A 113,266-nucleotide genomic window follows, 5' to 3' on the forward strand; every position below is an offset into this window, starting at 1 on the left:
CAGAGAACAGGGGTGGTCTAAGGATCAAACCACCCCTGCCACGCTCGTCCAGATGCCACTGGGAACCCCGTCGGGGTTCCCAGTGACGCAGTTCCTAAGCAAAGAGGGATCCAAATTTGATGCACCACTCGCGCAGGGTCTGATGACTGACTTCAATGCCGCGCTGGTGGAGCAATTCTTGGACGTCCCGATAGCTAAGGGGAAAACGGTGGCATAGCTTTTGCGGCATGCTGAATGATCGTCAGCGGGAAACGGTGGCGGTGGGGAGAAGCCATGCCCGCCTCTGTCGCCGCTTCGACCTCCTGTCCGGTTTGCCCGCTCAGGCTGTAGCAGTAGAGGTAGTCCGACGGTTGTGTTGCCTTACCCGGCGTCACGGCAGACGGAGAGCAGGGGTGGTCTGAGATTTAGACCATCCCTGTTGCGACTGTTGACCACGTCTGGAACGCATTCTTCTGATGATTTCTTCTGGTCAATGCGGGAACGCTGGTGCGGGTGTGATGGTGAAGATTCTCGATGCAGGCGTGTAAACGCAGGAATTCCTGCGCACGTTTTCGCTGCTTGAATCCTTGTTGTTGTCTTTCTTGACGCCGTGTGGGGCGGTGAGATTGCTCGACGATAGTGTGACAACGTGCCGTGGAGATCACGTACCGATGGTCGACGTTGACCAAGCTCGGGATCTCCCGGATCGCGGCTCCGGAGCTGCGAAGCTGCCCCGGTATGGATGACTTCTGGGACGTCGTCTTCTCCCAGGAGTCTGATCAGGAAGATCTGTGCAGCTCCTCAGCCGCGGTGCCGTTGAAGGAGGATATCGAGTACAAAGCCGTGTTCGTCTCGTCTACCGCACGCCATAACCAATGCCGGACACCAGCCACGTTCCTACAGACATCAATCAGGTACCACCGCGAACCCCGATGGGGTTCGCGGTGGCAAAGTTCTTCAGCGAAGAGGGAGCCGAACTTGATCCACCATTCGTGCAAGGTTTCGTGACTGACCTCAATACCGCGCTGGTGCAGCAATTCCTGGACGTCTCGGTAGCTCAGTGAAAAACGGTGATAGAGCCAGACGGCATGTTGGATGGTGGCTATCGGAAATCGGTGGCGATAGGGTTTGAGGTCGGTCACGGCGGGTCGGCCTCCCCAACATAGTTCAGGCAACACAGCCCTGGCACATGTTGCAGGGATTATGTGGGTCTTAGCACAGTAGGGCGCGCCAATCTTGAAGTGACCCCTTCTTGTTGGCGACCTTCTCGATGAGCTGGGTCTTGGCGACCTGAGTGTTCTCGCGTGCGGCTTCGGCGATGGGTGCCGCTTTGGCGGTGGCTTTCTTCGCGGGGGCTTTCGCTGCTTTTTTGGTCATGCGCGTCACTGTGTGCCCGCACGCGCAGAATTGCAAGCCGGGAACGACGCGGGGTGTTTCAACGATGACCCAACTTGCTGAGCTTGATCGATGACTTGGTCACGGGCTGACCGAAGTACGCCGCGCCGTTTGCGTTGATGCGGCGGATACAATCAATGAAACCGGCTGTCAGGCGGTCAGCTTCAGAGTCTGGATTTCAGGCGCTTATCCTTGGGGTTGACACCATAGACCGCACCCCAGGGCTCATACCTGCTTTTCAAGGTGTCTGTGCTGATGACTTTGCCCTTGATCTTGATGGTTCGCCGAATCACGCTGGTCATGCCCTGAGCGGGCGTATCAAGCAGGCGCCGCGAGCCCAAGGCCACATTGGGATCGGCCGTGTAACTCGGCTGTTTAGGCGCCTTGAAGCTGGTGATCGACGGCCTGCTGATGTTTACCGTCCGTCCGGTATTGGCCCCGAAGACATCGAAACGCACCGTCTTGGCTGCCGTGTTCCAAGTTGCCTGGATCATCAGGTAAGCACCCGTGTCGTTCTTCATCCGGAGGTTTTTGGCAGGAGCGTACACGGTCGCCTCGAAACCGACCGGGTCGTAATACTTCACGCGGTGACTGTGCTCGTGACGCTCGGTGATGGGCAGCCCAGCCTTGTAGAGTGCCCGGAAAATGGTGGCACTGACCTGGCAGATCCCACCACCGTCCTCTTTCTCCAGGGTTCCGCCCGTGATCACAAAGCCTTTGACAAAACCGGTGCTGGCGTCGATCCGCCCAACCTCCTCGTTGAAGTTGAACTCGTGGCCTGGCGCAATAAAGAAGTTGTCCAGCTTGCTGGCGCCGACCAGAACATTTCGCTCGCGGAATGACGGGCTACCGGCGTAACTGCTGCTGCCGGAGGCAACGTGCGACCGGACTCCACGCTTGGCGAGAACCGCTACACTGCGCTGCGGACGAAGCACCTTAAACGCCACTTGCGCCTGGCCCTTCCCGCTCCGGATGGCTTTAAGGAGGTTGGCTTTGGTGCGGTCACGGTCAAACAGCCAGCCGGTTTGATCCGTCGCGATCCAGCGTCCTCTGACATTCCGGAACACGGCCGGTTCAGGTTTGCGGGCGTTGACCTGCCTTTCGATCTGGTTCAGCATCGGCGTGAGGGTGGTACTGACCTTGCGGTATTTTTTGCTCGCCGCGATGCCTGAGGACGGTAAGGTCCAGGACTTGACGACCAGATGGCGGGTGACTTTGCCTTTGTGAATTTTCTGTTCACTGGCCTTAAGAATCAGCTTGAACGGCTGGGCTTGACTGGACTGAGCCGCCTGCGCTGGTGCCAGAAGGGCCAGCGTCAGGAGAGGCAGAAGAAAGCGCTTCATACTTCAGGCTAGGGGCGAGCATCTGACGAGGCGTGAGGGTGGACGGGCGGGACGGTTGTGTTGCCTTAATTGGGGGCCGGGTACGGGGAGGTCAGGGGTGGCCTGAATCTCAGGCCACCCCTGCCGCGACCGCTGACCACGTCTGGAACGCTTGTCTCTGATGATCTCGTCTGGTCTGGGCGGAAACGCTGGTGCGGGAATGAAGGTGGAGGTTCAGAGGTTCGCACATGTAGGCTCAGAAATTTCTGCGCACGTTTCCTCCGTTTGTATCCCTGCTGATGTCGCTCGTGGCACCGTGTCGGACGGTGAGATTGTCAGGTCAAGTGATGACAGCGGGCTGGGGAGATCACCTGCTGGTGGTCGACATCGACGAGGCTCGGAATCTCCCGGATCGCAGCTCCGTCACTCCGCAGCCCATCGGTATGAATGACCTCTGGGACACCGTATTCACCCAGGAGGCAAGTCAGGAAGGTTGTTGCGGCCTCGGGATCACGGTGCCGCTGGGGCGTGATGCCCTGCACGGCTCCGTGCTCGTCCACTGCTCTCCAGAGCCAATGTCGGACGCCATCGACGCTCGTACAGACATGCCTCATGCTAACGCTCTTAACTGCAACTGTAGTACTAACCTGGGGAACTCACGTGGGTTCCCTCCAGCAGCAGCTCAACACGGCCTGCAATTTCTTCCCACTCCACCGCCGTCTGACGTCCCGCCTCAAACTCCGTATTCAACTGCGCGTGCAGTCCCTGAAGGCGAGGATCATCCTTGTGGAATTTCACTTGAGTGTGCCCCTTGATGAGGAAGATCAACCCGGCCAACCCACTGTCCTTGGTCAGGCTGAGCTCTAACGGTCGCCCCAAGAGTTTTGGGACGTCGAAGGGCGCGTACATCGGCCAGAACTTGTTCAACCCGTCCGCGTGAATGCCTGCCCGAGTCCGGTGCGCGTCTTTGCCGTACAACGGGACTTGGCGGGAACCCCCTGACCCAGCCCTTCGTAGAGCTCGGCCAGCGCGTTGAGCTGAGTGAAATCAGGCGCCTGATCCACGAAATAGCCCATGCCCAAGAGTTGAAGCAAGACGCCTTCCAGAGGTGCATTGCCCGTTCGCTCGCCTTTTCCCAAGAGGGTGCCGTTGATGGCCCCGCAGCCGGCCATGACCGCCGCCAGGCAATTGGCCACGACCAGATGGGTGTCGTTGTGTGGATGGAATTCCAAGTCCTCACCTTGCACGCCCAGGGCCAGCACCTCACGCACCATGCCGGGAACACTGCGCGGCCACGCCACACCTTCGTAGGGTAACCCCAGCCCCATCGTGTCGCAGAGGCGGAATTTGGGTCGCCCGGCCTCGCCATACGGGGCGGCCAACTCCACCACGGCGTCTACAAACGGCAGCAGGAACTCCCGCGGCGCGCGGGTGGCGTCCTCCAGATGCAGGCGAGGCCTCAGGCCCGCGCCCAGCACGGCTTCGACAGCTTCCAAGTACGTTCGCGCCGCCTGAGACCGGCCTCCCGGGGTGAATTTATAGAAGGTGTGATAGTCGCTGGCACTCGCCAGCATGCCCGTTTCCCTCACGCCCAGCGCCCCCACCAGCGCCGCATCCTTACGGCTGGCACGGATCCAGGTGGTGGGTTCCACGGGCGCGCCGCCCCGGAAGCGTTCCAGCGCGGCTTCCAACATCTGACGGTCAGAGGCACGGTACACAAAGAACTCGGCTTGCCGGATGGCCCCGCTGGCCCCGGTGAACGCGCACATCAGGTCGTAAATCTGCACCCCTTGCGTGACTGTCAGCGGCAGGCCACCCTGCTGTCCATCGCGGTGGGTGGTTTCCGTTGTCCAGGCTTGGGCAGGCAAGGTGGCCGGACGCTGCGTCCACACGAACTGCGGGAAACGCTCTGCCGGGTAAGCCTCGGGAAAGAGCTGGGGAAGCGGCACATCCTCAATGCGTGTCATGGATTGACCTCCTGCCAGCATGCTGCTCGACTTGATCATGAAGGTCAATCTTGATTCCAGAATCAAGCTTAGAATGGAGCCATGTCCCACTCCCTCTCTGCGGCCGAAGCGACGGAACGTCTGGGCGTCAACCGGGCCACCCTCTATGCCTATGTCAGCCGCGGCCTGATCCGCTCCGAACCCACTCAGGGCAAAACGCGGGAGCGCCGCTATTCCGGAGAAGACGTGGACACTCTGGTTCGGCGCAAAGAAGAGCGCCGCGATCCCGAGAAGACGGTGCAAGGCGCGCTGAACTGGGGCGTCCCAGTGCTGGAATCGGCGCTGACGTTGATCACCGAAGGACGGCTCTATTACCGGGGATACGATGCAGTGCACCTCGCAGAGCAGTGCAGCTTCGAAGAGGTCGCGGCCCTGTTGTGGACGGGTGAATTGCGGGCCATCGCCCTGCCGCTGCGTGCCCACCTGGCCCTGATCCCCCAGAGTCCAGAGAGTGGCCTGCTGGAGTCTTTTGCCCAGGCCTTGACCCATGCAGGAGCACGTGACCTGCAGGCCAGCGATGCCCGCCCAGGAGCCCAGCCGGGCAACGCCGCGCGGGTCTTGTCGCTGCTGTTTGCGGTCGTGGAGCGACACCGTGGGATTCCCGGCGCGCCGGATCTGGCGCTGCATGAACGCTTGGGGCGTGCGTGGGGAGCGGCGCCCCTGCACACCGACCTGTTGCGCCGGGCTCTGATCCTGACGGCGGATCACGAACTCAACGTTTCGAGTTTCACGGCCCGCTGCATTGCCTCCAGTGGCGCGGGCCTGCACCACGCAGCGTTGGGAGGCTTGTGCGCCCTGCAAGGAGTGCGCCACGGTTTAGGAACCGAGTTGTGTTCTGAACTGCTGGACTTGGCGGAGCGACAAGGGGCTGCCCGCGCCCTCTCAAGCGTGATGAGGCGCTTTCGCCGCCCGCCCGGTTTTGGGCATCGGCTTTATCCTGAAGGCGACCCACGGGGCCAGGCTTTGCTGGATCAGGTGATGGCAACGTCTCCCGACCTGCCTGCCCTCCAGGTGGCGCACGACTTATGTGCGGAGGTGAAACGGGAACTGGGCGAACTCCCGAATGTGGATTTGGCCCTGGCGCTCGTGGCTAGGATCGTAGGTGGCCCTGCAGAGCGCAGCATCGCTCTCTTCGCGCTGGGGCGAACTGTGGGGTGGCTGGCGCACGCGATGGAGTCCGCAGCAGGGGGGCAATTGATCCGTCCCCGCGCGAAGTATGTGGGCGTCCCACCCCCTTGAGCAGCGCCTACTCCAGAATTCTGTGGAAGTCTGCCAACGCCCTGACGCGGTGATGGATCTGCTGTGGCTTGGTCGTGGTGCAGGCTACAGCAAGACTGGCTGTGGGGAGACCACTCTTTTGATGAAGCTGGTGTTCAAAACATAGTGTTGGACTATATCGATGAAGCCAAAAAAACGCCCCCGCCATCCAGCCGAAGCTGAGGCGGGGGCATCTGTTAGTGCAGTGTGCGCCGTGTGAAACCTTCAGCGCCTTTGGGCGGTAACCCCCTCACCAGTTCCGCCTGAACGATCGCGTCCACGTCCTCAGTCACTTGTTGCTGTGTTTTCTGTTCCCATTTCAGTGCCACAAAAGGCAACTTGACCCCCCAATCATCGCCGTGTTGACCTGATACGTCTTGACAGTCACGGTCACGACATCCGGCTTCTCTGCTGGCCAGCCTTCCACGTACACGGTACAATTCGCAGGAAGGTGCTCTTCAAGGTCTTGCTTGAGCTGTTCCAGGTGGACATGGAGTGTGTGGAAGGGCATGTCCCGCAGCCTAAGCGCAGGGGACTCATCGCTGTCTGACAGGGACGTCCAGGGGGTAGGCGAATGAGTCACCCTATTCTCCTTTGACAGGTATCAGGTCACGCGAGTGCAGCGGCGCAGGGTAAGGGGAAACCCCCTTCTCAACCGGAGCGAGGGCGGGGGCGTCGTAGGGAGCCAAATCCAGCTGTTCTTTGTCTGCTGCGCCACAAAGGTGCATCGCTCGTCGCACTCCAGCACCAGTTGCGCTGGTGCTGGAGTGCGTACACTTTTTTTGCGACAGGAAATTCAAGCTCGATGCTGTGTGGTACGGTCTTGATGAGGGTTTGGGGGTGGCGGCGAAACCAGCTCCGACTGACCCCAACAACGCGGCAAATCCCCCGGTGAGACAGCCGTTCGGAGAGCAACCGATCCACCAGGGTCACTGTTTCGGGAGCAACGGGTGTTCGGGTGTGATTCAGGGTGAACTGATGTCGGCATACGCGGCACAGATACCGTTGTTTGCCGATATGGGCGTGACCGTTTTTGACGATATAGACGCCCACACACGCTGGACACGTCAGACCGTTCATCCCTTATTTAACCCCGATCATTCCTAAGAATCCACCACCGAAGCTTCATGACGTCCTTCCGGTTTCTCCTGTTGTCGAGCGTCTTGGCCCTCACCGCCTGTGGTGCCCCGCCCACCTCTCTGCCGCAGGCATCCACCCCGGGGCTGTTTGAACTGGAGTTCAGTGAAGGCGACTCGCTCACTGCCACCGCCGTCCCGGGGCTCTTAGGGCAGGCCCTCACCGACCAAAATTGTGTGGTGTTGGGATCAAAACTCACCAAGAGCGCCGCAGATTACGGAACGAAGCGCTACATCCAGACCATCTACCCCCTCACTAACAACTGCACCATGGACCTTCAGAACCTGACCTTCGTCGCCGTGTATCGCCAGGGCACGACCCCCACCATCGGCGGGACGTCCATCACGTCCATGACGACCTTCGGAGGCACGCCCGCGGCGTCCAGTCTGGCCCCGCAGATTCTCCCGACCCAACCCTTTTACATCTCCGGCACCAAGCTCGTGCTGGACCAGAACATCGCCAACCTCCAGGTCTTCGATGACACCCCGGGCGGTGAACTCGACAGCCTGGAGCGCCAGGTGCAGCTGGATGACGCCACGTACGACCTGCTGCCTTATGGCTTTGTGTCCACCAGCAGCACGGGCAGCCGAACCATTCCCGCGGGGGAAACCGGCCAGGTGACGTTCGCGCTCTCGTTCCCCATCCAGCCGACCAAAGAACAAGACGTGTTCCGGTTCAAGTTGCTGATGACGGCCGCGACCAACAGCATCACCTCCGTGACGCAGAGCCTCACGGAACAGGACGCCGCGGGCAAGGCAGCGGTGGAAGCGCGAGCAGCCAAGATTCCAGGCGCGAGGATCCGCACGCTGCTGGGCCCTGACCTGACGCCCTCTGCCGTGGCGAAAGACAGCCTGGTGGTGTGCCGCGTCCGGACCGCCGGGTCACGTGAGACGCCCACCGCCACGCTGGTCAACACCCCGGGCACCCTTGCCCTCACGATGAACGTGCCGACTGTGCCGCTTGTCCTGGGGGGCGCACAGCCGCAGCCCAGTGTGATCTTCACGGTCAATGGCATCGCGTTCCCCACCCGGGCGAATTACAACTCGCTGACGCCCGGCGTCCTGAGTGTCACTCGCGATCTAGTTCGTCCGGTCGCGTCGATTCCCCTCGCCCGGCAGACAGGCACGGTACAGGGACGCGTGTGTGGGGTGACGGCCACGGCCTCCCTCCGCACCTCGCCGTACACGTCACTGAGCGCCGGGCCATACAACAGTCTGGTGGTAAAACCGGACGGAACGGTCGCGGCTTGGGGTCTCAACGACCGGGGACAGTCGACCGTGCCCGCTGGACTCACGGGGGTAGTGGCGGTCTCGGCGGGTGGGTACCACAGTCTGGCCTTGAGGCAGGACGGCACGGTTGTCTCCTGGGGCAATAACATGCTTGGCACTAGTGGGACGGTGCCTGCAGGCCTCAGCGGGGTCGTGACCATCTCTGCGGGCGGCGATCACAGCCTGGCCCTGAAGCAGGACGGCACCGTCGTCGCCTGGGGCGAAAACTATGTTGGCCAGTCGACGGTGCCCGCTGGGCTGAGTGAGGTCGTGGCCATCGCGGCGGGGCAGTTCTACAGTCTGGCGTTGAAGGCCGATGGTAACGTGGTCGCTTGGAAGCAGAGTGATTTTGGAGCGCCCAATGTGCCGCTGGATCTGACGAGGGTGAGCGGTATTGCTGCTGGGTCCGGTTTCGGCATGGCCACGAAGGAGGACGGAACAGTCGTGGTCTGGGGGGCGGAGAACGACTCGGCACTGCTTGGCGTGCCACCGGGACTCAGTGGTGTGGTGGCCGTGTCTGGGAATAAGGTGTCGGCGGATGATCCGTCTGGGCGCACGAGGGGCGTGATAATGGCGCTGAAGGCGGACGGCAGTCTCGTCATATGGGGCAATGGGGGACGACCCTGGAACGCGGACAATATGGTGGCCGTCTCGGTGGGAACCAAGCACTTCATGGCGTTGAAACCCGATGGGGCACTCTGGGTTTGGGGGGGAGACGATGAGTATGACCCCTATCAAACGGACTACGGCCAGGGACGTCTGCCGGATGGTGTCACGGCGGCCGCGGTGCCCTGATCTCGCGCGGCGTCCCAGCGGGAAACCACTGCTCCCCTTGACCTGCTTGGATACCACTCAGGGGGAGAGGGTTCCTACACAGGAGAGGTCGGGCAGAGGCGTACGCCGTGCATAGCCGTCCCCGTGATTCTGGCCACTGAACAAGAAGCAAGCCGAGCGTTCAAACGGGCAGCCTGAAGTTCAGGCTGCCCGCTGCATCACGTTGTCCCCAATGGATGCGGGTTGGCGTTGAGAGACGCGCTGGGCCGTCCCCGCAGCAACACCCTGCTGGGCGCAGCGGTGAAGCATATGAACCTCCGCCCGCATTCCCGCCTGATCGTGTTCACCGACGAGCAGAGTCAGGACGTGGTGCCCAATCCAACCAGATGTCCGCTACTTGAAAGCAGGCGAGTAAACCAGCGGTATCGTTGTTCTCAGCGGGAAACTTTATAGTGAGGCCATGTCCTTCCAGCGCCCTGCTTCTGGCCTGACTTCCGCAGATAACCTGTCCGGTGCATGAAGCCGATTCCGACTGAGCGGGTTCTGGACGACCAGCGCAACGCCATCCTCGAGATGACCGTGCGGCATCAACCGCTGGAAGAGATTTTGCAGGCTGTCTCTGCGATGCTTGAAGGACAACTGTCTGGCTACGCCTGTTCCATCCTTCTGGTTCAGGACGGGCGACTGTGGGTCTCGGCTGGGGCCAGTTTACCGCCTGCATTCAATGCAGCCATCGACGGACTGCCCGTGGAAGTGGGGCAGGGCAGTTGCGGCACCGCCGCCGCTACCCAGCAACTTTTCATGATCGAAGATACCCTGACCCACCCGTTCACGGCGGCTTTCCGCGACCTTGTTCTGATCCACGGCCTGCGAACCTGCCTCTCCCTGCCTGTGCTCAACGGACAGCACCAGGTGCTGGGAACCATCGCGCTGTATGGTTGGGCACCCGGATCGTTCGCGTCAGCCACCATCGAAATTCTTGAACAAGCCCGGGCACTGGTCGCCACTGTCACCGAACACCACCACCTGACCGAGTCCCTGCGTGTCCAAGCCTTTTACGACGTCTTGACGGGCCTTCCCAACCGGCGACTGTTCGGTGAATTGCTGCAGGCCGCGGCTGCAGCGTCTTCAGTGGCGCTGCTGCTCCTCGATGTAGACGACTTCAAGGGCGTCAACGACACTTTAGGTCACCAAGCCGGGGATCAGACGTTGTGCCTGTTGGTCAAGCGGTTGCAAGGCTGCCTTGAACCGGAGGCCATCTTCGCTCGCCTCAGCGGCGACGAATTCACGGTTGCAGTTCCCGGAATGACGGAAGAGCAGGCAGTGAACCTGGCGAGGCAATTTCACGAGGCGCTGGTCGCTGCACCGTTTGTGGTTGAGGGGATGGCGTTTGATGTCCGGCTCTCGGTGGGCATCAGTATGGTGGCCAGCGGTGAAGCTGATCTCCAGATTGCGCAACGCCGGGCCGATACAGCGATGTACCACGCCAAGCGGCGCAAACTGGGGTACAGCGTCTTCCGGTCTGAAATGCTGCAGCAGGCTACCGACCGCCTGCACCTGGCTGTTCTCCTGCGTCAAGCGCTCGAGCGGCAACAGCTGGAGGTGCACTACCAAACGCAGCATGATCTTCAGACCCACCGGATCATCGGTTTGGAAGCCCTGGTTCGCTGGATTCACCCAGATCTCGGGACGGTGCCGCCCGGACAGTTCATCCCCGTCGCTGAAGAAACCGGGCTCATCGTGGACATCGGGCACTGGGTGCTACGGACAGCGTGTCAGCAGGGGCAGACTTGGCGGGAACTAGGCCACACGGATCTGCGGATCGCGGTCAACGTGTCGAGCGTCGAGTTTGAGCGGCCGGGGTTCGTGAAGATGGTGGCGCACTGCCTTCAGGAAACGGGGTTTCCCGCGCAATGTCTGGAGCTTGAACTCACCGAGCGGGTCGTGATGCACGACCTGGAGGAATCTACTCAGCGTATAGCTCACCTGCAGGAAATGGGGATCAGTATCGCTCTGGATGATTTCGGAGCCGGGTACTCCTCGCTGAATTATGTGGCTCGCTTGCCCCTGAGCACTCTGAAAATTGACCGGGCCTTTGTGCGTGACCTGCAGGCCAAGCCCTCGACTGAGCCGATCGTCAGGGCCATTCTGGCGCTGGCGGATACCCTGGGCTTGCGTGCTGTGGCCGAAGGCATTGAAACGGCAGAGCAACTGGTCATCCTTCAGGCCCTTGGGTGCCAGTTGGGACAGGGGTTTTTCTTTCATCGACCTGAGCCACCCCATCGCCTATGGCTTAAGCCTATCTAGAAGCTGTCCGTCAAGCGAACGTTGTTTGGTTGTTGGCGTCTGATGGCAGCAGTATCAGTGGGTGACCCGCCGTGCTTACCCAAGTGATATCGGTGAAGGGTTGTGTTGCCTTAACTTGCCGCGCAGCAGGTGGAGGGCAGGGGTGGCCTGATTCTCAGGCCACCCCTACCGCAACCATTCCCCATGTCTGGAATGCTTGCTTCTGATTGTTTCTTCTGGTGGGGGCGGAAACGCTGGCTCGGGAGTGAAGGTGAAGATTCTCAATTTGGGCGTGCAGACTCAGACATTTCTGCGCGCGTTTTCGCCGCCCCAATCCTTGCTGACTTCGCTCGTGTCGCAGTTCCTCTGCAAAGAGGGATCCGAACTTGATGCACCGCTCGCGGAGGGTCTCATGACTGACCAGGGTGCCACGGTAGTGGATCAGTTCTTGAACGTCCTGATCACTGAGCGGAAAGCGGTGGAGAGAGCCAAACCGCGTACCCGATGATGGCCAGCGGGAACCGATGACGATACGGTTTGGGTCAGTCCTGGAGAGTCAGCCTACCCGAACCCAGTGAAGGCAACACAACCGCCCCAAGGGCCATAATCAGCGCGACAATGTTCTTCTTAACCGGCACGAAGAAGCTTAACAGGGCACCGGCCACCAGAGAACTTCCACCCGCTAAGCCCCATAACACCGCGGTGAGCATGATGAGATGCTGGCTTTTTCCTGCTCTGGAAGTTGTAGCTTCTTAGAAATGACTGCAGTTCAATAACGCATGAACGGCCTGACGTGTCCAGCGTGCGAGGGCGTCTCCATCGTCAACAAGGGTCATGCCCATACTGGGACACAGCGGAATCTGTGCCGAGTTTGTCAGCATCAGTTCACCCTGAATGACACCTGAACACCCGTTGTTTCCGAAATCGTGACCTTTTAAGGCGACACAACCGCTGCGACTGCACCAGCTTCAACAGACAGCCCACAACCGCCATCAGATTAAGGAGCTCGCTACAGACAGAGCCGGGGTGATCTCATAGACTTCGCAAACCATTTTCATCTGCGTTGGTTCGTACTTCGGCTTCCAGCCGACGTCTGGCCCATTGCATCTATCTCCCACACCCTTCTTGAAGGGCGTGGTTGGAGGCCTTATGAAGCGTACCCTGCCCCTGCTGCTGACCCTCACTGCCCTGCTCGCTGCCTGCGGACAATCTCCCAATGCTGCCTTGCCGACGGCCGCCGCACCAGAAGCGGCTTCAGAAGCCGCGCTCGTCAGCCCTGCCGGCCAATTTGAAGAGGGTGAAGTGATTGTGCAGCTGGGCGCCGGTCTGAGCGCGCAGAGCTTGACCGCCCTGAGCACACTGGGGGTGCAGTCCCTCGAAACGCTGGCTGTGGTGGGCGGCGCTTCACTGCTGCGCGTGCAGATCACCGACGGCCAGAGTGTGCTGGCAAAAGTTCAAGCCCTGAACGCCAGCCCCTTGGTGCGCTTTGCCGAGCCGAACTGGATTTACCAGCATCAGGCGACCGCCAGCGACAATTATTTCACCGACGGCACCCTCTGGGGCATGGCCGGCGACGCCAGCACCCCCGCCAACGCGTTTGGCAGTCAGGCAGCCGAAGCCTGGACGAAGGGCAGCGTGGGCAATGACAGCGTGTACATTGGCATCATCGACGAGGGGTACCAGTTCGACCACCCAGACCTGACGGGGAACGCCTGGCTCAACCCCTTTGACCCGGCCGACGGCCGGGACAACGACGGCAATGGCTACATTGACGACACGCGCGGCTGGGACTTTGCCAATAGCGACAACACGGTCTACGATGGGGGCACGCGCGGCAGCCTCGACAGCCACGGCACCCACGTCGCCGGCACCATTGGCGGCACGGCCAACAATGGTGGCGTGGTGGGGGTCAATCACAATGTCACCATGATCAGCGGCAAGTTTTTGGGGCGCCGGGGCGGCAACACGGCTGATGCGATTAAGGCCGTGGACTACTTCACCGACCTGAAAAAGCGTCACGGACTCAATATCGTGGCGACCAACAACTCCTGGGGCGGTGGCGGCTACTCGCAGGCCATGTACGAAGCCATCGTGCGCGGCGCCAACGCGAACATTCTGTTCATCGCGGCGGCCGGCAACAGCGGCACCAACAACGACACCACGGCCAGCTACCCCAGCAACTATGACACCAGATCTGGCGCTGGCTTCGACGCTGTCATTGCCGTGGCCGCCATTGACAAGACCGGTGCCCTGGCGAGCTTCAGCCAGTACGGTAAGACTTCTGTCGACATTGGCGCGCCCGGCGTGGCGATCATGAGTAGCGTGCCGTACAACAAGTACAGCAGCTACAACGGCACCAGCATGGCAACTCCACATGTGGCTGGTGCGGCCGCTCTCTACGCCAGCACCCATCCTGGCGCTCCTGCTGCCAGCATCCGTGACGCGATCCTGAACAGCGCCGTGGCGACCAGCAGCCTGACTGGCAAGACCGTCACAGGTGGCCGCTTAAACGTCAGCGGCTTCTAAGGCAGTCCTGACCAGCGCGCGGCCCCAGAAGAAGGCCGCGCGCTATCATGTTCACCCCAGAATTGGAGTGCTGCGCCGCTCAGTGCCTCTCTCAACACTGCGCTCGACTTCGGCCATTGATAGGGGAGCAGCAAGCTGTTCCCCTATCACACTTGAGCATGACACTGCTTCCGACGTGGTTCACGGGGTTCTGCAAGGCTCCACTCCACTGTTCCCGGCACGCCTCTGGCCGCAGGTGCAACTCCTGGTCGTCGGGGCACTGTTGTCTCCTGGGAAACGGACGGTGACGGCGGCGTTGCGGGTGCTTGGCCTGGCAGACGATCCAAGATTCGGGACATTTCACCGCCTCTTGAGTCGGGCGCACTGGTCGAGTCTTCACGCCAGTCGGGTGCTGTTCGGTCTGCTCCTCACCGCCTTTGTCTCCTCAGAACCGCTGGTTCTCGGCCTGGACAACACCACCCTCCGACGTATCGGCGCGAAGATCAGTGCCACAGGCATCTCCCGTGGTCCGGCCAGATCCAGTCGCGGTCAGTTCGTCAAGGCCAGCGGTCTCCGCCGGCTGGGCCTGATGCTGCTCATGCCCAGCCCTTGGGCCAACCCCACTTGGGCACGGCCATTCCTGATGGCACTCGTGCCGTCACAGCGGGACAACGAAGAACGCGGTCACCGGCACCAGTCGCTGACCGACTGGGCCCGGCACATGCTCCGCGTCGTGCAGCGCTGGAGTCTAGGACGGCAACTGATCGTGGTGGCAGACATCGCCTCCGCGGTCATCCAGTGGCTCTCCGATCTCCAGCAGGGCCGTCCAATGACCGTCACCGCTAGGGCTTTGCCTGGATGCGGCGCTCTACACCCCAGCACCCGATTGAGCGGCTCGCCAGATGGGCTGACCCCGGCTCAAAGGCGACCGCCTTTCACCCCTGGCGTCCCTGGTTCATGATCCAAAGACGCGCTGGTACGGGGAGACCCACCGGGAGGTGGACATCGTTTCTCAACAAGTGTTTCCAGTCAAGAAAATGCGTCGTGTAGAACGTTCATTTCAGGATCAGTACGGAAAAAAGCACGGTCAGCACAGCAGACATTATATTGACTGTGCTAGACACGGGTCGCAGTCAGGGTGACAGAGAGCAGCGGAAACCTGAAGGGGAGCGTAGCGCATCAATAGCGTGGTAATAACGGACTGGTCGTGTTCAAACGCGCTGGCAGCGCGTTTTTCAAGATCATCCACTTTTGACGTACTGACTGCAGTTTTCTTGCGCTGACCCTGCTCTTTCGTCCGCCCAGACGTCTTGCCCAATCTTGTAGAAACTCTTGTTCTTAGACGGCTGTCTGGGATCACACTGGCCTCCCACCCCTTTCATTAGGTGTGGAAGCACAGCGGCAGTGGATCGATCTGGCCATGGCCAGAACAACCTCAGCGTTGCTGAGGTTGTTCTCACTCGTCACCCGGATGGCCCACGAACGCTGGAAGAGCCAGGACGTCTGGGTTCGTCGGGCCGCCTGATACGATCAGCCCCTGCCGACCTTCGTTGAGGCGCTCGCCAAAGTTCGGCGAGCCTTGTGGAAGGTGCCGACGTTTCGCACATCTGCGCCAGGACGCGAAATGATTCAAGTCCCACTTGAGTTCATCGAGCGCCTCACCGACGCGCTCTGCTCTGCCGCCTGACCTCTGCTATCGCCAAAGTCGAGCTCAGTTGTCAGAACAGTCGGCGGCCCTGTCAGGATGTCGTGTCCAGAATCAGCCGCAATGTCTGTGCGGGCATGTCCCAGTGCGGGAAGTGGCCGCTGTGGTCGAACCAATGCAGCCGGGCGTCAGGAAATAACTGCTGAGCCCTTGATGCCTGTACCGGCAGACACACCCGGTCCCACCGGCCCCAGCCGATCACCAGAGGGTGCGCCAACCGGCCCCGGGGGATCCCTTGCTGCACCTCGCCAAACGCCAGGTTGCGCAGCAGTTCGTCGGTGGAAGGTGAGGCGGCGAAGCTCCTCATTTCGGTCAGGGTGAGTTCCGGCGCCAAGGCCCAGGGATGCGAGGAGAACTGGGCGAACAGGGCGCTGCGGCCGACGGGAGAAGCCGTCAGGGCGGGCATGACAGGTTGAAGCGCACGGATCAGCCGGATGGACGCGGCCACCGTGCTGTAGAAAAAGCCCCGTTCCCAACCCCGCCAGAACCCGCCTGGATCAAGTGACACCACCGCTCCCAGGACGCCCCCGCGCCGCGCGAGTTCCAGCACCAACCGGGCGCCCATTGAGGTGCCCACTGCGTCGATGCCCAGGAGGTTCGCCCGCGTCAGAAAATCGGTCAGCGCGTCGGCGAGCGTGGCGATGCTCACTTCACCGGGCAGCGGGGGCGTGTGGCCGAAGCCGGGCAGATCGACGGCGATGACTTCACGCTGCGCCTCCAGCCCGGCCAGAATCGGCGCCCAGGTCTGCCAAGAACTGCCCAGCCCATGGATCAACAGCAGCGGCTTGCCCTGGCCGCGCCGGATGTGGTGGAGCGAAGAACCGGAGCGGCCCGGAGAGGCGGCGGATGTGGGTGAAGTCACCCCCTTACTTTCGGGGCGTGCCGTGTGGCTGCACGCCCGATCACGTAAAGACCACTTGAGCCTCCCGCCCTTGTTCGGCCTCTCGCTGGTAGAACTGCTCCAGCTCTCGTTCCAGCGCCGCAGAACGCTCCAGCAATTCTTTGGCCTTCTGCAGGACGTCGTCTTCGGCCATACGCCAGCCTAGCCAATCGCTGACCGTCAGGACTGTCGAGTGATCGGGTTTATACCTGAAGCTCTTCTTCACATCCTGCACTTGGGCCAGAGCCGCACTAATCGCCGTTGATAACAGCAATTTCAGAACCTGTCCACGGGAGGCGATACTGCAGAGATGGACTCAGCACCTGCCTGACGCAGCAAATTGGCCTTGGTGAGCTGACCCCTCTGCACCTCACCTGAGAAAGCAGATGGGCTTGCAATCGCGGCCAGAGATCTTGGAAGGGAACGCCACCAGGCCAGAGACCACCGAAACCATTTCGCTATCAAACAACATTTCGAATCCCCGCCACAGCCAAAGTTTTTTGCCACCCATCTCGATCCACACCTCATCCAAGAACCACCAGGGTTCCCGGTGTCGCAGTTCTTCGGTGAGGAGGGGGGCGAACTTGATGTTCCACTGGCGGAGCGTCTCGTGATTGAGAGCAATGCCGCGCGCTCGGAGGAGTTCTTGGACATCACGCTGACTGAGGGAGAAGCGGTGGTACAGCCAGAGCGCGTCCCGGATGATGCTCAGCGGAAACCGGTGGCGGTAAGTCTTACGGTCAGTCACGGACGATTAGCCTACCGCGCTTAAATTGTCAGAACCCTTTCAGGTTACAGACAGAGGAGCGTCAGCTTCTTTTGGCAGACTACACGCCTCAAACATCTCTCACTCCCGCCGATGGGCGATGACTTCATTCTTGGAGGTTCAAACATGAATAAACGTACTGCTCTGCTCATGATGGCCGCGCTCTCCCTGACGCCTGTGATCGCTCAGGTGGTTCCTGCTCCCACGACCGTGACCTTGCCTCATCAGATACCGAACCAGATTCGGGACGCCTGGGGCACGTTTCTCGCCGCAGGTGGGTCTGCCAGCCTGCTTGACGCACTGGGCGCCGTAATTGGCACCGTAAATCCTGACGGCACACTGACGCTGAGTGCTGGCAAGACCCTAAGTGACGTTAAGGCCGTTCGCCTGCAGCCGAAGACAGGCGAGGCGACCACAGTCAACGTAGCTCGTGACTTGAGTCGTCCCGGCGCCATTAAGATCGAATGGATGGGCCCGAACGGTCAGGTTCAGTCTTTGCCCTTACCTGCGGTAGTCAACCGTGCGACCCGCACTGCGGCTGTTACACCTCCGACCGCCCCACCTCATCACGAGGATAAGGGCGAGAAAAGCGAAAAGACCGACAAGTCGGACAGCAACCCGGGCAAGGGAAAAGGCAAGTCCTGAACGACTCTTTACTGAACAGCTGACCAAGATTATTGGTCAGCTGAGTACAGACCCTGCGCATGGGAAGAGGCGGATCACTCTTGTGCGTGCGATGGGTGTGAAGTAAGAAATGAGCACGTACCGCTACCCCACCTTCTTCAAGGGTGGGGCGTTCCCCTGTCGCCCCGCTCAGTGAGCGGGGCGCATCCCATGCGACCATTAAGACAAGGTAAAGAATGACCGCCAGAAACAGTGTGTTGAGTGGGCTTTATATCCCCAGGGACACGTTGTTCCTCGCAGCTTGGATCGGTTGACCTCAGCGATGAACCCTGCCTCTAATTCCTCGGCTAAGCTCAGTCAGCGGAGGATCAAGTGTTCACGAGTGCCTTAGACCGACCTGGGGCAGTTCAAGCGTACCCGGAAGCTGGGCATGGACGTGCTGTACGTTGCCTTCACGCCCGTGTTCCGCAGCACGGCCGGGTCGATCTCGACGAGCAGCTTGTCGGCTGGGGTCAGGCGGGTGGACTGGGCCGAATCGGCGTAATACTCCAGCGTAAACGTGTTCCCCGCCCCCTGTGCCAGCTTGCGGTACAGCAGCTGCTGACCATTCTCGCTGTCCAGCGTGCTGCCGTCTTGGAGCACGAGCTGGAGGGACTTGACTCCAGTATTCAGGGCGTCTGCCGTAGCCGTGCTGCCGTTCTTCCACTCCACACTGACGGCGTAACCGCGCTGCTGCCCATTGTACCGGCTGATGGGTTTCACCGAACGGACTGTCATGCGCCAGACGCCGTTGAAGAGCGTGTCGCCCAGACACCCCTCCAGCGAGGCGCGCTGATTGGCCCCGCCGGGCGACGTGGTGGGAGCCGCTCCCGTGCCCAGCGTGAGCGTGCTGCCTTTCAGGCTGCTTGGAATTCCCAGCAAGTTGATTGCCGAGAGTGGCACGTACGTCTGACCTTTCACGACGATGGCCTGTGCTGGAGCCACCTGACCATTCACGATCAATGAATAATTCTGGGCGGCGGCGACCGGAAAAAGTACGAGGGTGAGGAGGGCCGGGGCGGTCGGGAACAGGGCAAGTTTCATAGGAAGACTCCTTCAATGGGGCGGAACAGACTCACATCAATCCTGCCCCCGTGGATCAGCGTCCGGTCTGGATGTTCAGGGTGGCCTTGACGGGAACCAGTGCGCTGCCCGCGTCCGCTTCGCCTTCCAGTGCCCGCGCGACGCGCAGCACGTACCGCTGTTCGGAGAGGGCCTGTGCCAGTTCGATGCGTTCGCCCGCACCGCCTTGGAAGTTCTCGCCCTCCGCGATCAGGCTGCCCGCCTCGCTGTAGAGGGTGAGGTGCAGGCCCGCGCCCAGCAGTTCCACGCTGTTGAGGCCCAGGTCGCTGACCTTGTTGATCAGGAAGTGTTCGGTCGGCTCACGCAAGGTCAGCTCAACGGGTACGTTGGGGTGCAGGATGAGGTAAATCAGCTGCTTGACGCTTAACACTGGGTGTTGCTCGCCGGTCGAACCGAGCCACAGACTGTACTCCCCTGCCGCGCTTCCACTAACGGCCACCGTGATAAAGCCCTGCGGCACCACCAGCCGCGCCTGGTCGGCACAGTCCCCACTGGACGCGTCCAGACCGACCGGCGTGCCATCAGACGTGAAGGCCCGCAGGATCAGGGGACCGTCTGCGCCCTCAACGCGGGCGAGGCTTTTCATCGTGCCGGTGATGTTGTTGGTGTTGCCCCGGCTGTAAAAGGTATAGAAATCGACGTCCGTATTCACGTGCAGGCTAGAGCTGAGGTACCCCCCGTCGCCGATATACGACGCCTGGGCCCGGGTGTCGTTCCCGGTCTGGACGTTGGCCGCGTTGAACTCGTACTTGTCGGGCAGGATGGAGCGGCTGTTCACACTGAGTCCCAGGTCATAGGGCATGGGCTGGCCGCCTGCCAGGACGAACGAGAAGTCCCCGGCGGGCAGCCGGTACTTGACCTGACGGCCATTCACGACGCTGGCGTTCGCCAGTTCGATCGGGTCGCCGCAGCCCACCACCTTATTCAGGCCGTAGTTCGCAAAGCCGACCTTCCCCACGCCGTCGGCATGCCGGAAGTTCAGGGTGGCCTCGGTGGGGCCGGTAGTGGTGAAGCGGTAGCGGTCTACGTCGCTGCCCGCGTGGATGGTCAGGTCGTCGTGCTGCGCCGGAGTCAGGGCTGTGGCCGAGGCGGGTGCGTCGTTGGCCTCGAAGCGGTCGGGGGGCAGCCGGAAGTCGGCGGCCTTCTTCACCGCCTCGAAGGCGTTGAGGTAGCGCGTAACGCGCGGGTCAGGCGAGTCGGTCCAGGCCGTGTCCTGAAGGATGTCCCGCATCTGGCCGTAGTTCAGGGCCGGATTCATCGCTTTCATCATCGCGGCGACCCCGGCGACGTAAGGCGCTGAGGCGCTGGTGCCGTTGTGGATCACGGACTGGCCCCCGGAGCCGCCGTCGGGCATCGCCACGATGTCGGTGGGTGCCCACAGGTTGACTGGGCCGCCGTAGTTGGAGTAGGGCTTGGCGCTGTTGGTGTAGGCCTGTCCGGGACTGCCCAGCGCGCCCACACAGAACACGCCGCTGATGATGCAGGGCTCGTAACTCTCGTCCTCCACGTCGTCGCCGAGCTTATCCTTGCCGCCGTTGCCCGCCGAAGCGACCAGGAAGATGCCCGCGTCGTGCGCCCGGTCGAAGGCGTCGTAGTAGCCTGCCAGGTCCTTGCCCGCGTGGCACCACCACCCGCACGCGCCCCCGAAGCTCATGTTGATGACGTCGGCGCCCTGTCCCTTGGCCCAGTCGATGGCGTGCTTGACCGAGTAGGTGCTCAGGTCGCTGCGGAGCAGCATCGGATCGGCTACCTGTCCGCCGGTGCCTGCGGCGTGGGCGCCGTTGTTGAGGGTTCCCACCGCCACGCTGGCGCTGCCGTGGCCGTGGTAGAGACAGGGATTCCCCTCGCCGCAGTCCGCCGGATTGAGGCCCGAGGCGTTGCCCTCTCCGATGAAGTTGGCCTGAACCGGCAAAGGCGGCAAGTCGCCCTGACCATTCGCGTCCGGCAGGCTGGTGCCGTCCAGGTTCAGCCAGAAGCCTCCATCGATGATCGCCACGCGAACCCGGCGGCGAGGGGCGCTGATCCCGTGCGCGGCCACGAACTGCCAAGCCTGCACGACCTGCGGCTTGCTGACCGCGTTGCTGAATTCAGGACGGGAGAAGGCGTCGGCAGTGCCCGATACAGCGCCGCCCTCCTGAGTTTTCAGCAGCACGCCTTGCGGCTGATCGAGGAAGTTGGCGCTGACCTTCAGGCCGCCCACCGTCTCACGGGCGACCAGCGCCAGCAGCCGCGCGGCCTCCTCACTGGAAAACACGCTCTCACCTGGCGTACCCAGGGCATTAGCGTCAGCGGTAAAACTGTCCAAGCTGACCGCCGCAGGGTCGAGACGCAGCAGCACGGTGCGCTCGGCACCCTCGGTATAGCTGTCCAGCACTGCGGCGCCGGTGCGCGTTAGAAGGGCGTCGAGGTCGGCTTGGCTTCCCAGCAGCGCAATCAGTTCGTTGGCGACAAAGGCGCTCGTCAGGCCCGCTGCGTCGCGCACTGCCACCACCGGGCGGGGGCCGCCCCACCCCGTCACACTACCGGTGAAGGGCCTCACGGCGGAATCGATGCGGTAACTGAAGGGCCGCGCGTTCAGGCTGGCGGTCACCTTCGCTGTGGCGCTCCCCGCTGCATTCCGGGCGGTGAGGGTGTAGGTGGTCGTGGCCACCAGATTCACGTTCTGGCTGCCCAGGGTGGGCGGCGTGACGCTTCCCACGCCGCCGTCAATCTCCAGCGTGGTCGCCCCACTGACCTCCCAGGCCAGCGTGATGGAGCCGGGCGCGGTCAGGGCGGCGGGCGCGGCGGTAAAGCGGGTGATAGTGGGTTTCGCGCCTGGATCCGGCCCGGATGAGGGCGAGCCAGTGCACGCGGAGAGCAGGAGAGCCATCAGGGAAATTCGCGCCGTGTGGTTCATGCGGGGCACCATCCTGTGGAGGGAATGAGAGGGACTACCGTGAGACTCGCAAGTGTGAACAGGCTGGCGGCGAGCAAGGTCAGGGCGGTGCAGGGGAAGGTGTTGGAACTGTCAGCCTCCCGAATCTTTGGAGAGCGGCGGGGAAGGAACGCCGCCTCAACTGGGTGCTTCCCGAGCAGGGAGCGCGAAGGGGTGTCCGCAGGCCGCACAGAAGTGGGCATAGGGGGAGGAGATGAACCGCTGGCACACTGGGCAGCCTTCCAGCAGCCGTGTGCCGTCATTGACGCAGTACCGCTCGTCTGAACTGGCAGGCACTGCCCTGAGGCAGTGAGGGCACAGGCGGTAGCGCAGGCGCCCACCCACTGCGCTGTCTTCCGGGAAGCCGTCCATTGAACCGCCGTCCACGGGGAACCTCCTTGCAGTGGCCAGGGTGAGGAAAACTAAACACCCTCCATCTCAATCGATGCGGACGGATACAGGCACCAGCCGCCACAACTGACAATCGCCGTTCGCGTAGGTCGAACCGGGATTCAGGGCCAGGGTAGTCGTGCAGTGATCGGCATCAAGGTACTGGCCGTTCACCTTGAGCTGCAGGCGGCTCCAGCCGTTGCCCGCCGGGACCAGCCGCCACAACTGGCAGGCCCCGCCTGCATAAGTCGACCCCGGATTCAGACCGATCGGGGAAGAACAGTAATTGGCGTCCAGAAACTGCCCGCCCGACTTGAGCTGAAGGCGGAACCAGCCCCCGCCTGCGGGAATGAAGCGCCAAGCCTGACACGCGCCGCCCGCGTAGGTGGATCCCGGATTTAGCGTGACCCGGGTCGTGCAGTGCGCGGCGTCGAGGTAATGTCCGTTCGACTTGAGCTGAAGGCGGTAATACGCCGGTGACTGGGCGTTTGACTGGGCACTGGCCGCCAAAAAGGCGAGGGCGGCGAGGAGAACGGTGCGGCGTGGGGCGATGATACGAAGCATGATTGCTCCTGATTTCCCTGAGGGGGGAAGAGCCACGAACGCAGGGACGCCCGCAGGATGAGGAGAAGGGAGCGACGTGCTGACGCATGCCTGGGCCTTCCTCACTGAGGGGGCGGCACCTCCTTTCCCGTTCAGGGTGAGGGAAGTACCGTGAGACGCGCGTCAGAAAATCAGAGGATTGTGCCGGAAGGTGCCGCAAGGAAATCGGCCCAGTGCTCGGGCAAGCGCTCCCCCACATCCAGCAAGCGCTCGCGGGCTTGCCTATAGAGCCGGTTCAGGCTGCGGTGATCTTGGCCTGCACGCAGCGCCTTCAGCGTGAGATGCAGGGCCGTTTGGTCGTAAGGGTCCATGTCCAGCAGCAGGCGGCCCAGCCGGGTCGTCTCGTCCGGCCGGCCGGCGAGCAGCGCCTCCGCCCGCTCATACAGGGCGCGCGATAGGGCGTACCGCACGCCGTCATCGCGTGGCTGGGTGTCCACGCCGTCCAGCCACGGGCCGCGCCACAGCCGCACGTCGCCGCCCATCAGGAAGTCTTCGGCGTCGCTCGCTACGTCGCCCAACGCATAGCCGCGGGGGCCGGTCAGGATCAACCCGGCGCCGTAGGCCTCCCGCAGGTGAAACACCAGATCCCGCAGGGCTGCATCCGCCCGGGCCTCGTCGTGGCCGGGAGACAGCAGGTCGAGCAGGTCGAGTCGGGGCACCTCCGGGCGGCCCGCGAGCCGGGCCTCTAGCAGGTAGGTCAGCAGCTCACGGCGCTTGCCGCCCCGTACCGCTTGCATACGACCCGGGACGCCGCAACGCAGCGCTCCCAGCACCTCCAGCCGGAGACCCGGCTCGCCCGGATGGTGCTGGCTGGAGGTGCTGGGTGCTTCTGTTTGTTTCAGGGTCAGTTCGGGGAACAGCCGCTGGGCCAGGTCGACGCTCGCTCCGAGCCCCCACTGCTCGAACCACGCCAGCCGTGCACGGGCCCCGGGGAGGTCGCCGCGCAACTGGTCAAGTTCCAGGCCAGCGCGGTGCGCAGCAAGCAGGTCCCCCATCTCCCACGCCAGGGTATGAGCAAGGTCGAACGCCTCCAGCGCCTCCTGCGGGCGGTGCAGGGCGAGCAAAGCACTGCCGCGTGCAGCCTGGGCCGCCTGACGCATCTGAGGCATGTCCAGTTGCTCCGCCAGCGTGGCACCCTGATCGGCCAACGCCAGTGCGGACACAGGCTGACCGGCCCAGCGCTCAGCCAGGGCGGCGATCGGCAGGCTCTCGGCTAGGGAGCGCGGATCGTCAAACCCGCGGGCGTGGTTTAGGGCAGCCCGGGCGTAGCGGGCCGCCAGCACCGATCCATGGGGCGGCTGCCAGGCCAAGTACAGTGCGCTCAGAGCGCACTCGCAGTCCACCAGATAGCCGGTCACGTCTAGGCCCTCCAGAAAGGAGCGGGCCTCGTGCAGCAGCGTCTCGGCCTGCTGATAGTCGCCCGCCTCTCTGAGCACACTGCCTAACGCCACCTGAGCAATGGCGGAGGCGGTCGGGTCACCAAGTTCTTGGCAGACCGCCAGCGCCTCTTTCAGACAGCTGGTTTGCTCCGGGTAACGGCCCAGCGTCCCCAGGGCCATCGCACGGTTAAACAGCGCCGCGTCAATCAGGCGCAGATTGCCGGTGGGCCGCACGAGATCCAGTATCTCGCGTTCCAGCCGCTCCATCGCCACGAAGTCCGCCCGAACTTGGGCCACCACCGACTGTACCTTGAGGGCCATTACCCGCGCTCCGGGGTCGTTGGGGCGCGCCAGCAGGTCTTGGGCGGCGTCCTCAGCCTCCGCCGCCCGCCCGCAGTAGGCCAGCGACCGGCCCACCTGACACACTGTACCTGGGTCGGCGTACGCCAGGACACCGGGATGTTCGTCCAGCAGTTCAGTCAGTCGCGTGTTGTCCTGAGCGCGCAGCCTCAGCACGCGGGCCACAAAGGAGAGTCCCTCGCGCTCGGCGGAAGGGAGTTGCTCCAGCCGCTGCTCGGCGAGGCTGCCCTGCCCCTGAGCGGCGAGCAGCTCGGACAGCAGCCAGATTGCCTCGCTGCGTGACCCAGCCGCCTGGCCCGCCCGCTCGGCCAGCCGCGTCGCCTCCGGCACATCCACTTCTTTTAGTCCGTGCGCCGCCTCCAGTGCCCGCCGAGCGGCCACCGCACCGTCCACATAGCGCAGGCTGCGGGCCCGCAGCCTGGCTGCCCCCACCCGGTCGCCTACCGCGTCCCGCCCGGCCGCCGCCCTCAGCAACCAGTCCTGCGCGGCAGCTGGATCCAGTTCCGCTGCCTCCACGAAGGCGCTGGCCGCAGGCAGATCGTCCTGCAAGGCGGTGAGTGCTCGGCGGGCCAGTTGGCGGCGGCGCTCTGGGGGCAGCGTCCGGAGCACCGTCTCGCGGTAGAGCGGGTGGATAAACTCCCCAGCTGAGAAGATGGTCTGCCGCTCCAGCTCCCGTTCGGCCTCCGCCAGCTCCCCGGGCGTCAGGACGGTCAGCGCGGCGAGCAGCGTGCTGTCCGCGCCGACAGGCAATACTGCCTTGCCCTCCAGGATCTCGGCGAGTCGGGGCTCGGCGCTCACGTCCAGCAGCGCACGCTCAATCAGGGCCTCGACCATCACTGGCATCAGATTCCCGGGCGGGCTCCGCCACCGCCAGGACTGCCCGTCATTCCACAAGTGCCCCTGACGGGTCAGCAGACGAAAGTATTCAAGGGTGAAGAGTGGGTTGCCTGCTGCCCGCCCAAAGATCCAGACGAGGGCCTCCCCAGGCAGCGCCGCCCCAGCCTCAGCTTGAAGAAGCCCAGCCGCAGCGCGGGCATCCAGCGGCCCCTGGAGATACGCTTCAAACCCATCGGGCGGCGGGGTACGGCTGGTGACCAGCAGGCCCGCCCCTTTCGTCCGGGTCGTCCGCCGCGCCAGCGCCCTAATCAGGCTCAGCTGCTCTGGGTCTGCCTCATGCAAGTCTTCCAAGTGCAGGACAAACGGCGCCAGTCCCGCCAGCGCCGCGGCGAGGGCGTCCACGCTGCTGGCGTGTTCCATAGGTTCGCCCTGCCCGAGCCGTTCGAGTACCCGCTCAGCCCAGGACGGCAAGCGGGCGGGTCGTGGGAGGGCTCGGGCGAGTTCGGGCAGCGGCACGCGACTGTGCAGGCTCAGGTTGCGGCAAGACGTCCCGCGCAACAGCGCCTGGGCCGTGTACGTCTTCCCAATGCCCGGCCCACCCCACAGGCCCACGGTCAATCCACCGCGCCTCGCCGTCAGAGCACGCAAACGCCGGGCCAGCTCGGGAAGATCCTGGGTCATCCGCTAGCGACACCTCCGGGGTTGTGCTGAGTGAGGACTGAGGTCACAGACAGGAGCACAGTTGGCCTAGCATAAGTCTTGCAGCGCAAAGAGGTTCTGGGAGGGAGGTGAAGTCGGCGGATCCTGCAGCAGTCAGCTCCCAGTGCTCCCCCAAGGGGTAAAGGAACACCACCCCAGTGAGGGTTTCGGACAAGTCCTCACGCTCGGGAACGAGGGGTGCAGACTCGTGGAGTACGGTCCGTACGCCCAGCCATCACTGCGGTCTACGTGTTAGGAGACGGGGGCGGAAAAGTCACGCCGTACCGGGCGCAAATCTTAACCACCTGCTCCATGTCGGGGGGGCTGCCGGCAGGTCGCTCAACTCCTGCTCCATGGCCTCTGCACCGCCTGGGAAGACGGACAGCAGGGTTTTGGCGGGCGCGTTTCCCACCACCCGCCAGGTGTGCGGGATCATCTGGGGCAGGAAGACAGGGGTGCCTGCGAGGGCGGCCACCGATTGAGCCCCGACCTGAAATTCCATCTCTGCCCTTCAAGGACGTGGAAGACTTCGTGTCCACGCTCATGCACGTGTATGGGGATGCCGACTCCTGGTTTGTTGAGTTGCTCGACCAAGGTCAGGCGGCCATCCGTATCTGCAGCAGTCAATCTCACGGTCATAGGGTTACCGAGTACATTGAGGGGTCGTCCAACATCAAGGGTCAGGATTTTAGGTTCCATATGATCTCCTTGTCGGTCAGGGTCGTAGTGCCATTAATCACCTTGGGTGGAGGCGTGTCAAGTCGGGCCGCCGCCTTCATTTCTTTGCGTCTTGAAAAGTTGTGCCAGCACGGTGAAAACAAAAGAGGAGGCCTGTCCTCCGGGACGCGGAACATGCCAGCCGGGGGTTGTGTTGCCTGAACTTGGCCCGCAGCAAACTAAGCACGAGTGACCTTTGCGAATCTCTTGGCGTCTGGTTTCTCAGCCCCTGGCGTGGTTGGCGGGTAAGGTGTCCGGTACTAAACATCCGGCCAGTTGAGCTCCCCACTTTCGCAGAAGGTCTTATGTGCGTCATGCTGAAGGAAAAATGACCAGGACAGTCGCTCAGAAGATGGGGGTGAAAGCAGGTGCGGCAGCGTTCTTTGTCAATGCTCCTGTCGCAACGCTCAAGTCGATGCAGCTCCCTCCATTGGCCAGAAGCGAACACCTCGGAGATGGGGTATTCGACTACCTGCATTTCTTTACGACAGCGGCCGAGAAACTTGACGAACGCTTACCCAACCTCAAGCCACACCTGGCACCTGCAGGAACACTGTGGGTGTCCTGGCCAACAGGGAGAGGGCTGAGAAGCTCCCTTACGCTACCGGCTGTAAGCCAACACCCGCAGGTGAACGAGTGGATTGAGCGCTGTTCTTGGCAGTGTGGGTTATAACAGACTTCTCCTAGAATCAAAGGGACGCAGAGGGCGGCAGGTCACCACACTTTCAGATCGGCTGGGCGAACGCTTGAGCAATGTAAGTAGCTAATGTTGACCAAGTCCGGTAGAGGGTCGACTTGAAGGGAAAATGGGGTTCAAGACGGGCGTGGACTGTAGAGACGCAGCAGTGCGGCCAGGGATTTGGTTAACCCGTGCCACTGTCCGGCACGCACTTTTCTTCACGTCAGAACAGGTGAGGATCAAAGCGTGGCAGCCAAGATCACCGCCTCCTTGCCGTTGATGACCGTGGGAGACCCCTCACCTGTTCTAAGGATTGAAAGCGCGTTGCCTAGAGCCAAAGCGTCCAGCTCACTGAGCGGAACCAGCTGATCTGAAAAGTTCACCAACAGCACTCGCCGCTCTCCGGCATGGCGGCGCTCGACCCACAGCAGGTCACCATAACTGCCTGCCCGCAGGGTTTGCCGAGCACTTTGATTCAGCACCGGATCGTCTCGCCGCAAACGCAACAAATCTTGATACAGCCTTAGCGTTTGAACGTGCGGCGCCTGACTCAGTTCCCTCCAGTTCAGTTTGCTGTTCTGAAACGTGCTGCTCGCCTGTGGATCAGGCACGGCCGCCACCCCTTCGCCCTGACCGAAAGCCTCAAAGTCTGCAAACTCGGCCTTTCGACCCTCGGAGACCTGTCGACCCAATTCCCCCTGATGGTCGGAAAAGAACTGAAAGGGGGTCTGGGCCATCCATTCTTGACCTTGAAAGAGGAGAGGCGTCATGGGGAGAAACAGCAGGAGAACACTGGCCGCCCAAAAGCCTGCCTGTCCGACGCCGTCTTGCAGGCGCTCACCCCAGGCCCGGTTCCCGATTTGATCGTGATTTTGAATGCAGTACACAAAGTTAAACCCCTCCAAGGCATCGGCGCGTCGGCCGCGTGGATGGTGTTGTCCCGGCAACCAGTACTGGCCTTCATAGAGCCATCCCCGGTCAATACACCGTGCCAGTTCCGTTACGCTCGGCTGATACCCCGCGTAATAGCCGTCGCGCTGACCCGTCAGCAGCACGCGCACCTGATGATGGAAGTCGTCGGCCCACACGCCGTCCATTCCGTCATGCGTGACCAGATCAGGCAAGTTGCGGTCATCTTCACAAAACAGGAACAAGCGGTTGCCGATGGTGGAGCCATAGTCATGGACAACCCTGGCAAGTTCACGGAGCAGATGCTCTGCACTCGGATCGACGATGGCATGGGTGGCGTCCAGCCGGAACCCGTCGAAACGGTAGGTGTGCAACCAGTGCAGCGCAGAATCCAGCGTCAAACGCCGCATGAACGGCTGGGTGTAATCGGGTGCCGTGCCCCAGGGTGTGGGATGCGCCGAGGTGAAATATTCTGGACTGTAGGCACTTAAATAGTTGCCGTCGGGGCCGAAATGGTTGTACACCATATCCAGCAAGACCGTCAGGCCGTATCCATGCGCCTGATCGATAAAGGCCTGCAACTCTTCGGGCGTGCCGTAAGGGGCAAACGGAGCGAAATGAGCGACCCCGTCATAGCCCCACCCCCACCGGCCAGGAAAGCTGGAGAGAGGAAGCAGTTCCAGACAGGTGATCCCGAGATCACGGAGATGGGGCAGGCGTTCTGCGGCCGCACGGTAGGTGCCTTCCGGCGTAAAGGTACCAATATGCAGTTCGTAGATCACCAGTTCATCTGGACGGTGCTGCGGACGCGCATGTTGGAAGAGGTAGTTGCTTTCCACCACCGTACTTGGGCCATGAACGCCGTCCGGGAGCCAGCGGGCATACGGGTCTGGATAGAGCTGCCCATCCAACTCGAACTTGTACCGCGTCCCCGGCCCTAAATCAGGGAACGTGGCCTCAAACATCCCCTGTCCATGGGGAGCTAACATTCGACGTTCTTGCTCCTCAATGGGCTGATACAACACGACAGCAGCGTGCTGGGCGTGTGAGCTCCAGAGCCGGAACGTCAAACCTTGGTCAGAAAGAAACGCCCCTAACGGTGAGGCTGACAGCGAAACAGCACGTTCAGATACGTAAGGAATTGACATTCTTCAAGCTAGGACTTCACTCAAAGGCTTGCATTTGATCTTCCCCAAAGCGGCTCACCCGACTTGAAGCCCTTTGTTGATGTGGCTTAAGACGGCTTTATTCAAAAAACCATGCGAGGGATCCTGGCAAGTCGCCGCAGGGGTGAAGGTAGATTGACCAACCAGAAGTGGCCTAAACTGACGTCACGGCGGGCTGAGTGCAGGGGTGGCCTGCGATTCAGGCCACCCCTGCCGCGACGGTTGACCACGTCTGGAACGCTTGTATCTGATTGCTTCGTCTGTAAGCTGCGGAGACGCTCGTTCGGGTGTGATGGTGGAAATTTTCAATTCGGGCGTGTAGGCTCAGAAATTCCTGCGCTCGTTTCCGCCGCCTGAATCCAAGTTGCTGCCGTTCCTGACATCGTGGAGAACGGTGAGATTGCTCAATTATGTTGTTACAACGTGCCGTAGAGATGACCTGCTGGTGGTCGACGTTGACCAGACTGGGGAGTTCCCGGATTGCGGCCCCGTAACTCCCCAGTTGATCGGTATGAATGACTTCCGGAACCTCATATTCACCCAGGAGCCTGGTCAGGAAGGTCTTCGCCGCTTCCGTGTCACGGTGGCGCTGGAGCAGGATACCCTGCACGAAGCCGTGCTCGTCCACGGCTCTCCAGAGCCAGGGTTTGACACCATTGACGCTCGTACACACCTCAATCAGATGCCACCGTGAACCCCGACGGGGTTCACGGTGGCGCAGATCTTCAGCGAAGAGAGGTCCGAATGGGATGCACCACTCGTGCAGCATCTGAGAACTGACCTCAATGCCGCGCTGGAGAAGCAATTCTTGCACGTCTCGATACCTTAACGGGAAGCGGTGGTACAGCTTTCTGGGCGTGCTGAATGATCGTCACCCTGAAACGGTGGCGGTCGGGCTTGGCGTCGGTCACGGCGGGTCAGCCTACCCCAACCCGATTAAGGCAACGCAACCGTCTGGCGCCATTAAGGGAAACAAGGTTACTTTTCATAAGGGGTGGCGACAGAAGGATTTCTGCACCTTTGATTTAAGCCAGTTCCCCTGGAGGGTGCATCCAGCAACAGCTGAATGCTGCAGGCCTTGTGTGACGTGCCTGCAAGAGGCGGTCGTTAAGCTGTGATCATGCGGACAATGATGGCGAGTCCCGTGCCGCCTCACAGACGCACGCTGCTCCGCCACACACGATCGAATGGTTCAAGTCGAGCTCCTCTCAAGCGAGGGGTTCCAGGTCACCCCTCCAGCCGCCCAAGGCGCGAACCACCGCGACCTGTTGTTCACTCCTCTGGCCTCCGTGGGTCTGGTTCATCCTTGATCTCCAGAGCGTCAGCTCCCTCCTTCTTAACCATCATTCGAGGCTACCAATGAAAACGCCCACTCTGTTCCTGGTCACGGGCATGTTGACGCTCACCGCCTGCGGCTCCACGCCCTCTGTTGCGGCGCCCCCTGTTGGGCTTGTGCCGGTGGTGACCTCGCCCAGTCAAGGGGAACCCAGGCTCGGAATGGTGGAGATCGAATTCAATGGCGGTGGTGACCAACCCCTCAATGCCAAGGCGGTGCAGCGCTTAGCGGCTCAGACCCTCACGGACCGTACCTGTGTCGTCGTTGGGTCGGCCCTCTCGAGGAGCAGTGCTGACCTCGCTGGCAAGCGGTACCTGCAGGCGACGTTCCCCGTGACCAATACTTGCAGCACGGATCTCCAGAACCTGACGTTCGTGGCGGTTCGGCGCTTCGGAGGCACCGCGACGCTGGACGGTTCGGCCATCACGTCCATGAAAACCTTCGGAGGCACCGACGCGGCGGTTGGTCTGGCCAGCCAGATTCTCCCCACACAGCCGGTGTATCTCTCTATCGACACCTTGAGTGTGGATCAAAAGGCTGCCAACCTTCAGGTCTTCGACGACACCGCGGGCGGTGAACTCGACGCGTTGCAGGCGCAGGTGGATGCCAGCGGCACGAGCTATGACCTGTTGCCGTATGGCTTTGTGGCTACCAGTGGTGGCGGCCGGGTCATTCCTGCTGGTGGGACGGGGAAGGTGACGTTTGCCGTTTCGTTGCCGCTTCAGGCGGACGCAGCGCAGGACGTGTTCAGGTTTGGCTTGCTGGTGAGTCTGGCGACGAACACCATCACGTCCGTCACGCAGGGCCTCGAAGAGCAGGACGCGGCGGGCAAAGCAGCCGTCGAGGCGCGGGCTGCGGCCTTGCCTGGCGCAGAAATTCACACGCTGCTGGGACCAGCGATCACGCCCGCGACCAGCGCGACCAACGGCGTCCCCGTATGCCAGGTGAGAACGGCTGGATCGCGGAGTGCTCCGACCACCACGCTCGTGAACGCCCAAGTGAGCTTCAGCGGAAGCGCTCCGAAACTGCCGTCCATCCTGGGTGGCGCGCATCTCCAGCCGCGCGCGGCCTTCATCTTCAACGGCATGGTCTTCCCAAGGCCGGCCACATGGACCTCACGCACGCCAGAAACCTTGGGTGTGACCAACAATCTGGTGCATCCCGTCACCTCCTTCCCCTTGCAACGGCAGACCGGAACGGTTCAGGGCAGCATCCGTGTCTATTGTCAAACGGACACGCTCCCGCCGCTCACGATCCCGCTGCGCACCTCACCCTTTATGTCCCTGGACGCAGGCAGGTCTTACAGCGTGGCGCTGCAAGCAGACGGAACGGTTACCGCCTGGGGGAAGAACGATGCTGGCCAGACGAGTGTACCGGCAGGGCTGAGCGGTGTGGTCGCTGTCTCGGCGGGTGGCGATCACACGCTGGCGCTGCAAGCAGACGGGACGGTCATCGCCTGGGGGAAGAACGAATGGGGCCAGACGGATGTGCCAGCGGGGCTGAGCGGTGTGGTTGCTGTCGCCGCGGGCAGATATCACAGTGTGGCCCTGAAAGCAGATGGGACAGTCGTCGCCTGGGGGTTTCCCTTAGATGGGCAGACGGATGTACCGGCGGGGCTGAGCGATGTGGTTGCTGTCGCAGCAGGTTACCGGCACAGTATGGCGCTGAAAGCAGACGGCACGGTCATCTCCTGGGGGGAGTACTACAGTTTTGTGCCAGCAGGGCTGAAGGGTGTGGTCGCCATCGCCGCAGGGGATGATCACAGTATGGCGCTGAAAGCGGACGGCACGGTCGTCGCCTGGGGGAGTAACGCCAATGGCCAGACGAGTGTGCCCACGAGGCTGCGTGGTGTGGCCGCCATCGCCGCAGACAGCGATCACAGTATGGTGCTGATCTCAGATGAAACGATCGCAGATGGATCGGTCGACGGCTGGGGCCGCGGCAGTGCCGCGGCTGATTTGTTCTTTCTGCGGCGCGGTGTTGCCATCTCGTCAGGGACAGACCACGATCTGGTGCTGCAAGCCGACGGAACAGTCGGCGCCTCGGGGCGTAACATCTATGGCCAGACGACAGTGCCCGCGGGGTTGAAGGTGCTGCTGCCCTGAACGCCGCCCAGCACACCTACGCGCAAGCCGCAATTCAATATGCCAAGGCAGGCGCATGATTGCCCTCGCGATTCACCCAGACGGGCGCAAAGAGCCGCTAGAACTGCCGGAAGGCGATGCCCGTCTGGACGCCTTGCAGGGCGCGGTCGGTGGCTGGATCGCGTACTTTCCGGAAGGGTTTCACGAGCCGTATCGATTCGAGGTTGTGCACCTGGACGACTGGTGCGGCCAGCCCGTCAACCATGAAGCGGGGCGCATGATTGGCTTGCCATCAACTTCTGCGCCGTTGCAGGGGTCAGTGGTGATCGTGCCGCTTCCAGACGGCCAGAACAACCGCGCCAAGCGCGAGCACCAGCGCCGCTATTTCGGGATGCTGGACGCCGTAGATACCGGCTTTTGCACGGCGGTAGAGGCAGGCATCGGGGTATTGACCCGGGTAGACGCGGCCTAGCACCACACAGTGCCACAGGGGGGGGGCAGGACTGAGATGCCCATATTTGGCCCGTCACGCAGACCTAGACGAGCGCGATAGACACAGATGTGGGAAGGGTAGCCACACGCTCAACCTGACTCAGGCCGGTGGCTTTGAGATTGAAGCCTCTGCTTCTGAGCGCTGAGGGTCACCGATCGACCGTGACATCTCCTCTGACATGACCCGAGTGGATGGGTGGTTATCATCACTTCTCGCAATGAAGAAGCTCCCCGTCTCATTTGATGGGGAGCCATGATTAGAGAAGACTTTAGCCGTTGCAACTGCCTTCGGGAAGAGCCATGGGGCTCACGGTGATATTGCCGGCTGCATCCACTGTGACGTCAAAGTTCAGCTCGAGGCCGAAGTTGTCGGTTGACCCTTGGCTGATCAACCGGGCATTCACCGATCCAGTGGCCGAAGCGGGCAGTACCGTCGAGGAGAAGTCTAGGTTGGCTTTGCCGTTCAGCTGCGCGCGGTACAGTCGCCCCGCCTCAGGCGTTCCACCAAAGTTCTGCACATTCACGTGCACCTTGGCAGCTGTGCCTGAGGTGTCTGTCTTGACCTGCCCGACGATATGGACAGTTCCGCTGAGGGTCACGGCGTCTGAGGGCGCACAAGGGTTGGGAACAGTCAGCGTCACCGGCACCTGAAGATTGACGTGGGTCGGGGCCGCCGAGGCAAGGTTGAAGGTACCGAGAGCAATGAGTGCAAGGCGCTTGTTCATGAACTTCCTCCCTCTAACAGGGAATGGAGCGTGCGTACACGTAAATTGTGATTGGAATTTCGAAAAGAAGCCTACCCTTCCCCTTGATTGGTCAGATGACACAAGAGGCAATCTGTACCTCTCTATCCCCTCCATCTGGACATCAGCTCCGCCATTTGCCTGAACGAGGCCCGTAATGCCCTCTTCTTGGCAGCAAGACGTGGAGTGCCCCCCAAAAACTGGACGGCGTGAAGTAGAGACGAAAGCTCGCCATCCCAGCCCTGATTTGTCAGGCTGGAAGGCGAGGAGATGTTATGAAACAGAAGCAATTCACGGAAGACCAGATCCGGGAAGTTGCTGCAGGACGCCAAGAAAGGTCAACAGCCCATAGAAGAGTTGTGCCGGGACTTCGGATGCAGCCCAGCGTCGTACTACACGTGGAAAAAGAAGTACGGCGATACCACACCGGATGAAGCTAAGCGGCTGCGCCACTTGGAGAAGGAAAATGCGCGGTTATTGCGGATCGTCGGCCAGCAGCGCCTCGAAATCGAGGCGGTCAAGGAGGTCTTGGCAAAAAAGCGATAACGACCACTGAGAAGCGTGCTTTGGTGCGAGAACTGGTCACGCAGCGGGTCAAGCCCGAACGGGCTTGCTTCTTGGTAGGTCTGCCTAAATCATCGTGGCACTATCGGCCCAAACCGCGCCAGGACCATGAAGTTCGTCGTCGGATTCGCGAACTGGCGGGGCAACATCCGCGACGTGGTTCTCGATTCATCCACGCGCTGCTCGTCAAAGAAGGCAACAAGGTCAACAGGAAGAAAGTGAGACGAATCTGGCGGGAGGAGCAGCTGACGATCAAGAAGAACCCCAGCCGGAAAATGCGCACTGGCAACACCATCCCTATGAAAGCGGAGTGCCCCAATCACGTCTGGACCTACGACTTCATTTTCGACCAAACCCTTGGAGGCACCACCCTCAAAATCTTGACACTTACGGACGAGTTCACCCGGCAATCTCTGGCCATCCGCGTCGCAGAGGCTTTCACGTCCATAGACGTGAAAGCCGTCCTGGACGAAGTCATCAAAGAAAGAGGTGCCCCCAACTTTCTGCGCAGCGACAATGGATCGGAGTTCATTGCTCGTGATTTGGGCATTTGGTTGGCCGTGCAAGACATCAGTACCCGGTTCATAGAACCGGGGAAACCCTGGCAGAACGGTTTTGCCGAGAGCTTCCATTCCCGCTTGCGAGAAGAATGTTTAAGCCAAGAAGTGTTCTATTCGGCCCAACATGCAGGCGTCCTCATTGAAGGCTGGCGAGCGTTTTATAACGCCCATAGGCCACATTCTTCACTGTCCTACCAAACGCCAGACGAGTTCGCCGCCACCTGGCTGGCTCAATCGGCTTCACATCCTGTACCCTGTATCTGAGCCGAGTCTCTACTCGCAGTCGTCCAAACATTGGGGCCAGCCCAGACGCCCGCGCCGAAGCGGGCAGAGGGGCGGATTATCGTCTCTTCTGCTCGTTCCTCGCGGCCCGGTAGAGCAGCGTCACGGACAGCAGCACGACGCTGATGAGCAGGCACAGCACCGTCCATTGCACGGCGCCACTGCTCATGCCTGCACGAGCCGCTCCACTTCTTCTTTGATCACGTCGGCATGGCAGGCCAGCGGCGCACACCAACAAATGAGCAGCAAGCTCTCCCCTGCCCGCACGCGCTCGACCAGCGCTTTTATTGATAATGGCGTAAATCTGAGTGGGAGGGCAAAAGCGCGCCTTGTACTCCACGTGTCCTATCGGAGCGCCTTCATCTGTAACCAACCTCAATTTCTACCGTTATCAATAGTTATGCTTCTCAAAATCAATAAGGGAGGCTGGAGTGCCCCCCAAAAACTGGACGGCGTGAAGTAGAGACGAAAGCTCGCCATTCCAGCCCTGATTTGTCAGGTTGGAAGGCGAGGAGATGTTATGAAACAGAAGCAATTCACGGAAGACCAGATCCGGGAAGTTGCTGCAGGACGCCAAGAAAGGTCAACAGCCCATAGAAGAGTTGTGCCGGGACTTCGGATGCAGCCCAGCGTCGTACTACACGTGGAAAAAGAAGTACGGCGATACCACACCGGATGAAGCTAAGCGGCTGCGCCACTTGGAGAAGGAAAATGCGCGGTTATTGCGGATCGTCGGCCAGCAGCGCCTCGAAATCGAGGCGGTCAAGGAGGTGTTGGCAAAAAAGCGATAACGACCACTGAGAAGCGTGCCATGGTGCGAGACCTCGTCACGCAGCGGGTCAAGCCCGTTCGGGCTTGCTTCTGGCGGGTCTTCCCAAATCCTCGTGGCACTACCGGCCCAAACCGCGTCAGGACCATGAAGTTCGTCGTCGGATTCGCGAACTGGCGGGGCAACATCCGCGTCGTGGTTATCGATTCATCCACGCGCTGCTCGTCAAAGAAGGCAACCAGATCAACCGGAAGCGGGTCAGACGGATCTGGCGGGAGCAGCTGACGATCAAGAAAAAGCCCAGCCGGAAGATCCGCACCGGCAACACCATCCCCATGAAAGCGGAGTGCCCCAATCACGTCTGGACATACGACTTCATTTTCGACCAAACCCTCGGAGGCACCACCCTCAAAATCCTGACGTTGACGGATGAATTCACCCGCCAATCGCTCGCCATTCGCGTCGCGCAGGCTTTCACGTCCATGGACGTGAAAGCCGTCTTAGACGAAGTCATCAAAGAAAGAGGTGCCCCAACCTTTCTGCGCAGTGACAATGGATCGGAGTTCATTGCTCGTGATTTGGGCATTTGGTTGGCCGTGCAGGAGGTCAGCACCCGGTTCATAGAACCGGGGAAACCCTGGCAGAACGGTTTTGCCGAGAGCTTCCATTCCCGCTTGCGAGAAGAATGTTTAAGCCAAGAAGTGTTCTATTCGGCCCAACATGCAGGCGTCCTCATTGAAGGCTGGCGAGCGTTTTATAACGCCCATAGGCCACATTCTTCACTGTCCTACCAAACGCCAGACGAGTTCGCCGCCACCTGGCTGGCTCAATCGGCTTCACATCCTGTACCCTGTATCTGAGCCGAGTCTCTACTCGCAGTCGTCCAAACATTGGGGCCAGCCCAAGGCGGGGGAGCAGGTCTCCCCAAACGCCAAGGCGCCCCCGCCATGATCGGCCGAGCTTTGTCGGTAACAAGCAGCCCTTGAGCGAGAGCTTGGCCGTGCCGGAGATTGGACTGGAGAGCGTCTTGAATCTCTGGATTCGTCCGGCCGACGGCCTGCCGGGCGAGTGCCTGATCATCACGCGGCAGCACGCGCATTTCTTGGGCCGGGTGTTGGAAGCGGTCTAGCCGTCGAGAAGACTGGTGGAATTGGCTTGTTCTTGCTGGTCAAGGGTGGGAATGGCCAGGGCGGCTGGGACTATACCCAACCGCCACCTCTGCGCCCTCTTGGCAGAGCAGCGTGAACGTGAGCAGACGTCGGTGCAGGGCATGAACTGGGATGAAGACTGACCTCACGCGCTTGCGAGGTCAGTCTTGGATGATGACCCCATGTGCGCTCATACCCCCGTTCAAGTGATTGAGTTTCTCGAAGAACATCTGGAACGCCACTATCCCGGACTTTACAAAGTGGCGTCTAGGCCAGCGGGTGGTTCTAACACGGGCGTGACTGAGTATTGCGTGGCGACGGTCGCTGAAGCGGGTGCCCATGGTGCAGTGTTTCAGTACAACGACGTGATGGCCCAAGACCACGGCATAGAAGCTGCCGCCCAAGACCTCTGTGCCGTAGTCGACCGGGTCATTGCTCAAGGCTTGCCTGAACAACGCTTGGGGGAATACATCGGCTACGACGCTTCCTGATTTCGAGCATTTTACCTTGAATCCACCTCCCTTGGGTGTGGATTTTTGTTGTCTCACACGTTACTTTAGCTTAAGGGCATGACCCGCGAGGCGCGAGGAGCGGACGTCATCGTCATCTGCCCGGAGACATGTCGGGGCAGCGGAATTGATTCAGCTCGATATTTTAGACAAGATTATTGATCCTGGACGCAAACAACTGGTGGTCACGCAAGCGCTGCGGCAGGTGGTGGCCTCCACCCTCGACCAACAGCGGGCCATCCCATTGGCCCAGGTGGGCACCCCCTCGCCCAAGAGCACCAGACCGAGCGCAGAAAGATTATTTTTTCTGGACGACTGCAGCTTGAAACGGCCCATCACCTGCGCCTTAAGATTCAACAGACCCTAGCTCTGGTGCACGAAACTTCGCTGGAGCAGGTGCAAGATCTCGAAGACATCATCCAAGCCGCGGTGGGACGCGCCCACTCCCTGCAACAGATTACTCAACTGGAACAGGTGGGCGCTCAGGCGGCGCACCGCTTGCAGCACGTGGGGCATGAACGCGGAGAACAGGAGTTGATGCAGCTGGAACGTCAGGCGGCCGAGACACTGGAGCACATCCGGAGTCTGGAATGGGCAGGGCAGAGCCATGCCGTTCAAAAACAGGCGCTGAGAGAGGAAGCACAGGGGGCACAAGAGCAGATGGTTGAGCTGGAGGCGACGAACGCGGCAACTCAGCGGGAGATCACCCGTTTAGAAGATGAACGGGGGTGACGCAGGGCCAGTGGCAGGCGTTAGGCCAGGCAACGGGAGAGCTCCCGCAGGACTTGAGGGAATTGTGCCGGCTCCTGGCGGAGCCAAAACAGTAACTGGATCCTGCCTTGGCCACACGTGTAGGTCTTGGGGCGGGCAGCGGTCTAGCCGTCAAGAGGACTGGCGTGGTCGGCCTGTTCTTGCTGGTCGAGGGTGGGAATGGCGAGGGCGGCCAGCAGGAGTGCCGCGACTGCTGTCGCGGTCATGGCCCAGAGGTTACCGGTAAAGAGGAGGAGCAACGTCACCACGCTCAGGGCGCAGGCGCTGCCCATCAACACAGCGGGGAGCACGTTCATGCCCTCAGTGTGGAGCCCGGAGGCAGAAAAGGCTCTTCAGTGGATCCCAAGAATCTCTTCAGTCGGCCTCAAGAATATGGGGGTGGGGGGAGCTAGAGCCACCCGCCGAGCGACAAACCGCGCATTTTCTAGGCCGGGTGTTGGAAGCCGTATAGAAGGGGAGGTTCCACGGCTCCTGATATAAGTTTGAGCCGAGTGCATGCAGTGTTTAAAACTTCAGTCTTGTGGAGCTCTAGGCCTTGGAAGAACAAGCTCATGCCCTGTCGTTGAAGGCGCATCACCACCCCCTCGCCCAGTTCAGGCCTCCATCATAAACGCAGCATTTAATACAATCTTAGACTCGTCCCGAAACGAGTGAAGCTTTCCTTCCTCCCTCCCATCCTGCTGATGGTGAGCTTAAATACCCTCAGATGGATGCCTTCTCCTCGGATTCGCGCACCTCGGTTTTTTGCTCAAGACCAGCAGCGCACCCTCAGACAAGTCGCTGAAGTCCTCGCGCAGCTTGCCCCGCACCCTGACGAGGCTGAGCTGGCGGTTTGGCTGCGACATCTCTACCTGGAATCTGTCCAGCATCCAGCTCAATTGCACACTGTCTACGTCACAGCCCAGGCTCTCAGTCAAGCGCTCCGACAGCCGCGGCCCTTCTCGGCTTAACCCCTGACCCGATGGAAGACCGTAGAAGTTCAGGCCGATTCCGTGCTCCTTCAGAGTGCCGGGCGCGTTTAGAGTGTCCAACCGACACCAAAAGCCAATTCAGATGTTGGCCGTTATCAATAGTCCAGATTGTCGATGTCCAGGGTGCTGCCCTCACAGCGGTCGCCGTCGCCCAGCAGGAAGGCGACGGCGACCGCTTTCGGCGTATCGAACCCCGAGGGTACCTTGCCGTCCAGGTAACCCTCGACATAGGCGTCGATCATGGCCGGGAGCAAGCTTGGATCGAAAAAGGCCGCAATCTCCTGGATGATGCGGTCTTCGGCGAGGCGCTGAACCGCGGCGAGGTACAGAGGGTTTGATTCGGGGCGTGGAGCGGGCACAGCGCCAGAGTAGGGCGAGGTGGGGCCAGCGGTGAGCAGAGTTGAGGCAGAAGATGCTCACGAAATGGGGGTTCTTCCCCCTCAATTTTTGGCACTCGCGTCTATTGGTGGCCGAGAGCGTAGAGAACGTGCAGGTAGGCGGTCGGCAGGTGACCTAGGGCAAATCAATCAACCTGAGCGTCCTCGAAACGTGGCTCCGGCAATATCCGACGCCGGCGCATCAGCTGGCTCACCTGCGGAGGGTCGCGCTGCCGATCCTGAGACGGGCGGCGTGAAGGTGGGTCGTCTGCTTGTGGCATCGGGCCTATTCATGCCGCTGCGGCCCTCGAAGCGGCGCAATTGAAGACGTCAGGTGCCTTCGTGGTCGTGATGCCTGCCAATCCTCAGCCAGAACCAGCAGTGGTGCAGGAGCCTGAGCCCAGGCCTGTGCCGGTCTTGTCCCGTCAACAACGGCGAGCACAAGAACGCCGGTGCAGGGGGCGTGGATGACTATGCCGACCGTGCAGCAGCTGGCCACTGAAGCCCGCGCAGGGAATGCCGCCAACGGTTGGGGCACGACCTTCCGCTTTGCAGATGTTCCGAATTACCTTGCCCTCATTCATTCCGAGGTGACGGAAGCCGTCACAGCGGATACCACGAGTCAGACGATCCGTGAACTGGGGACGTCATCGTCCGGGCTCTAGATTCGGCCGAACTGCTCTCTGCGGACGGGGTAGGCCGTCTCTACCCGCTGGGAGCCATGCTGGAGGACTCGGCGTGGCCACCCCAAGAGATGAGCCCCCGACGTTTGCCCCTATTTCTGAGCCTGCTGCAGCTGCACACCCTCACGAGCGGGCGCTGGAGGTGTTCCAGAAGGTCTCGAACGAGTCAGCGGCCACCCTAGTGATCATCGGGATGCTCTGGGACATCACGGCGTACGCGTGGGCGTGCAGGGTCGCTGTAAAGGAGGATGTTCTGCCTTCGGCCGTGGTGCTGGGCATCATTGAAGCCAACAAGGCACGGGGCTATCGCCGCCGCCCACCGTGGCGATAGTCGTGATCGGCCTGCTCTGGCTGGCCTTAGGGCCTATTTTAACCCCTCGGTATACCCGCCCTAGAAAACGCTTTTCCTCTCCATTAAAGCGTGTGGCTGTTCTCACCTTTGAAGTCGCATGGGACGAAACGCCGCACGGATGTCTGCTGCGAGCAGTTCGGGTTCCTCAAGGGCAGCGAAGTGCCCGCCCCGGGGCATGGGCGTCCAGCGCTGCACGTTGTACACGCGCTCCACCCAGCTTCTGGGCGGCATGGGCAATTCACGTGGAAAGAGGGCCACACTCAGCGGAGGCTGCACGCGCTTGCCAGAGCCAAAATGAAGTGGTTGCTGGCGGTTTTCGCGGTAGAGCCGCACAGAGGAACCCAGGGTATTGGTCAACCAGTACAGCGCGATGTTGGTCAACACCGTGTCCGTGGACACCCCCAGCCCCTCACCGTCTGTCCAGGCGTGAAACTTCTCGGCGATCCAAGCGGCCAAGCCGGTGGGTGAATCACTCAGGCCGTATGCGAGTGTCTGCGGGCGAGTCCCCTGAAGATGCCCATAGCCATTCTCTTCCTCACTCCAGGACGCACTCCGCTCCAAAAAAGCCTGTTCTTCAAGGGACACGGGGGGCTCTCCTTGGCCCAGCGGTGGCCTGAATGAACCGGGAATGTAATTGAGATGGAGGCCAAGTACCCGCTCTGGGTAGTCGAACCCCAGCCACGTCGAGACCCCAGCCCCAATGTCGCCGCCCTGTGCTCCGAAGCGTGTATAGCCGAGACCTGTCATCAGGGCGGCCCATGCACGAGCGATTTGACGGCTGCTCATGCCGGGCCGCGCCGCTGGATCCGAGAAGCCGAACCCAGGCAACGACGGCACGACCACATGAAAGGCGTCAGCGGGGTCAGCGCCGTGCGCTCCTGGGTCAGTCAGCAAGGGCACCAGCCGTTCCATCTCAATGAAGGAGCCGGGCCAGCCGTGCGTGAGCACCAGCGGCAGGGGCTGTGGCCCTGTGCCGGGCTGATGAATAAAGTGAATCTCCAGCCCGTCGATTCGGGCGCGGTACTGGGGGAGTTGGTTGAGTCTCGCTTCCTGTACCCGCCAGTCAAAGGTCTCCTGCCAGTGCAACATCAACTGCTGCATGAAGTCGAAGTCGGCCCCGTCATCCCAGCGCCGAGGTGAGGGTGTCGGCCAGCGGGTGTGCCGCAACCGGCGACTCAGCTCGGCCAGTTGCTCGTCTGGAATGGCGATGGTGTAGGGGCGGATGTCCATATAGCGTTGACCTTAGCACTGCGGACCTGCTGCTCCAGTCTCTGGGCAGTCTGCTCAATGCCAATGTGCGCGGCGAGGACGTGGCCTGCCGCTACGGCGGTGAAGAGTTCGCCCTGCTGCTTCCTGGTGCCGACCTGAAACAGACGGCGACCCGTGCCGAACAGATCCGTCAAGCGGTTGGAGACCTGAAAATCAGCTCTCAGGGGCACCCGATCGGGATGATCACCGTGTCCATGGGAGTGGCCGCCTCTCCCCTGCATGGGACTCACCTGACTCAGCTGATGCGCAGCGCTGATTTCGCTCTGTAAGCCGCCAAACGGGAGGGCCGCAACTGCGTCAAGCTGGCCCAGAACGACTGAGCGTGAGCAGGGCAGCTGAGCCGACCGGAAGCGCTCATAGGGGTGGAGCCTCCGGCACCTCAGAGCATCAAGCCCGACAACGCACCTCAGCTCTCAGCGGCAGTCGCGAATGACGAACGTGTGCTTTCCTGCATGCTTGGCGTCATACATGGCCCGGTCTGCTGCCGCCAGCACCTCTTCGGCACCCATCCCTACGGACGGGAGCACAAAGCCCAGACTCGCCTGCACCCGCACCTGAACCCCCTGAAGCTGAACAGGACGTTGCAGCGCTTCGAGGAGTTGCTGCGCGAGGGAGTCCAAGGCACAGTCTGTCATGGCCCGCACCAGCACCACGAACTCGTCCCCTGCCAGACGGGCCACTACGTCCTCTTCCCGGACACACTGCCGTAGCCTGATGCTCACCTGCCGCAACAATTCATCTCCCGCCTTGTGACCGAAGGCGTCATTCACCGCCTTGAAATCATCAAGGTCAGCAAACCCTACCGCAAAGAGGCCGCCGGATCCCAGACCACGGACGGCCACCTGTAAGGCCTGCATGAAGTACGCGCGGTTCCTCAGCCCGGTCAATTCATCCGTGTGCACCCTATTTTCCAGGGTGCGCTGGAGCTGCACGCGTTGCGTCACGTCCGTCTGGATTCCCACAAAGTGCGTGAGATGGCCCTGCCTATCATGAACAGGGGCGAGGTTCAGCGCGTTCCAGAACGACGTTCCATCCTTGCGGTAATTCAGAATGACCACATCGATCCCTTCGCCGGCGTTCAGGGCCTGCCAGAGGCGCGCACGGGTCTCAGGATCAGTGTCCGCACCTTGCAGGAAGCGGCAGTTGCGTCCCAGAACCTCGCTGGGCTGATAACCCGTCATCTGCTCGAACGCTGGATTGCAGTACATGATCGGGTAGTCACCCTGGCTGCTGGTGATAATGATGCCGTTGGTCGCAGACGTCACCGCCCGCAGCAGCACTTCGGAGAATTCACCGTGATCTTCGAGCACGCCTGCCATTCTGCATCGTCTCGGCCACCGGTGTCACCTGTGAAAGTCAGTCTTCAGATGCTCGTTCCCCTGTCTTTCCTTAAGCGCGTCCCTCCAAAGGCCTTTCCTGCCGCTTCCTGCTGCCCCACTCGTCCTCTCCTGACGCAAAACCAATCCATTTCCTGTTGTTCACTTCGGGTAGACCCCAAGTGGATCAAGCGGCCTGGTGGGTCCACATTGTGACAATTACGCAGGACGGCCTGTGCGAAGCTGCCTTTCAGAGGGGCTGCTCTTTTTTCCGGTTCCGTGCCGAGAAGCACACCAATCAAATCCCATTCAGAGAGGCTCCCTTGATGTCAGAGCTGCCCATGCTTTTGTCCGATGTTCAGCTCTTAAGCCAGGTTGTCGGGTCTTCTGTTGTCGGCACCGTGATTACTGATGCTCTCCAAGACGACCAGCCGATGGTATATGTCAATCCGGCCTTCGAGCGCATGAGCGGCTACTTGGCTGCCGAGCTCCTCGGGCGGAACTGCCGCCTCCTGCAGGGGCACGACCGCGATCAGCCTGGCGTGCGTGAGATCCGGCAGGCGATCGAGCAGCAGCAGAGTGTGACGGTCACCCTGCGCAATTACCGCCAGGACGGCAGGCTGTTCTACAACGAGTTGACTCTCAGCCCACTCCGGAGCGCGGCCGGAACCGTCACACACTTCGTGGAATTCCACAACGATGTGACCGCGCGCGAGGAAGCGAGGCAGCACGAGGCTCAGCTTCAGCAGCAGCTGGCCTCAACTCTCGGGCGAATGACCGATGGCTTCGTCTCGTTGGACCGAGACCTGAACTTCATCTACCTCAATGCTGCGGCAGCCAGCATCTCCGGACATCGTCCTGAAGACCTGACAGGTTACAACCTGCTGACGACATTCCCAGACCTTGCCGATAGCGCTGTGTTCCAAGCCATTGGGCGGGCCACGGACACGGGCACTGTTCAGAGCGCCGTGAGCCATCTGGAGCCATTCGGCACGGTTGAAGCAACTGCCTACCCGGCCGAAGACGGCATCTCGGTCTTCATCCGGGATATCACTGGACACCATCAGATGCAACAAGAGCTGCGGGTCAGCGAGGAACGCTTCTCAAAAGTCTTCCAGGCCAGTCCCATGCCTATCGTCATTACTCGCTGGAGTGATCAGCGGTTGATCGATGTCAACGAGGCGTTCCTGCACCAGGTCGGCTGCCTCCGGGAAGAGGTCATTGGCCGAACTTTTCAAGAGTCCGGCTTATGGGATGACAACCCTGACCACGACAGGCTCTCCAGCGCCTTGCAGGAAGGGAATTCGGTGCGGAGTCACGAGGTTCACCTGCGCACCAGCTCCGGCAAGGCACTTGACCTGGTGATCTCGATGGTGAGCGTCGAACTGGATGGGGAACTTTGTATGGTGAGCCTTGCCCGCGACATCACCTCGGAGAAGGCCGCTCAGGAGGTCCTAGTCGAGAGCGCGCAGAGTTACCGGCGCATTGCCACCGAGTTGCAACGGACGCTGGACCTGTCGCTGGATATGATCACGTCTTTTGACGCTGAGGGGCGCTTCGTCACAGTGAACGCGGCCTGTCAGCAGATTCTCGGCTACGCCCCTGAAGAACTGCTGGGCCGCCGCTACCTGGATTTCGTTCACCCGGATGACCGGGCCATGACGGAGTGGGAGGACGACAACATCACGGCCGGAAAGGCCACGGTAGTCTTCCAGAATCGGTACCTCCACCGCAGTGGTGCGGTGGTGTGGATTGAGTGGGCCGCAGTCGTCTTGCCAGGAGACCCGGTGATGTACTGCGTGGCTCGCGACATCACTGAGCGCCGGGCCGCTGAGCAGGATCTGGCGTTCTTGGCCGCCATCGTTGAGGCCAGCCATGACTCCATCGTCGGGATGGAGCTTGACGACACCATCCGCTCATGGAATGCCGGGGCCGAGCGGTTGTACGGCTATCCGGCAGCTGAAGCGATCGGTCAGCCCATCACTCTGATTATTCCAAGTGAACTGCACGCTGAGAGTGTCGACGTTTTCCGGAGGGTCGCGCAGGGGGAACGGATTGACGCGTTCGAGTCCATTCGCATGGGCAAGGACGGTCACCCAAGATCAGTGCTTGTGACGGTCTCCGCGGTCCTCGACGTTGCTGGCGAGGTGGTGGGTCTGTCCAAGATCACACGCGACATCAGTGCCCGTCTCGCTGCTGAGGAGCAAATCCAGACCCTTAACAAGGATCTTCGTCAACAACTGCGCCATGTCACCGGCCTGCGGACGATCGATCAGGCCATCGCCTCCAGCGGCGACCTCTCCATGACCCTGGGCCTGATCCTGGATAACGTCGCGCAAGAACTCGGTGCGGACGCGGTGACCCTGCTGCTGCTCGACCCTCATACCCTGAACCTGGAGTATGCCGGCACCCGGGGGTTCGCTACGCCGCTTCAAGGATTGGCGGTGCGCGTCGGCAATGGTCTGGCGGGTGAAGTCGCGCTCAGCCGAAAAGCTCTGAACGTGCCTGAGTTGCAACATGCACCGATCTCGCCCGCCTGGCGCGAAGTGCTGAGCCGGGAGCGGCTCATGACCTATTACGGCGCGCCGCTGCTGGCGAAAGGGAAGGTGGTGGGTGTCATCGAGGTCCTGCACCAGGAGCCGTTTGACCCATCTGTGCGCTGGCTGGAGACCTTCGAGATGCTGACCGGTCAGGCGGCGATCGCGGTGGACAACGCGCGGCTGTTCGCCGAGTTGGAGCGCAAGAATCTTGAATTAAGGCTGGCGTACGACGAGACCATTGAGGGCTGGGCGAGAGCGCTCGATCTGCGCGACAAGGAAACCGAAGGGCACTCCCGGCGCGTGACGGAGACGACGGTCGAGCTGTGCCGACACCTCGGGCTCTCCTCGGACCAACTGGTGGAGGTGCGCCGGGGCGCGTTGTTGCACGACATCGGGAAGATGGCGATTCCAGATGCGATTCTTCTGAAGCCAGGACAGCTGACTGAGGAAGAGTGGGTGTTGATGAAGGAGCATCCAGGCCACGCCGTGAAGTTGCTCTCACCGATCAAGTTCCTGCGCCCAGCCTTGGACATTCCGCAGTACCACCATGAGAAGTGGGATGGGACGGGCTACCCGGTCGGCCTTCAGGGCGAGGCGATCCCTTTAACGGCCCGGGCGTTCGCAGTGGTGGATGTGTTTGATGCGCTCACGAGTGACCGCCCTTACCGCGCTGCCTGGACACGGGAGAGGGCCCTGAAGCACATTCAAAATGGTGCTGGCACCCACTTCGATCCGAGGGTCGTTGAAGCCTTCTTCCAGCTGTTCGGGGCTAAATCCTCAACCTGGCCAGCGTTGAACCAGAAGGCACCGCTCCAGCCCTGACTCTGAGATCCGGCGGCCGCAAGTCCTGCTGGATTTGGTCGTGTACATCAAGAGGGTGAGGCAATGTCCTGAAATGTCTTCCATACCCGACGAGCCCGCGCCGCCCAGTTCGTGGCGGTGTGTCTCCGGTTCATCATGTTCAACACAAGGTTGGGCTCGCCGTGGCCTTTGAACAGGCTGCTCTTCCAGCCACCTGACCGTAGAAGTTGACCGGTTCCGCCGCTCGCAGGCCATGACGGCGACTTTCACGCAGGCATGTGGCTGACGTCAATTCCATCGAGCTCTATGAATGCTTCCCTGCGTCACCACACTGGTTCTTTCCGTGACGCTTGGGCTGGTACATCGCGGCGTCTGCGACCTGCAGCACAGCCTGAGCATTCAAGTCAGAGGTCGTGACGCCCACGCTTGAGGTCACCCAGACCTCTCTTCATAAGGTGGCGCACACGCAGCCACCAGCCGCTCTCCCAGAACACCCGCCTGGGTCGGACTGGAAATGCCTCGCCACAAGACCATGAACTCGTCTCCCACGAGGCGGGCCACCACATCCCCGGAGCGTACGATCCTGGACAGCCGCCGCGCCACTTCTTGCGGCAGGATGTCACCTGCGGCATATCCCAGAGCGTCATCAACCGCCTTGAAACCGTCGAGGTCGACAAATCCGACGGCGAACGCTGTGTCATGAGTGTGAAGCTGGCCGAGGGCCTTCTGGAGTTGGGGATGAAGTGAACGCGGTTCGGAAGGCCCGTCAGCGGATCGTGTTCCAGTTCGCGCTGCATGCCCTGCCGGATTTGAATGTTTTCTTTCACATCGGTGAATGAAGCCACCGTCTGGCTGTCCACTGGAAAAGCGTTGACCTGCAACCACCGCTGTACGTTGAGCTGAGGCTACCCTGCTGACGGCCTGACACAATTTATGAGGGAGAGCGAAATCTGAGCACCCAGCCGCCTTCTAAAGCGTCCACAGAACTGACATGCGATTTCTTGCGACGTCCGGGAGGCGCCGGATCGGCGCCTCCTTGGAGCGTCAGGCGGTTGAGTACTGCCTGCCCCCGGCTCAGCGCGAAGTGGACGCCGCGTAAACCAAGTTTCAAATAGCTCAGGGCGCGGTTCCAATGGGGATCAATGGTTCTGCGCACACCCTGCTGCACGAGCTGGAGTCCTTCGGAGACGAGCAGGAGCGTGGCCACAGAGATCACCAGGATCAGGCGTTCGAGGCTGGCGGCATCACGCAGTTTGGAGTCCTCCAGACCGAAGAGGCCACTCTTATCATCCAAGAATCCTTCCTCTATTTGGAAGCGCTCGCCGTACTCAGCAAACGTTGCACGACTGGTGGGTTCATCGCTCACCACCTGCCACTGCTCTGGGCCGTCCGTGGACGGCCCAGAGCCACGCACCGGCCCAAATCGGTGTCCGGTGATCGTGACGTTGTGGAAGCAGCGCGTTTCGCGCGCTGCGAGTTTGATTTCCCGATGGTGCAGACCCGTTGCCCGTCTGGAGCGGCCAGAATCAGGCTCGATTTGATGCGGATGCGGAAGTGCCATCCGCAGACGCGGAGCCAGCCCATCAAGGCCGTGTCGCAAAAACCCCGATCCGCCAGGAGTCGAACATCGTGCAGCCCAAGAAAATCCAGCAGGCCTTTGACCTCGGCGAGGACAGGCAGGAGTTGTTCGGTGCCGACCTGAGCACTGGCATGCTCTAGGACGCGGGAGACGAGCGGTACCGCGCGTCCCCGGTAGAGGACGGCCACCCGGATCAGACAGAAGCGTCCGAACAGGATGCTGGTGTCCAGCGCCAGCGTCAGGGAATGCGGGCCCCAATCCCGCAAGGCTCGGGTAATCAGGGGGCCATACACACTGCCAGGGGCGATGGCTGGATTCTCCAGCCACCGTCGGCAGCGACGTTCGGTGCTCTGGGCGACCGTGGCCTGGGAGTGGATGTGCGGCAGCCAGGAGGGAATGGAAACGCTCTGGGACAGCACCAAGCCGCTGACCATCCAGGCCAGCGTACGGGCGTTGCGGACGTCGTTCCACAGGGCGGGGTGGAGGTGGGGCAGGATCGCTTGGTACAGTCGGGGGGCGTCCCCGGTGGCATTTTCGGTCTTCACAAACAGAAAGTGTCCCCTACCGGGGACGCTTTCTCATAAATTGTGTCAGGCCATCAGGGCTACCCTGTCTGGAGCACTAGGGACATGGGCAGCTCGCCGTGCGAGATCGGCTCACCATCTAAACCCTGGACTTGCCGTCTCAACGTCACGAAGTGCTCATGGGTCAGCTTGTTGTCCGGAGCGCCCAGCAACTGCGCAGACCGGGGATTAAAGCTCCGCAGCTGAAAAGCATCACCCATTACCAGGACACCTTCGTGAAGTCCTCCGACCATCACCTGAAGCCACGCATGCGCGAACTGACGCTTCAGCGTCAGGGCAAGCAGGGCCGTCGCTTCCTGGAGGACCGACTTGTCAGGAAGAGGGTGCGATCCTGTTGAAGGGCGCATCGGGGGCCGTCGTCCCAAGCTCCCCACGCTGGCGGGCGAGGAGCTGATCCGCAGCGTGCGGGAAGAACGGTACTCCATGGCCAAAGCCGCTCGACTGTTCGGGGTACATCCTTCGGCAGCGACGTGGCTGATGGCCCAGGTCTGACTGGACACGTTCTGAGCTGCTCACGCCCCGTTGAAACCGCAGACGTCCACTGACCGGCGCTGAGCAGAGACGTTCCCTTGGTCCTTCCAGCCCGCCACGGGGAGGGTTGGACACAGGCGGGGTGCAGCCCCCTGCCCCCGCAACCAAGCCTTGGCCTTTCTCGATGAGAGAAACCTGCAACAGCCCTTGGGCTAGCCTCTGGGGGTGTCCGTGCCCCGCTTCCTCTCCCGACACGGCCGTTATCTCAAAGAAACCCAGCGGCAGCTGTACCAGACCGTCGCCGCCCTGTCCATGACGGTTCAACTGGTGATCGCAGGGATAGACGCCATCCGTCCGGTCGGTCAGTGGCCGCTGGAACCGTTGATCGGCGCCGCCATCTGCGGCGTCACCGCCGCACTGCTGCGCTACACCCAGCTCCCCTGGCGCTGGATGGAGTACGGCATTCTCGCTGCCGCCAGCCTGAGTGTGACTGGACAGCTCGCGCTGGCCGTGCCACCTGCGCCGTCTCCGCGGCTGCTGTTCACAGGCGTGTTCCTGTTCCTGGCCGGTTTTACCGTCCTGCAGGCCCGCTGGGCCAGCCTGTACGCTCTGAGCGTATTCACTGCTTTTGGCGCGGTCACCTTGCTGCGGGGCGGAGACCTGACCCTGCTGGCCGAACTCGGCCTGAGCGGGATCCTCAGTGCGCACCTGTCTATCTATGGACGTCAGCTCTCCGCAGAGCGCGCCGAGGTGGCGGTGATGCAGCGGCTGGCCCACACCGACGCCCTGACCGGTCTGGAGAACCGCCGGGCCATGACGGCCCATCTTGAGACGGCTCTGGCGGCCACACCCGGAGCACTGGTGACGGTGCTGCTTCTGGACATCGACCACTTCAAGGAGGTCAACGATCGGTGGGGCCACGCGGTGGGGGATCAGGTGCTCAAAGTGGTGGCGGAGCGGCTGAAGGTCACGGTCGGCACCCAGGGGCAGGTGGCCCGCTGGGGCGGCGAAGAGTTTCTGATCACGCTGTCCCGCTTAGATCCAGTCCCCTTGAGGGCGCTGGCCGAGGAGTTGAGGCAGGCGATGGTGCCGCCGGCTCCAGGGGTTCCGCCCGTGACCTTCAGCATCGGGGTGGCCGGGCGGGACGAGGTATCGACCCTGGACGAGTGGTTGCAGCTGGCCGACGCCCGGCTGTACCAGGCCAAGCAGACGGGCCGCAACAGGGTCGAAGGACTGCCTGTCGATCCCCCGCTGGAGCCCAAAGCGTGACTGAGGAGGTCAGTACAGCGCTGCGGGCACCAGTCGGACAATGACCGCTGGGCCGCCGTACCTGAAGAACGTGTCCGAGGCGGAAGTGGACAGATCCAGCCTGCGGGTTCAAGGCGCTGCGCAAGGCCCTGGTCAAGCAGATGCCCACCGACCTTGCGGAGATCACCCGCACCGACAACCTCAGCCGCGAACTCTGGCTCAAATTCATCGTGGACGAAATTCGGAACGTCACGTTGGTGGCCCGGTTGGAAGCGGCTACCAGCAACGACAACATGATCATGCTAGCCGTGCGCAGCCTCGACGGCCTGATCGGGGCGATGAAGCCCCCCAAGGTTGTCGTACTCAGCGTGTCTGCCGGTAAGAAAGTGCTGGGGCCAGTGGATCTCTCGCACCTCGATTCGCACCTGCTGGAAGGGGCACGGTGGGCGGCAAGCTGGGCAAGGGCGTCGTCAGGGTTTAGCTCACAGCGGCAGAGTGCTCCAGATGCCATAACCTCGTCTTCGGGCAGCGGCCACTCCCAGCTGTAAGCGGCGGCCACAGCCTGGTCGAGGCGGGCGTAGGCCGTGACCAGTGCGGAGACGGGGTGCACTGTCGTGTCTCGCGCCGCCTCACGACGTCGTTCTCTCGTCCGGTCATAGATGGCTTGAGCACGCGGCTAGGACGCGACGTTCACACGCATCTGAATCGCCATGAGCTTGCTGTTGAGTTCGATGACCTCCACGCGGGCGGCGCGTTCCTCCACCCGGTTGTTGCCCAGCCAGACGGCGGCCCGGAACCGGGCCTCGGCCAACACAATCTGGCGCTGCAGATCAGTTTCGACCCCCGCAAGGTGAACAGCGTCGCACGGCAAACTGTTGAGCCAGTGTTGCCAGTCTCCGGCCCTCATGCCCGGCCTGCTGCGAAAAGGACTGTGGAGGTCAAGATGAAGAGATTCATACAGAGCAACGTACCGTGAGAGCGCCCGGAGAGAGCGCCAGAACACTAAATTCAGGCTTCAGTCATCGGTGGCCCCCCACGTTCTGAGCATCACATGAAGATCGAGCGAGGACAATCGTAAGTCCGCCCGTGAATGCAGAAACGCCCCCGCCATCCAGCCGAAGCTGGGGCGTCTATTGGTGGAGTGTACGGCGGGTGAATCCTTCGAAACCTTTGGGCGGTAACCCCTTCACCAGTTCCGCCTGAATGAGCGCGTCCACGTCCTCTGTCACCTGTTGCTGTGTTTTCTGTTTCCATTTCAGCGCCACAAAAGGCAACTCGACCCCCGCCAGCGTCGCCGTGTTGACCTCATACGTCTTTACAGTGACGGTGACGACATCTGGTTCCCTGGCTGGCCAAGCTTGCACGTACACGGTACAGTCCGCGGGCAGGCGCTCTTCAAGGTCTTGCTTGAGCTGTTCCAGGTGGACAGGGTGTGTTTGGGAGGGCATGTTCCGCAGCCTAAGCGCAGGGGAATCACCGCTGTCTGACGGGGACGTCGGGGGGCAGCTAAAGGAATCGGCCAATGCCCCACGCAGCTTCAGATTGGGCCCTTCACGTGACAGCCAGGCCCTCGGTCTTGGCGGGAGTTGGCGTCCAAGAAGTCGGCGAGTTCGATTGAGCTGAGGTCACGCAGGTGCATTGGCGGTGGATAAAGGGAAGAGCCCCCCTTACAACCAGAGCTAGGGTGGGGGCATGGTCGAGCTCTCACTCACCACGGCAGCCCACGCCACGTTCAGCGTCAGCCACCGCAGCGTCTGGACGAGGGTGAGCGTTTGCCTCTACGCCAAAAGCCGCCCAGCCCGTATGCTCGGCAAATGCTCCTCTGCCTCTTCTGATGTTGACCTGACGTTAAAATTAAATATAAAAGTTTGCTCCTTCATGTATGGAGTTTTAATGAAAAATTGGCTTTCATGTGTAAGAGAGTTGTAAGAGGAATTGGTGTAGACGCCGGGTGAGGCTGCATGAAGAAGCTTCCTGCGTCCCAGCCAAAGCAGGGGCGGGATGGCGTGCAGATTAACTGCGAGGCTGTCGGGTCTGATGAAGCTGAGCGGGTGCTGAAGCCACCAAGCGGGCCTCCACCAGCCTCAATTGACTGTTCAATTCAGCCAGCGCAATGAGAGCCTCCCGGTGAGCACGGCTGTTGCCGCCTGTCGCCAAGACGTCCGCCAAACGATCCTCCACCCGTTTCACCTGGTGTTGCAGATCCGCCTTAACCCGTTCAAGTTCGAGCGGATCAATAGGGAGGTGCATCGCCCAGGCCTGCCACGCTGCGCCGTTCATCGCGTACCGCGTGCCAGCAGAGGGATGCTTAAAGGTGTGAGAAATCTCATGTGTCCCAGCGTAAGAGTTGGAAGCTGACCCTAGACATCGACCTTCCTGAAGAGCAGCTCAATGAAGAAACCCCCGCCCACAGCCGAAGCTGAGACGGGCAGAGGAAGGGACTTTGAAACGGTTTTTATCCCTCAATTTCTTCGGGTACTGGAGAGGGCGTCAGACCAAGAAAGTGAAGCACCAGTCGGGCCGCATGAGGTGCCCAGGCTTCCAGCCGCTTTTGGGCCTCGACCCGCTGCTCTTGAGTTCCTGATGTATCCATTGCCCATAAATCTGTTTGGAGATTGCCAACCATCATTCGGAATGCTTCTTCGTTGAGCCCAGCAGCCTCAGCCAACAAAAATATGGGTCGATTCATGGTTGCACCTTACTTCTCCACACGGGAGAGCGTGACGAGGCTTTCCTCATGGAATGGATCAAGCGCATGGGTATCTCAATCGGTCTGCTCTCCCTTCGCCTTCGCGCAAACCTCCCAGCAAAAAAGGGTTGATCCTCTCAGGGAAAGAGAGTGATCAGCCGGCAAGAACCGCGACTCCATATCGTGGGCGTGCACCGCTTCACGGTGCTCCTGATCCTCGCCATGGCCGCTGTCGCCACCCTGGCCGCCCTAGTGCTCGAGTCCACTGCACCGTCTCAGCCTTCATTCGATCTGGTGATGTACCGAGTGATTCTCGTGAGTCTCCTCGGGCTTGCCCTTCTTCTGGTGGTGCTCAGTAGATGACAACTTCACTTTTTAGTCGTGCTGAACGGCATAAAAGGAGATTTCCTACCTGTCCCTCGACAGGGACAGGTAGAGGCGGTGTGTTGAGGTGCGATGCCACACATACCCGCTTCCCATCAGGCGACCGAACTCACTGCCCCGGCAAAAGCTGCGTTCCCGCTCTCCGAATTGACATCCTACAGCGTGCTGTCGATGTCATCCTCTCCATCATCACGGCGCAGAGCGTCAACCACCGAGACCTCGGCCCTCACCTTCTTGGTTCCAGCTCGCCGGAAGCTAAAAAACGGCGCGTTCCATGCGCCGTGCACGATGAGTAACTTACCGCGCAGGTGTTCCTGGCCCTGCTGTTGGTGCATTTGCCCCCAGGGAAAATCCTGATGAGTCTGGACCGGACGACTTGGGAGCACGGGGAATCCCCCCTCAACCTGCTCGTTTTGGGTGCAGTGGTCCATGGGTTCACCATCCCACTCTGTTGGGTGGCCCTAGATCATACGGGCAATAGTCATACCCGGGCGCGGATGTGGGTGGTCTGCAAACTGATGGAGGCTCTTCCAGCGTCGCGCTGGAAGAGCCTGGTCGCCGACCGGGAATTCATTGGCGCCGAATGGTTCCGTTTTCTTCGGCGGAAGGGCATTCGTCGAGCGGTTCGGATCCGCAAGGATACGGTGCTGGACGAACTCTCAGCAGACACTGGGTTCCAAGACCTTCGCCCCGGGCAATTTCGGATGATCGCGGAGAACACGGAGGTCTTCGGGGAACGCATGCGAGTCGTGGCCGCCAGGTCACCCGCGGGTGATCTCGTCATCATCGCAACAGATTTTGGCGTGTGGGAGACATGGAAACTGTACAAGCTCCGCTGGACAATCGAGTCCACCTTCAGCTCGTTGAAAGACAGAGGGTTCGATCTGGAGCGAACGGGAATGACCGGCTCCAAACGATTGGAGCGCCTGTTCGGGCTGGTCACCCTGGCCTGGCTGAGCTGCCTGCGGGTCGGGGTCTGGCGCCATGAAGCGAGACCAATCCGAGTCCTGCCTCATGGCCGGAGGGCCATGAGCGTGGTGCGGTACGGCTCAGAGTATCTTCGCCACGTGCTGCGCTGGATTCCAGACGAACTTGCCGAAATCCTTCAAGTCTTGGTCAGCCTTTTTTCCTCACTGAGACAATCAAAAAGTGAAGTTGTCGGCTACTGAAATGCGCCACGACACGCCACCGCGTTTGACGTAAAAGATGGCATCAACGATGTCACGGCGAGCGATATGAGCAGGACGCCCGCCAAGTCGTGGGGCAGGGATCAGTGGGCCAAGAATGGCCCACTCTTCATCGCTGGTGTCGCTGGGATAGAGGGGTCGTTACATCATTGAAAAAACAGTATCCTACGGGCCATTCCTCATCCACTACGCTTTCCAGACAGTCTCTTAGCCTTGACGCTTCTGAACAGGATATTGAATTTCTGTCGTTGAATCCGCCAGGTCATTCGGGTTGTGCTCGAGATAGATTTCCCGGAACGGTCCTGTGATCTCATAGCGGTGCTGCTCTATCCACTGGAGCAGCGCGGTATGCCCTTGCGTAAACTCCTGAAACTCTCCATGGTGAACCACTGCAGCTACTTCAGCTTGTGGGAGCGTGTACACGTTTACCCGGTTCGAAGACGGGATGGAGCGGTCGATGGGGAGCATGGCTTCGGCATCCTCATCTGCCAAGGTGGATGCTGAGGTGTACCAGAGCGCCAGGTGTGGCGCATGCTTCTTCGCACCGTGGCGATCCGCATGCTCAAACACTTCTTGGAAGGCAGGGTTCAGGTAGGCCGGAACCTGATCATTCGTTGGAATGCTGATGCGGCGAGCGGCCACCAGCATGGACGGCACTGTCTTGAGGACGATTTCAAACGTGGGCATACTGTTCTCCTGTTCGATCCATCTCAAGCGGACCTCGAGACGTTCCAGACGGCGCTGTTCTTCGGCGAGCCTCCCGGCGGCTTCGACTTGTCGGAGCTTGAACATGCCCCGTAACTGCTCAGGGGAAACGTCGTCTTGGAGCACTTCGAGGATCTGTTCGAGAGAGAAACCGAGGTCTTTGAGGGCGAGGATGCGATTCAACCGAGGAAGCTGGGCGACAGAGTAATTGGAATGAACCCAAAGTACCGGGCCAGCAGTCAAGTCACTTCTAGGCGCAATGATACCGAGTGGCGAACTCGGCAGGTGGGACATACCCCAAACTGGAATGCAGACGTTCCTGGTTATACAGCCGACCGATGAAGTGGTTGATCTGGCAATGTGCGTCGTCGAAATCAAGATAGTCCTGCAGATCGACTTCTTCTGTTTTCAGGGTTTTGTAAAAGCTTTCCATGCGGGCGTTGTCGTATGGGTTTCCCTTTCTGGACATGCTCGGGATTAACCCAGCCTCCCGAAGCCGATCGACATAGACGCGACTTGCATATTGAGACCCTTGGTCAGAATGGTGCAGTAAGCCTGGCTTGGGCAGCGCGCCCCAAGCGCGTTGTTGAGTGCTTTCAAGGCCAGCGCCGCGTCAATGCACCTGGACATGGCCCAGCCCACGATTTCTCGGGTGAAGCTGTCCAACACGCAGGCCAGGTACACAAAACCACCTTTCACCCGAACATAGGTCAGATCAACTTGCCAGACTTGGTTGGGGTGAGTCGGAACCACGGTCGGCAGCAAATTTTCAAAACGACGTTCGCTGTGCGTCGAGTCCGTGGTGGCCTGAAACCGTCGTTTGGGACGACATAACAACCCCTGTGCCCTCATGACCCGTAAGACGCGCTTGTGGTTGGTTCGATGTCCCCGACGGGCCAACTCATGGGTCACGCGTCGGTAGCCGTAACCATTCCACTTCAACACGATGGCTTCAATCTCTTTCGTGAGATCCAAATCTGGATTCACCCTTGTCCGAGTCTGTTGACCCAGATACCAAGACCGACTGACCGCATGCAACTCACACAAGCGACGTACCGACACCGTCGGATGCGCGCAGCGCGCATCCGTGATCATTTGGTGCCGCTTTTCAAGCGGTACGTCGCTAACGATTTTTTCAGGATCGTATTCTCCAGAGCGAGCTGACCGCAATACCGTTCCAGCTCGGCAATGCGAAGTTCGTCGCTGCGATCCGTGGTAGCCCCATCCGTAAACGCAGCTTCACCACGTGCTTCGACCTCTTTGCGCCATCGGTACATCAGACCCGGTGCCAGGGAGTGGGTGCGACTGAGCTGGGCGGTCGTCTGTTGGCCGCTGTTGATCTGGCTGACGACCTCAAGTTTGAATTCGCGGCTGTGGTTCCGTCCGGGCATACGATCTCCTTCGCGATGCAATCAGCGTATCCGCTGACTGGGGCGAAGTGTCTTGGTCTATGGTCCTGTCAGAGGGTGTCACTCCAAATACCGGTAGTTGCTGTCCTGATCGACGTTGAGAGGACTCAGGAGTCCGCGTTCGTCGTAATGACGAAGAGTGACGACAGTGACTTGGCTGAGGCGGGCGAAATCTCCGATTTTGATCATGGTGGGTCCCTGTGCGCACAGATGCCTCTATGGTGGACTCTCCTGTCGCCAGAGAGTCAAGGGGCTCCCTGCCAAACTTTTCAACTGGACTACCGATCGAAGAGAAGAGCAGAGCGGTGATCGAGCGCGAGGTGACCCTCGTCCTGAGCAGGCAACACCTCAGCAGGCGAACGAGAGGCGCGGTACTGCGGAGTGGCGCTGATCTCTCGGAGTGACGGAAGGATGGGGGCATCAGTTGTAGCGTTGCCCAGAGCAGTTTTAGCCCACCACCCAAGCACGCCTCCCCTGCTCGCCTTGCACCTCTGCCTCGGCGGGCGTAGGAGCTGCCCTCCATGCCCAAAGACGACACCCCACCACACCCATCCCCCGGGCCTGACCACATCCGAATCTTAAGCAGCAACGGTGGGTGAACTCTGGCGCAAGAGCTGAAACCGGCGCTGAGCCATGCCCGTCACCCAAACCCGTGCGGGCAAACCTGAACGGTGCCAGCCCTGATGATGGGTTTCGAGATTTCGCAACACCGCTTCAACCGCTTCTTCCCGGCCGACCCCCTGGGCTTGCTGCGCCAGTGCGAACAGCAAGGGGGCAAAGAGCTGAACACAGATCTGCAGGGCGTCAGACTCCCCTCGCCCGAAGCCCTGTAGGGCTTCCTCAGCGGACAAGGTCAGGGAGATGAGTTCACCTGTGCAGTGTGAAACAGAGACGATCTTCTCGGGAGTGTCGTTCTTAGGCAAGAGCTCATTCAGTGGGGAGAACGTCGGAAACTTATCACTGTTGGCTCGTTTTAAGGTTTTTTTGTTGCTGTTTCGCTCTATTGTTCCAACGCCTTGTGCTGGCCCGCGTCTCGGCGGGTGGAGGAGCTGCCCATGTCCCCAAAGAAAACATCGCCACCTATCACCCAACCCATCCCCCGGATCTCGCCACCAGCGATGGCCTCAAGCAAGAAGGCCTGCACCCTGCGGAAAACCAGCGGGTCGCCGCTCTGTTTAGGCTCCGGACAGGGAATCGCGAACTGCTCACCGGTCTCTTCCGCCGCTCGGACGCCGTGCCCGTGCAGGTCAAAGCGCAGCTGGCATGAAGCCCCAGCCCCCGACCTGCTGGGCAGGCATGACCGCGAGCGCCAGAGTGAGTTGCGGGTCGGACGCCGGAACCACCCGACAGACGGAATCGTGAAGCTGTACCTCGAAGAGCGCGTGGTGCAGGCCGAAACCACCGAAGCCTTTGCGCTTGCCCAGGAGCGGGCACGTGTCCGGCAAGACGCTGCAGAGCAGGCTGTGCAGACGCGACAGGCCAACCAGGCGGCGCAGGTAGCCCGCTATGAGGTCCTTCCCGCGCCGGTGCTCCAGCGGCACGAACATCAGGCCACAATGACTGGGGAGCAGCTTTGGCGGCACCACCTCAGTGCGTTTTACGAGTGGCAGATGGAGCATGGGCAGCTGCTCAACGATCTCCTCAAAACCCTCCGCCACGACGCCGAAAACTGGGCGTATGAGCGGCACCGCCAAGCATTTCTTGCCCTGTACGGTGAGCGAGCGTGGCGCTGAGCTGGCCATTCCCGAATGTGCGGCGTGAACCGTTTTCGGACGCGGAGTTGATTGCCATTTTTGATGGGGCGCCCAGCGGGTTTGAACTGGTGTTCCAGATTTATGGATCTGGCTTCGAGCTGCAGCCTTGGTATGCCGAGCGCCTGCGGTTTGCTTACCGAACCAATCGGCCGATTCCATTGGGGCGCCGTCTGGCCTGGATTTCGGAGTGGAGCCTTCAGCCCACCGGTGCAAGAGGCGTCAACCTGTTGTTCACGCCGCGCTGGCTGAGTGAGGCAGAGGCGCGGGCGCTAAGTTGGCGACGCTATTGACCTCGGCTGAAATTTACGACGGAAGGTAGCTGTGAAGAAGTCGTTTTGGCAGCCGGATATACCGGACGCGCTGCCAACCAACCCGAAGGCGTGCCTTCAATGCCTTCAAGGTTCGCGCACAGAAATTGCCTAAACTATGGCGCTTGATGTAGGCCCAGACGAGTTCAATTGGATTGAGCTCCGGTGCATACGGCGGGAGATAAGACACGGACAGCCGTGGTTCACCCGCAACGAAGGCCGTCACGGCCTTCGTTTTATGAATGCTGGCATTGTCCAACACCACCACGAGATCGCCTGGAACGTGATTCAAGAGGTGCTGAAAGAAGCGAATCACCCCTGCGCCTGTGAAGGCCCCATGCTGAGTCTGCTGCAGAAACTGGCCTGCGCTGGTAATCGCGCCCAGGGTGGACACCTTGTCCCAACTGGCTTTGCCGAAGACCACGGGGGTTTTCCCTCGTGGAGCCCACGTGTGCTTCACGGTGCCTTTCAGACTGAACCCCACTTCGTCGAGAAATACCAGCGTCGTACCAGCAGCTACTTTTTTTTCAACTCGGGCACCGTGGTTTGGATCCAGGTCGCCACGGCATCTGGGTTCTGCTCCAGTGCGCGTTTGTCGGGCTTCTGACGTGAGAAGCCGAGCTGGTGCAAGATTCTCCGGACGTGATCGCGATGATGCCAGATGTTGAACTGACGACCGATGACGTCCCTGACCCGAAGCGTCGTCCAACTCACGTCCGGAAAGCCGTGAACCTGCGCCCCCTCGTTAAGGAGCCGCTTGAGGGTCTCCCGCTGCTCCGGGGAGAGCGCCGGCGCTCTCCCCGGAGTAACGGTGGCCTGCAGGGCGTCTGACCCCTGCTGCCGCAGGCGTTGTCTCCAGGTGCGGAGGGTACTCATCGAGACCCCCAGGAACTCAGCAAGCTCCCTAGAACTGTGCTGCTGGGCCTCGAGCAGCTGGAGGAAGTGCAGTCGACGTTCTTCAAGTTGAGCTCGCGTGAGGTGCGAGGGCTGCCAATGGTCGGTCACCCACACAGTGTACCGTCCCTCATTTCAGCCGAGATCAATAACACCCTTCCACGGGGGGATGCAGCCCTTATCGGAGGATCTCCAACAACGCTTTCACTTCAGAAGGTCTTGACTGATTCCCAATTCTGGTTTCACCCATCCTCCACCCCCTAGACTCCCGCCCATGCCCTCAACGTGGGTCTTCCCTCAGATGCAAGCCTTTCGCCCCAATTGGTGGGCAGGTTTCTGGGTCATCCTGGGGATAACCGGACTCCTCATGCTCCTGATATCGGCTCGCTTAGACGGCGAACTTGTTCTGGCAGCTGATGTTGGCCCGGTGATGCTCAGCATCGCCTGCTTCTACCTGCTGACCCTCCTGCTCACCACTTTCTTGGTCGGGCTTACCTTGCGGTTATCGTCTCTGGCGCCTTGGGCCCTGCTGATCGGTGTGCTGAGTCTGGATCTCCTGACTGCCGCCAACTTGGCCACTGTGCTGTGGGGAACCCGACCGCTTTCGGGGTGGACCACCCTCGGCTTGATTGGAGTGGGCAGTCTTGGCATCTGGATCTTTGGTCGGTTGGTTTGGGAGCAGTGGAGTCACCAGCAACGGCTGACTCAGGAACGCGCCGAACGCGACGTCTTGACAGGGCTGCTCAACCGGCAAGGCTTTCTGCGGCAGTATGCGCTGCAGTCACACCCTTCAGGCAGTCTGGCCGTCTTGGATGTCAATCAGCTCAAAGCCATCAATGATCAGCACGGGCACAGCATGGGTGATCAACAGATTTTGCGTTTGGCTCAGGCCATGGAGGCGCAGTTACCGCCGCAGAGTCTCCTGGCCCGTTGGGGGGGCGACGAGTTCCTGGTGTACTTTCCTTCCCAGACGCCGGCCGTCAGTCGGCAGCAGTTGGAACACCTTCAGCACGTGCTGCCTTCTCTGGTCTCCGCACAGGCCATGTTTACCTTTGGCCTGACAGGCTCGGCTCCGGGGCAGACCTTCGAACAGGAATTTGTCCTGGCAGACCACCAACTGTATTTGGCTAAGGAAGGCGCAGAGGCCTCCTCCCCTGGAGAAGATCTGTATGAGTTTGGGCAGCGCCTCGAAGCCCTGAGTACGCCTGGAGCAGTCCTTCAAGAAGGTCTTTCTCTCATTCGGGGGGGGCTGCAGTTCGATCTGGCCGCTTACTTGGAACTGGAGCAGGAGTCGTGGGTGGTCCGGCATGTAGACCGAGCGCTAGATGAGACGGCTCCATCCTTGCTGGGTCAAATCTTTCCAATGAATGAGTTGGGTCGGCAAGCGGTTGCTCACCGCAAGACGGTTGTTACAGTCGATTATCTCAAGGATCCAGAACAGGTATCCAAGGTTTTGCAGGCCAGGATCAAGAGTTTGCTGCTGACGCCTGTCCAAGTCGGTGGGGAGGTGGTCGGTCTGATGGCCTTGGCTCATCTTTCGACCTGGAAAACCATTCCCTTCAGCACGCAGCGGATGGTGGAACTGGCCGCGTCCCGTCTGGGACGCAGTCTGGAAGTGCTTGAGGCTGTGGACAACGCGCGGCGCACATTAGAAGGTGGGTTGTTGGGATTGGGAGTCGCCCTGGAAGCTCGGGATTTGGAAACCCACGGCCACACAGAACGTGTCCTCAACATGGCCGTTCAATTGGGCCAGCAGCTCGGGTTCACGCCTGCCGAGTTGGATGAGCTGCGCCAGGGCGCGTATCTGCATGACATCGGCAAGCTCTCCATACCAGATCACATTCTGCTCAAGCCAGGCAGACTGACTCCGGAGGAATGGGCCATCATGCAAACGCATGTGGCGCGAGGAGTCGCGATCGTGGAGTGCATTCCCAATCTGGCTGCAGGAGCGTTGGATGTTGTTCGGTATCACCATGAGCGCTGGGACGGGACTGGTTATCCAGCAGGCTTGGCTGGAAAGGCGATTCCGCTGTCTGCCCGGATCTTTGCGGTGTGTGATGTCTATGATGCCCTGATCAGTGAGCGACCGTACAAGCGGGCATGGACCATTCAGAAGGCGCGGGCAGAGATTGCTTCGCAGGTGAACCGGCACTTTTGCCCGGATGTGATCGCTGCTTTCTTGAGTTTGGTTGAAGAACAGAACGTTGAAGTGATTTAAGGCCAAGACCTGTTCCATGACCCTATGAACGGAGAAACGTGCTGCGGTTTGGGAAAATCACGGGTTTGCGTATGGAGCTTGTTTTGGAGTGCTTACCCTGATGGCACGTGTCCACCGAGCCTTCACAACACTTGCCTGCCGACAACAAACCGGCTTCGACGTCTCTGCAAGACCGTCAGGGCTTACAGGAAGGAGCGGGCCAGCAGTCGTTCGATCCTGCCGCCGTTCGCGCCTCGCAAGCGGCACTTTAAGTCGGCGGGCTGCACGGCAATTGGTCATGGAATTGGGCACAGACCTGGCTCAGGGGTATTACCTGGGCCGCCCGGTGCCCCAGCCGGTCGGTCTCACGCCGCAGGCGATTGGCCACTGGGCAAGCTCGTAATCAGTCCTGAGGTCTCACAGGATGAACCTAAAAAGCGCCCCTGCCGGCCAGCCGAAGCTGGAGCGGGGGCGTCTGTTATTGATCTCGGCTGAAGTTTACGACGGAAGGTAGCTATGAAGCAGCTGTTTTGGCAGCCGGATATATCGAACGCGCTGCCAACCGACCCGGAGTCGTGCCTTCAACACCTTCAAGGTTTGCGCGCAGAAATTGCCTAAAATATTGCGCTTCACGTAGGCCCAGACGAGTTCAATAGGATTCAGTTCCGGAGCGTATGGCGGCAGATACGACAAGGACAGCCGTGTTTCAGCAGCAACGAAGGCCGTGACGGCCTTCGTTTTATGGATGCTGGCATTGTCCAACACCACCAGGAGATCGCCTGGAATGTGCGTCAAGAGGTGTTGAAAGAAGCGATTACCTGGGGCCTGTGAAGGCCCCCTGCTGCGTGTGCTGCAGAAACTGGCCGGCACTGGTGATCGCCCCTAGGGTGGACACCTTGTCCCAACTGGCTTTGGCGAAGACCACCGGAGTCTGCCCACGCAGAGCCCACGTCTGCTTCACGGTGCCTTTCAAACTGAACCCCACTTCGTCGAGAAAGACTAAAGTCGCGCCCGCAGCTACTTTTTTTTCAGTTCCGGAACCGTGGTTTGGATCCAAGTCGCCACGGCTTCTGGGTTCTGTTCCAGAGCGCGTTTATCGGGTTTCTGACGAGAAAAACCTAGCTGGTGCAAGATTCTGCGGACGTGATCGCGATGATGCCAGATGTTGAACTGACGACCGATGACGTCCCTGACCCGGAGCGTCGTCCAACTCACGTCCGGGAAGCCGTGAACCTGCGCCCCTTCGTTGAGGAGGCGCTTCAGCGTCTCCCGTTGCTCTGGGAGAGCGCCGGCGCTCTCCCGTAGTGACGGTGGCCTGCAGGGCGTCTGACCCCTGCTGCCGCAGGCGTTGTCTCCAAGTGCGGAGGGTACTCATCGAGACCCCTAGGAACTCAGCCAGCTCTTTGGAACTATGCTGCTGGGTCTCGAGCAGCTGGAGGAAGTGCAGTCGACGTTCTTCAAGTTGAGCTCGCGTAAGGTGCGAGGGTCGCCAATGGTCGGTCACCCACACAATCTATCGTCTTTTACTTCAGCCGAGATCAATAGTGGAGGGTACGGCGGGTGAAGCCATCAGGGCCTTTGGGTGGTAACCCCCTCACCAGTTCCGCCTGAACGATCGTGTCCACGTCCTCTGTCACCTGTTGCTGTGTTTTCTGTTTCCATTTCAGTGCCACAAAAGGTAACTCGACCCCCCCAATCATCACCGTGTTGACCTGGTACGTCTTGACGGTGACGGTCACGACCCCCGGCTTCTCTGCTGGCCAGCCTTCCACGTACACGGTACAGTTTGGGGGAAGGTGCTCTTCAAGGTCTTGCTTGAGCTGTTCCAGGTGGACATGGAGTGTTTGGGAGGACATGTTCCGCAGCCTAGGCGCAGAGGAGTCACTGCTGTCTGACGGGGACGTTGGGGACAACTGAAGCAGTCGGCCAATGCCTCGCGCCGCTCCAGATCCGGCCCTGCCTGACTCAGGAAGGCCCTCGGCCTTGACGGGAGTTGGCGTTTAATGGTGAGCAACTTCGACGGAGGCAAGCTCAAGTCTGCCTTCTCCGTTCTGGTGGGTGCGGGGCTGCGCTGTGGACAGGTCAAGACATTCCTGTGTCTCCGGTTGAAGGTCGCCTTGGGCGTCCTCGCACACAATCTGAAATTCACCGACCTCGGTGACTGATCGCTGAGCTGTCAACCCCTTATGTAGTACGTCTGGGTCCATTCCTGATCAGAATGGAGATTGCCAGGCCAGTCCGAGCCGCCAAGTCCGCGTCAACCCCAGGTCCAGCAAGACCGTCGAATAGTCCGGACCGGCTCGGGCGCTCTTCTCGAAAACTGAACGCTATCCAAGGCCACCAAGCCTGCACCATAAGAGCCAGTGCCGAGAGAGTCCGACCTGCTCCACCCCTTTCTCCAGGAGGTTGTTATGTTTGCCCTCGGCCTGGACATCGGAAAAGACTCTCTCTACGCACATTTACGGCTCAACGACGACCTGGAACAGTCACTCCCTAACCTCCCGAACACGCCCACTGGATTCAAGGGCCTGCTGCAGTGGGCCCAACACCACGGTGTGACGCCAACGGAGCTGCACGTGGTGATGGAGGCCACCGGCGTGTACTGGGAGCAGTGCGCGAACGTCCTGTTCAGTGCGGGCTGTACCGTCAGCGTGGTGAATCCCACCAGCATCAAATACTTCGCCCGCGCCACACTCAAACGGGGCAAGACCGACCGCATGGACGCAGCGGTCATTGCCCTGTATGGCGCCATGATGCGGCCGAAACCTTGGTCACCGCCCAGTACAGCGCTGCAGGAACTCAAGCAACTCGTCCGTGAACGCACGGCGTTGTGCGAAGCGCTGACACAGGATCAGAACCGATTGCACGCCTTAGAACGCCGGCAGCATGAAAGCCAGATCGTCGTGGCGTTGCTGAACACGCGCATTGCCCTGCTGAAGCAACAGATCTTGGAGCTCGAAACGGCCATCCGCAGCCTCATCCACGCGAATGACGCGTTGCGTGAGCCCTTTGAGTTGCTGACCAGCGTTCCTGGATTCGGCTTGCTCACGGCAGCATCGGTGTTGGCAGAAACGGAGGGTTTTGCGGTGTTGGAAACCGGCAAGCAAAGATCAGCTCATGCTGGCATTGCTCCCTCTCCATTTCAGTCGGGTACGAGTGTGAAAGGCCGAGGGCGCATTTCAAAAACGGGCAATGCTCACCTGAGGCGTTCGGCGTACCTTGCGGCCTGGAGTGTCACGCGAAACAAAGGGCACCTGGGTGACTTCTATCGTCGTCTGCGAGCCAATGGAAAGCCACCCAAGGTGGCTTTGATCGCGCTTGGGCATAAATTGTTACGGACAGGACTGGCCGTCGTGAGATCAGGGCAGCCATTGGGCGAAACGTACGTGAAACCAGCTTCACACCAGGTGTGAAGTGGTTCGGCGAACGGGCGACCACTGTAGACAACCTCCAAAAACTACGCTATCTATTCCCGGTGATTACTCTGAAGCTGGCCTGGCCAGGACGGCCCTCAATTCGCCCAAGGCTTGCCGCATCAGCTGACCGAATTCCGGCGAACCGGGTTCGTCGATCCAGCGCCCAAAGGCGGCCATGAATATGGCCATACCTGCATCAGCCGTCAAGCTGGCGGTGGTGTCTGGTGAGCCACGGCCCCGCAGCGCCCCTGCCAACGCCGCAGACATGGACGCGAGTTTCATCAATTCACGCTCTTGGAGCTCCGGATTGGCGGCCAAGAGGCGCTGCCGTTGGCGGGCGTATTCGCGGCGTTCGGGGACAAACACATCTGCCGACCCGAGAGCGAGGGTCACGGCCTCAATTGCCGTGAGGGAAAGCGGTGCCTCACTGACCCGCTTCATCACGCTCTCTTGCAAAGCGCCCGCGCCCCCGAACAACACTTCACGCTTATCGGTGAAGTGGCGAAAAAAGGTTCGCTCGGTCAGTCCGGCGCGGGCTGCGATGTCGGACACCGTGGTCTGCTCGAAACCGCGCTCGCTATACAGTTCCAGCGCCGCTTGCTCCAAGCGGCCACGCGCATTGGGATTCCACCGACTCATATCCTCTACTTTAACTGTTGTCAGCGACTGACATCGTGTGCTACTTTGATGTCAGTCGCTGACATTGGGTTGTTCAGGATGTCGGCGACTGGGGGAGAACCTATGCGTGTTTTTGTGACTGGTGCGTCAGGCTTTATTGGCTCTGCTGTGGTTCCCGAACTGATCGCCGCCGGACATCAAGTCACGGGGCTGGCCCGCTCAGACAGTTCAGCTCAGGCGCTGATCGCCGCCGGGGCCGCCGTCCACCGTGGCGCTCTCGATGATCTCAGCAGTCTGCGCGCCGGCGCGGCAGCGTCCGACAGCGTGCTTCACCTGGCTTACATCCACGATTTCTCGCAGTACGCCACGGCGGGACAGACCGACCAGCGGGCCATTGAGGCACTTGGTGAAGCATTAAAGGGCAGCGACCGCCCACTGGTGATCACGTCCGGAACCGGGGTGTTGTCGCCGGGCCGGGTCGGAACCGAACGGGACGCGCCGGATGCCGGGTCCGCCGCCGCGCCCCGCATCGCCGGTGAGCAGACGGCACTTTCCCTCGCCTCCCAGGGTGTCCGTTCATCGGTCGTGCGGCTTTCTCCAGCGGTTCATGATGAAACCAAGACCGGTTTTGTCGGTGCTCTGGTCGACATTGCCCGTGAGAAGGGCGTTTCTGGTTACATCGGTGACGGCTCCAACCGCTGGCCCACCGTCCACCGACTCGACGCCGCGCGGCTCTTCCGCCTGGCGCTGGAGAGGGCTCCGGCAGGATCGGTGCTGCACGGGGTAGGTAACGAGGGCGTCCCCGTTCGTGCCATCGCCGAGGTGATCGGACGGCACCTGAATCTGCCCGTGGTTTCTCTTTCTGCTGAGGAGGCAGGCGACCATTTCGGCTGGCTGGCAGGCTTCCTGGCCGCCAACGTCCCGACTTCAAGCACCCTGACCCGTGAGCTGCTGAACTGGCAACCCAGGCATCCCGGACTGATTGAAGATCTGAGTGGGGGTCACTACTTCGATCCCTCAGCCGCCCGCTCTCCTCTGCTGATGTGAACGACGCCAGTGCAGTTCTGTTGCTTTCACCGGATTGGGGGAGGCTGCCCTACCGTGACTGACCGAAAACAACTTACAGCCACCGTTTTTCGATGACAGCCATCCAGCACGGAGCTTGGCTCTCCCATCGCTTCCCCTCAGCGACCGGGACGTCCAGGAATTGCTGCACCAGTGCGGCATCAAGGTCAGCCCCGAGACGCTCCGCGAATGGTGGATCAAATTCGAACCCTTCTTCGCTAAGGAACTGCGCCACCGGGAACCCCGCCCCTGTTCCCGGTGGCATCTGATTGAGGTGTGTCCAAGCGTCAATGGCGTCCGACACTGGTTATGGAGAGCAGTGGATGAGCACGACTTCGTGCAGGGCATCCCCCTCCAGCGTCACTGCAATACCGAGGCCGCGAAGACGTGCCTGATCCGACTGGTGAATGTATTCACCGGCAATAGGGGTTGTCCTGAGCGGCAGAAAAGTGAGATCGGGACGGCCCAGAGCACCGTCCCTCTCGCATTTTCTGCCGCTCCCTGTCGCTGTCACCACGCTCAGTCGCTGGATCCTGCCTCACATTCCACCTAAACTGCTCATTCACACGAGAACATCTCGGACGCGGACCTCCTGGCAGTGGCGCTTCTTCAGAAGCTGCACAAGGTCTTGTATTTCAGCCGCTGGTGGCGCTTTCTCAAACTCAATCACTTCCCGGACTTCCCCTCTGAGCCTCAGGCCCGGCTCCGGCTTGCCCGGTTCACCCCCGTCGTTGAGCAGCTGGCCACTGAAGTCCAGGAACTGGACTTCGTCGCCGTGGATTCGCAGCCCCTGCCAGTGTCTACGTTCAAGCGCGCCCCTCGGTGCAAATTTCGTGGTGCCCGACATAGGTTCAGCACCGCTGAACCGGTTTACGGCTTCAAGCTGCACGCTTGGTGCACCCTGAACGGCAAAATTGCCAGGTTTGCCATTCGCCCAGCGAATCAGCACGATTTCACCGTCCTATGCGAGATGAACCGAGACTGGCCCTCCTATGGAGGCCCAAAACAGATCGGGGATCAGGGCGATCCATCCGGAACCGGCCTGACGCCACCGAAGGTCAATGCCAGACAGGTCGATTCGCGCTAGAAACCAGAGGACGGTGCTGCCAGGAAGTCCGTGGAGTCCGCGTTCTCCATGCTGGTCGGAGCTGGACTGCGCTGGGGTCAGGTCAAGACGTCTCTCAGCCTGCGGCTCAAGGCTGCACTGACCGTCCTGGCACACCACTTGAAATTCTGCGATCTCAGCACCTGATGGTCTTCCGAGCTACCCGTACTCCCGGTGATTGAAGTCCCCTTGGCTGATCAAGAGCCCGAGCCGTATGGGCGTGTGATGACTTCTAAACCATGCCCAGCAGCATCCTTGAACTACACGCCGCGTCCACCGTGGTGGGTATTCATCTGCCCAGGTTGCGTGCCCTGTGGATCTAACCCATGTTCGAGGCCAGTCGCCTGTATTCGCGTGTAACTCTGGTCGAAGGTGTCGTCGTCCACGAGAAACGCAACGCGCTGCATTTGAATCTCCTCCACCCTGGGCTCTGCACACTGGAGATGCACACCCTCGGTGAGGCTCACGCTGGTCAAAGGCCCCCAAGAGGTCGGTTCGGGCAAGCCGAACAGGTGCGCGAAGAAGGACGCAGAGGCCTGCCGGTCACGGGCGGCGAGGAGGACATGATTGAATTGAACGCTCATTCGAGCCACTCCTGGCGTGGCATCACCCTGTCTCAAGCAGCCGGACATCAGCGCACAACGCTCTTCCTGAGCCTACTGGGTGTGCGCCTGCAGCGCAAGTTTGGCCCTAGACACAGCTCGAGGCTCCAAATTGACCGCAACGAGTCACGTGCCTGATTCAGGAGCAAGCGGCACCAGCGGCTGAAATACGCGACCTTGTGCAGGGGTGGGAGGATCGCGACCCCGATGAGATCAACATCGCTTCTCATCGGGGAAGTGGATGCGCTTCGGTGGAGTGTGAGGCAGGGTTCAGCAACTGAGCAAGGGGACAGCGACCTTGAGGGTTAGAAAAGTGAGGTCGGGACGGCCCAGAGCACCGTCCCTTTCGCATTTTCCGCCGCTCAGGTCAACCCCTATTCCCGGTGAATTCCATGTCCCAGAGGTCATTCACACCGATGCGCTGCCCGCAGCGAACAACACACATGGTTCAGGCCTCGATAGACGAGGGCACTGTGAATTCCCTCGATGCGGAAGCGGCTGCACGGCTGCTGATGACCGGGTTCCGTGTGACCCCGTCTGGAGTCGTTCAGCACCCCCATGTAAGGTACGCACGCACGATTCTATCGGGCCGTCGGTGTCGGTATTCACCTCGCCGTGATAGATCACGATGCTCGGGCCGGTGGCCTGAGAAACTGCCAGCGCATGGAGTTGCCCCGGTTCTTGCCAAATAACGTTGTTCAGCTCATGAACGTACACCCGGCCCCGAACAGCAGTTCGGGGCCCTGCCGTTGCTGCACGGCCTGGGCATACGGAGGGTGGGCGACCTAGGGCAAATACCCGCGGTTAGTCTTATAACTGTTATAGTCCTAACCGTATGGATGATCTGTTGACCTCCCGCCTCTGTACCGCCCTGATGCGGATTGGCACCAAGATGGCCACCGGCTTCGACCAGCACTTCGCCGCTCTGGGGCTCACCCAGGCCCAGTTCCGTTTTCTGCTCGCCGTCTGGGAGGAGGGTGAACCAGACGGGATCATGCCCTCTGTCCTCGCCGAGCACCTGCTGGTCGAGCGCGCCACCGTCTCCGTCCTCTCCACCCTCCTGGTGAACCGTGGCCTGATCGAACGCCGCCCCGGCGAAAACCGCCGTTCCCACAGGCTCGCCCTGACAGCCCAAGGAGGTGCCCTGCTTCAGCAGGCTGTTCCGCGCGCGATCCACTTGGCCGACTACACGCTCGCCACGATCGAGCCCGCGCAACTCCTGGCCTTAAGCGACCAGCTCAACCTGATCGAAGCCAGGTTGCGGGACTACACCCCGCCGGAGGAATGATCATGCCTGAACTTCTGCACCCCCTTGTGCGCACCGCGCACATCCTTTTCGGCATGGGCGGCTTCCTGCTCGGGGCTTTCGCCCTGTTCCTGCCCAAGTTCGGGCCGCACTCCCGCTGGCATCGCTGGATTGGCCGAGGGTACGGCCTGAGCATGCTGGGCATGAGCGTGCTGTCCATCCCGCTCTCCATTCGGCAGGGCGACTGGCTCTTGTTGGTGATCGGCGTGCTGACCTTGTTTTGGGTGGTGGGTGGCTGGTGGGCGCTCCGACGTTGGTTGCAGGCCCGGGCCACAGGGCAACTGGAGGTAGCGCGCCTGTGGCTGGGCCGACACATCACCCTGATGGGGTCGTCATACATCGCGGCCTGGACAGCCTTTTTGGTCAACGTTCAGCCGCTCGGTGGCAGCGCACTGCTCTTCACGCTCTACATCGCCGTGCCGTCTATCGTTGGGAGCGTGGCCATCGCCCGGGCCATGATCCGGCAGGGTCGCGTGTCCGGGCAGCCCTTCACCAGGCTTCAGAAAGGGGGCTAAGCGCATGACCAAAGAAACTCTCTTTGGTGCTTGGCCTCTTGTTCTTCGGCGTCCTGGGCACGCGCCTGTGGAGCTCTGGCTTCACGCACGCACTGACCTTGGCGTTGTGGGCAGAAGTGGTGGTATGCCTTGTGGGCTTCACGCTCCTGTTCCTGCTGCCGAAGCGTAGACAGGCCATCACACATGGAACAGGAGGAACAACATGAAACCAGAGAACCGTCGGCACGCAGGCATCATCTTGCTCGTCCTTCCCACCGTCATCTACGGCGGCGTCAGCCTTTTGACGCTTCTGACAGCTGGAGCTGACTACGCGAACAGTCCCCTGCGGCAAGACCTGTGGCGGGCTGGTCACGCCCACGCCGCCGTCCTGCTGATCTTTTCCCTTCTGGCCCTCCTGCTGGCCGAACATGCCCAACTCTCGCCCTTCTGGGAACGCCTCGCCACCACCCTGATTCCCGCTTCGGCCATCCTGTTGCCCGCTGCCTTCTTCCTGTCTGTCGCCTCGCCCACCGCGACGAAGCCCAACGGCCTGATCTCCCTGGCCTACGTCGGCGCCGTTGCGCTCGTGGTCGGTGTGCTGATCCTGGGCATCGGGTTGATGCGTCAGCCAGCAGCGAAGTGATGAACGCTCCAGGGAAAGTCGCGTTGGGCGTTCTGTTCGTCGGAGTGTTGGTGCTGGGTGTCGGTGTCTGGCGTGCGGCCCGCCTCGCCGTGACTTATCCGCAGTTCTGGCAGGAGTAGGTGGCCCGGCCGGTGGCCCTGGATGCTCTCCGTTTGATCGCGTTGGGAGACTCGACGATTCAGGCGGTTGGAGCGTCACAACCACTTATGGGCTTTGTCGGTCTCATCGCCGCGCACATGGCGCGGCAGACTGGGCGGCCCGTCCACATCCGCAACGTGAGCGTGGGAGGGGCGACGGTGGGCGGGATGCTCCGCACGCAGCTTCCCCAGGTAAACGTCAAGGCGGCAGACCTGATCGTCGTGTCGAGTGCCAACGATCTGGAGCAGCGCGTCCCGCTCGAACAGTATCGGCGGGAGTCGACGGGATTCTGTTGCCTTAACTGTGCCGCACTGCTTGTACTCATGATCCACCCGTGCCGGGATACCCAGCACGGGTGGCAGCGGCCCGTGCACATGATCGAGCCATTGGTACGACTTTTCACCGAAGCAGATGACGGGCCGCGAGGCGTCGTGGGGCTGAGCATAGGTGTCCAGGACAGCTTCCATGCGCCAAACAAAGTCCGCGCCTACTTGGGCGACACACCAACTTTGAACTTGCCACGGTTTAAACGCGTTTTTTTCAGTGTGCGCCGGACACTTTCATCACTGATGGTGTCCACGGCACCCAACGTCACCAGACGGTCTGCCAGCAGTTGCATGATCCACTTCTCCCGGCCGTCGGGACTCGAGCAGACTTCGGTCATCAGGATCGCCGTCTGCTGGGCACCCAGTTTCGGGGGTTGTTTGGGACGCTCTTTTTCATACAGGGCGGCCTGCAGGCCGCCCTCGGCGCCTGGCCCTCGTTTTGAACACCTGGCCTCCCGTCGTTCAGCCCCCTGTTGTCATCGACCCTGGACGGCCTGTCCATCCTCAACTTGCCAGAACTGGTGCGACAACTTTCCTACAGCAAACCCAATTCAAGAGCCCGGAGCACAGCACGAATGCGATCTCTGGTCTGCAACTTGGACAGCACGTTACTGACATAACTCTTGACGGTTCCCTCGGTGGTTTGCAATGCATCGGCAATCTCCCGGTTGCTGTACCCGCCAGCCATCAGGCGCAGAACCTCGTTCTCCCTGACCGTCAAGCCAATCCCTGCCACGCTGAGATCGTCTGTGACCGGCCGTTTTAGACTCTCTAATCCCCTGAGGGTGCGCTCGGTCACGGCCGGTTGCAGCCACCGCCCACCCGCCGCCACCACCCTGACGGCGTCGAGCAGCACCTGAATACAGACGTCTTTCAGGAGGTAGCCTTTGGCTCCCGCCTTGACGGCGTCGAATACCAGTTCATCGTCGTCGAAGGTGGTTAAAATCAGGGTCGGCGGCAGGGCTTGAGCAGCGTTGAGGCGCCGCAATACGCCCAGACCGTCGAGCCGCGGCATACGGACGTCAAGCAGCACGATGTCCGGCTTGACCTTTGGAATGACTTCTAAAGCCACCAAACCGTCTTCAGCCTCCGCAATGACCTCAATGTCAGGAGCAAGGTCAAGCATGCTTCGCAGACCCTGACGCACCAGCGTCTGGTCGTCAACCAGGCAGGCGCGGATCACGAGTGCACTATAAGCGGGAGTGTTGCCAGCAGCACCACACCTGCACCATGATGAGTATCGATCTTCAACTGACCTCCTATGCTTTCGAGCCGCTCCTGCATGCCTTTCAGGCCGCAGCCGGGGCGGAGGGCTCTGACCCCCCGACCATCGTCGTGGGCATGCAGGTGCAGGCAGTCGGCCTGCCACTCCAGGATCAGCCACACATTGCGGGCAGCGCCATGTTTGACCGCGTTCGCCACAATTTCTTGACTGCACCGCAGCAACACCTGGGTGCGTAGCGGGTCGATCACGGCCAGGTTCTCAGGCAGGGTCGCATGAACCTGAACGTCCGTCCAGCGCTGCTGAAGCAGGTCAAGCTCCGCCCTGATGTCCAGCACTGCTTCACTGCGCATCGCCCCCACCGCCTCACGCACGCTGCTCAGCAGCAGCTTGGCAATCGCCCCAGCACGTTCGACATGGACTTGGCTGCGCTCGTCCTGTGTCCCGTGCTCAGCCACCTGAAGGTTCATGGTCAGCGCCGTCAGGTGATGCCCAACCAGATCATGCAGTTCGCGGGCAATCCGGAGGCGCTCAGCGTCACGGGAGGCCTGCACCAACAGAGCACGGGTCTGCTGCAACTCTTCGACCACCACCGTCAGCCGCTGCCGCGCCTGCACCTCGCGAACCGCCACCTGGGCACTCAGCACCGCAAATACCTGAAAGCACAGGTAGCCTGTGGTATACGACACCGCATCGAACAGTGGCCAATTTACACTGAGCACTGTAAATAGGCCAAGGGTCTGCACGGCCACCCAGAGCAGGGCCTGATGCATGGGTAAGATGGCACCCACATGCATGGCCGTGACCAACAACATGCCGGACAGCAGACTGTTGCCGTTGAAAATGTGGTTGGCGATCAGGGCAAGGCCCACCTCTAGGGCACACAGCCACAGCTTGATCCGCAGTGGCCAGCGGGCGCTGCGGGTGTCGGTGGCAACCCACAAGACGGCACCAAATCCCAACAGGCACAACCCGAATGACAGATACTCGTCTTGGGTGAGACGCCAAGGTTTACCGGGAAGGGCCAAGAGGGCGTGGGTGCTCACAGCCAACCAAGTGGCCAGGCCCACGCCACGCAAGATGTGTCTCAGTTCACCAAAGGGCGTGAGGGCAGCAGTAGGAAGGGCCACGTTGCTCCTATCAAGTTTCCTGAGAAAGGGGACAAGCCCCCCCACGTCTGGCGTGGAGAGGCGCTGCAACGGATGACCGTTCGACCAAAAGGCTTCAGGGGTAAAAGGAGCCCGCGCCGCGCAGACGTACTGCTTGGTAGAAGCCTTCAGCTGCAGCGTAGCAAGGATATTTGCGCCAGCCCAGCGTGTCACATTTTAAGCGCATATGCTGTTTAAACTGACTGTCGACCCATGCCCGGTGGTTGCCGTTGAGTAGATTGGGATACAGACGGGCGTTGCGGTAGCCGAAATCATGGGCCAGGCAGGGCCAGTAAAACTCATCGCTCCAGCCGGTATATTCCGAGGGCCCACTGCAGCCGTCATTCGACCAGTTAAATCGGGGGAAGCGGGACTTGTTGAAGCTGTAGTTGCCACGGAAGTTGTTGTCACCAGCAATGTTGGTGTAAATGTACTGAGCGTAAGGGGCTGCCTGAGGGTTGAGCTTGCCGCTGGGCACCTCAATGTTGAGGGGCTGGGCGCCCATCTGTAGGTCTAGTTCAAAGCTCTGAATCAGGGCACCGAGGTCAACCACTTGGCCTGCATCGTCCACAGGCGCGGTGAGCGTCCCGGCGGCCACCTGTGCCTGCACATCTCTCAACTCCTGAAGCTGGTGGCGCAGAGCGTTTTGCTGCGCAGGGGACAGCAGGGTGACCTGGAATGGCGCGGGAGCAGCGGCCGTGCTGGAAGGGGTGACGTCCGGCACCTGACCACAGGCCGACAGGACGAGTGCGCCTAAAGCAATAAACCCGACGGGGAAGTTCTTCATAGCGTGCTCCTTGAACGGTGGGGTGACCTCAAGTGAGAGATGAACTGCCAACCTCAGCTCAAGCGAATCTTCGGAAATGAGCAGAGTGTGCTGCAGCTAAGACAGAGCGTAAACACTGGAAGCGCTCCGGAGTAGTGCCACAAGTTAGCTCAATATGTTGTCACCAATTTATGATGCTCTCATCCCGATCTTAGGGCGCTTGTGGCCTCAGCACTTGACGTTTTAAAGAGTTGCCGTGGTTCTGTAAACTAAACGACCCTAGGGGTTTGGGAGCGACAGGGGTCTCCTTCCATCTGAGAGCAGGAACGTGTCTTGCGCTTGATTGGAACCGCTCTGGTGATGCTCGAGATCCTCCTGCCCCAGCTCCTCGGTGATGTTCCCCGGACTCCCTGCTCCCTATCCCACGCCCCAACAGTGTCGTCCCCCATCTCGAAAAACGAGATGGGGGAATTCTTTCTGGAGCACCCGGGAAGTGCGCCCCTTGAGCCGCTTCACCAGAGCACTCCCCGACCGCGCAGGTGGATCTTCCAAGTGCAGCTGCACCGGATCGCACCTCACGACGCCCTTCAACATGCCAACGTCTTCCGCACCGCCAATGTGAATCAGGAGTTCGCGGCATCGAAGGTTCACTTCACCGACTAAGACGTGATACCGGTACGTTGTCGCCCACACCAGATATACCGTCAGCCGACTGACCGTATGACTTCCTGACCGACTCCCGCGCACTGCTCAACGCTACCCGGTGGCCTGATCCGTTCCAGCATCTGAAAGACTTGCACTCCAGTGCATGGCTGAAGACCAGCGGGTTGGGACAGTGAAGGCCACACAACCCCGCATGAAGCGGGGCGGTGAGCGCGGAGGCGTGAAGTAATACTGCCGCCGCAATGGTGGTAGCCGGAGCCGCTTGGCGCCACCGCACTGCGTGGAGCCGGAGCGGATGGACAGCGGCCCTCATAGCAACTGCTCTTCCAGATGCCGCCGCAGCGGTTCCAGTGCAGCCCGGTCACGCGGGCGGGATGTCGGCGGGCGCACGTCCTCGCCCACTTCACCGCCACGCAGCAGGATGACCCGGTCGGCCAATTTCAGGGCTTCGTCCAGATCGTGCGTGACCAGCAGCGTGGTGGCTCCGGTGTCGTCGAGCAGGGTCTCCAGAAGCGCGTGCATGCTGGCGCGGGTCAGGGCGGCGAGTGCGCCGAACGGTTCGTCTAGCAAGAGCAGGGCTGGACGGTGAGCCAACGCGCGGGCCAAGGCCACCCGCTGCCGCTGCCCGCCGGAGAGTTCGTGCGGGTAAGTCTCGGCGCGGTCTGCGAGGCCCACGCCGGCCAGCGCGGTCAGGCCGTAAGCCCGCTCAGCACGCGGCAGCCCCAGCGTCACGTTGTCCAGTGCGCCCAGCCACGGCAATAGCCGGTCTTCTTGAAACATGACCCGTACCCGCGCCTCGTCCCTGGCCTGCCGAATCTGCACCTCTCCGGCGCTGTGGGGCGTGAGGCCCGCCAATACCCGCAACAGCGTCGTTTTGCCGCCGCCACTGGCTCCTACCACCGCCACCCGTTCACCAGGGGCCACATCCAGGGTCAGGTCACTCAGCACCGTGTTGGAGCCAAACATCACGCTGAGATTCTGAACATGCACGCTGGCTCCGTCTCCTGCCCGCAGGGACATGGGGTTGGGCAGGCGAACAGCGGAGGTGGCCGTCATGCCTGCACCTGCCAGGGCAAAAGGCGCCGTTCCAGCCCTCGTACGAGTGAGTCGGCAACCTTGCCGATCAGGGCGTAAATGAGGATCGCCAGCACGATTACGTCGGTACGAAAGAACTCGCGGGCGTCCATCGCCAGAAAACCGATGCCGCTGCTGGCCGCAAACGATTCGCTGACCACCAGCGCCAGCCACGAGATGCCTAGCGCGTACCGCACGCCGATCAGGACGCTGGGGAGCGCTCCCGGCAACGACACGCGGCGGAAGGTCTCCAGTGGTGAGAGCCCGTACACACGGGCCATTTCCGTGAGCTTGGGATCGATGCTCCGGACGCCGTGCAGGGCGTTGAGGTACACAGGGAAGAAGGTCGCCAGCGCAATCAGGAAGACCTTGCCGCTTTCACCGATGCCGAACCAGAGGATCACCAGCGGAATCAGGGCCAGGTTGGGAATGGTGCGGATCATCTGAAACGAGGAGTCCAGCAGCAGGTGCGCCGTCCGGAAGGTGCCGGTCAGGATGCCCAGCGCAAAGCCCAGTCCACCCCCAATCAGCACGCCTGTTCCGGCCCGCCCCAGACTGATCAGGAAGTGGTGCCACAGTTCGCCGTTGCGGGCCAACTCCCAAAACGCGCCGACCACCGCACTCGGCGCGGGCAGCACCCGTGGATTGAGCCAGCCCACGCTGGACGCCAATTGCCAGAAGGCTACCAGCAGCACCGGCACGAGCCAGCGCACGCCTTCCAGCAACCACTTGGGTGCGGGACGGCGGGGAGCTGCCTGAACCGAACTGGATGCGGGCCGCCCCGTGATGGCCCCGGTCAGGACGTCCTGGGTGATCTTGACCTGCGTCCCCTGCCCCTGCGGACTCCGCACCTGAGTCATTTCAACCCCAGCGTGCCCAGCGCAGGCCGGAAGGCAGGCAAGGTCGCGTAGGACTGCGGGCCAAACGCCATATCTCTGGGCAACACTCCCGCTTCACGGAAAACGGTGGACAGAGATTGCAAGGGTTTCAAATCAGCCGCCCGGAAAGGCCGAATATTAAAGGGAATGCCCTTGGGAACGGTCACTTCCAGCACGCTTTTGGGAATGCCGAGTTCGTCACTGAACTGCGCGATCACCGTGCCCTGATTCTTGTTGGCCCAGTGGGCAGCGTTCTCCAGTTCGGCCAGCAGGACTTGTAAGGCCCGTTTCTTTTCCGGGTTGTTCAGCACGGCGCTCGGCACCAGATGGTAGCTGTCCCCACGCCCCAGCCCGGTATGGTCGCGCAACACGCGGGCACCCGTGGCCTGCACAGCGGTGGTCAAAAAGGGATCCCACACGGCCCAGGCATCGATACTGCCGCTCTCGAAGGCGGGGCGGGCATCGGGCGGCAACAGCGGCACGATGGTCACGTCTTTGAAAGTCATTCCTGCACTCTTGAGGACGTTGTAAAGGAAGGCGTGGGCGCTCGAACCCCGCGCAACGCCGATGCGCTTGCCCTTCAGGTCACTGACTTTTTGTAAGCTCGACCCCTTCGGCACGATCAAGGCTTCGGTGGTATCTGAGCGGTTGACGGTGACCCCCACGTATTTCAGGTCGGCTCCCCCGGCGAGGGCAAACACGCCCGGCGCGTTACCGACGCTGCCAAAATCAACGGCTCCCGCGTTGGCGGCTTCCAGCAGCGGTGGGCCAGCCGTGAACAGCACCCACTTGAAGTCGATGCCCTGCGCGGCGTACTTGTCCAGTGTGCCGCGTGCTTTGAGGATGTTGGGAATGCCGCCCTTCTGGTGGCCGATGGTGAAGGTGACGCCCTGCGCCACGCCGGACAGGGTGAGGGCCAGCAAAGCAGCGGTCAGGGTGCGGGGTTGGTTCAGTTGAAAGGTCATGGTAAGGCTCCCTGTGGGTAGTGAATTGAGTGGGGAAGCGGGCAAACCGGACTTCAGATCGAGCGAAAGCGGCCCGCCGCGACGAGTTCGCGTTCTGCTTGTGGTTCACCAGCCTCATTCCGGGCCGCGCCCAACGTGGGCGTAGACGTATGGCTCAGCCTTTGTCCGGCGTGCGGCGTCAAGGCGGGACTGGGGCGGCCCAAGGCCGGAAACAGCAGTTCGGCGGTGCGGTAGGCTTCCTCAAGGTGCGGGTAACCGCTGAGAATAAAGGTGTCGACGCCGATCCTCTGGTACTCGCGCAGAGCGGCGGCGACGTTCTGCGCGCTGCCCACAAAGGCGGTACCCGCGCCCCCGCGCACCAGACCCACGCCCGCCCACAGGTTCGGCCCCACGCGCAGGCTCTCCCGCGTGCCGCCGTTCAGCGCACTCTGGCGGCGCTGACCTTCTGAGCCGCTGGCCAGAAAGGCTCCGTGCGCCTGTGCAATGGCCTCGTCACTGATGCCTGCGATCAGGTCGTCGGCAGCGGCCCACGCCTCGTCTTCGGTTTCCCGGACGATGATGTGGGCCCGCAGACCAAAGCGCACGGTGCGGCCATGCTGCGCGGCGTGCGCCTGCACCTGGGCAAACTTTTCAGCCACCTGTTCAGGGCGCTCGCCCCAGCTGAGGTACACGTCCACATGTTCGCCTGCCACCGCCAATGCGGGCTGACTGCTGCCACCAAAATAGATGGGCGGGTGGGGCTGCTGCACAGACGGGAGCGGGGCACGGCCATTTGTGAGCTGCAGGTGCGGCCCGTGATGGGTCACTGCTTCGCCGCGCAGCAAGGCCCGGAACACGCCTAACCATTCGGCGGTGAGCTCATAGCGTTCGGCTTGGGTCAGGTCCAGCCCTTCGAAGTCAAAATTACCGCTGCCAGAGACAATATTTAGATTGACGCGCCCACCCGAAATGCGGTCAAGCGAGGCGGTGAGGCGGGCGGCCAGCACGGGCGACAGCAGGCCAGGGCGCAGGGCCACCAGAAACCGGAGGTGCCGGGTCAAGCTGCTCAGCGCGCTCGCGATCACCAGCGTTTCTTCGTTGGTGCCGCCAGTGGGCAGGAGAACGCCGTCGTACCCCAGCACCTCGGCAGCCTGCGCGACCTGAGACAGGTAAGGAAAGCTGGCCGGGCGGGTAGGTTGGCCAAGGCGGTGACCGTCGCCGCCCGACGGAATAAACCAGTACAGCTCAGGAGAAGGCAAAGCGGAAGCGAACGGAGCAGCGGAGGAATCGGACATGGCAACCTCGGAGGGGAATGAGAGGGCAGCTTCCGGCCTCCTCAAGGGAAGTCGGCAGGGCAAACACAGAGAGTGAACCAAGCGCGGCCAGGGGAGGCAGGCCTGGAGCGGCAAGAAAGGCTCTCGGGCCGGGATCAGGCAACAACAGTCACGCGGGAACGTGGGGGCAGATCAGGCGCGGCAACAACACATTCGCCCCGAACAGGGGGTCAGGTGGTGGCGGTCAGGCTGGCAGTACGTCATAAGATCTCCCGGAGGGCGGTGGCAGGCCGAACAGACAATTTGGCCTGCCACCGCTCTGGTTGAGCGTGACCCGTCTTCGGGTTGGAGTTACCGTAGACCAGTTTACAAAACTTGTCAACTAGTATGGGTCAGGTGGGGAGCAGCACTGGCCCACCTGAACGGAGCGGCCTCCTCGGCTCTCCTGAACAGGTTCGTTCACTGCTCGTATAGAAACCGACTTGAATCTTGTCGTGTTTGGGAGTTTATCCAGCCTGCCAGGCTCTGCGGGGCAACACTACGAGTGCGGAGCAGAGCAACTCGCAAAGCGGCAAAACAGAAGACTGAAGTGGAGTCCCTCTCAACAATGTGTCTGTCTAAGAGGCACACGACATTTGAGGTAGCAACCTGAGCTTCAAATTTATCCCTAACCGCGTTGGAGCCGGCCTGTTCCGGCTTGGCTGAGCGACCCAGTTGGACAGCCAGGGACGAAAGAAGTTGACAGATGATGTCAACTGGTCTACCTTTCCTGACGACTCGTGACTGTGGTTGCCTGTCGTTCAAGTCGGCGCGAGGGAACTGGCCCAGGGATCGCCGCAGCAACCCGCCTTCATCACGGCTGGTGCTTTCCAGTGCTGTGCGCCTCAACGATGAACAACGGCGGCAGGTCCGGCTCAAGGAAGGGCTTCCCTGCTTGCAGGTGTTCCCGGGATAGCCCCCGGCGCTCTTCCGCAGGACTTCACTCAGGAAGGGCCCCGCTGTCCGTGGCGGGCACCTTCCGTACTCGCCCGCCGGAGCAAGCCCTATGTCGACTGCGCCGCCACCGCCCGCACTGGAATTCAGCCGCGTCACCAAGACCTATCCGGGGCAGCCACAGGCCGCTCTACAAGACCTCACGCTCTGCATTCCTCGGGGCAGCCGCACCGGCATTATCGGGCGCAGCGGTGCAGGCAAAAGCACGCTGGTACGGCTGATCAGTGGGCTGGAAACCCCGGATGTGGGTCACATTCAGGTTCAGGGCCAACCCCTGACACCGGCCACCCTCCGGCAACTTCAGGCGCGAACCGGGTTGGTGTTTCAGCACTTCAACCTGTTGGCCCAGCGCAGCGTGCTGCACAACGTGACCCTGCCGCTGGAACTGCGCGGCACTCCCAAAGTCATCCGCGAACGGCGAGCACGGGAACTGCTGCAGCTGGTGGGCCTGGAAGCCCTGGCTGGGCGCTACCCCGCTCAGCTGTCGGGCGGCCAGAAACAGCGGGTGGGCATTGCCCGCGCCCTAGTCACCGATCCAGATCTGCTGCTGGCCGACGAGGCCACCAGCGCCCTCGACCCGGAGACGAGCGCGGGCCTCCTGACCCTGCTCACCGAGCTGCAACGCGAGCGGGATCTCACCCTCATTCTCGTGACCCACCAACTGGAAGTGATTCGCGCCGCGACCACCCACGTGGCCGTGCTGGATCAGGGAACGCTGGTGGAGGCGGGCGAGACAGCCTCCGTCCTGCGTCAGCCGCAGTCGGTGGTCACCCGCGCGCTGCTGGACGCCCACCGACCCGAACACCCCCTGCTCACCGGTGAGGCTCTGCACCACCTGACCCTGCCGAACCTGGGCGCCGCGACCCTGGAAAGGCTGGCCCGGCAAGATGCCCGAATTGTCCGGGCCGAGGCCCATGCCCTGGGGGTGGACGTCTGGCTGACGGCTCCTGACCACGTGTCTGCCGCGTGGCTGAGTGGGACAGAGTTGAGTGAGGCAGACGTCTCCCACCTGACCCCGAAGGTGAGCGCGTGACCTGGGACGTCCTCTGGCCGCTGCTGTGGCAGGCCACCCTGGAAACCTTGTGGATGGTGCTGCCCTCGGCGCTCATCGCGCAGGTGCTGGGAACAGCGCTGGGCGCCGTGCTGACCCTGACGCGCCCCGCCGGGCTGCGGCCACAGGCCGTGGTGTACCGGGGGCTGGACGCCGCGGTCAACGTCGGCCGCAGTCTGCCCTTCATCATTTTGTTGGTGCTGCTCATTCCCCTGACGCGCCTGATCACCGGAACGAGCATCGGATCCACTGCGGCCACCGTACCACTGACCATTGCCGCCATTCCGTTTGTGGCGCGTCTGGTCGACGGAGCGCTCCGGGACGTGCCAAGTGGGGTGGTGGAAGCCGCCCGGGCCATGGGCGCCAGCACGGTTCAGACCGTGTTCAAGGTGCTGTTGCCGGAGGCCCGCCCCGCGCTGGTTCACGGCTTCACAGTCATGCTGGTCAGCCTGATCGGTTACAGCGCCATGGCCGGAGCCATTGGTGGCGGCGGGCTGGGCGACGTCGCCATCCGGTACGGCTACCAGCGCTTCGAAACAGGCGTGATGATCGCCACTGTCCTCGCTCTGCTGGTACTCGTTCAGGCCTTGCAGTGGCTGGGCGACCGGGTCGCGACCCGCACCGATCACCGCTGAGCCCGGCCAACTCCGGCTCCTCAAGTGCTTCAAGCCTTCTTCCAGCTCCGTCCCTCCTCCTGCGCCCCTCACCTGTGATCCACCCCGTTGATTCCAGGGGGATCGGCCCCTCTTCACCCCAAGTGCTCAAGGAGTGTCTGATGTCCACCACCAATATTCGTACCCTCAGCAGCCTCCTGTTGCTCACCCTCATCGGACAGGCCTTGGCAGGAACCCTGCGTGTGGGGGCCACTCCTGTGCCTGCAGGCGAACTGCTCGACTTCGTGAAGCCTCTCCTGGCCCGGCAGGGGGTGACGTTGATCGTGCGTGAGTTTTCGGACTACGTGCAGCCCAACGTCGCGCTAGGAGAAGGCAGCCTGGAGGCCAACTTGTTTCAGCACCAGCCCTATCTGGACGCCTTCCAGCAAAACCGCCCCCTGAACATCGTGCCGGTCACCAAGGTATACCTGCCCCCACTGGGGTTGTACAGCAAGCGGGTCACGAAGGTCACGGAACTCAAGCGCGGAGCGACCCTCGCCATTCCTAACGACCCCAGCAACGGGGCGCGGGCGCTGCTGCTCCTCGAGCGTGCAGGACTGATCCGTCTGAAGCCGGGTGCGGGCGTGCGGGCCAACCTCACCGACATCGTGAGCAACGTCAAGCAGCTGCGCTTCCGGGAACTGGAGGCCGCGCAACTGCCCCGCTCGCTGGCTGACGTGGACGCGGCCATCATCAACACCAACTACGCGCTGGAAGTCGGACTCAATCCCACACAGGACGCCATTTTCCGTGAGGGGCCAAACAGCGTCTATGTCAACATTCTGGCCACTACACGCAGCCAACGGAACAACCCCGACCTGAAGAAGTTGGCTCAGGCCCTGACCAGTCCAGAGGCCAAGGCCTGGCTGCTCAAGAAGTACGGCGGCAGCATCATTCCCGCGTTCTGATTTCCCCTCTTCACTTTCTCCAAGGAGTCCTGACCATGAAAACCCTCGTGCTGCTCACCGCCCTCAGCCTGTCTACCTCAGCCCTCGCCGGAACCCTGCGCGTGGGGGCCAGCCCCGTGCCTCACGCTGAACTCCTGGACTTCATCAAGCCCACCCTCGCCAAGCAGGGCTTGACCCTGGTCGTCCGGGAGTTTTCCGACTATGTGCAGCCCAATCTGGCGCTGGCAGACGGCAGCATTGACGTCAATTTCTTTCAACACCTGCCCTACCTGAGCGCATTTCAGAAAGATCGCCCGCTGGGTCTGGTGGCGGGTGCCAAGGTGCATGTAGAACCCATCGGGGTCTATAGCCGACGAGTCAAGAGCCTGCGCGACCTGAAAAGCGGCGCGACCATTGCCATTCCCAACGATCCGAGCAACAGTGGACGGGCCCTCAAGCTGCTGGAGCGGGCTGGGCTGATCCGACTGAAGGCGGGAGTGGGGGTCAACGCCACGCCGCTGGACATCACCACCAACGTCAAGCGGCTGCGTTTCCGCGAGTTGGAGGCCGCTCAGCTTCCCCGAGCACTGGGCGATGTAGACGCCGCCGTCATCAACACCAACTATGCCCTAGACGCAGGGCTGAATCCTCTTAAGGACGCATTGCTGCTGGAAGACAAGCGCAGCCCGTACGCGAACTTGCTCGCCGTCAAACCTGCCACGCTCAAGAGTTCCGGTTACCTGAAATTGGTCAAGGCGCTTCAGAGTCCCGAGGTGCGGGCTTTTATTCTCAAGAAATACGGCGGAGCGGTGGTGCCCGCGTTCTAAACTGTGTAGAGAAAAGCGTGAAGGCCGGGTTTTGGTACCATCCAGACCTCGCCATGTTTGATCAGCTTATCTTTGAAAAACGGAACACGTCCGGCGTGTTCATCTGGGAGGACCTATGCAAACCCTGAAAACCCTGACCCTATGGCTCCTGACTGCCAGCCTTGCAACCGCGAGTGCACAAAGTGGAACCGTGACGATCGCCACAGCCAGCGACGCCCCCACCCTTGATCCGAACCTCACCTTCAGCGGCAACGCCTTCGGCATTACCAACCAAATCTATGACAGCCTGCTCTACCGGGATGATGACGGCATCAAGACCCGCCTGGCCACCAGTTGGAAACGTGTCACGCCCACAACCTGGCGCCTCGAACTCCGGAAGAACGTCAAGTTTCATGACGGCACACCTTTCAATGCGGCTGCCGTTAAATTCAGCTTCGAACGCCTCATTGACCCCGCGTCCAAAGCTCCGGGCGCGTACGTCCTGAACATCATCAAGACCATCAGAATCATTGACGCGGACACCATCGAGATCACCACGAGCGAGCCCTTCGCGCCGCTCCTGGCCCATCTCACCCACCCGGTCACCGCCATCGTGTCGCCGACCAGTGCCCGCAAGTTCGGCAAAGACTTTGGCCGCAACCCTGTGGGAACCGGGCCGTTCGAATTTGACCGCTGGAACACTGGCAACCAGATTCAGCTGAACGTCAACAAGACCTACTGGGGCGGAAAGGTCAATATTGACAAGCTCGTGTTCCGGGTCATCCCCGATGTCGCCACGCAGATTGTTGAACTGCGCACCGGCCGCGTCGACCTGATTACCAGTGTGCCGCCCGAAAATCTCAATGACCTGGAAAACAATCCAAAGCTCGCGGTGTACAAAAAACTCGGCTGGGGATCAACCTTTCTGGGCTTCAACACCCGGAACGGCATTACCAAGAACGTCAAAGTCCGTCAGGCCATCGCGCAGGCCATTGACCGCGACAGCATCGTTAAGATTCTCCGTCAGGGTCTCGCGGTCAAGGCCACTGCTCCGGTTCCTCCCACCGTGTACGGCGCCGGCAAAGATCTGAACCCGCGCCCCTACAACGTTGAGGGCGCCCGCAAACTCCTCCGTGAAGCCGGTGTGAAAGACGGCACCAAAATCAGCTTGGTGACCTATGAAAGCGCCGAGAACCGTCAGCTGGCAGAAGCCATCCAGTTCTCTCTCTCCCAGATCGGCTTGACCGCCAGCGTTCAGATCCTCGATTACAGCGCCTACACCACTGCGATCCAGAAGCCCAATCACGCCGAACTGTTTATCAGTGGCTGGGGTACCGTCACCCTGGATGCTGATTACGCGCTATACGCGCTCTTTCACTCCCGCGAAATTCCGGTGAACAATAACGCGCTGTACCGCAACGTCAAGGTCGACAAACTGCTGCTTGATGCGCGCCGCAGCAACAATCAGGCCGACCGCCTCAAGCTCTACCAGAGCGCCCAGGAACAGATTGACCAGGATCTGCCACTTCTTGCGTTGTACTACCCGCTTTCCAGTTATGCCAAGAGCACCCGTTTGCAAGGTGAAGTGTGGCGGTACTCTTGGATCAACCTCGACCTCTCAAACGCCACCCTGAAGTAAAGGAGCGGCGACCCCATTTGATCCGTTATACGCTGCGCCGACTGCTCAGCCTTATTCCTGTTGTGTTCGGCGTGACCCTGCTCGTGTTCGTGTTGCTCAAACTTACCCCAGGCGACCCACTCGTGGCACTCCTCGGCGAGGACGCTCAGGGGCTGGGAGCAGCCGAGCTCGCCCGTCTGCGGGAGGCCTACGGTCTGAACGACCCTTGGTACCTGCAGTACGGACGCTTCCTCCGCGACTTCGTCACGGGCCAGCTGGCCTCCGTGCGGACGGGCACGCCCGTGCTCACTGAGATCCTTGCGCGGTTTCCTCACACGCTGCTGCTGACCACCGTCGCCCTCGCGGTCGCGGTGCTGGTGGCCGTGCCGCTTGGCATTCTTGCTGCCGTGAAACGCCGCACGGCCTGGGACGCCGTGGTCATGGCGATCGTACTGCTCGGCATCAGCATCCCCAGCTTCTGGCTGGCGGTCATGTTGATGTTACTCTTCGCCCTGAACCTTGGCTGGCTACCAGCCTCTGGCAGCGGTTCACCCGCAAACCTCGTGTTGCCCGCCGTGACGCTCGCTTTCGGATCGATCGCGTTGATCACCCGGATGACCCGCGCCAGCCTCCTCGACACCCTGGATCAGGATTACGTCCGCACCGCGCGCGCCAAAGGTCTGCCCCGTTCAGGCGTGCTGCGTCACGCGCTGCGCAACGCGCTTATTCCCGTCGTCACGGTGGTTGGTCTGGAGTTCGGCGGACTGCTGGGCGGCGCCGCCATCACCGAGTCGATTTTTGCGTGGCCAGGCCTAGGTCGGCTGACTCTCCAAGCAATTCAGACCAGAGATATCCACCTTGTCCAGGGCATCACCGTGTTCATTGCAGTGCTTTACACCTTCGTCAATCTCGCTGTAGACCTCGCATACGCGGCCCTCAATCCCCGGGTGCAGTATGCGTAGCTTCAGGGTTTCACATGTAGGTGCCGTGCCCGTCCGGTCACGCCATCCTGTCTGGCGCAAGCTGAGGCGTAACTTATCGGTGAGAACTGGCGCAACGCTGCTGTTCACGTTGGTGATGTTGGCCCTGCTTGCTCCTGTCATCGCCCCTGAGGCGCCCAATACGCAGAACTGGTTTAACCGACTCAAACCTCCGAATTCATCTGCCTGGCTTGGCACCGACGACTTCGGCCGCAGCGTACTCAGCCGCATCCTTCATGGCGGGCGGGTGTCTCTGCTGTCCGGCGTGCTGCCTGTCGTGCTTGGTGCCAGTATCGGCACCCTGCTTGGTCTACTGGCTGGGTACGTCGGCCGCACCACCGATACCCTGATCATGCGGGTCATGGACGTCCTGCTGGCCTTCCCCGGACTGCTGCTGGCCCTGGCCATTATTGGGACGCTCGGCCCTGGTTTTCAGAACGCAGTGCTTGCCATTGGCATCGGCCTGATGCCCACTTTCGCGCGTCTGGTTCGTGCTGAAGTGCTGCAGCTCAAGCAGGTTGAGTTTGTGGAAGCCGCGCACGCGTTAGGGGCGCCGCACCCCCGCGTGCTGCTGCGGCATGTTCTGCCGAATGTCGCGTCGCCGCTGATCGTGCAGGCGACGGTCAGTGTGGGGTACGCCATCCTGGCGGCGGCGGGGCTGAGCTTCCTCGGATTGGGCGTGCAGCCTCCGGTCAGCGACTGGGGGGAAATGCTCAGCAGTGGACGCCGGTTCCTGCCGCAGGCCTGGTGGCTAGAAGTTTTTCCAGGCGTGATGATTGCCCTCACCGTGCTGGCCATCAACCTGTTGGGAGACGGCCTGCGTGACGCCCTCGACCCACGAACGAAGTAAAAGAGGAAGTCCAAATGAACTCCAGTAAAACACTGACCATGCACCATCTCGGCGACCAGCGGTACGCCAGCACCAATCAGACAGGACAGCAGCTCGTCATCGACATGAGCGCAGAGCACCGCATCGGGGTCGGCCCGATGGACGCGTTGATGAGTGCGCTGGCGTCTTGCACGATGTATGACGTCGTCGAAATCATGGAAAAACGCCGTACGCCTCTGAGCGCTTACCGCGTGACCGTGGAAGGCTTCAAGGCGGAAGGCAGTGTCCCGCCCCGGTACGAGCGGTACGTCCTGCGTCATGTCGCCCAAGGCCAGGGGATCAGCGTGGAGGCACTCGAGAAAGCCGCTCACCTGTCGCATGAGAAGTACTGCACCATTGGGGCCAGCCTCGCCGCACAGATCGAGATTGAGGTCGTGATCGAGTCCTCTGAACAGACAACCGAAATCTAGGGGTAAATTCTGAGGGGCCGGAGCCTGTGTGAGCCGCGAATCCCTTCCGATTCTGCTGGCGAATTCAAAAATCTTTCCAGTTCATCGGTAAGTGCAAACAGCCCAGTCGCAAAAAACGCTGTTTTGGATACCCTGATCTAAATTCGCCAGCAGAATCCCTTCCTTTGTGCACCTCAGCAGGGTCAACCGCGTCCGCCCATGCCTTTGGCGGTGTAGAGCCTGCCTAACTCCATGTCCCGTGACTGGCCCGGCACCTGTAGCCTTCGGGGCCGCTCCGCCGCGACGTCACTGCAGGGCGCGAAATCGAGGCCAGCCCAGTGAAAGCATCGCCCCGTACTCGCCACACCTGATTCAGCTCAAAGCGTGATGGACTGTCCGTCGTTCGGAACCAGCAGCTGGGCCGCGAAACCCTGCTCAGCCGCAAAGGCGCGCAGTTCGTCACGAGAAAGCACCGCATGGGCCACGCCTTCCAAGTGCGTGGCAATCAGCGTGGCCTGCGGCGCGGCGCGGTGCACCTCCAGCACATCCTGAGTGTTCATCACGATGGATCCTAGGCCCGTGATCTGGGCATCCCCCGCATTCAGGATGACCACGTCTGGGTGGTGAGCGTTCAGTGCCTGCGCGACATGCTCGTTCCAGAGGGTATCGCCGGCCAGGTACAGCGTTTTTTCGCCCTGATGCTTGAAGACCACGCCGCTCACTTCGCCGAGGAGCTCGCCGATGGCGGCGATGGCCGCATCGGAGCCGTGCTGGCCGGACGTTTTGCTCAGCGTGATGCCTTCAAACTCAGTTGTGTCGGTGAGAATGCGGACATCGGTGAACCCGGAAGCCGTCAAGAGCTGCGCGTCCGCAGCATGCTGCACAAACACGGGCAGGTGTTTGGGAAGCAACGTCTTGGCCGCGTCATCCCAGTGGTCAAAGTGCGTGTGCGTGACGATGATGGCGTCTACGGCCGTCAGTTCCTCCAGTGGCACCACGAGCCCCACAGTGGGATTGCTGAGGTGACTGTTGGGCGCGCCCTGCAGGCCGGGGTAGGCGCCCTGTTCGGCCAGCATGGGGTCAATCAGGAAGGTGTGAGCCGCGTAGGTGAGCTTCAGGGTGGCGCTGCGGATCTGTTGGATGTTCATGGGGGCTCCAGGGGGCAAACGAGGACGCGCGACCGGGGAGGCCGGGGGCGTAGGGATGGCGTGGGGCGTCAGGTCTTGAGGCGAATCGGCCCGTGGTGGGTCTGCGTATCAAGGTGGGCTACTTCGGCGATCAGTTTGTCGCGCAGACGCTGTAAGACAGCGATCTGGGCGCTCACATCGGCAATCTTGAGGGTATACAGGGCACGCACCTCTTCCGCAGGGGCATCCAGCGAGGTGGACCCGTACCGGAAGCAGGGCACGCGCTCCCGGATCTCGTCGAGCTTGAATCCAGCCTGAAGGAACAACTGAATCATTCGGACGCGTTCGACATCTTCGGCTTGAAAGAGGCGGTACCGGTTGTCCTCGCGGGCAGAGATAAGCAGGCCAAGCCCGTCATAGTGGCGGATGGCACGGACGCTCACGCCCGTTGCCTTCGCCAGTAGACCAATGCGCATCATCTCCACGGCTCCAGGGTAAACCCTGACACATGCGTCAGAGTCAAGGGGTTCCCGTACGCTGGATCCCTCGTCCTGTTGGGCTTCAGCAAGAGGACTGAGCGCGCTCATCAGCGGGTCTCCCAGTCTGCAGGCGGTGCTCGAGACACAGGTGGTGATTATCAGCGTCCCCGCCAACTTGCGGTCGATCGACCACCAAACCACCGTGCGGTTCCTGCAGCGCTTTTACGATGCGGCCGACCTAGCACGTTCCTGCCCTAGTGGGATTCCTGCGCGCCTGAGGTGGAGGGGGAGTACGCCCACGTGTCTGGCACGTCTCTTGGGGATACCTCGCTTTTTAGGTCTTACGCCTGACGACCTCATACACGGGTTCCGCTCTACCCCCAGCCACACCACTGCAGCCCATCAGCGACAATGAGCGGGACAGCACCAGCATGTTTAATCTGAACATCAACCCGTGACGGGACAAAGAGCACGGAGAAGACCCCAGCCCGAGGAGATGCCGAGATGACCAGACCCCTGCCTACCGACCACAGCGACTTTTATGCCCGTTATGTGAACATGGTGCCCGAGACCGACCTGCTGGCGGCCATGCGGGCACAGGCTCCGCTGACCCGGGCCGCAGTGCTGGCCTTCGCAGACCGTCCAGACCAGGCCTATGCCCCGGGCAAATGGACCGTGCGGCAGGTGCTGGGGCACATGACCGACACCGAGCGGGTCTTCGGGTACCGGGCGCTGGCGTTTGCCCGGGGCGACACCTCCCCCCTGCCCGGCTTTGCGCAGGACGACTGGATGGACAGCGCCGAGTTTGGCCGCTACACGCTCGAGGACCTGCTGACCGAGTTCGAGGCAGTACGAGTGGGCCATCTATCCTGGCTCAGCCATTTGCCTGAGGCGGCTTGGGAGCGTCGAGGCACAGCGAGTGGACAGGGGGTCACCGTGCGGTCGCTGGCTTACATGCTGCTGGGCCACGAGCGGGCGCATGTGGAGGGGTTGAATGAGCGGTATTCGGGAAGAAAGGGGCAGAGGGGATGACGGAGTAGAACAGTCAAAAGACTGTGGTTCACTGGCTGGTTCACAGACGTTGACCTCGGCGCCAAGCCACGCTTGCTGTAGCTGAAGACGCGTCGGTGCGGGAGCAAAGTCAATGGGACAAAGCGGCTTTGGAGTTCACGTGGGCAGGCTCAGGCGCGTTCCTTGACTCGCAGCGGCACGGCGTCTGCTCGTCGGTAGATACCGCAGAGGTGTTCCACCCGCGACTTCCAACGCGTTCATTGATTCTCGTTCCATGGCGTTGGGGAGCACCTGAGGAGATGTCCGGGTTACTCCAGTTTAGACAGCAATGCTGGGCGGGATCTGACGCAGCAGCTGAAACCGGCGCTGGGCCATTCCAATCACCCACACCCGCGCAGACAGACCAGAACGAGGCCAGCCGAAATGATGGGTCACGAGATCCCGCAACACCGCTTCCACCGCCCGTTCCGGGTCGGCCACCTGCGCCCGCTCCGCAAGCGTGAACAGCAGGGGGGCGAACGCCTGAAAGCAGACCTGGAGGGCTTCAGACTCTTCCCGTCCGACACCAGCCAAGGCTTCTTCAGCCCACTGGGCACGGGGAGACGAATTCATCTCTGGAGTCTGAAGCGTCCCTGCTGGTATTGGGCCTGCAGGTCTTGGGCGAGAGATCATTCAAGGGGGTAAAAAGTCGAAATATTCTTACGCTTCCACCTCTGTTCAAGGACTTGGCCGCTCTTGTCAAGCTCTGTTGCCAAATGCCCCGCGCCGCCTTCAGCCGGTATCTGGGCCTCTGGGAACTCAACGCCAATACCCAGTCAAGTGGTGGACGTCAAAGAGCGCCCTGGCAGCACGCCTCTGCTGCACCTGAAGACCCAAGACACCCTCAGCGTCACAGACATCACCCTGAAGTACCGTCGTCCCAGCTACGCTGCCGACTGACCTCCATGCGCTGCACGTTCCCCGCCTGGTGCTGCCCTCCGAATTGTCTGACACACTGCCCTCTACATGACCGACGCCTACCTGACTCTCCAAGACTTGAAAGCTCGGGGCTGGACTCCGGGGATGATCAGGGCGCTTCTGGATCCCTACGATCACGAGCGCTGGATCAATAAACGCGGGCATCGGATGCCCAAGCCGATCAAGCTGTATCTCGAAACACGGGTGGTGCAGGTGGAAGCCACCGAGGCATTCGCCCACGCCAAAGAACGTGCCCATGCCCACCAAGTGGTGATGCTCAAAGCAGTCCAGACCCGTCAAGTCTTGGATGCCAGAGCGTTGGCACGGTATGAGGCGCTTCCCCTCCCGGGAGTACGGGTGCATCAAGTCGAGCTGGGGGAAAAGGCGGCTGACCAGAAAGAACTCTGGCAGATGCATCTGCCAGAGTTCTACGTCTGGAACCAGCAGCACGAGCATCTGCTGTCCGGGCTGACTCAAGCCGTGCGCAGGGCGGCAGAACATCGAATGTTTCAGCGTTACCGAGCCGCGGTGTCTCACGCGTACGGCTGGATTGAGTAAGCCAAAAGATCCCCATCATCCTGCCCTGGCCCGCACAGGACGTGTCCCCTATACCCGAAGTGAAAATCATCACTTGCCAGCAAACTCATCCGCCAGAGCTGGCCACCACCGAAGCGCTGGCCGACTCCAGCCTGCAACCCGCTCAGGGCCAAGCAGTGGTCGCCCTGTTCTACCTCCGCAGCAAAGACCGCGAACGCCTGACCGCCCTGTACCGCCGCGCAGACGCCGTGCTGCTCGAAGAAAAGAAGCAGGCATGAGCCTGCCCGTCCATGATCAGATCCCCGACGGGCTGAACCACCGCACAGGCCTCAAGCGGCTGGGACTGGTTCCGCTTGGCCCACCGGTGGCCGAGTACCGCTTCCGCACCCGGAAAGGGTACGTGACTTGCGATCTGTACCGGGCCAGCGAAGTCCGCATGGTTGATCCCGTGCGGGTGGCCGCAGGCGTGCAGGCCGTCCAAACCCGTAAGGTTAACGAAACGGCGCAGCGGAAAGGGGCGTGTACCGAGGCCGAGCGGGACGCTCTAAAGCTGTACAGAACGCTATGAATCCCGCGGTGCGGCGTTTCCGGGCTTGGCACGCCGACCTCGACACGCTGTATCTGGACACCGAAACGACAGGGCTCACCGGGGAGGTCATTGAGGTGGGCCTGGTAGACTGAAACGGCAGCATGGAGTTCCACAGCCGAGTTCGGCCCACGGTTCCGGTGGAGCCAGGAGCGCAAGCGGTGCAGGGTCTGAGTGACGCGGAGCTCGCGGACGCCCCAACTGGACGGAAGTGATCGCCGATCTGTGGCCCCTGCTCGCGGGCTGCCGGATCGTGGCCTTCAATGCTGAGCTTGACCGGGCGCGGCTGCAGACCTCGCACGAGGCGCACGGGCTGATTGCGGACGGTGACCCACCGAGGTGGCGCTGCGCGATGGAGGCGTTTGGCCCGCTGCACTGGCGATTGATCGGACTACCACGGGGACTGGCGCTGGGCGTCGCTGCTCGCGGCGTGCCGTCAGATGGGCGGTTCCTCCAGAAGCGGCGACCCACCGGGCGCTTGGCAGCGCACAGGCGCTGGCCCGGTGGGTCACCGCCGTGGCCGAGCGCGAATAGCCTGCCCTGACGGTGACCGATCTGCCGGAACACTAGGTGGAGTGGCCGGACTAGTGGAGGTCTGGCCATCGCCTGAAAAGCGAGCCGTGTGTCGAGCGACCGTACCTGGCACATCATTTTTGACAAGCGATGATTGATCTATCTCATGCTTCATACCCCAGCGAACGGCAAACTCAGGCATGAAACACCAGGTTGTCTTCGTCGCACTTCTGGCCTGTGCGTCAGCGGCGCAAGCGGAACAGTATGTGATCTCGACCGACTTTCACCCCTCCCAGCCCGCGACATTCCGGGTCAGCCTGAATGGGCAAACCCTCCTGCTGCACCGTGCTGCAGACGGCAACATGGACATCACGCCCTGGGTCAAGACCGGCAAGAATACCCTGACAGTCGACGTTGATCCTGGGAAAAACGAGAACAGATTCTCCAAAAGTACGTTGACGCTGGGCGCGGGGCAAGACGGGAAGTGGCGCACACTGTTTAAGAAAGATTCCGATGTCCACACCAAAGCGGGTATCAGCACGTTTGTCTTTATGGCCAAGCCGTCTACCACGGCCAAACCTGGAAAAGTAAGTCTGTTCGGTAAGTTTCACCCCTCCCAACCTGTTCAGTTCGACATTGCGCTGAACGGAGAGAGTGTGAGCAGTCTGGACAGCGACGGTAATTTTGATCTGACACCTTTCCTGAAAGCCGGAAAGAATGTGGTGGTCGTCAAGTTTGGTGCGTCCCAAACGAAGAACCGGTTTTCACAGAGCACCCTGACGATTGGAGAGCAGGTGGGCAACAAATGGGTCAGCCTCTTTAAATGGGGGGTGGGCCATTGGGATACCCAAGCAGGCTCAGTGATCTTCCCGATCTACCGGTGAACAGAGATTTGGTGCGGGCTCCAGTGGCTGAGGCTGGTTCGTCAGTTCAGGAGATTCCGGCCGTTAAGCGTCACTAACAACCCATCCGCTTTCCCTCTGCCCGCCTTGGCCCTGTGCCTCGGCGGGTGGAGGACTGCCCGACATGCCCAAAGGCAAGATCCCGACCTACCACCAGCCCCACCCCCGATCCCGCCACCACCGATGACTTGGCCCGCGAGAGCCTGTAATCCGCTGATGACCAGAAGGTCGCCGCCCTGTTCAAGCTCCGCATGCCTGACCGCGAACGGCTCACGGACCTCTACCGCCGAGCAGACGCCGTGCCCCTACAGGTCAAAGAGCAAGCATGAGATCGCCCGTGCACCAACAGATTCCGGAAGGACTGAATCACCGCACGGGCCTGCAGCATCAGGGGTTGGTTCCATTGGGCCAACCGGCCGGTGAGTACCCTTGGGGTGGAAGTGGCTGTGCACTTAGGACACCGACCTGATCCTCGGGGACAGGCGTTCCGAGCACGATGTCCAAGGGGCGGTGGCGTTCAACAGCGGTTCCGCACGCTGGGGCGTCCGCCCGCAGCGCGCGAAAACCACAGAGCACAGGGGGGGGGTTCCCTACCCCAACTTCTGTGGAGGTCAAATGCATATACACCCGCCCACCCAAGCCCCTCCTCGCGCTCACCGGGCACCCAGCACCACTCGTCTACTTCACCTCTGCGCTATTCCCGACGCACGACCAGGCTGCCACGTTTGATGAGTGGTGCCGGGGACTGGGTTAGGTAGATCAGGCCGTCAAGGCAGCCCTGCTGCTTCGGGCCCGACCCTATATCCACGGCGTCGTCCTGCCCGTGCTTTCGGCGGCTGCCCTTGCCGAACTGCTGAGAGGCTCTGCTGTGAGCTGCGGGTCACCTTTTCTTCTGGCGTGCGGCAGGCTGTCGTCGCTCTTCTGGCCCGGCGGTGGCGGCCAGTGCTGGGCCAGCCTATCTCTTCGACCTAGCTCACAAGATGGCTGTCTCCGCACCTGTCATAGAGTAGTTCCTCTTTTTGTTAACTCCACAACCCCTTTTCTCCCTGTGAGGTTTGTATGACGGACATTTCCCCTCCCCCACTCCAGCCCTACACTGTCACGAAGGAAAATCAGCCCCTTGGAACGGTGATTTTGGTGTCTGTCTTCCAATCGGGTTTAGCGAGCCACACACTGTCCCCAGCCTCCGTTCGTCCCCCTGTCGACTGAGCGATACTGTGTGCCCGCCTGAGCCCGCGCTTGAGCAGGCGGAAGAATTCATTCATGCCCAAAGAGAAAATCCCCACCAACCACCAAACTCCTCCGCCTGACCTCGCCACCATTGAAACCTTGAAACTGGAAAGTCTTCAACTGGCGGACGGTCAAACCGGGGCCGCCCTCTTCAAGCTCCGAACGGGTGATCGCGAACACCTCTCTGGCCTCTACCGACGAGCAACAGCTGTGCCGCTGCAGAACAAAGCGCCCACCTGAACGTGCGCTGACACCGGCCAACATGTGCCGTGCATCGCGAACCATACTTCTTGCTGGGCGGGCATCCGCAAGGCGACGCTACACAGTGCTTGGACGCCGAGACGTTCCTCTGAGGCGGAAGAGGAGGTGATTGCCGCGACGTGTCACTGGCGTCGGTCTACGTTTGCGCCAAGTTATAGGGTGCCTCCGGTGATCAAGGCTGAACGCCAGAGGTGCCACATGGACTGAACTCCGGTTCAGATGAGGCTAATGGTGCCTCCTCACTGAGCTGAGGACTGGCCTCCAGTGAAGCAGCCCCCGCTTCAGCATCGGCCGTGCGGAGGGTGGGACGGGAGGCTTCGGCCTCATCTTGCGTGGCTCGCAGTTCGGAGACGGAGGTACTCCTCAACGCGGTCTCCAACAACTGCACCATGCGTGCAAAGACCTTGGCCTCCGGGAAAGGACTTCGGGTCAGGGCATGCTGGGTATGCAAGACGGCACTGAGGGTGACGTTGTGCTGTGCTTCCAGAGTGTCCATGCTGAATCCTCAGGCCAAGAAGGGTCGGGGGCGGTGAGCCAGATATTGAGCGGTGGAATACACCTGGTCAAGTTGATGGGCACACTGGACCGAACTCAGGTACCACGTTTTCAGCCAGGAGGCGAGGTCTGCTTCACGGGGAGAGCCGGCCAGCAAGGCCAAAGCTTCCGCCACCTGTCGTCGGGTTCTGTGGTGTTGGAGCGAGGTGGGAGCCTCGGAAGCAGTCGGTGGCGTGGTCACGGGCTTTAGCGTACGCAACACCTGCCGAGAGACCATGACCCCAGCGTAAACGTCGGGTTGAGTGTTGCTCTCTCGCCCTGAACTCCTTTCGTAACGTTGCCCCGCCTCTGCTTCAGCTGGCCAGCTCAAAGGGGCTTGGGCAGGGCAAAACCAAAGGTGGCTCCTCCCCCAACTGTCCCCCGCGCAAACACCGTGCCGCCGTGCCGGGCAATGATCCGCCGGATGTTGGCCAACCCCACGCCCGTGCCTTCAAAGTCCTCTTGACGGTGGAGGCGCTGGAAAATGCCAAACAGCTTGTCGGCATACCGCGGATCAAAGCCCACCCCGTTGTCCCGGACAAAGACAGTCCAGGTCTCGGGCTGATCCTCGGCCCACACGTCAATCACCGTTTCGCTCTGCTGACGGCTGTACTTCAAGGCGTTGGACAGCAAATTGACCATCACCTGCCGCAGGAGCTCTTGATCACCCATCACCCTCGGGAGAGGCCCCACCTGCCAGGTGATTGCCCGTGCGGACAGGTCAAGTTCCAGCTCTGTTTGAATCTCCATCACCAGCTGGTCTAAATCCACCAACCGGAGCGAGAGAGGCTGCTGCGATGTTCGGGAGAGGTCAAGCATCGCGTCAATGAGGCTATTCATGCGCTGGGCCGCCTGATCAATCACGCTGAGATACCGTGCAGATCGGTCGGTCAGCTGATCCTGTAGCGAGGTGCGAAGCAGCGTGCTGAAGCCTGCGATATGCCGGACAGGCGTGCGCAGGTCATGTGAGACGCTGTAGGCAAAGGCTTCCAGTTCCTCGTTGGCATCGCTTAACGCGAGGGTGCGGGCGTCCAGCGTATCGCGCTGCACTGTCAACTGCCGGGTGTGCTCAGCACGTTCCAGCGCCAGGGTCAGGCTGCGCAGGGTGGTCTCCAGCACGGCCTTGTCGACGGGCGTCCAGGTGTGCTGGTCAAACAGACCAATCAGGAACAAGCCGACAGGCACGCCATGCAATAAGACGGGCAAGGTGGTGACGGCCTGAATGTGTTCCACCGCCTCCACGGGGGTATCCGCGCCCTGCGGATACACATCCTGGTAGAACGGCTGCTGGGTCGTGAACGGAACCGAGAGGGTGGGGACGTCTGGCGAAAAGCCGGCATCGACCAAGGCTTGCAACGCGGGACTGCCGAGGTCACCCACCTGAGATTTCATTCGCCACCGGCCGCCTTCCAGTTCGTAATACACCGCGTAGCCCGGGGGCAGCAAGGGCAGCACAATCTCCTGTGCCCGCTGAATCAGGGTGTGCCGGTCGGTCTCGGACACCAAATCGCGGGACAGCTGGGCGAACGCTTCCAGAGCCGCGTTGCGGCTCTCGACTTCGATTCGTTGGGTTTGCAGGGTGCGGGCCTGCTCGGCACGTTCGAGGGCGAGGTTGAGGCTGCTCATGACCGTTTCAAGGAGCGCGCGATCCGTCCGGGACCACTGTTGCTCGTGAAAGAGCGCAAACCCCAGGATGCCACGTGGTTGCCCGCCCACCGAGAGCGGCAGGGTGACGGTCGCACCTGGATAGGATTGACTTCCCGTGAGCTGATCGGCGCCGTGGTCGTACTGGTCTTGGTAATACGCTTCGCCGCTGTGCCACGGGATCAGCAGGTTAGGGGTGCTGTCAAAGGCCAACCCCGCACCCACTTGGGCCTGTAACTCTGGGGTGTTGGTTTGACCCACTTGCGACTTGATCACCCACAAGCCGTCTTGAGGTTCGTAGTATTGCGAGAATCCAGGGGACAGCAGGGGCAACACCACCTCTTGCGTCTGGCGGATAAGTTGTAAGGGATCGCCTTGAACGCTGAGATCTTGTGTCAGCTCACTGAAGGCTTCGAGCATCTTGGTTCGGGCCTCGAGTTCGGCGTGTTGCTCTCGGAGGCGTGCCGTGAGCTGGGCGGTGCGCAGGGCACCTGCCACTTGGCTGCCGAGCACCTGGAGAAAGTCACGGTAAGGGTCATCCAGGCGCTTACGGGCATTCAGGCCGATCACCAGAAAGCCGAGAGGTGTGGTTTGGTCTGGATGGTGCAGAGGCAGGACGGCCGTATGAATCACGGGTTCAGGCCAGGGCTCAACCGTAACCGCAGAGGTGGTCAAGACTTGAGTTTGGTCTCCTGATGTCCAGGGTTCGAAGAGGGCACTCAACACCTCAACTTCCGTCTCGTTCAGCCCGGCTGAACTTGACCACTGAAGGGCGCCGTCCCGTGTGGGCAAGGCCAAGAGGATAAAGGGCAGGTCAGCAGGATTGTCGTCGGCGCTCTGCATGACCGCTGCAGTCACTTGAGCTGCAGTCTCCAGGCTGAGGAGCCGGGCGGTGAGGCGCGCCAGGGTCTGGGTGCGGCGTGCCCCGAGGACGCGCTCCGTGGTCTCATTGACAGTGGCCAACATTCCTTCGACTTGATACGGCCCACGAACCGGGGTATAGCTGGCGTCAAAGTAACACTCTTCAAGGTAACCGTGACGGATCAACGGCACCAGTAAGTCCACGAAAACGATGCTCTCTCCGCGTTCTAGCACAGCGTCGAAGTAGGGCTTGATACCCGGATAGCCGTCGTGCTTGAAGATTTCGGCGGTGGGGGTACCCAGGGCGCCCGGATGTTTGTCCACTCCGAGGATGGGGCGGTAGGCGTCGTTGTAGAGGGCAATCAATTGGTGTGTCCAGCCCAGGTACATCGCCTGCTTGGAGGCCAGGATCAACTCAACATAGGTTCGGAGCTGAAGTGACCAGGTTTCGGGTGATCCGAGAGGGGTGCGCTCCCAATCAAGCGTCCGCATCAGGCGCCCCATCTCACCGCCCTCTTGAAAGAGCGTTTCGCTCAGGGTGGAGGGATTACCTTCGGCAGGGCACATATGGAGCGTTTTAGCAGGTTGAGCGGGACTTGAGGGTGCGGTGAAGAAGATCTCAAGCTCAGGGCACCTGAGGGCAAGTCTGAGTTCGTTCAGCCCACGGGTTCCCTGAGAGATTGCTCGCTGACGTCCACTGTTTGCTCGCCTCGAGCCGCGACGCTTCCCAGGGCCCCCTGCTGCTCTTAGAGCATTTGACAGAATAAGAGGATGGGAAAACGGGTCGGGGCACGTGGGTACAGCATTGATCTCCGAGAACGGATGGTCGCGGCTGCACTGAACGAGCAACACCATCCGTGGGTGGCCCAAACGTTCGGAGTCGATGTTCGGACCATCGCGTTCTATCTGAGGAAACATGAGGCAGGTACCCTCTCACAAGTCAAACGCCCGACCGGGCGTCGCTCGAGCGTGCAGAGCGCGCAGGAGCAGATTCTCCTCCAGCTGCTGGAGGAGAATCTTGACGCGACCTTGGAAGAGCATGCTCGCCTGTTGGAGGCCAAGACTGGTCTCAAGATCAGTGACCGGACCGTCGACCGGGTCTTCCGGCGACATGGCATCACCTACACAAAAAACGCGGGTCGCCGCCGAACCCAATGAGGAACTACGTCAGCAGGTCCTGAATGACCGCCATGCCCGACCTTCAGACTCCGGCCCGGCTGGTCTTTCTGGATGAACGTGGCTTCAATACCACGATGACTCTGATCTTGCTAGGGTTCTGTGGAGGAGGAGTTCAGTCTGACCGACAATGGAGACTGACATGACCGCCAGTAAAAACCACTACACCGCCGAGTTCAAAGAAGAAGCCGTGCGTCTGGTGATCAGCAGCCAGAAAAGCTGCGCTGAGATCGCCCGCAACTTGGGTGTTCCACCGTATTTAGTCGTACGCTGGAAACAGCATCACGAGCAACAAGGGGCGGTGGGCCGCCCCCAATTCACCGGACGCGGCGTCGCCGCGTTGAGTGAGCAGGAAGCGCGGTTCAAGAAGCTAGAACGAGAGCTGGAAATTACCCGTCAGGAACGCGATATTCTGAAAAAAGCACTGGCCTTCTTCGCCAAAGACCACTAATTTACGGGTTCATTGAGCAGCATCGGCATGAGTACAGCATTGAGCGGCTGTGCAAGACGCTCGGTGTCGGGGTCAGTGGCTATTTTGCGTGGTGGAGAAGGCCCAAAAACTGCTATCGGGTGGAAGACGTCGCTCTGACCGAGGCCATTCGAACCATTCATCAAGTCAGTAGGGGCACCTACGGTGCCCCTCGTGTCCAAGCCGCACTCGTGGACGAGGGAAAACAGGTCAGCCGAGCACGAATTACTCGGCTGATGAAGGCAGCGGGACTGAAGGCTCGCTGCAAGCGGAAATTTCGCGTGACCACCAATTCAAAACACCCGCACCCAGTGGCCGAAAATCTACTGAATCGCGAATTTGTTGCCGAACAACCCAATCAGAAATGGGTGACGGATATTACCTATTTACCCGTGGCTGAGGGCTGGATGTACCTCGCTGTGGTGATGGATCTGTTCTCTCGCAAAATCGTGGGTTGGGCCATGCGGGCCACCCTGCAGACCGAGTTGGTCGTCGCTGCGCTGGACATGGCACAGCAGATTCGGCGTCCTGGACAAGGATTGCTCCATCATTCGGACCAGGGAATTCAATATGCGAGTCGCGAGTATCGACAAGCACTGGAGCGCCTCCAGGCGCTCCAAAGTATGAGCCGAAAGGGAGACTGCTGGGACAACGCGGCGATGGAGAGCTTCTTCGCCACCCTCAAGCTGGAACTGGAACTCGACACAGCACAAGGAAACCGCGCTGACACACGTAATCTGGTCTTTGAGTGGATTGAGGTGTTTTACAACCGCGAGCGTCGTCACTCTAGCTTGGGGTACCGCTCACCGACTCGCTTTGAGCAACACCGCGCCACACTGAACTGATCCTCCACGAAGGCATTGCAATATCAGCTCGCGAATGCAGGTCAAGTGTGATCGCCAAATACAGCCAGCCCTCTTTGGCCTAGATATTTGGCCTTGATAAACGTCAAATCAGAGCCCCACACCGTATTGGCAGGTTGAACGGTGAATTCTCTGTGGAGCAGATTGGGACAGACTGCACCGCCAGGGTCACGGTCGGGTGTACGCACAAATCGTCGCTTTCCCTTGGCCCGGAGACCACCCACCCGCAAGGGGCGCGAAATCCGCTTTCGGGAAACGTGTCGTCCTTCAGCACGCAGATCAGTCTGAAGACGAGGCGCACCGTACCTTCCTTTGCTCGCTTGGTGCAGCTCACGGATGCGCTGCTGGACACGTTCAGCACCCGACACAAAACTTTCAGCGGATACTGGGTGCGCCACTCCCTAACGAACACATATTTCAACGTGTGGTCTCTCTGGCAAAGAAGGCCGCGGCTTTTTTCAGTATCTCGCGCTCCTAACGCAGAATTTCGTTTTCTTTCCGCAGGCGTTTGAGTTCCTCTTGCTCGGGTGTTAACAGCTGACGGCCCTGACCAGGGAAGGCCAACTCCCCGCTGTGCTGGTCGGCTTTGATCCACTTTCTCAAGGCTGAAAGTTCAATGCCAAGGTCGCAGGCGGTGCCTGCGATATTTTCGGTGGACTGCGCGAGTTGGCCAGCGTCTCGCTTGAATTCGGCGGTATACGTTTTGCGTTGGGTCGTGGGGTGCCTCCTATGATCGGGGCTGAACTCCATGTGTGCAAACGCGACTTACCCTCAACGTAAGTGCCGAGCAATGACGATCAGCGTTGGCTGCTGTGGGCATGCGGTCACGCTGATGTTAAATCTTGACGAACTCCTGCACGTCCATCACGAACATGACCGCGCCGCCGACAGCCACTTCGATGGGATCGCCGGATAAGCCTTCGTGCTGCTCGCCCATCGGCACGCCGGGAGTGACGAGGCGGGTGCGGGCGCGGCAGGTCTGCTGCACATGCCGTTTTAAATCGGCCAGCCGCTCATCGGTGACGCCAACCATCAGGGTGGTGTTGCCTTCGCGCAGGAATCCGCCGGTGCTGGCGAGTTTCGTGACGTCAAACGCGTTCGTGGTCAGCACCCGAACCAACGCAGAGGCGTCTGCGTCTTGAATCACCGCCAGCACGAGCTTCATGAGGCGCAGGATACCAGAGCGGCAGTGAGGGGCGCGGGACGATGGGTGATGTGGCTGGGGCATCTCTTGGTCGTCCGTTGACTGAGTCTGGCCAATGAGTCAGAGGCCATGTTGCTAAGGTCAACGGATCCAAGCTGCCAAGGACAACGTGATTCTGAGAGGTTCAAGACCACTCAACGGACGATCAATAACGCAACCGAGCTTGGAACTTCGACGTGGCCTGCTGTTCACCAGCCCGCGAGTGCGTCCTCTAGGGCCTGGTCACTCCATTTGGCATAGACGCGGGTGGTTTCGATGCTGCGGTGACCGAGGTGGCGGGCAGCGTACTCGAGGCTGCCGGTCTGCCGAACGAGGCGGGTGCCCGCGTAGTGGCGGAAGGCGTGCCCCGGTAACGGGTTTCGGCCCGGTTGGCGATGACCTGGAGGCGCCGCCGGGCGGCAGTCTGCGTACCACCAATGACCGCGCCCTCTCGGGGCAAGACTTGCGGAGCAGCGATCAAAGTACGGGTCAGGGTCACGCGGCGAGTTTTGCCGCCTTTACCGTGTTGAACCGTCAGGACACCGCCGGGCAGGTCAAGATCGTTCCACGTTAACTGCAGGGCTTCCTCGATGCGGAGGCCACCGTGGGCGCAGAGGAGAATCAGCGCCCGATCTCGGGGAGCGGTCATCTTGAGCAGGGCTTGGACTTCGTGGTCGGTATAGGGTTCCCAGGGGCGGTCTTGTCTTGAACTGGGCGAGCATCACTGAAGGGATCAAGAGCAGTGGCTCCGGCCCAGCGCAGGGCGCAGAACAGGGCCCGGGCGGCAGCCAGCTGAACGCGAATGCTTGAAGGAGCCAGTCCCGTGACTTCCAAAGATCGGATATAAAGCGCCCCTGCGTCTCGTTCGGGTCGAATGAGGCTGAAGCCGGTTCGCTCGGCAGGCTGGAGAAGTTTGCCGAGGCCTTATAAGCACGGGCGGTTCGAGCAGAGAGGCCCGCGGAGGATCGCGAGGAAGCTCCGCACCATGCCTTCATTGTCGGTGGGAGATTCAGTGGGTTCACGATTGACCGCTGGCACGGCCTTGGAGGAAGGCGACACACGGCTATTCAACGGGGGACGGTTTCGGGTAAGGGAGAGTCTTCTGGTGCCCGGAGGATGGTGGTGAGCATGGCTGAAGACCGCGCACTTTGGTGCCCCGTGCCAGTGCATGGTCAAAACGCTTCACTGCATCCACAATTCGGCTTCGGCCAAACTCAACGGCCAGGGTTCGAGCCCGACTCCCCAGGTGGTACGGCTCCGTGCCTCTCCAACACCAGCACAGAAGCTGTTCACCGAAGACATTCAGCCCAGGAGAGACAGCTTCCCCTCCACCAGGTCAGCAGGCCTCTATACTCTTTGCGTCAACTCTATGAAGGTCGCCACCACTTTGGGATCAAACTTTTTTTCCCGTTCGGCCAAGAGTTCAGCTACAGCCTGCTCATGTGTCCACGCCCGCTTATAGGGTCGCTCACTCCTGAGAGCGTCGTACACATCACACACCGTAAAGATACGGGCCAACAGCGGAATCTCTTCTCCTGCCAATCCATCTGGATAGCCGCTCCCGTCCCACCGCTCATGATGATGCCGGATGACCAGCAAGGCCTGCCGAGACAAGGTGGGCATCATTGAAGCAAGGGCGTGCCCAGCAGGCGCATGTTTTTTCATCAGAATCCATTCGTCGTCATCAAGGGAAGCGGGTTTCGTCAAGACCGCATCCGGGATGGTCAATTTTCCAATGTCATGCAAATATGCCCCTTGCTTGAGCTCCTCAACTTCTCCGACTGGAAGGCCAAATGCCTGAGCGAGTTGCGCACTTAAGGCAACTACCCGCTGGGTGTGTCCAGAAGTTTCCAGATCGCGCGCTTCCAGCACAAGGCCTAGACTCAACAGGCTCGCGGCGAGCGTTTCGTGCAGGTGGTCGTTAGCCTGTCGCAAGCTGAACTGAATTTCTTTAAGCTCCGTGATATCGGCAATGACGGCCACACAGGAGTGGGCCTGTCCACAGTCATCTCTCAGCAAAGAGACCCGCGACCGTGACCAGACAATGCTGCCGTCCGCGCGAAAGTAACGTTTTTCGACTACTGCCACCGCCACCTCACCGTTGATCACCTGTTCCAGAGCCTGTGTCGTTTTGTGGATGTCATCAGGGTGGGTAATGTCCAAGACATTCATGCTGGTCAGTTGCTCGGTTGAATACCCAAACAGGAGGGCGGCACTTGGATTACTGACCAAAATCGTGCCGTCAAACATAAGTTCAATGATTCCAACGCCCGCGTGCTCGAACAGCAGCTGATAGTTCCTGGGCATGAGGTTACCCCCTGGTCTGATTCAATCGAGAGACCAAAGCATAACTCAGCGCAGCTGAACGAATGGGCATATTTATGAGATGAGCCTTCGCCAACGAGCTGCAAAGACTCCATTTTTAGGAAATTCTGTCTTGGAGTTCAAGCGGTGGGTGGTTTCTGGCAACGCCTTGAGGCCACCCCGCTAGTGAGAAGGCAAGGGCCATGCCTCAACACCCCGTTCATGAGATGCAACAGTGTGCCAGTGAATAACCGCGAATAGATAGCGTAGTTTTTGGAGGTTGTCTACAGTGGTCGCCAGTTCACCTGGATTGCCTGCTGTCACGGGCGTCAGAAGCAAAACAAACCACCCCACACGTGGTTTCAAACTGGTTGCACGTACGTTTCGCCCAATGGCTGCCCTGATCTCACGACGGCCAGTCGTGTCCGCAACAATTTGTGACCAAGCGCGATCAACGCCACCTTGGGCGGCTTTCCATGGGCTCGTAAACGACAATAGAAGTCACCCAGATGCCCTTTGTTTCGCGTGACACTCCGGGCCGCAAGAGACGCCGAACGCCTTAGGTGAGCATTCCCTGTCTTTGAAATGCGCCCTCGGCCATGGACACTCGTGCCCGACTGAAACGGCGCTGGAGCAATGCCAGCGTGAGCTGCTCTTTGCTTGCCGGTCTCCAGCACGGCACACCCCTCGGTTTGTGCCAACACGGACGCCGCAGCCACCAAGTCGGCATCGGAGATTTTTTCGTGTGCCTGCTGTAGTTTTGCCGGAAGATGAGGCAGGATCCAGCGGCTCAGCAGGGTGACAGCGGTCGGCAGCGGTACTCAACGACCCTGCACTTTCAGTGCAGGGGTTTGGGAGCGACGGGGGTCGCCTTCCATCTGAGAGCAGGAACGTGTCTTGCGCTTGATTGGAACCGCTCTGGTGATGTTCGAGATCATCCTGCCCCAGCCCCTCGGTGATGTTCCCCGGACTCCATGCTCCGTATCCCACGCCCCAACAGTGTCGTCCCCCATCTCGTTTTTCGAGATGGGGGAATTCTTCCTGGAGTCGCCGGGAAGTCCGCCCCTTGAGCCGCTTCACCAGAGCACTCCCCGACCGCGCAGGTGGATCTTCCAAGTGCAGCTGCACCGGATCGCACCTCACGACGCCCTTCAACATGCCAACGTCTTCCGCATCGCCAATGTGAATCAGGAGTTCGCGGCATCGAAGGTTCACTTCACCGACCAAGACGTGATACCGCTACGTTGTCGCCCACACCAGAAATACCGTCAGCCGACTGACCGTATGACTTCCTGACCGACTCCCGCGCACTGCTCAACGCTACCCGGTGGCCTGATCCGTTCCAGCATCTGAAAGACTTGCACTCCAGTGCATGGCTGAAGACCCGCGGGTTGGGACAGTGAAGGCCACACAACCCTCCTGCATGGCCCCCGGAGGGGCAGCCAACCGCTGTGTGGTGAACGTACTCTGGGGGTTCAGCGTTCCGATGGCAGAGTTCAAGGCGCGTCAGAGTGGCCGGGGCAAGGTGATCTCAAAGGTGGCCCCTTGATCCACCTGACTGTGCGCAGAAACCGTGCCCCCATGCCGGGTCACGATCCGCCGCACGTTGGCCAATCCCACTCCTGTTCCTTCGAACTCTTCCTGACGGTGCAGGCGCTGAAACGCCCCAAACAACTTGTCCGCGTACCGGGGATCAAAGCCCACCCCATTATCGCGCACAAAGATCGCCCACTCCTGGCCACGCTCTTCAGCCCAGATCTCAATCTGCGGTTCTGAACGCGTACGACTGTATTTCAGGGCGTTCGACAGCAGATTGATCATGACCTGCCGCAGGGTGGCCTGATCGGCCATGACCGACGGCAAGGGCCGGATCATCCACCTCACGGGTCTCTGTGCAGTTTCGGGTTCCAAGTCTGCACGTGCCGTGGCAATCAGTTGCTCCAGATCCACCGGCCCTATCCGGAGGGGCTGACGGGAGGTGCGCGACAGATCCAACAAGGCATCAATCAAGACGTTCATGCGGCCAGCGGCAGTATCCACGATGCCCAGATACCGGGCGGCCTTGGCGTCCAGCTCCTCACCTAGGGTCTGTCGCAGGAGGACATTGAAGCTTTTGATGTGCCGAACTGGCGCCCGCAGGTCATGGGAGACGCTGTACGCGAAGGCCTCCAGTTCTTCATTGGCGGCTTCCAATTGCGCGTTACTGGACTCGACTTTCGCGGCATGCGAGGCCAGCAGGGCCACGCTCTCAGCGCGTTCAATGGCCAGACCCAAACTACGGCCCACGGCGGTGAACAGGGCGCGCTCACGGCTCATCCAGGCGCGGCTGCGGAGGGTTCCAGTGACCAGCATGGCAAAGGGTTGACCTGCCCTGAAATAGGGGTAGAAGGCCACCGCACCATAGGCCTCGGTATGTGCGACGCCCTCTGCCTCCGCGTCCCAACCGTCCGTGAACACGGGTGCGCCGGACTGAACAGCCGCCAGAAAACTGGGGGCGTCCTGACCATATCCTCTGCGGGTGGCCTCAGCAGTCACGGGCTCAATGTTGTCGGACACCACTTTGGCTTTCCAGAGGCCTGCTTCCAGCTCGTAATAGACCACGCTGAGCTCGGGAAACGAAGCCTGCACCACTTCCTGCGCCCGCAGTGCCAACGTGTGCAGGTTCGTTTCTGTGCCGACCGCTTCAGTCAACGCCACAAACGCATTCAGGGCACTCCGGCCTTCCAGTTGCCGCGCCTGTTCTGCCCGGTCAAGCGCCCCACCCAGGCTGCGCCACAGCGCTGTAAAGACGGCGCGGTGGTGAACCGTCCAGACCGACTCTCCCCGCAGTCCGGCCACCAGCATGCCGACTGGCGCTCCCTGTTGAAAGTAGGGCGCAAATGCCCCAGCACTGAACGATTCCGTGTGCGGAATGCGCTGTGCTTCGCCGTCCCACTGCTCGACGAAGACGGGCATTCCGGTCTGGACGGCTTGGTGGTAGGCAGGCGTATCGAGGGGCGGGCCCGCAACCAGCAAGCGTTTTAAGTCGGCGGGTACCTCGTCCAGCAAAGCCGGGATCCACAGATTTCCATGCATTTCGTAGTACGCCATGAACAGGTCGGGGAAGACGGCCCGCAGCACGTGTCTGGTTCGCTGAAGCAAGGTGCTCAGATTGGTGTTGAGTCCGACTGCTTCGGTCAGGGCGACGAACGCGCTCAGCGCTTCCGCCTGGGTCTGCAGCGCCTGTGCCTGTTGACGCAACCGGGTGCTCAGGGCAAGGTGGTCGAGCGCCAAAGCGCACTGTCCCGCCAGGATCTGAAGGAAGTGCCGTTCTTCAGGCATGAAGTCATGGGGTTCGTTGAACACCAAGACAATGACCCCAAGCGGCTGGCCGCCGAGCAGCATGGGCACCACGGCCGTGGCGACCACCGGGACGCCTAGAGCAGGAGCGACCAGATCCGGGTACGCCGCTATCAATGCCTCTTGGTGCTCGAAGTAAAGGGCTTCCCGCCGCCACAGGGCATCTTCGGTCGGCGCAAACGCGTCGAGTGTGCCGTCTTGCCACAGCATCTGTTCACCTTCACCATACCCATGCGTGGCAGCGACTCGCAGCCCATCCCCGGTCTCATGGAGCAGCAGAATGGCTCCAGCGACCGCGCCCAGGGCCTGCAACGCTGGATGCAGCACGATCTCGAACACATCTGCTGGGGTGGCCACGGCGGCCAGGGCCTCCGTCACGCCTTGCAGACGCGCGCTGAGCGATTCGCGTCTGGGCGAACTGTGGAGCTCGGACATAGCGCAGGATAACGTCATCTCCCGGCAGCCTCCCCGTCCATTGACGTTGTCTTATCCTCGTCACAGAACGACGAGAAGGCAACCGCCCTGGCTCAAAAGCCTTCCCTTTTGCACGATGCTGTAGACCTCAATCTAGAGGTGACACTGTTGAGGTAGCCAACGGTTGACGTTTCACTCGGTGAGGTGCCCAGCCATGAAATGCGGGCCATTGAACAAGAGTGGCCAGCAGTCCCTCACATCGGCTCGATCCTCAGCTGACGTCGGTATTGAGCGGAGAACGAAACTTCTCGTCTGGGGTGAACTGCCACAAGCGGCGCCCCAACAGTGCGGCTCCAAAACTGACCACACCAATGGCCACCATACGGGCCATAAAGACGCCGTACTGTCCTTCGTAGGATCCAAACAGGGCATAGCGCAGAGCGTTCACGACGTCCGTGACCGGCACAACGGTGTGAATGGCCTGGAAAAAGGGTGACGTCAGTTCCACCGGATAATTGCCGCCAGACGCAGCAAGCTGCACCACCAGCAAAATCAGGGCCAGCAGCCGCCCCGCACCCCCCAACAGCAGGTTCAGGGCCAACACCAACATCATGAAGGTCAGGCTTCCCAGGACAGCGGTGAGCACCACCAGTTCAGGATGGAGCAGGTCAATGCCCATCAAGTGCACGCCCAGGACCACAATCAGAGCCTGAGCCACTACATAGGCGGCAGGAACCGCGAACTTGCGCAGCACCCGGGCAGCCTGTGAGGTTCCCCGTCCACTTTCAGGCAGCAATTGATAGGGGAACATAAACGTGGTCAGGGTGCAGCCCACCCACAGGGCCAGGGCCATGAAATAGGGGGCGAAGGCCGCACCGTTGTTCTTCACGTCTGCGGTGGTCTGCTCGACCACCTGCACGCTGGCGGACAGCCCCTCTGGGTCACCACTCAGTTGCTCAACAGTACTGGGAACCTTGTTGTACAGTTCGTTCAACCCGTCCCGAAGTTCTCCTGCGCCTTCCTGAAGCGCCCCCGCGCCTTCCGACAGGCGGGTCGCTCCATTGGCCAGGGTGCCCACACCTTTCGTGAGCTGCGCAGCGCTGCTGGCCACTGTTTCAGCGCCGCTGCTGATCTGGTCGAGCTCTTGCTGAGCAGGCAACTGGCGCGTGATGGTGCCCAACGCGTCTTTGATCTGGAGGTTGCCCTGGACCGCCTGATTGACACCCTTCTGAAGGGCCTGCGCTCCCTGACTGAGTTGCTGTGCGCCCGCCTGAGCCTCGCCCGTCTTCCGCGCGAGAGTCGCGGCACCCGTTTGAAGCTGACGTGCTCCGGTCTGCAGCTGTACTGTGCCCGTCGCCAGTTGTGCGGCACCGCTGGCCGCCTGCTTGGCGCCTGCAGCGGCTTGTCCTGACTTCTGAGCCAGGGTCGCCGCCCCAGCCTGAAGTTGACTGGCCCCCTGCTGCAGTTGTCCAGCACCCTGCGCGAGTTGCTGCGCCCCTTTCACCGCTGCGGCGCTGCCTGAAGCTGCTTTTCCTGCGTTCTCGGCCAGCTTGAGGGCCCCGGTCTGGAGCTGTGTGCTGCCGGAAACCAGCTGACGTGTGCCCGCCGCCAATTGCTGTGCTCCCTTCACTGCAGCGGCCGTTCCCGTGCTGAGTTTGTCTGCGCCTTCTTTCAGCTGGCCTGTGCCAGCCTGAAGTTGTCCTGCGCCGGTTGCCAGTGCGGCAACGTTTTGCCCAAACGCCTCAGGAAGAGGCTGGCTGCCCACTGCATCGACCAATTGCTGGCTGCCCTGCACGAGTTTCGTGGCGCCCACATTCACGCTATTGGCAGCTCCAGCCGTCTGTTGAACTCCAGTGTGGAGCTGTGGAAGTTGCGTGGCGAGTTGCTGCGCTCCATTGTTCACCTGGGTCGCCCCGACTGTCAGGTTCTTTGCGCCACTGGCCAGCTGATTCGAACCGGTCGCCAGTTGATTCAGGCCCGTCTGGAGTGCCGGAAGTTGCTGCCGAAGTTGCTGCGCCCCACTGTTCAGCTGTCCAGCGCCTTGCGCCAGACTCCCTGCACCGGTCTGGAGCTGTTGTGCGCCACCTTGCAGCTGACCGAGACCGCTCGACAGCGCAGGAAGATTCTTGGCCAGCGTCTGTGACCTGGTCTTCAACCGGGTCGCGCCTGTGTTCAGCGTGCCCGCTCCCGTCGAGAGTTGCTGTGCGCCGCTTTCCAGCTGTTTCAGACCGCCCGACAATTGCGTGCTGCCCAGGGTTAGCTGTTGCGCGCCCTGCTGGAGGGGCTGCAGTTGCGTCTGACCCGGCGCAGCCTTCTCCAGTTGCTGCAGACCGGCGGAGAGTGCCGTGGTTCCTGTGGTCAGCTGGTTCACGCCCGAAGCCAGATCCTGCGCGCCCCGGGTCAATTGTTGTCCGCCACCCTGGGCCGTTTTCGCGCCACTGGCCAAGTCTTTTGCACCACTGGTCAGTTCACCCGCGCCATCCTGGAGACGTCCGGCACCGTCACGAAGTTGGCCTGTTGCTTTTTTAACGTCCGAGAACCCCTGCTGAACATCCTTCAGGCTGGCCTGCACGACGTCCCAACGGTTGCTGCCCAGGGTCTCGTTCAGGTTCGTAGCAATCTCTTTGGCGAGGGTGCTTCCCACTCGGCTGGCGAAATAGCTGCTGCCAGGCGCACTGTACAGATGGAGCTGGCCTTGTTCAGCGCTGCTGCCCGCGATGGCCTTCTGACTGAAATTCTGGGGGATCGTCAGGGCAAAATACACGTCCCCGCGGCGCACAGCAGCTTGGGCTGTTGCCTCACTGGCATAGCTGATGAATTTGACGGGTGGATCTTCCCGAAGGCGGGTGACCAGGTCATCTCCAAGGCGGTAGGTTTTTCCCCGGGTAGTCGTGCCACGGTCGGTATTCACCAGTGCCACCGGCAGGTCGGTGAGCTTGCTGTAGGGGTCCCACACACTGGCGAGGTAGATCGCCACGTAAATCACGGGAATAAAAAGGATGGCGGCGGCGGCAACCCACATGAGTGGGGAGCGCCAAAGAGAGCGCTCACTGGGCGTCAGGGTACGGTAGTCCTTGACCAGGCTACGGCGTCGGGGGGCGGGTTCAGACATGGTGTGATCCTTCGAGGCGGGAAGATGCAGTGCTTGCTGACACTCTGTCGGCTCAGATCATCATCCCATCCTATTGACAACGTGTCAAGTGACGAAGTGTAGGGAAAATGATACACTGAGGTATGACTGCGCTGGAGCACCGCAAACGCCTTCCTTCCGCTGACCGCCGGGAGCAAATCCTTAAGGTCGGTGCAGCTCTCTTCGTTGAGCGTGGGTATGAAGCCGTCACCATGGGTGACATTGCCACCGCCCTGGGCATCTCGCGCCCTACCATCTACAGTTACTTCACCTCAACAGAAGGCGTCCTTGACGCACTGCTGGACGAACGCCTCGATACCCTCCTGACCCTGCTTGAACCTCTTCTAAACACGCCTCCGGAAACCGAAGAAGGTTCCAACCGCATCGAAGCCATTTTCGAACTGCTGCTCCGGGAACGGGACACCTTTTCCTTGCTGCACAGCGGCGGAGGTCCAACGTTCCGGCAGCGGCGGCATGACTTCCTCAACAAGATCGGTCAACGGCTTCCTCTAGTTCCCAATCCCCCAGGTCAGGAGTACGCCACCCTGCTGCTGATCATCACGACTCTGCTTGACAGCCTGGTGTACCGCGCCGCGAACGATCCCACGGTAAACGCGACAGAACTTGCACGGGCCCTGCAGAAGTTCGTGCAAGGTGGCGCACGCGAACTTCTGCAGGGCTCGGTTGATTCAGTGCAGTCCAAAGGATAACCCGTCCTCTCGCAGCGCCTTCACCAGAGAAAGAACGCGGCAGAAAGCCCGTTGGGCCCACACATCTGGTGGCTTGTTCCTTAAGAGGTCAGAGCGTTGCTGGGAGAGAACCCCCGTCCGGATTGATTCGCTGATCTGACCTGCATTCCAGGTAGAGCTCAACACCTATTCCTCAGCGGAGACCTGGACTTGGCTGAGCAGATAGAGTGAAAGTATCTCCAACGCTCCCTGCCCGAATTGCAACCACTGGAAGCTCAGCTGGCTCAAGTGCGGACTGAATTTCACGGTACCAAGGCGCGTCCCCAGCTGCACAGCTCACCTCAAATCAACCACCCAGCCAGAATCAGCCTTGAACCCCGAAGGTTGAGCGCCAGAAGACTGGCCAGTCGTGAGGCGCATGCCGAGGCTCTCCAGGCAAGATGCTCATGTGGAT

General features: G+C 61.0%; 107 protein-coding genes and 18 pseudogenes. 56 read left to right on the top strand and 69 right to left on the bottom strand.

Annotation, left to right across the window (positions count from 1 at the left end):
- Nucleotides 1-97: 97 nt before the first annotated feature.
- From M1R55_RS21975 to M1R55_RS22005, 7 genes and pseudogenes are all read right to left on the bottom strand, one after another.
- Nucleotides 98-275: pseudogene (locus tag M1R55_RS21975) on the bottom strand (IS6 family transposase); the annotation flags it as partial.
- 129 nt (nt 276-404) lie between these two features.
- Nucleotides 405-1,121: pseudogene (locus M1R55_RS21980) on the bottom strand (IS6 family transposase).
- Nucleotides 1,122-1,191: 70 nt separating this feature from the next.
- Nucleotides 1,192-1,356, bottom strand: a complete 165-nt coding sequence (locus M1R55_RS21985) for a hypothetical protein (protein ID WP_249395546.1) — start codon at nt 1,354-1,356, stop codon at nt 1,192-1,194.
- A 182-nt stretch (nt 1,357-1,538) separates the two neighbouring features.
- A complete protein-coding gene (locus M1R55_RS21990) occupies nt 1,539-2,717 on the bottom strand; it encodes a VanW family protein (protein WP_249395547.1) in 1,179 nt (392 codons plus the stop codon).
- A gap of 109 nt (nt 2,718-2,826) precedes the next feature.
- Nucleotides 2,827-3,301: pseudogene (locus tag M1R55_RS32350) on the bottom strand (DDE-type integrase/transposase/recombinase); the annotation flags it as partial.
- A gap of 37 nt (nt 3,302-3,338) precedes the next feature.
- Nucleotides 3,339-3,623 (bottom strand): hypothetical protein, encoded by a 285-nt coding sequence (locus tag M1R55_RS22000; protein WP_249395549.1) that lies wholly within the window; start codon nt 3,621-3,623, stop codon nt 3,339-3,341.
- Complete coding sequence (locus M1R55_RS22005; protein ID WP_249395550.1) at nt 3,620-4,663, bottom strand: pyruvate carboxyltransferase; 1,044 nt, start codon at nt 4,661-4,663, stop codon at nt 3,620-3,622. The genes M1R55_RS22000 and M1R55_RS22005 overlap by 4 nt, the downstream gene beginning before the upstream one ends.
- 81 nt (nt 4,664-4,744) lie before the next feature.
- Here M1R55_RS22005 and M1R55_RS22010 point away from each other — a divergent pair, with 81 nt between their 5' ends.
- Nucleotides 4,745-5,941, top strand: coding sequence for a citrate/2-methylcitrate synthase (locus tag M1R55_RS22010; RefSeq protein ID WP_249395551.1), 1,197 nt, complete (start codon nt 4,745-4,747; stop codon nt 5,939-5,941).
- A 337-nt stretch (nt 5,942-6,278) separates the two neighbouring features.
- Here the strand turns inward: M1R55_RS22010 and M1R55_RS22015 are convergent, their stop codons facing one another.
- Nucleotides 6,279-6,470, bottom strand: a complete 192-nt coding sequence (locus tag M1R55_RS22015; protein ID WP_249395552.1) for a hypothetical protein — start codon at nt 6,468-6,470, stop codon at nt 6,279-6,281.
- Between the two features lie 467 nt (nt 6,471-6,937).
- Here M1R55_RS22015 and M1R55_RS31845 point away from each other — a divergent pair, with 467 nt between their 5' ends.
- The 3 genes from M1R55_RS31845 (at nt 6,938) to M1R55_RS22025 (ending at nt 11,445) form a co-directional block, all read left to right on the top strand.
- Complete coding sequence (locus M1R55_RS31845) at nt 6,938-7,066, top strand: hypothetical protein (protein WP_256566052.1); 129 nt, start codon at nt 6,938-6,940, stop codon at nt 7,064-7,066.
- A gap of 20 nt (nt 7,067-7,086) precedes the next feature.
- A complete protein-coding gene (locus M1R55_RS22020; RefSeq protein WP_249395553.1) occupies nt 7,087-9,159 on the top strand; it encodes a hypothetical protein in 2,073 nt (690 codons plus the stop codon).
- A gap of 495 nt (nt 9,160-9,654) precedes the next feature.
- Nucleotides 9,655-11,445: a bifunctional diguanylate cyclase/phosphodiesterase gene (locus tag M1R55_RS22025; protein WP_249395554.1), complete on the top strand. Its 1,791-nt coding sequence runs from the start codon at nt 9,655-9,657 to the stop codon at nt 11,443-11,445.
- 313 nt (nt 11,446-11,758) lie between these two features.
- Here the strand turns inward: M1R55_RS22025 and M1R55_RS32355 are convergent.
- Nucleotides 11,759-11,939, bottom strand: a pseudogene (locus tag M1R55_RS32355) (IS6 family transposase); the annotation flags it as partial.
- Nucleotides 11,940-11,966: 27 nt separating this feature from the next.
- Nucleotides 11,967-12,134, bottom strand: coding sequence for a hypothetical protein (locus M1R55_RS22035; protein WP_249395555.1), 168 nt, complete (start codon nt 12,132-12,134; stop codon nt 11,967-11,969).
- A 439-nt stretch (nt 12,135-12,573) separates the two neighbouring features.
- Between M1R55_RS22035 and M1R55_RS22040 the strand changes: the two genes are divergently transcribed.
- Both M1R55_RS22040 and M1R55_RS22045 read left to right on the top strand, forming a co-directional pair.
- Nucleotides 12,574-13,950 (top strand): S8 family peptidase, encoded by a 1,377-nt coding sequence (locus M1R55_RS22040; RefSeq protein ID WP_249395556.1) that lies wholly within the window; start codon nt 12,574-12,576, stop codon nt 13,948-13,950.
- A 175-nt stretch (nt 13,951-14,125) separates the two neighbouring features.
- Nucleotides 14,126-14,890 (top strand): transposase, encoded by a 765-nt coding sequence (locus M1R55_RS22045; protein WP_249395557.1) that lies wholly within the window; start codon nt 14,126-14,128, stop codon nt 14,888-14,890.
- A gap of 778 nt (nt 14,891-15,668) precedes the next feature.
- Here M1R55_RS22045 and M1R55_RS22050 read toward each other — a convergent pair.
- The 3 genes and pseudogenes from M1R55_RS22050 to M1R55_RS22060 all read right to left on the bottom strand — a co-directional run.
- On the bottom strand, nt 15,669-16,496 hold the full coding sequence (locus M1R55_RS22050) for an alpha/beta fold hydrolase (protein ID WP_249395558.1): 828 nt from the start codon (nt 16,494-16,496) through the stop codon (nt 15,669-15,671).
- Between the two features lie 40 nt (nt 16,497-16,536).
- Nucleotides 16,537-16,788, bottom strand: coding sequence for a hypothetical protein (locus tag M1R55_RS22055; RefSeq protein ID WP_249395559.1), 252 nt, complete (start codon nt 16,786-16,788; stop codon nt 16,537-16,539).
- A gap of 198 nt (nt 16,789-16,986) precedes the next feature.
- Nucleotides 16,987-17,262, bottom strand: a pseudogene (locus M1R55_RS22060) (IS6 family transposase); the annotation flags it as partial.
- Between the two features lie 144 nt (nt 17,263-17,406).
- On the opposite strand from M1R55_RS22060, the gene M1R55_RS22065 reads away from it, so the two are divergent.
- On the top strand, nt 17,407-17,925 hold the full coding sequence (locus M1R55_RS22065) for a hypothetical protein (RefSeq protein WP_249395560.1): 519 nt from the start codon (nt 17,407-17,409) through the stop codon (nt 17,923-17,925).
- Between the two features lie 366 nt (nt 17,926-18,291).
- On the opposite strand, the gene M1R55_RS22070 is transcribed toward M1R55_RS22065, so the two are convergent.
- The 8 genes and pseudogenes from M1R55_RS22070 to M1R55_RS22105 all read right to left on the bottom strand — a co-directional run bounded on the left by M1R55_RS22070 (nt 18,292) and on the right by M1R55_RS22105 (nt 30,590).
- Nucleotides 18,292-18,987: a hypothetical protein gene (locus tag M1R55_RS22070; RefSeq protein WP_249395561.1), complete on the bottom strand. Its 696-nt coding sequence runs from the start codon at nt 18,985-18,987 to the stop codon at nt 18,292-18,294.
- Between the two features lie 55 nt (nt 18,988-19,042).
- Nucleotides 19,043-21,934, bottom strand: coding sequence for a S8/S53 family peptidase (locus M1R55_RS22075; protein ID WP_249395562.1), 2,892 nt, complete (start codon nt 21,932-21,934; stop codon nt 19,043-19,045).
- A gap of 144 nt (nt 21,935-22,078) precedes the next feature.
- Nucleotides 22,079-22,327 carry a zinc ribbon domain-containing protein gene (locus M1R55_RS22080; protein WP_249395563.1) on the bottom strand — a complete coding sequence of 83 codons (249 nt, stop codon included), beginning with the start codon at nt 22,325-22,327 and terminating at the stop codon, nt 22,079-22,081.
- 51 nt (nt 22,328-22,378) lie between these two features.
- Nucleotides 22,379-22,894 carry an RICIN domain-containing protein gene (locus M1R55_RS22085; protein WP_249395564.1) on the bottom strand — a complete coding sequence of 172 codons (516 nt, stop codon included), beginning with the start codon at nt 22,892-22,894 and terminating at the stop codon, nt 22,379-22,381.
- A 170-nt stretch (nt 22,895-23,064) separates the two neighbouring features.
- Nucleotides 23,065-26,190: an AAA family ATPase gene (locus M1R55_RS22090; protein ID WP_249395565.1), complete on the bottom strand. Its 3,126-nt coding sequence runs from the start codon at nt 26,188-26,190 to the stop codon at nt 23,065-23,067.
- Nucleotides 26,191-26,482: 292 nt separating this feature from the next.
- Nucleotides 26,483-26,710: a hypothetical protein gene (locus M1R55_RS22095; protein WP_249395566.1), complete on the bottom strand. Its 228-nt coding sequence runs from the start codon at nt 26,708-26,710 to the stop codon at nt 26,483-26,485.
- Nucleotides 26,711-27,843: 1,133 nt separating this feature from the next.
- Nucleotides 27,844-29,661 (bottom strand): malto-oligosyltrehalose trehalohydrolase, encoded by a 1,818-nt coding sequence (gene treZ, locus M1R55_RS22100; protein WP_249395567.1) that lies wholly within the window; start codon nt 29,659-29,661, stop codon nt 27,844-27,846.
- 217 nt (nt 29,662-29,878) lie between these two features.
- Nucleotides 29,879-30,590 (bottom strand): annotated as a pseudogene (locus M1R55_RS22105) (IS6 family transposase).
- Nucleotides 30,591-31,038: 448 nt separating this feature from the next.
- On the opposite strand from M1R55_RS22105, the gene M1R55_RS22110 reads away from it, so the two are divergent.
- Both M1R55_RS22110 and M1R55_RS22115 read left to right on the top strand, forming a co-directional pair.
- Nucleotides 31,039-33,120, top strand: a complete 2,082-nt coding sequence (locus tag M1R55_RS22110; RefSeq protein ID WP_249395568.1) for a hypothetical protein — start codon at nt 31,039-31,041, stop codon at nt 33,118-33,120.
- Between the two features lie 55 nt (nt 33,121-33,175).
- Nucleotides 33,176-33,571, top strand: a complete 396-nt coding sequence (locus tag M1R55_RS22115) for a DUF3846 domain-containing protein (RefSeq protein WP_249395569.1) — start codon at nt 33,176-33,178, stop codon at nt 33,569-33,571.
- A 289-nt stretch (nt 33,572-33,860) separates the two neighbouring features.
- Here the strand turns inward: M1R55_RS22115 and M1R55_RS22120 are convergent, their stop codons facing one another.
- Entirely contained in the window at nt 33,861-34,316 is a 456-nt protein-coding gene (locus M1R55_RS22120) for a hypothetical protein (protein WP_249395570.1), read from the bottom strand.
- A 333-nt stretch (nt 34,317-34,649) separates the two neighbouring features.
- Between M1R55_RS22120 and M1R55_RS22125 the strand changes: the two genes are divergently transcribed.
- Both M1R55_RS22125 and M1R55_RS22130 read left to right on the top strand, forming a co-directional pair.
- Nucleotides 34,650-34,880, top strand: a complete 231-nt coding sequence (locus tag M1R55_RS22125) for a transposase (protein ID WP_249391310.1) — start codon at nt 34,650-34,652, stop codon at nt 34,878-34,880.
- A gap of 23 nt (nt 34,881-34,903) precedes the next feature.
- Nucleotides 34,904-35,722: an IS3 family transposase gene (locus tag M1R55_RS22130; protein WP_249394170.1), complete on the top strand. Its 819-nt coding sequence runs from the start codon at nt 34,904-34,906 to the stop codon at nt 35,720-35,722.
- A gap of 183 nt (nt 35,723-35,905) precedes the next feature.
- Here the strand turns inward: M1R55_RS22130 and M1R55_RS22135 are convergent, their stop codons facing one another.
- Nucleotides 35,906-36,028: a DUF4326 domain-containing protein gene (locus M1R55_RS22135; protein ID WP_371827304.1), complete on the bottom strand. Its 123-nt coding sequence runs from the start codon at nt 36,026-36,028 to the stop codon at nt 35,906-35,908.
- A 272-nt stretch (nt 36,029-36,300) separates the two neighbouring features.
- Between M1R55_RS22135 and M1R55_RS22140 the strand changes: the two genes are divergently transcribed.
- The 6 genes from M1R55_RS22140 to M1R55_RS22165 all read left to right on the top strand — a co-directional run bounded on the left by M1R55_RS22140 (nt 36,301) and on the right by M1R55_RS22165 (nt 38,898).
- Nucleotides 36,301-36,531: a transposase gene (locus M1R55_RS22140; RefSeq protein ID WP_249391310.1), complete on the top strand. Its 231-nt coding sequence runs from the start codon at nt 36,301-36,303 to the stop codon at nt 36,529-36,531.
- A 64-nt stretch (nt 36,532-36,595) separates the two neighbouring features.
- Entirely contained in the window at nt 36,596-37,369 is a 774-nt protein-coding gene (locus M1R55_RS22145; RefSeq protein WP_249395572.1) for an IS3 family transposase, read from the top strand.
- A 122-nt stretch (nt 37,370-37,491) separates the two neighbouring features.
- Nucleotides 37,492-37,638 (top strand): hypothetical protein, encoded by a 147-nt coding sequence (locus M1R55_RS22150; RefSeq protein ID WP_249395573.1) that lies wholly within the window; start codon nt 37,492-37,494, stop codon nt 37,636-37,638.
- Between the two features lie 225 nt (nt 37,639-37,863).
- A complete protein-coding gene (locus M1R55_RS22155; protein ID WP_249395574.1) occupies nt 37,864-38,148 on the top strand; it encodes a hypothetical protein in 285 nt (94 codons plus the stop codon).
- Nucleotides 38,149-38,293: 145 nt separating this feature from the next.
- A complete protein-coding gene (locus tag M1R55_RS22160; protein ID WP_249395575.1) occupies nt 38,294-38,533 on the top strand; it encodes a hypothetical protein in 240 nt (79 codons plus the stop codon).
- A 5-nt stretch (nt 38,534-38,538) separates the two neighbouring features.
- The gene (locus M1R55_RS22165) at nt 38,539-38,898 is read left to right on the top strand and encodes a hypothetical protein (RefSeq protein ID WP_249395576.1); all 360 of its coding nucleotides are present in this window, start codon (nt 38,539-38,541) and stop codon (nt 38,896-38,898) included.
- 143 nt (nt 38,899-39,041) lie between these two features.
- On the opposite strand, the gene M1R55_RS22170 is transcribed toward M1R55_RS22165, so the two are convergent.
- Nucleotides 39,042-39,233 (bottom strand): hypothetical protein, encoded by a 192-nt coding sequence (locus M1R55_RS22170; RefSeq protein ID WP_249395577.1) that lies wholly within the window; start codon nt 39,231-39,233, stop codon nt 39,042-39,044.
- A gap of 770 nt (nt 39,234-40,003) precedes the next feature.
- Nucleotides 40,004-40,267 (bottom strand): hypothetical protein, encoded by a 264-nt coding sequence (locus tag M1R55_RS22175; RefSeq protein ID WP_249395578.1) that lies wholly within the window; start codon nt 40,265-40,267, stop codon nt 40,004-40,006.
- Between the two features lie 485 nt (nt 40,268-40,752).
- On the opposite strand from M1R55_RS22175, the gene M1R55_RS22180 reads away from it, so the two are divergent.
- The gene (locus M1R55_RS22180; protein WP_249395579.1) at nt 40,753-40,950 is read left to right on the top strand and encodes a hypothetical protein; all 198 of its coding nucleotides are present in this window, start codon (nt 40,753-40,755) and stop codon (nt 40,948-40,950) included.
- A 141-nt stretch (nt 40,951-41,091) separates the two neighbouring features.
- Here the strand turns inward: M1R55_RS22180 and M1R55_RS22185 are convergent, their stop codons facing one another.
- Nucleotides 41,092-41,247 (bottom strand): hypothetical protein, encoded by a 156-nt coding sequence (locus M1R55_RS22185; protein WP_249395580.1) that lies wholly within the window; start codon nt 41,245-41,247, stop codon nt 41,092-41,094.
- Between the two features lie 154 nt (nt 41,248-41,401).
- Entirely contained in the window at nt 41,402-42,550 is a 1,149-nt protein-coding gene (locus M1R55_RS22190) for an epoxide hydrolase family protein (RefSeq protein ID WP_249395581.1), read from the bottom strand.
- Here M1R55_RS22190 and M1R55_RS31850 point away from each other — a divergent pair.
- A complete protein-coding gene (locus M1R55_RS31850; protein WP_256566053.1) occupies nt 42,463-42,858 on the top strand; it encodes a diguanylate cyclase in 396 nt (131 codons plus the stop codon). The genes M1R55_RS22190 and M1R55_RS31850 overlap by 88 nt on opposite strands.
- A gap of 144 nt (nt 42,859-43,002) precedes the next feature.
- On the opposite strand, the gene M1R55_RS22200 is transcribed toward M1R55_RS31850, so the two are convergent.
- A complete protein-coding gene (locus M1R55_RS22200; protein ID WP_249395583.1) occupies nt 43,003-43,899 on the bottom strand; it encodes a GGDEF domain-containing protein in 897 nt (298 codons plus the stop codon).
- 332 nt (nt 43,900-44,231) lie between these two features.
- Between M1R55_RS22200 and M1R55_RS22205 the strand changes: the two genes are divergently transcribed.
- Nucleotides 44,232-47,267: a PAS domain S-box protein gene (locus M1R55_RS22205; RefSeq protein WP_249395584.1), complete on the top strand. Its 3,036-nt coding sequence runs from the start codon at nt 44,232-44,234 to the stop codon at nt 47,265-47,267.
- Nucleotides 47,268-47,678: 411 nt separating this feature from the next.
- On the opposite strand, the gene M1R55_RS32360 is transcribed toward M1R55_RS22205, so the two are convergent.
- The 3 genes from M1R55_RS32360 to M1R55_RS22220 are packed head-to-tail and all read right to left on the bottom strand — an operon-like array spanning nt 47,679 to nt 49,370.
- Nucleotides 47,679-48,131 carry a diguanylate cyclase domain-containing protein gene (locus M1R55_RS32360; protein WP_249395585.1) on the bottom strand — a complete coding sequence of 151 codons (453 nt, stop codon included), beginning with the start codon at nt 48,129-48,131 and terminating at the stop codon, nt 47,679-47,681.
- A 46-nt stretch (nt 48,132-48,177) separates the two neighbouring features.
- On the bottom strand, nt 48,178-48,612 hold the full coding sequence (locus M1R55_RS22215) for a hypothetical protein (protein WP_249391324.1): 435 nt from the start codon (nt 48,610-48,612) through the stop codon (nt 48,178-48,180).
- Nucleotides 48,609-49,370, bottom strand: a complete 762-nt coding sequence (locus M1R55_RS22220) for a hypothetical protein (RefSeq protein ID WP_249395586.1) — start codon at nt 49,368-49,370, stop codon at nt 48,609-48,611. The genes M1R55_RS22215 and M1R55_RS22220 overlap by 4 nt, the downstream gene beginning before the upstream one ends.
- A 348-nt stretch (nt 49,371-49,718) precedes the next feature.
- On the opposite strand from M1R55_RS22220, the gene M1R55_RS22225 reads away from it, so the two are divergent.
- From M1R55_RS22225 to M1R55_RS22235, 3 genes are all read left to right on the top strand, one after another.
- The gene (locus M1R55_RS22225; protein WP_249395587.1) at nt 49,719-49,901 is read left to right on the top strand and encodes a hypothetical protein; all 183 of its coding nucleotides are present in this window, start codon (nt 49,719-49,721) and stop codon (nt 49,899-49,901) included.
- A gap of 204 nt (nt 49,902-50,105) precedes the next feature.
- Nucleotides 50,106-51,149 carry a diguanylate cyclase gene (locus M1R55_RS22230; RefSeq protein ID WP_249395588.1) on the top strand — a complete coding sequence of 348 codons (1,044 nt, stop codon included), beginning with the start codon at nt 50,106-50,108 and terminating at the stop codon, nt 51,147-51,149.
- A gap of 140 nt (nt 51,150-51,289) precedes the next feature.
- On the top strand, nt 51,290-51,676 hold the full coding sequence (locus M1R55_RS22235) for a hypothetical protein (RefSeq protein ID WP_249395589.1): 387 nt from the start codon (nt 51,290-51,292) through the stop codon (nt 51,674-51,676).
- A 128-nt stretch (nt 51,677-51,804) separates the two neighbouring features.
- On the opposite strand, the gene M1R55_RS22240 is transcribed toward M1R55_RS22235, so the two are convergent.
- The 3 genes from M1R55_RS22240 to M1R55_RS22250 all read right to left on the bottom strand — a co-directional run bounded on the left by M1R55_RS22240 (nt 51,805) and on the right by M1R55_RS22250 (nt 53,817).
- A complete protein-coding gene (locus M1R55_RS22240) occupies nt 51,805-52,035 on the bottom strand; it encodes a hypothetical protein (protein ID WP_249395590.1) in 231 nt (76 codons plus the stop codon).
- 223 nt (nt 52,036-52,258) lie between these two features.
- Nucleotides 52,259-52,576 carry a hypothetical protein gene (locus tag M1R55_RS22245; protein WP_249395591.1) on the bottom strand — a complete coding sequence of 106 codons (318 nt, stop codon included), beginning with the start codon at nt 52,574-52,576 and terminating at the stop codon, nt 52,259-52,261.
- Nucleotides 52,577-53,583: 1,007 nt separating this feature from the next.
- Nucleotides 53,584-53,817, bottom strand: a complete 234-nt coding sequence (locus M1R55_RS22250) for a hypothetical protein (RefSeq protein WP_249395592.1) — start codon at nt 53,815-53,817, stop codon at nt 53,584-53,586.
- A 150-nt stretch (nt 53,818-53,967) separates the two neighbouring features.
- Here M1R55_RS22250 and M1R55_RS22255 point away from each other — a divergent pair, with 150 nt between their 5' ends.
- Both M1R55_RS22255 and M1R55_RS22260 read left to right on the top strand, forming a co-directional pair.
- Nucleotides 53,968-54,180 carry a hypothetical protein gene (locus M1R55_RS22255; RefSeq protein ID WP_249395593.1) on the top strand — a complete coding sequence of 71 codons (213 nt, stop codon included), beginning with the start codon at nt 53,968-53,970 and terminating at the stop codon, nt 54,178-54,180.
- A gap of 206 nt (nt 54,181-54,386) precedes the next feature.
- Nucleotides 54,387-55,370, top strand: a pseudogene (locus tag M1R55_RS22260) (IS4 family transposase).
- Here the strand turns inward: M1R55_RS22260 and M1R55_RS22265 are convergent.
- The 6 genes and pseudogenes from M1R55_RS22265 to M1R55_RS22290 form a co-directional block, all read right to left on the bottom strand.
- Nucleotides 55,344-55,493 (bottom strand): annotated as a pseudogene (locus tag M1R55_RS22265) (transposase); the annotation flags it as partial. The pseudogenes M1R55_RS22260 and M1R55_RS22265 overlap by 27 nt on opposite strands.
- Nucleotides 55,494-55,595: 102 nt before the next feature.
- Nucleotides 55,596-56,276 carry a GyrI-like domain-containing protein gene (locus tag M1R55_RS22270; RefSeq protein WP_249395594.1) on the bottom strand — a complete coding sequence of 227 codons (681 nt, stop codon included), beginning with the start codon at nt 56,274-56,276 and terminating at the stop codon, nt 55,596-55,598.
- Between the two features lie 67 nt (nt 56,277-56,343).
- Nucleotides 56,344-56,562 (bottom strand): integrase core domain-containing protein, encoded by a 219-nt coding sequence (locus M1R55_RS22275; protein WP_249395595.1) that lies wholly within the window; start codon nt 56,560-56,562, stop codon nt 56,344-56,346.
- A gap of 8 nt (nt 56,563-56,570) precedes the next feature.
- Nucleotides 56,571-57,188: an IS3 family transposase gene (locus tag M1R55_RS22280; protein WP_249395596.1), complete on the bottom strand. Its 618-nt coding sequence runs from the start codon at nt 57,186-57,188 to the stop codon at nt 56,571-56,573.
- A complete protein-coding gene (locus M1R55_RS22285; protein WP_249394620.1) occupies nt 57,185-57,484 on the bottom strand; it encodes a transposase in 300 nt (99 codons plus the stop codon). The genes M1R55_RS22280 and M1R55_RS22285 overlap by 4 nt, the downstream gene beginning before the upstream one ends.
- Nucleotides 57,485-57,562: 78 nt before the next feature.
- Nucleotides 57,563-57,691, bottom strand: coding sequence for a MerR family DNA-binding transcriptional regulator (locus M1R55_RS22290; RefSeq protein WP_371827297.1), 129 nt, complete (start codon nt 57,689-57,691; stop codon nt 57,563-57,565).
- 814 nt (nt 57,692-58,505) lie between these two features.
- On the opposite strand from M1R55_RS22290, the gene M1R55_RS22295 reads away from it, so the two are divergent.
- The 3 genes from M1R55_RS22295 to M1R55_RS22305 all read left to right on the top strand — a co-directional run bounded on the left by M1R55_RS22295 (nt 58,506) and on the right by M1R55_RS22305 (nt 59,546).
- A complete protein-coding gene (locus M1R55_RS22295; protein ID WP_249395597.1) occupies nt 58,506-58,769 on the top strand; it encodes a hypothetical protein in 264 nt (87 codons plus the stop codon).
- Nucleotides 58,770-58,860: 91 nt separating this feature from the next.
- Nucleotides 58,861-59,235 (top strand): hypothetical protein, encoded by a 375-nt coding sequence (locus M1R55_RS22300; protein ID WP_249395598.1) that lies wholly within the window; start codon nt 58,861-58,863, stop codon nt 59,233-59,235.
- Entirely contained in the window at nt 59,226-59,546 is a 321-nt protein-coding gene (locus M1R55_RS22305; protein ID WP_249395599.1) for a hypothetical protein, read from the top strand. Before M1R55_RS22300 ends, M1R55_RS22305 begins: the two co-directional genes overlap by 10 nt.
- 13 nt (nt 59,547-59,559) lie before the next feature.
- Here the strand turns inward: M1R55_RS22305 and M1R55_RS22310 are convergent.
- A protein-coding gene (locus M1R55_RS22310; protein WP_249395600.1) for an IS630 family transposase occupies nt 59,560-60,569 on the bottom strand; the annotation gives its coding sequence in 2 pieces (ribosomal slippage) (nt 59,560-60,083 and nt 60,083-60,569; 1,011 coding nt in all).
- 163 nt (nt 60,570-60,732) lie between these two features.
- Between M1R55_RS22310 and M1R55_RS22315 the strand changes: the two genes are divergently transcribed.
- A complete protein-coding gene (locus tag M1R55_RS22315; protein ID WP_249395601.1) occupies nt 60,733-62,676 on the top strand; it encodes a diguanylate cyclase in 1,944 nt (647 codons plus the stop codon).
- Between the two features lie 107 nt (nt 62,677-62,783).
- Complete coding sequence (locus M1R55_RS22320; RefSeq protein WP_249395602.1) at nt 62,784-62,927, top strand: hypothetical protein; 144 nt, start codon at nt 62,784-62,786, stop codon at nt 62,925-62,927.
- Nucleotides 62,928-63,153: 226 nt separating this feature from the next.
- Here the strand turns inward: M1R55_RS22320 and M1R55_RS22325 are convergent.
- Nucleotides 63,154-64,159 (bottom strand): annotated as a pseudogene (locus tag M1R55_RS22325) (IS630 family transposase).
- Nucleotides 64,160-64,193: 34 nt separating this feature from the next.
- Complete coding sequence (locus tag M1R55_RS22330; protein WP_249395603.1) at nt 64,194-64,511, bottom strand: hypothetical protein; 318 nt, start codon at nt 64,509-64,511, stop codon at nt 64,194-64,196.
- Nucleotides 64,512-64,685: 174 nt separating this feature from the next.
- Here M1R55_RS22330 and M1R55_RS22335 point away from each other — a divergent pair.
- Both M1R55_RS22335 and M1R55_RS22340 read left to right on the top strand, forming a co-directional pair.
- Nucleotides 64,686-64,820, top strand: a pseudogene (locus M1R55_RS22335) (IS982 family transposase); the annotation flags it as partial.
- A 246-nt stretch (nt 64,821-65,066) separates the two neighbouring features.
- Nucleotides 65,067-66,068, top strand: a complete 1,002-nt coding sequence (locus M1R55_RS22340; RefSeq protein WP_249395604.1) for an IS110 family transposase — start codon at nt 65,067-65,069, stop codon at nt 66,066-66,068.
- A 66-nt stretch (nt 66,069-66,134) separates the two neighbouring features.
- Here M1R55_RS22340 and M1R55_RS22345 read toward each other — a convergent pair whose 3' ends face one another.
- Entirely contained in the window at nt 66,135-66,710 is a 576-nt protein-coding gene (locus M1R55_RS22345; protein WP_249395605.1) for a TetR family transcriptional regulator, read from the bottom strand.
- Between the two features lie 102 nt (nt 66,711-66,812).
- Between M1R55_RS22345 and M1R55_RS22350 the strand changes: the two genes are divergently transcribed.
- Both M1R55_RS22350 and M1R55_RS22360 read left to right on the top strand, forming a co-directional pair.
- Entirely contained in the window at nt 66,813-67,736 is a 924-nt protein-coding gene (locus tag M1R55_RS22350; RefSeq protein WP_249395606.1) for an SDR family oxidoreductase, read from the top strand.
- 467 nt (nt 67,737-68,203) lie between these two features.
- Nucleotides 68,204-69,006: pseudogene (locus M1R55_RS22360) on the top strand (IS982 family transposase).
- Between the two features lie 116 nt (nt 69,007-69,122).
- Here the strand turns inward: M1R55_RS22360 and M1R55_RS22365 are convergent.
- Nucleotides 69,123-69,443: pseudogene (locus M1R55_RS22365) on the bottom strand (hypothetical protein); the annotation flags it as partial.
- Between the two features lie 853 nt (nt 69,444-70,296).
- Between M1R55_RS22365 and M1R55_RS22370 the strand changes: the two are divergent.
- The 4 genes and pseudogenes from M1R55_RS22370 to M1R55_RS32365 all read left to right on the top strand — a co-directional run.
- Entirely contained in the window at nt 70,297-70,749 is a 453-nt protein-coding gene (locus M1R55_RS22370; RefSeq protein WP_249395608.1) for a MarR family winged helix-turn-helix transcriptional regulator, read from the top strand.
- A 2-nt stretch (nt 70,750-70,751) separates the two neighbouring features.
- Nucleotides 70,752-71,282, top strand: a complete 531-nt coding sequence (locus tag M1R55_RS22375) for a DUF2306 domain-containing protein (RefSeq protein WP_249395609.1) — start codon at nt 70,752-70,754, stop codon at nt 71,280-71,282.
- A 202-nt stretch (nt 71,283-71,484) separates the two neighbouring features.
- Complete coding sequence (locus M1R55_RS22380; protein WP_249395610.1) at nt 71,485-71,904, top strand: hypothetical protein; 420 nt, start codon at nt 71,485-71,487, stop codon at nt 71,902-71,904.
- 206 nt (nt 71,905-72,110) lie between these two features.
- Nucleotides 72,111-72,284: pseudogene (locus tag M1R55_RS32365) on the top strand (SGNH/GDSL hydrolase family protein); the annotation flags it as partial.
- A gap of 245 nt (nt 72,285-72,529) precedes the next feature.
- Here the strand turns inward: M1R55_RS32365 and M1R55_RS22390 are convergent.
- The 9 genes and pseudogenes from M1R55_RS22390 to M1R55_RS22430 all read right to left on the bottom strand — a co-directional run bounded on the left by M1R55_RS22390 (nt 72,530) and on the right by M1R55_RS22430 (nt 80,358).
- Nucleotides 72,530-72,781 (bottom strand): helix-turn-helix domain-containing protein, encoded by a 252-nt coding sequence (locus M1R55_RS22390; protein ID WP_256566063.1) that lies wholly within the window; start codon nt 72,779-72,781, stop codon nt 72,530-72,532.
- Between the two features lie 122 nt (nt 72,782-72,903).
- Nucleotides 72,904-73,551, bottom strand: coding sequence for a response regulator transcription factor (locus M1R55_RS22395; RefSeq protein ID WP_249395612.1), 648 nt, complete (start codon nt 73,549-73,551; stop codon nt 72,904-72,906).
- A complete protein-coding gene (locus M1R55_RS22400; protein ID WP_249395613.1) occupies nt 73,548-74,720 on the bottom strand; it encodes a sensor histidine kinase in 1,173 nt (390 codons plus the stop codon). Before M1R55_RS22400 ends, M1R55_RS22395 begins: the two co-directional genes overlap by 4 nt.
- Before the next feature lie 94 nt (nt 74,721-74,814).
- Nucleotides 74,815-75,525, bottom strand: coding sequence for a phospholipase A2 (locus M1R55_RS22405; RefSeq protein WP_249395614.1), 711 nt, complete (start codon nt 75,523-75,525; stop codon nt 74,815-74,817).
- 258 nt (nt 75,526-75,783) lie between these two features.
- Nucleotides 75,784-76,251, bottom strand: a pseudogene (tnpA, locus tag M1R55_RS22410) (IS200/IS605 family transposase).
- Between the two features lie 225 nt (nt 76,252-76,476).
- Nucleotides 76,477-77,223: an ABC transporter ATP-binding protein gene (locus M1R55_RS22415; RefSeq protein ID WP_249395615.1), complete on the bottom strand. Its 747-nt coding sequence runs from the start codon at nt 77,221-77,223 to the stop codon at nt 76,477-76,479.
- Nucleotides 77,220-78,101, bottom strand: a complete 882-nt coding sequence (locus M1R55_RS22420) for an ABC transporter permease subunit (protein ID WP_249395616.1) — start codon at nt 78,099-78,101, stop codon at nt 77,220-77,222. The genes M1R55_RS22415 and M1R55_RS22420 overlap by 4 nt, the downstream gene beginning before the upstream one ends.
- Entirely contained in the window at nt 78,098-79,084 is a 987-nt protein-coding gene (locus tag M1R55_RS22425; RefSeq protein WP_249395617.1) for an aliphatic sulfonate ABC transporter substrate-binding protein, read from the bottom strand. Before M1R55_RS22425 ends, M1R55_RS22420 begins: the two co-directional genes overlap by 4 nt.
- 53 nt (nt 79,085-79,137) lie before the next feature.
- Nucleotides 79,138-80,358 (bottom strand): LLM class flavin-dependent oxidoreductase, encoded by a 1,221-nt coding sequence (locus M1R55_RS22430; RefSeq protein WP_249395618.1) that lies wholly within the window; start codon nt 80,356-80,358, stop codon nt 79,138-79,140.
- Between the two features lie 1,024 nt (nt 80,359-81,382).
- On the opposite strand from M1R55_RS22430, the gene M1R55_RS22435 reads away from it, so the two are divergent.
- The 8 genes from M1R55_RS22435 (at nt 81,383) to M1R55_RS22470 (ending at nt 88,624) form a co-directional block, all read left to right on the top strand.
- Nucleotides 81,383-82,363, top strand: a complete 981-nt coding sequence (locus tag M1R55_RS22435) for a methionine ABC transporter ATP-binding protein (protein WP_249395619.1) — start codon at nt 81,383-81,385, stop codon at nt 82,361-82,363.
- The gene (locus tag M1R55_RS22440; RefSeq protein ID WP_249395620.1) at nt 82,360-83,016 is read left to right on the top strand and encodes a methionine ABC transporter permease; all 657 of its coding nucleotides are present in this window, start codon (nt 82,360-82,362) and stop codon (nt 83,014-83,016) included. Before M1R55_RS22435 ends, M1R55_RS22440 begins: the two co-directional genes overlap by 4 nt.
- 140 nt (nt 83,017-83,156) lie before the next feature.
- The gene (locus tag M1R55_RS22445; protein ID WP_249395621.1) at nt 83,157-83,942 is read left to right on the top strand and encodes a MetQ/NlpA family ABC transporter substrate-binding protein; all 786 of its coding nucleotides are present in this window, start codon (nt 83,157-83,159) and stop codon (nt 83,940-83,942) included.
- A 35-nt stretch (nt 83,943-83,977) separates the two neighbouring features.
- Complete coding sequence (locus tag M1R55_RS22450; protein WP_249395622.1) at nt 83,978-84,748, top strand: MetQ/NlpA family ABC transporter substrate-binding protein; 771 nt, start codon at nt 83,978-83,980, stop codon at nt 84,746-84,748.
- A 115-nt stretch (nt 84,749-84,863) separates the two neighbouring features.
- Nucleotides 84,864-86,366: an ABC transporter substrate-binding protein gene (locus M1R55_RS22455; RefSeq protein ID WP_249395623.1), complete on the top strand. Its 1,503-nt coding sequence runs from the start codon at nt 84,864-84,866 to the stop codon at nt 86,364-86,366.
- Between the two features lie 17 nt (nt 86,367-86,383).
- Nucleotides 86,384-87,307 carry an ABC transporter permease gene (locus M1R55_RS22460; RefSeq protein WP_249395624.1) on the top strand — a complete coding sequence of 308 codons (924 nt, stop codon included), beginning with the start codon at nt 86,384-86,386 and terminating at the stop codon, nt 87,305-87,307.
- Complete coding sequence (locus tag M1R55_RS22465; protein WP_256566054.1) at nt 87,300-88,175, top strand: ABC transporter permease; 876 nt, start codon at nt 87,300-87,302, stop codon at nt 88,173-88,175. The genes M1R55_RS22460 and M1R55_RS22465 overlap by 8 nt, the downstream gene beginning before the upstream one ends.
- A 14-nt stretch (nt 88,176-88,189) precedes the next feature.
- On the top strand, nt 88,190-88,624 hold the full coding sequence (locus tag M1R55_RS22470) for an OsmC family protein (RefSeq protein WP_249395626.1): 435 nt from the start codon (nt 88,190-88,192) through the stop codon (nt 88,622-88,624).
- A gap of 356 nt (nt 88,625-88,980) precedes the next feature.
- On the opposite strand, the gene M1R55_RS22475 is transcribed toward M1R55_RS22470, so the two are convergent.
- Together M1R55_RS22475 and M1R55_RS22480 are read right to left on the bottom strand one after the other, a co-directional pair.
- A complete protein-coding gene (locus M1R55_RS22475; RefSeq protein ID WP_249395627.1) occupies nt 88,981-89,751 on the bottom strand; it encodes an MBL fold metallo-hydrolase in 771 nt (256 codons plus the stop codon).
- A gap of 68 nt (nt 89,752-89,819) precedes the next feature.
- Nucleotides 89,820-90,209 (bottom strand): MerR family transcriptional regulator, encoded by a 390-nt coding sequence (locus tag M1R55_RS22480; protein ID WP_249395799.1) that lies wholly within the window; start codon nt 90,207-90,209, stop codon nt 89,820-89,822.
- Between the two features lie 504 nt (nt 90,210-90,713).
- Between M1R55_RS22480 and M1R55_RS22485 the strand changes: the two genes are divergently transcribed.
- Nucleotides 90,714-91,241, top strand: a complete 528-nt coding sequence (locus tag M1R55_RS22485; protein WP_249395628.1) for a DinB family protein — start codon at nt 90,714-90,716, stop codon at nt 91,239-91,241.
- Nucleotides 91,242-91,538: 297 nt separating this feature from the next.
- On the opposite strand, the gene M1R55_RS22490 is transcribed toward M1R55_RS22485, so the two are convergent.
- Nucleotides 91,539-91,832: a hypothetical protein gene (locus tag M1R55_RS22490; protein WP_249395629.1), complete on the bottom strand. Its 294-nt coding sequence runs from the start codon at nt 91,830-91,832 to the stop codon at nt 91,539-91,541.
- Between the two features lie 393 nt (nt 91,833-92,225).
- Between M1R55_RS22490 and M1R55_RS22495 the strand changes: the two genes are divergently transcribed.
- From M1R55_RS22495 to M1R55_RS22520, 6 genes are all read left to right on the top strand, one after another.
- The gene (locus M1R55_RS22495) at nt 92,226-92,735 is read left to right on the top strand and encodes a hypothetical protein (RefSeq protein ID WP_249395630.1); all 510 of its coding nucleotides are present in this window, start codon (nt 92,226-92,228) and stop codon (nt 92,733-92,735) included.
- A gap of 41 nt (nt 92,736-92,776) precedes the next feature.
- Nucleotides 92,777-92,992: a hypothetical protein gene (locus M1R55_RS22500; protein ID WP_249395631.1), complete on the top strand. Its 216-nt coding sequence runs from the start codon at nt 92,777-92,779 to the stop codon at nt 92,990-92,992.
- Nucleotides 92,989-93,282 (top strand): hypothetical protein, encoded by a 294-nt coding sequence (locus M1R55_RS22505; protein WP_249395632.1) that lies wholly within the window; start codon nt 92,989-92,991, stop codon nt 93,280-93,282. The genes M1R55_RS22500 and M1R55_RS22505 overlap by 4 nt, the downstream gene beginning before the upstream one ends.
- A gap of 229 nt (nt 93,283-93,511) precedes the next feature.
- A complete protein-coding gene (locus tag M1R55_RS22510) occupies nt 93,512-93,844 on the top strand; it encodes a hypothetical protein (protein ID WP_249395633.1) in 333 nt (110 codons plus the stop codon).
- Nucleotides 93,845-94,013: 169 nt separating this feature from the next.
- Complete coding sequence (locus tag M1R55_RS22515; RefSeq protein ID WP_249395634.1) at nt 94,014-94,697, top strand: hypothetical protein; 684 nt, start codon at nt 94,014-94,016, stop codon at nt 94,695-94,697.
- Nucleotides 94,698-95,978: 1,281 nt separating this feature from the next.
- A complete protein-coding gene (locus M1R55_RS22520) occupies nt 95,979-96,185 on the top strand; it encodes a hypothetical protein (protein WP_249395635.1) in 207 nt (68 codons plus the stop codon).
- 193 nt (nt 96,186-96,378) lie between these two features.
- On the opposite strand, the gene M1R55_RS22525 is transcribed toward M1R55_RS22520, so the two are convergent.
- From M1R55_RS22525 to M1R55_RS22535, 3 genes are all read right to left on the bottom strand, one after another.
- The gene (locus M1R55_RS22525; RefSeq protein WP_249395636.1) at nt 96,379-96,702 is read right to left on the bottom strand and encodes a hypothetical protein; all 324 of its coding nucleotides are present in this window, start codon (nt 96,700-96,702) and stop codon (nt 96,379-96,381) included.
- Nucleotides 96,703-96,711: 9 nt separating this feature from the next.
- Entirely contained in the window at nt 96,712-96,942 is a 231-nt protein-coding gene (locus M1R55_RS22530; protein ID WP_249395637.1) for a hypothetical protein, read from the bottom strand.
- Nucleotides 96,943-97,067: 125 nt separating this feature from the next.
- Nucleotides 97,068-99,737 carry an ATP-binding protein gene (locus M1R55_RS22535; protein ID WP_249395638.1) on the bottom strand — a complete coding sequence of 890 codons (2,670 nt, stop codon included), beginning with the start codon at nt 99,735-99,737 and terminating at the stop codon, nt 97,068-97,070.
- A gap of 279 nt (nt 99,738-100,016) precedes the next feature.
- Between M1R55_RS22535 and M1R55_RS22540 the strand changes: the two genes are divergently transcribed.
- Together M1R55_RS22540 and M1R55_RS22550 are read left to right on the top strand one after the other, a co-directional pair.
- On the top strand, nt 100,017-100,403 hold the full coding sequence (locus M1R55_RS22540; RefSeq protein ID WP_249395639.1) for a hypothetical protein: 387 nt from the start codon (nt 100,017-100,019) through the stop codon (nt 100,401-100,403).
- A gap of 160 nt (nt 100,404-100,563) precedes the next feature.
- Nucleotides 100,564-101,735, top strand: a protein-coding gene (locus M1R55_RS22550; RefSeq protein ID WP_371827197.1) for an IS3 family transposase whose coding sequence is annotated in 2 segments (ribosomal slippage) — nt 100,564-100,846 and nt 100,846-101,735 — 1,173 coding nt in all. Because the reading frame shifts where the segments join, the coding sequence is not laid out codon by codon here.
- A 7-nt stretch (nt 101,736-101,742) separates the two neighbouring features.
- Here the strand turns inward: M1R55_RS22550 and M1R55_RS22555 are convergent.
- From M1R55_RS22555 to M1R55_RS22585, 9 genes and pseudogenes are all read right to left on the bottom strand, one after another.
- Nucleotides 101,743-102,503, bottom strand: a pseudogene (locus M1R55_RS22555) (IS3 family transposase); the annotation flags it as partial.
- An 85-nt stretch (nt 102,504-102,588) separates the two neighbouring features.
- Nucleotides 102,589-102,918, bottom strand: coding sequence for a cyclic-di-AMP receptor (locus M1R55_RS22560; RefSeq protein ID WP_249395640.1), 330 nt, complete (start codon nt 102,916-102,918; stop codon nt 102,589-102,591).
- Nucleotides 102,919-103,145: 227 nt separating this feature from the next.
- Nucleotides 103,146-103,256, bottom strand: a pseudogene (locus M1R55_RS32370) (site-specific integrase); the annotation flags it as partial.
- A gap of 209 nt (nt 103,257-103,465) precedes the next feature.
- Nucleotides 103,466-103,585, bottom strand: a pseudogene (locus tag M1R55_RS32375) (site-specific integrase); the annotation flags it as partial.
- 698 nt (nt 103,586-104,283) lie between these two features.
- Entirely contained in the window at nt 104,284-105,243 is a 960-nt protein-coding gene (locus M1R55_RS22570) for an HD domain-containing phosphohydrolase (protein ID WP_249395642.1), read from the bottom strand.
- A gap of 359 nt (nt 105,244-105,602) precedes the next feature.
- Nucleotides 105,603-105,959: a transposase gene (locus tag M1R55_RS31855; protein ID WP_256566064.1), complete on the bottom strand. Its 357-nt coding sequence runs from the start codon at nt 105,957-105,959 to the stop codon at nt 105,603-105,605.
- A 157-nt stretch (nt 105,960-106,116) separates the two neighbouring features.
- A pseudogene (gene tnpA, locus M1R55_RS22575) lies at nt 106,117-106,551 on the bottom strand (IS200/IS605 family transposase); the annotation flags it as partial.
- A 195-nt stretch (nt 106,552-106,746) separates the two neighbouring features.
- Nucleotides 106,747-109,014, bottom strand: a complete 2,268-nt coding sequence (locus tag M1R55_RS22580; protein ID WP_249395643.1) for an ATP-binding protein — start codon at nt 109,012-109,014, stop codon at nt 106,747-106,749.
- Between the two features lie 250 nt (nt 109,015-109,264).
- Complete coding sequence (locus M1R55_RS22585) at nt 109,265-112,105, bottom strand: YhgE/Pip domain-containing protein (RefSeq protein ID WP_249395644.1); 2,841 nt, start codon at nt 112,103-112,105, stop codon at nt 109,265-109,267.
- Between the two features lie 122 nt (nt 112,106-112,227).
- Between M1R55_RS22585 and M1R55_RS22590 the strand changes: the two genes are divergently transcribed.
- On the top strand, nt 112,228-112,833 hold the full coding sequence (locus M1R55_RS22590; RefSeq protein ID WP_249395645.1) for a TetR/AcrR family transcriptional regulator: 606 nt from the start codon (nt 112,228-112,230) through the stop codon (nt 112,831-112,833).
- The last annotated feature ends 433 nt before the right edge of the window (nt 112,834-113,266 follow it).

The sequence above is a fragment of the Deinococcus sp. QL22 genome (genome assembly GCF_023370075.1).
GTDB lineage: Bacteria > Deinococcota > Deinococci > Deinococcales > Deinococcaceae > Deinococcus.

Coding starts and splice junctions, on each gene's coding strand:
- M1R55_RS22415 (WP_249395615.1), bottom strand. CDS start 77,223: ATGACGGCCACCTCCGCTGTTCGCCTGCCCAACCCCATGTCCCTGCGG.
- M1R55_RS22580 (WP_249395643.1), bottom strand. CDS start 109,014: ATGTCCGAGCTCCACAGTTCGCCCAGACGCGAATCGCTCAGCGCGCGT.
- M1R55_RS22315 (WP_249395601.1), top strand. CDS start 60,733: ATGCCCTCAACGTGGGTCTTCCCTCAGATGCAAGCCTTTCGCCCCAAT.
- M1R55_RS22345 (WP_249395605.1), bottom strand. CDS start 66,710: ATGAGTCGGTGGAATCCCAATGCGCGTGGCCGCTTGGAGCAAGCGGCG.
- M1R55_RS22240 (WP_249395590.1), bottom strand. CDS start 52,035: ATGAGGGCCGGAGACTGGCAACACTGGCTCAACAGTTTGCCGTGCGAC.
- M1R55_RS22495 (WP_249395630.1), top strand. CDS start 92,226: ATGACCGACGCCTACCTGACTCTCCAAGACTTGAAAGCTCGGGGCTGG.
- M1R55_RS22190 (WP_249395581.1), bottom strand. CDS start 42,550: ATGGACATCCGCCCCTACACCATCGCCATTCCAGACGAGCAACTGGCC.
- M1R55_RS22250 (WP_249395592.1), bottom strand. CDS start 53,817: ATGAATCGACCCATATTTTTGTTGGCTGAGGCTGCTGGGCTCAACGAA.
- M1R55_RS22115 (WP_249395569.1), top strand. CDS start 33,176: ATGATTGCCCTCGCGATTCACCCAGACGGGCGCAAAGAGCCGCTAGAA.
- M1R55_RS22110 (WP_249395568.1), top strand. CDS start 31,039: ATGAAAACGCCCACTCTGTTCCTGGTCACGGGCATGTTGACGCTCACC.
- M1R55_RS22425 (WP_249395617.1), bottom strand. CDS start 79,084: ATGACCTTTCAACTGAACCAACCCCGCACCCTGACCGCTGCTTTGCTG.
- M1R55_RS22275 (WP_249395595.1), bottom strand. CDS start 56,562: ATGTCCAGAAAGGGAAACCCATACGACAACGCCCGCATGGAAAGCTTT.
- M1R55_RS22280 (WP_249395596.1), bottom strand. CDS start 57,188: ATGATCACGGATGCGCGCTGCGCGCATCCGACGGTGTCGGTACGTCGC.
- M1R55_RS22485 (WP_249395628.1), top strand. CDS start 90,714: ATGACCAGACCCCTGCCTACCGACCACAGCGACTTTTATGCCCGTTAT.
- M1R55_RS22020 (WP_249395553.1), top strand. CDS start 7,087: ATGACGTCCTTCCGGTTTCTCCTGTTGTCGAGCGTCTTGGCCCTCACC.
- M1R55_RS22435 (WP_249395619.1), top strand. CDS start 81,383: ATGTCGACTGCGCCGCCACCGCCCGCACTGGAATTCAGCCGCGTCACC.
- M1R55_RS22490 (WP_249395629.1), bottom strand. CDS start 91,832: ATGAATTCGTCTCCCCGTGCCCAGTGGGCTGAAGAAGCCTTGGCTGGT.
- M1R55_RS22590 (WP_249395645.1), top strand. CDS start 112,228: ATGACTGCGCTGGAGCACCGCAAACGCCTTCCTTCCGCTGACCGCCGG.
- M1R55_RS22465 (WP_256566054.1), top strand. CDS start 87,300: ATGCGTAGCTTCAGGGTTTCACATGTAGGTGCCGTGCCCGTCCGGTCA.
- M1R55_RS22205 (WP_249395584.1), top strand. CDS start 44,232: ATGTCAGAGCTGCCCATGCTTTTGTCCGATGTTCAGCTCTTAAGCCAG.
- M1R55_RS22010 (WP_249395551.1), top strand. CDS start 4,745: ATGTCCCACTCCCTCTCTGCGGCCGAAGCGACGGAACGTCTGGGCGTC.
- M1R55_RS22180 (WP_249395579.1), top strand. CDS start 40,753: ATGACTATGCCGACCGTGCAGCAGCTGGCCACTGAAGCCCGCGCAGGG.
- M1R55_RS22120 (WP_249395570.1), bottom strand. CDS start 34,316: ATGAACAAGCGCCTTGCACTCATTGCTCTCGGTACCTTCAACCTTGCC.
- M1R55_RS22505 (WP_249395632.1), top strand. CDS start 92,989: ATGAGCCTGCCCGTCCATGATCAGATCCCCGACGGGCTGAACCACCGC.
- M1R55_RS22170 (WP_249395577.1), bottom strand. CDS start 39,233: ATGAACGTGCTCCCCGCTGTGTTGATGGGCAGCGCCTGCGCCCTGAGC.
- M1R55_RS22455 (WP_249395623.1), top strand. CDS start 84,864: ATGCAAACCCTGAAAACCCTGACCCTATGGCTCCTGACTGCCAGCCTT.
- M1R55_RS22475 (WP_249395627.1), bottom strand. CDS start 89,751: ATGAACATCCAACAGATCCGCAGCGCCACCCTGAAGCTCACCTACGCG.
- M1R55_RS22235 (WP_249395589.1), top strand. CDS start 51,290: ATGCCCACCGACCTTGCGGAGATCACCCGCACCGACAACCTCAGCCGC.
- M1R55_RS22540 (WP_249395639.1), top strand. CDS start 100,017: ATGGGAAAACGGGTCGGGGCACGTGGGTACAGCATTGATCTCCGAGAA.
- M1R55_RS22445 (WP_249395621.1), top strand. CDS start 83,157: ATGTCCACCACCAATATTCGTACCCTCAGCAGCCTCCTGTTGCTCACC.
- M1R55_RS22015 (WP_249395552.1), bottom strand. CDS start 6,470: ATGCCCTTCCACACACTCCATGTCCACCTGGAACAGCTCAAGCAAGAC.
- M1R55_RS22430 (WP_249395618.1), bottom strand. CDS start 80,358: ATGTCCGATTCCTCCGCTGCTCCGTTCGCTTCCGCTTTGCCTTCTCCT.
- M1R55_RS22095 (WP_249395566.1), bottom strand. CDS start 26,710: ATGGAATTTCAGGTCGGGGCTCAATCGGTGGCCGCCCTCGCAGGCACC.
- M1R55_RS22380 (WP_249395610.1), top strand. CDS start 71,485: ATGAAACCAGAGAACCGTCGGCACGCAGGCATCATCTTGCTCGTCCTT.
- M1R55_RS22525 (WP_249395636.1), bottom strand. CDS start 96,702: ATGGACACTCTGGAAGCACAGCACAACGTCACCCTCAGTGCCGTCTTG.
- M1R55_RS22340 (WP_249395604.1), top strand. CDS start 65,067: ATGTTTGCCCTCGGCCTGGACATCGGAAAAGACTCTCTCTACGCACAT.
- M1R55_RS22470 (WP_249395626.1), top strand. CDS start 88,190: ATGAACTCCAGTAAAACACTGACCATGCACCATCTCGGCGACCAGCGG.
- M1R55_RS21985 (WP_249395546.1), bottom strand. CDS start 1,356: ATGACCAAAAAAGCAGCGAAAGCCCCCGCGAAGAAAGCCACCGCCAAA.
- M1R55_RS22285 (WP_249394620.1), bottom strand. CDS start 57,484: ATGCCCGGACGGAACCACAGCCGCGAATTCAAACTTGAGGTCGTCAGC.
- M1R55_RS22035 (WP_249395555.1), bottom strand. CDS start 12,134: ATGCTCACCGCGGTGTTATGGGGCTTAGCGGGTGGAAGTTCTCTGGTG.
- M1R55_RS22585 (WP_249395644.1), bottom strand. CDS start 112,105: ATGTCTGAACCCGCCCCCCGACGCCGTAGCCTGGTCAAGGACTACCGT.
- M1R55_RS22450 (WP_249395622.1), top strand. CDS start 83,978: ATGAAAACCCTCGTGCTGCTCACCGCCCTCAGCCTGTCTACCTCAGCC.
- M1R55_RS22025 (WP_249395554.1), top strand. CDS start 9,655: ATGAAGCCGATTCCGACTGAGCGGGTTCTGGACGACCAGCGCAACGCC.
- M1R55_RS22070 (WP_249395561.1), bottom strand. CDS start 18,987: ATGAAACTTGCCCTGTTCCCGACCGCCCCGGCCCTCCTCACCCTCGTA.
- M1R55_RS22040 (WP_249395556.1), top strand. CDS start 12,574: ATGAAGCGTACCCTGCCCCTGCTGCTGACCCTCACTGCCCTGCTCGCT.
- M1R55_RS22370 (WP_249395608.1), top strand. CDS start 70,297: ATGGATGATCTGTTGACCTCCCGCCTCTGTACCGCCCTGATGCGGATT.
- M1R55_RS22085 (WP_249395564.1), bottom strand. CDS start 22,894: ATGCTTCGTATCATCGCCCCACGCCGCACCGTTCTCCTCGCCGCCCTC.
- M1R55_RS22065 (WP_249395560.1), top strand. CDS start 17,407: ATGAATAAACGTACTGCTCTGCTCATGATGGCCGCGCTCTCCCTGACG.
- M1R55_RS22420 (WP_249395616.1), bottom strand. CDS start 78,101: ATGACTCAGGTGCGGAGTCCGCAGGGGCAGGGGACGCAGGTCAAGATC.
- M1R55_RS22520 (WP_249395635.1), top strand. CDS start 95,979: ATGCCCAAAGAGAAAATCCCCACCAACCACCAAACTCCTCCGCCTGAC.
- M1R55_RS22245 (WP_249395591.1), bottom strand. CDS start 52,576: ATGCCCTCCCAAACACACCCTGTCCACCTGGAACAGCTCAAGCAAGAC.
- M1R55_RS31845 (WP_256566052.1), top strand. CDS start 6,938: ATGTCGGCATACGCGGCACAGATACCGTTGTTTGCCGATATGGGCGTG.
- M1R55_RS22375 (WP_249395609.1), top strand. CDS start 70,752: ATGCCTGAACTTCTGCACCCCCTTGTGCGCACCGCGCACATCCTTTTC.
- M1R55_RS22535 (WP_249395638.1), bottom strand. CDS start 99,737: ATGCGGACGCTTGATTGGGAGCGCACCCCTCTCGGATCACCCGAAACC.
- M1R55_RS22005 (WP_249395550.1), bottom strand. CDS start 4,663: ATGACACGCATTGAGGATGTGCCGCTTCCCCAGCTCTTTCCCGAGGCT.
- M1R55_RS22075 (WP_249395562.1), bottom strand. CDS start 21,934: ATGGTGCCCCGCATGAACCACACGGCGCGAATTTCCCTGATGGCTCTC.
- M1R55_RS22570 (WP_249395642.1), bottom strand. CDS start 105,243: ATGCCCAGGAACTATCAGCTGCTGTTCGAGCACGCGGGCGTTGGAATC.
- treZ (WP_249395567.1), bottom strand. CDS start 29,661: ATGTCAATTCCTTACGTATCTGAACGTGCTGTTTCGCTGTCAGCCTCA.
- M1R55_RS21990 (WP_249395547.1), bottom strand. CDS start 2,717: ATGAAGCGCTTTCTTCTGCCTCTCCTGACGCTGGCCCTTCTGGCACCA.
- M1R55_RS22330 (WP_249395603.1), bottom strand. CDS start 64,511: ATGTCCTCCCAAACACTCCATGTCCACCTGGAACAGCTCAAGCAAGAC.
- M1R55_RS22185 (WP_249395580.1), bottom strand. CDS start 41,247: ATGCCCAGCACCACGGCCGAAGGCAGAACATCCTCCTTTACAGCGACC.
- M1R55_RS22515 (WP_249395634.1), top strand. CDS start 94,014: ATGAAACACCAGGTTGTCTTCGTCGCACTTCTGGCCTGTGCGTCAGCG.
- M1R55_RS22480 (WP_249395799.1), bottom strand. CDS start 90,209: ATGATGCGCATTGGTCTACTGGCGAAGGCAACGGGCGTGAGCGTCCGT.
- M1R55_RS22350 (WP_249395606.1), top strand. CDS start 66,813: ATGCGTGTTTTTGTGACTGGTGCGTCAGGCTTTATTGGCTCTGCTGTG.
- M1R55_RS22090 (WP_249395565.1), bottom strand. CDS start 26,190: ATGACCCAGGATCTTCCCGAGCTGGCCCGGCGTTTGCGTGCTCTGACG.
- M1R55_RS22290 (WP_371827297.1), bottom strand. CDS start 57,691: ATGATCAAAATCGGAGATTTCGCCCGCCTCAGCCAAGTCACTGTCGTC.
- M1R55_RS22560 (WP_249395640.1), bottom strand. CDS start 102,918: ATGAAGCTCGTGCTGGCGGTGATTCAAGACGCAGACGCCTCTGCGTTG.
- M1R55_RS22405 (WP_249395614.1), bottom strand. CDS start 75,525: ATGAAGAACTTCCCCGTCGGGTTTATTGCTTTAGGCGCACTCGTCCTG.